This window comes from Staphylococcus felis (genome assembly GCF_003012915.1).
Lineage (GTDB): Bacteria > Bacillota > Bacilli > Staphylococcales > Staphylococcaceae > Staphylococcus > Staphylococcus felis.
Map to the genome: position 1 here is coordinate 576,716 of NZ_CP027770.1, position 115,343 is coordinate 692,058.

Annotated in this window: 93 protein-coding genes, 2 tRNA genes, 4 pseudogenes, 1 riboswitch and 1 other annotated feature (2 of these 101 running past the window's edge); of the genes and pseudogenes, 61 read left to right on the top strand and 38 right to left on the bottom strand. The window is 34.6% G+C overall.

Annotation, left to right across the window (positions count from 1 at the left end; genetic code table 11):
* The 3 genes and pseudogenes from C7J90_RS12295 to C7J90_RS02860 form a co-directional block, all read right to left on the bottom strand.
* Positions 1 to 53 (bottom strand): annotated as a pseudogene (locus tag C7J90_RS12295) (urease subunit alpha) (its annotated part extends 346 nt beyond the left edge of the window); the annotation flags it as partial.
* A gap of 503 nt (positions 54 to 556) precedes the next feature.
* Positions 557 to 2,008, bottom strand: coding sequence for a carbon starvation CstA family protein (locus tag C7J90_RS02855; protein ID WP_103207505.1), 1,452 nt, complete (start codon positions 2,006 to 2,008; stop codon positions 557 to 559).
* Between the two features lie 138 nt (positions 2,009 to 2,146).
* A pseudogene (locus C7J90_RS02860) lies at positions 2,147 to 2,362 on the bottom strand (transposase); the annotation flags it as partial.
* Positions 2,363 to 2,390: 28 nt separating this feature from the next.
* Here C7J90_RS02860 and C7J90_RS02865 point away from each other — a divergent pair.
* From C7J90_RS02865 to C7J90_RS02900, 6 genes are all read left to right on the top strand, one after another.
* Positions 2,391 to 2,708: an SdpA family antimicrobial peptide system protein gene (locus C7J90_RS02865; protein ID WP_103207507.1), complete on the top strand. Its 318-nt coding sequence runs from the start codon at positions 2,391 to 2,393 to the stop codon at positions 2,706 to 2,708.
* Between the two features lie 847 nt (positions 2,709 to 3,555).
* Positions 3,556 to 3,891, top strand: a complete 336-nt coding sequence (locus tag C7J90_RS02880) for an SdpI family protein (protein WP_103207512.1) — start codon at positions 3,556 to 3,558, stop codon at positions 3,889 to 3,891.
* A gap of 450 nt (positions 3,892 to 4,341) precedes the next feature.
* The gene (locus C7J90_RS02885; protein WP_240622307.1) at positions 4,342 to 4,848 is read left to right on the top strand and encodes a CPBP family intramembrane glutamic endopeptidase; all 507 of its coding nucleotides are present in this window, start codon (positions 4,342 to 4,344) and stop codon (positions 4,846 to 4,848) included.
* Between the two features lie 253 nt (positions 4,849 to 5,101).
* Positions 5,102 to 5,983, top strand: coding sequence for an ABC transporter ATP-binding protein (locus C7J90_RS02890; RefSeq protein ID WP_106465079.1), 882 nt, complete (start codon positions 5,102 to 5,104; stop codon positions 5,981 to 5,983).
* A gap of 1 nt (position 5,984) precedes the next feature.
* A complete protein-coding gene (locus tag C7J90_RS02895) occupies positions 5,985 to 6,740 on the top strand; it encodes a hypothetical protein (RefSeq protein ID WP_103210790.1) in 756 nt (251 codons plus the stop codon).
* 13 nt (positions 6,741 to 6,753) lie between these two features.
* Positions 6,754 to 6,930 (top strand): VraH family peptide resistance protein, encoded by a 177-nt coding sequence (locus C7J90_RS02900; protein ID WP_142380744.1) that lies wholly within the window; start codon positions 6,754 to 6,756, stop codon positions 6,928 to 6,930.
* 452 nt (positions 6,931 to 7,382) lie between these two features.
* Here C7J90_RS02900 and nagA read toward each other — a convergent pair whose 3' ends face one another.
* Genes nagA through C7J90_RS02950 form a run of 10 tightly spaced genes read right to left on the bottom strand, consistent with a single transcriptional unit; the run spans position 7,383 to position 16,811 of the window.
* Positions 7,383 to 8,534 (bottom strand): N-acetylglucosamine-6-phosphate deacetylase, encoded by a 1,152-nt coding sequence (gene nagA, locus C7J90_RS02905; RefSeq protein ID WP_103209047.1) that lies wholly within the window; start codon positions 8,532 to 8,534, stop codon positions 7,383 to 7,385.
* A 31-nt stretch (positions 8,535 to 8,565) separates the two neighbouring features.
* The gene (locus C7J90_RS02910; RefSeq protein WP_103209046.1) at positions 8,566 to 8,964 is read right to left on the bottom strand and encodes a PTS sugar transporter subunit IIA; all 399 of its coding nucleotides are present in this window, start codon (positions 8,962 to 8,964) and stop codon (positions 8,566 to 8,568) included.
* Between the two features lie 15 nt (positions 8,965 to 8,979).
* Positions 8,980 to 9,879: a PTS system mannose/fructose/sorbose family transporter subunit IID gene (locus C7J90_RS02915; RefSeq protein ID WP_103209044.1), complete on the bottom strand. Its 900-nt coding sequence runs from the start codon at positions 9,877 to 9,879 to the stop codon at positions 8,980 to 8,982.
* Complete coding sequence (locus tag C7J90_RS02920) at positions 9,866 to 10,768, bottom strand: PTS mannose/fructose/sorbose/N-acetylgalactosamine transporter subunit IIC (protein WP_103209043.1); 903 nt, start codon at positions 10,766 to 10,768, stop codon at positions 9,866 to 9,868. Before C7J90_RS02920 ends, C7J90_RS02915 begins: the two co-directional genes overlap by 14 nt.
* 17 nt (positions 10,769 to 10,785) lie before the next feature.
* Positions 10,786 to 11,265, bottom strand: coding sequence for a PTS sugar transporter subunit IIB (locus C7J90_RS02925; protein WP_103209041.1), 480 nt, complete (start codon positions 11,263 to 11,265; stop codon positions 10,786 to 10,788).
* A gap of 18 nt (positions 11,266 to 11,283) precedes the next feature.
* Complete coding sequence (locus C7J90_RS02930) at positions 11,284 to 13,050, bottom strand: glycoside hydrolase family 35 protein (protein WP_103209040.1); 1,767 nt, start codon at positions 13,048 to 13,050, stop codon at positions 11,284 to 11,286.
* Positions 13,051 to 13,070: 20 nt separating this feature from the next.
* Positions 13,071 to 14,012: a tagatose 1,6-diphosphate aldolase gene (locus C7J90_RS02935; protein WP_103209038.1), complete on the bottom strand. Its 942-nt coding sequence runs from the start codon at positions 14,010 to 14,012 to the stop codon at positions 13,071 to 13,073.
* Positions 14,013 to 14,945 (bottom strand): 1-phosphofructokinase family hexose kinase, encoded by a 933-nt coding sequence (locus tag C7J90_RS02940; RefSeq protein WP_103209037.1) that lies wholly within the window; start codon positions 14,943 to 14,945, stop codon positions 14,013 to 14,015.
* A 12-nt stretch (positions 14,946 to 14,957) separates the two neighbouring features.
* Positions 14,958 to 16,076, bottom strand: a complete 1,119-nt coding sequence (locus tag C7J90_RS02945; protein ID WP_103209035.1) for an SIS domain-containing protein — start codon at positions 16,074 to 16,076, stop codon at positions 14,958 to 14,960.
* A 21-nt stretch (positions 16,077 to 16,097) separates the two neighbouring features.
* Positions 16,098 to 16,811 carry a GntR family transcriptional regulator gene (locus C7J90_RS02950; protein WP_103209034.1) on the bottom strand — a complete coding sequence of 238 codons (714 nt, stop codon included), beginning with the start codon at positions 16,809 to 16,811 and terminating at the stop codon, positions 16,098 to 16,100.
* Positions 16,812 to 17,252: 441 nt separating this feature from the next.
* Between C7J90_RS02950 and C7J90_RS02955 the strand changes: the two genes are divergently transcribed.
* Positions 17,253 to 21,785 carry an endo-alpha-N-acetylgalactosaminidase family protein gene (locus C7J90_RS02955; RefSeq protein WP_103209033.1) on the top strand — a complete coding sequence of 1,511 codons (4,533 nt, stop codon included), beginning with the start codon at positions 17,253 to 17,255 and terminating at the stop codon, positions 21,783 to 21,785.
* A 277-nt stretch (positions 21,786 to 22,062) separates the two neighbouring features.
* Here the strand turns inward: C7J90_RS02955 and C7J90_RS02960 are convergent, their stop codons facing one another.
* The 6 genes from C7J90_RS02960 to rpmH form a co-directional block, all read right to left on the bottom strand.
* Complete coding sequence (locus C7J90_RS02960) at positions 22,063 to 22,911, bottom strand: ParB/RepB/Spo0J family partition protein (RefSeq protein ID WP_103209177.1); 849 nt, start codon at positions 22,909 to 22,911, stop codon at positions 22,063 to 22,065.
* Between the two features lie 111 nt (positions 22,912 to 23,022).
* Positions 23,023 to 23,742, bottom strand: a complete 720-nt coding sequence (gene rsmG / locus C7J90_RS02965; protein ID WP_103209176.1) for a 16S rRNA (guanine(527)-N(7))-methyltransferase RsmG — start codon at positions 23,740 to 23,742, stop codon at positions 23,023 to 23,025.
* The gene (gene mnmG, locus C7J90_RS02970; protein ID WP_103209174.1) at positions 23,743 to 25,617 is read right to left on the bottom strand and encodes a tRNA uridine-5-carboxymethylaminomethyl(34) synthesis enzyme MnmG; all 1,875 of its coding nucleotides are present in this window, start codon (positions 25,615 to 25,617) and stop codon (positions 23,743 to 23,745) included. It lies immediately after the preceding gene.
* Positions 25,618 to 25,636: 19 nt separating this feature from the next.
* Positions 25,637 to 27,019, bottom strand: a complete 1,383-nt coding sequence (gene mnmE / locus C7J90_RS02975; protein WP_103209173.1) for a tRNA uridine-5-carboxymethylaminomethyl(34) synthesis GTPase MnmE — start codon at positions 27,017 to 27,019, stop codon at positions 25,637 to 25,639.
* 136 nt (positions 27,020 to 27,155) lie between these two features.
* Positions 27,156 to 27,503 carry a ribonuclease P protein component gene (gene rnpA, locus C7J90_RS02980; protein ID WP_103209171.1) on the bottom strand — a complete coding sequence of 116 codons (348 nt, stop codon included), beginning with the start codon at positions 27,501 to 27,503 and terminating at the stop codon, positions 27,156 to 27,158.
* Between the two features lie 150 nt (positions 27,504 to 27,653).
* Positions 27,654 to 27,791, bottom strand: a complete 138-nt coding sequence (rpmH, locus tag C7J90_RS02985; RefSeq protein WP_000240855.1) for a 50S ribosomal protein L34 — start codon at positions 27,789 to 27,791, stop codon at positions 27,654 to 27,656.
* A 526-nt stretch (positions 27,792 to 28,317) separates the two neighbouring features.
* Between rpmH and dnaA the strand changes: the two genes are divergently transcribed.
* From dnaA to gyrA, 7 genes are all read left to right on the top strand, one after another.
* Positions 28,318 to 29,655 (top strand): chromosomal replication initiator protein DnaA, encoded by a 1,338-nt coding sequence (gene dnaA / locus C7J90_RS02990; protein ID WP_103209170.1) that lies wholly within the window; start codon positions 28,318 to 28,320, stop codon positions 29,653 to 29,655.
* Between the two features lie 170 nt (positions 29,656 to 29,825).
* Complete coding sequence (gene dnaN / locus C7J90_RS02995) at positions 29,826 to 30,962, top strand: DNA polymerase III subunit beta (protein WP_103209169.1); 1,137 nt, start codon at positions 29,826 to 29,828, stop codon at positions 30,960 to 30,962.
* Between the two features lie 128 nt (positions 30,963 to 31,090).
* The gene (locus tag C7J90_RS03000) at positions 31,091 to 31,750 is read left to right on the top strand and encodes a DsbA family protein (protein WP_103209167.1); all 660 of its coding nucleotides are present in this window, start codon (positions 31,091 to 31,093) and stop codon (positions 31,748 to 31,750) included.
* 210 nt (positions 31,751 to 31,960) lie between these two features.
* Positions 31,961 to 32,182 (top strand): S4 domain-containing protein YaaA, encoded by a 222-nt coding sequence (gene yaaA, locus C7J90_RS03005; protein WP_115856066.1) that lies wholly within the window; start codon positions 31,961 to 31,963, stop codon positions 32,180 to 32,182.
* Positions 32,179 to 33,294, top strand: coding sequence for a DNA replication/repair protein RecF (gene recF, locus C7J90_RS03010; RefSeq protein WP_103209165.1), 1,116 nt, complete (start codon positions 32,179 to 32,181; stop codon positions 33,292 to 33,294). Before yaaA ends, recF begins: the two co-directional genes overlap by 4 nt.
* Before the next feature lie 13 nt (positions 33,295 to 33,307).
* Positions 33,308 to 35,239 (top strand): DNA topoisomerase (ATP-hydrolyzing) subunit B, encoded by a 1,932-nt coding sequence (gene gyrB, locus C7J90_RS03015; protein WP_174688366.1) that lies wholly within the window; start codon positions 33,308 to 33,310, stop codon positions 35,237 to 35,239.
* Positions 35,240 to 35,275: 36 nt separating this feature from the next.
* Complete coding sequence (gene gyrA, locus C7J90_RS03020; protein WP_103209161.1) at positions 35,276 to 37,918, top strand: DNA gyrase subunit A; 2,643 nt, start codon at positions 35,276 to 35,278, stop codon at positions 37,916 to 37,918.
* Between the two features lie 217 nt (positions 37,919 to 38,135).
* Here the strand turns inward: gyrA and C7J90_RS03025 are convergent, their stop codons facing one another.
* Positions 38,136 to 38,948, bottom strand: a complete 813-nt coding sequence (locus C7J90_RS03025) for an NAD(P)H-hydrate dehydratase (RefSeq protein WP_103209160.1) — start codon at positions 38,946 to 38,948, stop codon at positions 38,136 to 38,138.
* Positions 38,949 to 39,249: 301 nt separating this feature from the next.
* Here C7J90_RS03025 and hutH point away from each other — a divergent pair, with 301 nt between their 5' ends.
* The 9 genes from hutH to tnpA (C7J90_RS03070) all read left to right on the top strand — a co-directional run bounded on the left by hutH (position 39,250) and on the right by tnpA (C7J90_RS03070) (position 51,737).
* The gene (gene hutH / locus C7J90_RS03030) at positions 39,250 to 40,752 is read left to right on the top strand and encodes a histidine ammonia-lyase (RefSeq protein ID WP_103209157.1); all 1,503 of its coding nucleotides are present in this window, start codon (positions 39,250 to 39,252) and stop codon (positions 40,750 to 40,752) included.
* Positions 40,753 to 40,798: 46 nt separating this feature from the next.
* Positions 40,799 to 40,990: a binding site (T-box leader), on the top strand.
* 72 nt (positions 40,991 to 41,062) lie between these two features.
* Positions 41,063 to 42,343: a serine--tRNA ligase gene (gene serS, locus C7J90_RS03035; RefSeq protein ID WP_103209156.1), complete on the top strand. Its 1,281-nt coding sequence runs from the start codon at positions 41,063 to 41,065 to the stop codon at positions 42,341 to 42,343.
* 775 nt (positions 42,344 to 43,118) lie between these two features.
* A riboswitch (SAM riboswitch) is annotated at positions 43,119 to 43,221 on the top strand.
* A gap of 82 nt (positions 43,222 to 43,303) precedes the next feature.
* Positions 43,304 to 44,269 (top strand): homoserine O-acetyltransferase MetX, encoded by a 966-nt coding sequence (gene metX / locus C7J90_RS03040; protein WP_103209154.1) that lies wholly within the window; start codon positions 43,304 to 43,306, stop codon positions 44,267 to 44,269.
* Positions 44,270 to 44,512: 243 nt separating this feature from the next.
* The gene (locus tag C7J90_RS03045; protein ID WP_238615269.1) at positions 44,513 to 45,433 is read left to right on the top strand and encodes a DUF2232 domain-containing protein; all 921 of its coding nucleotides are present in this window, start codon (positions 44,513 to 44,515) and stop codon (positions 45,431 to 45,433) included.
* 4 nt (positions 45,434 to 45,437) lie between these two features.
* On the top strand, positions 45,438 to 47,405 hold the full coding sequence (locus C7J90_RS03050) for a DHH family phosphoesterase (RefSeq protein ID WP_103209150.1): 1,968 nt from the start codon (positions 45,438 to 45,440) through the stop codon (positions 47,403 to 47,405).
* On the top strand, positions 47,402 to 47,848 hold the full coding sequence (rplI, locus tag C7J90_RS03055; RefSeq protein ID WP_103209148.1) for a 50S ribosomal protein L9: 447 nt from the start codon (positions 47,402 to 47,404) through the stop codon (positions 47,846 to 47,848). The genes C7J90_RS03050 and rplI overlap by 4 nt, the downstream gene beginning before the upstream one ends.
* A 181-nt stretch (positions 47,849 to 48,029) precedes the next feature.
* A complete protein-coding gene (gene dnaB / locus C7J90_RS03060; RefSeq protein ID WP_103209147.1) occupies positions 48,030 to 49,430 on the top strand; it encodes a replicative DNA helicase in 1,401 nt (466 codons plus the stop codon).
* Between the two features lie 286 nt (positions 49,431 to 49,716).
* Positions 49,717 to 51,003 (top strand): adenylosuccinate synthase, encoded by a 1,287-nt coding sequence (locus tag C7J90_RS03065; RefSeq protein WP_103209145.1) that lies wholly within the window; start codon positions 49,717 to 49,719, stop codon positions 51,001 to 51,003.
* Positions 51,004 to 51,278: 275 nt separating this feature from the next.
* Positions 51,279 to 51,737, top strand: coding sequence for an IS200/IS605 family transposase (gene tnpA, locus C7J90_RS03070; protein ID WP_106465080.1), 459 nt, complete (start codon positions 51,279 to 51,281; stop codon positions 51,735 to 51,737).
* 256 nt (positions 51,738 to 51,993) lie between these two features.
* Here tnpA (C7J90_RS03070) and C7J90_RS03075 read toward each other — a convergent pair whose 3' ends face one another.
* Positions 51,994 to 52,887: a YitT family protein gene (locus C7J90_RS03075; RefSeq protein ID WP_103208661.1), complete on the bottom strand. Its 894-nt coding sequence runs from the start codon at positions 52,885 to 52,887 to the stop codon at positions 51,994 to 51,996.
* Positions 52,888 to 52,993: 106 nt separating this feature from the next.
* Between C7J90_RS03075 and C7J90_RS03080 the strand changes: the two genes are divergently transcribed.
* Together C7J90_RS03080 and C7J90_RS03085 are read left to right on the top strand one after the other, a co-directional pair.
* Positions 52,994 to 53,068, top strand: a tRNA-Glu gene (locus C7J90_RS03080).
* A gap of 9 nt (positions 53,069 to 53,077) precedes the next feature.
* A tRNA-Asp gene (locus tag C7J90_RS03085) sits at positions 53,078 to 53,151 on the top strand.
* 303 nt (positions 53,152 to 53,454) lie between these two features.
* Here the strand turns inward: C7J90_RS03085 and nadA are convergent.
* Genes nadA through C7J90_RS03100 form a run of 3 tightly spaced genes read right to left on the bottom strand, consistent with a single transcriptional unit; the run spans position 53,455 to position 56,902 of the window.
* The gene (gene nadA / locus C7J90_RS03090; protein WP_103208663.1) at positions 53,455 to 54,555 is read right to left on the bottom strand and encodes a quinolinate synthase NadA; all 1,101 of its coding nucleotides are present in this window, start codon (positions 54,553 to 54,555) and stop codon (positions 53,455 to 53,457) included.
* A complete protein-coding gene (gene nadC, locus C7J90_RS03095) occupies positions 54,556 to 55,389 on the bottom strand; it encodes a carboxylating nicotinate-nucleotide diphosphorylase (protein WP_103208664.1) in 834 nt (277 codons plus the stop codon).
* Positions 55,334 to 56,902 (bottom strand): L-aspartate oxidase, encoded by a 1,569-nt coding sequence (locus C7J90_RS03100; protein WP_103208666.1) that lies wholly within the window; start codon positions 56,900 to 56,902, stop codon positions 55,334 to 55,336. Before C7J90_RS03100 ends, nadC begins: the two co-directional genes overlap by 56 nt.
* Before the next feature lie 103 nt (positions 56,903 to 57,005).
* Between C7J90_RS03100 and C7J90_RS03105 the strand changes: the two genes are divergently transcribed.
* From C7J90_RS03105 to C7J90_RS03150, 10 genes are all read left to right on the top strand, one after another.
* The gene (locus C7J90_RS03105; protein WP_103208668.1) at positions 57,006 to 58,100 is read left to right on the top strand and encodes a cysteine desulfurase family protein; all 1,095 of its coding nucleotides are present in this window, start codon (positions 57,006 to 57,008) and stop codon (positions 58,098 to 58,100) included.
* Positions 58,097 to 58,633, top strand: coding sequence for a transcription repressor NadR (locus tag C7J90_RS03110; RefSeq protein WP_103208670.1), 537 nt, complete (start codon positions 58,097 to 58,099; stop codon positions 58,631 to 58,633). Before C7J90_RS03105 ends, C7J90_RS03110 begins: the two co-directional genes overlap by 4 nt.
* 75 nt (positions 58,634 to 58,708) lie before the next feature.
* Complete coding sequence (locus tag C7J90_RS03115) at positions 58,709 to 59,149, top strand: NUDIX domain-containing protein (protein ID WP_103208672.1); 441 nt, start codon at positions 58,709 to 58,711, stop codon at positions 59,147 to 59,149.
* A gap of 365 nt (positions 59,150 to 59,514) precedes the next feature.
* Entirely contained in the window at positions 59,515 to 60,216 is a 702-nt protein-coding gene (gene yycF, locus C7J90_RS03120) for a response regulator YycF (protein WP_103208673.1), read from the top strand.
* A gap of 12 nt (positions 60,217 to 60,228) precedes the next feature.
* A complete protein-coding gene (gene walK / locus C7J90_RS03125) occupies positions 60,229 to 62,055 on the top strand; it encodes a cell wall metabolism sensor histidine kinase WalK (protein WP_103208675.1) in 1,827 nt (608 codons plus the stop codon).
* The gene (locus tag C7J90_RS03130; protein ID WP_103208677.1) at positions 62,045 to 63,376 is read left to right on the top strand and encodes a YycH family regulatory protein; all 1,332 of its coding nucleotides are present in this window, start codon (positions 62,045 to 62,047) and stop codon (positions 63,374 to 63,376) included. Before walK ends, C7J90_RS03130 begins: the two co-directional genes overlap by 11 nt.
* Positions 63,373 to 64,149 carry a two-component system regulatory protein YycI gene (locus C7J90_RS03135; protein WP_103208679.1) on the top strand — a complete coding sequence of 259 codons (777 nt, stop codon included), beginning with the start codon at positions 63,373 to 63,375 and terminating at the stop codon, positions 64,147 to 64,149. The genes C7J90_RS03130 and C7J90_RS03135 overlap by 4 nt, the downstream gene beginning before the upstream one ends.
* A gap of 25 nt (positions 64,150 to 64,174) precedes the next feature.
* Positions 64,175 to 64,957 (top strand): MBL fold metallo-hydrolase, encoded by a 783-nt coding sequence (locus C7J90_RS03140; RefSeq protein ID WP_103208680.1) that lies wholly within the window; start codon positions 64,175 to 64,177, stop codon positions 64,955 to 64,957.
* Positions 64,958 to 65,357: 400 nt separating this feature from the next.
* Positions 65,358 to 65,837 (top strand): 23S rRNA (pseudouridine(1915)-N(3))-methyltransferase RlmH, encoded by a 480-nt coding sequence (gene rlmH / locus C7J90_RS03145; RefSeq protein WP_103208682.1) that lies wholly within the window; start codon positions 65,358 to 65,360, stop codon positions 65,835 to 65,837.
* Between the two features lie 156 nt (positions 65,838 to 65,993).
* Positions 65,994 to 66,452 (top strand): MepB family protein, encoded by a 459-nt coding sequence (locus C7J90_RS03150; protein WP_232618903.1) that lies wholly within the window; start codon positions 65,994 to 65,996, stop codon positions 66,450 to 66,452.
* Positions 66,453 to 66,565: 113 nt separating this feature from the next.
* Here the strand turns inward: C7J90_RS03150 and C7J90_RS12265 are convergent.
* Positions 66,566 to 66,737, bottom strand: a pseudogene (locus C7J90_RS12265) (VOC family protein); the annotation flags it as partial.
* A gap of 242 nt (positions 66,738 to 66,979) precedes the next feature.
* On the opposite strand from C7J90_RS12265, the gene C7J90_RS12300 reads away from it, so the two are divergent.
* The 4 genes and pseudogenes from C7J90_RS12300 to tnpA (C7J90_RS03175) all read left to right on the top strand — a co-directional run bounded on the left by C7J90_RS12300 (position 66,980) and on the right by tnpA (C7J90_RS03175) (position 69,782).
* Entirely contained in the window at positions 66,980 to 67,285 is a 306-nt protein-coding gene (locus tag C7J90_RS12300; protein WP_103208685.1) for a DUF2992 family protein, read from the top strand.
* 326 nt (positions 67,286 to 67,611) lie between these two features.
* Positions 67,612 to 67,791, top strand: coding sequence for a helix-turn-helix transcriptional regulator (locus tag C7J90_RS03160; protein WP_103208686.1), 180 nt, complete (start codon positions 67,612 to 67,614; stop codon positions 67,789 to 67,791).
* A gap of 661 nt (positions 67,792 to 68,452) precedes the next feature.
* The gene (locus C7J90_RS03170) at positions 68,453 to 69,025 is read left to right on the top strand and encodes a helix-turn-helix domain-containing protein (RefSeq protein WP_103209945.1); all 573 of its coding nucleotides are present in this window, start codon (positions 68,453 to 68,455) and stop codon (positions 69,023 to 69,025) included.
* Positions 69,026 to 69,323: 298 nt separating this feature from the next.
* Positions 69,324 to 69,782: pseudogene (tnpA, locus tag C7J90_RS03175) on the top strand (IS200/IS605 family transposase).
* A gap of 235 nt (positions 69,783 to 70,017) precedes the next feature.
* Here tnpA (C7J90_RS03175) and C7J90_RS03180 read toward each other — a convergent pair.
* From C7J90_RS03180 to C7J90_RS03195, 4 genes are all read right to left on the bottom strand, one after another.
* On the bottom strand, positions 70,018 to 73,422 hold the full coding sequence (locus C7J90_RS03180; RefSeq protein ID WP_106465081.1) for an Ig-like domain-containing protein: 3,405 nt from the start codon (positions 73,420 to 73,422) through the stop codon (positions 70,018 to 70,020).
* A 1,069-nt stretch (positions 73,423 to 74,491) separates the two neighbouring features.
* Positions 74,492 to 75,636 (bottom strand): IS3 family transposase gene (locus C7J90_RS03185; RefSeq protein ID WP_106465082.1). Its coding sequence is split into 2 segments (ribosomal slippage): positions 74,492 to 75,390 and positions 75,390 to 75,636, totalling 1,146 coding nucleotides; the frame shifts between segments, so codons are not numbered across the junction.
* 265 nt (positions 75,637 to 75,901) lie between these two features.
* On the bottom strand, positions 75,902 to 77,956 hold the full coding sequence (locus tag C7J90_RS03190; RefSeq protein ID WP_158701892.1) for a helix-turn-helix transcriptional regulator: 2,055 nt from the start codon (positions 77,954 to 77,956) through the stop codon (positions 75,902 to 75,904).
* Positions 77,957 to 78,057: 101 nt separating this feature from the next.
* Positions 78,058 to 78,978 carry an ABC transporter substrate-binding protein gene (locus C7J90_RS03195; RefSeq protein WP_103210307.1) on the bottom strand — a complete coding sequence of 307 codons (921 nt, stop codon included), beginning with the start codon at positions 78,976 to 78,978 and terminating at the stop codon, positions 78,058 to 78,060.
* A gap of 91 nt (positions 78,979 to 79,069) precedes the next feature.
* Here C7J90_RS03195 and C7J90_RS03200 point away from each other — a divergent pair, with 91 nt between their 5' ends.
* Complete coding sequence (locus C7J90_RS03200; RefSeq protein WP_103210305.1) at positions 79,070 to 80,101, top strand: NAD(P)/FAD-dependent oxidoreductase; 1,032 nt, start codon at positions 79,070 to 79,072, stop codon at positions 80,099 to 80,101.
* A 733-nt stretch (positions 80,102 to 80,834) separates the two neighbouring features.
* Positions 80,835 to 82,214 carry a hexose-6-phosphate:phosphate antiporter UhpT gene (uhpT, locus tag C7J90_RS03205; RefSeq protein ID WP_103210303.1) on the top strand — a complete coding sequence of 460 codons (1,380 nt, stop codon included), beginning with the start codon at positions 80,835 to 80,837 and terminating at the stop codon, positions 82,212 to 82,214.
* Positions 82,215 to 82,295: 81 nt separating this feature from the next.
* Here the strand turns inward: uhpT and C7J90_RS03210 are convergent, their stop codons facing one another.
* From C7J90_RS03210 to C7J90_RS03220, 3 genes are read right to left on the bottom strand one after another with little or no spacing between them, the layout of a single operon-like run.
* The gene (locus C7J90_RS03210) at positions 82,296 to 83,087 is read right to left on the bottom strand and encodes a response regulator transcription factor HptR (protein WP_103210301.1); all 792 of its coding nucleotides are present in this window, start codon (positions 83,085 to 83,087) and stop codon (positions 82,296 to 82,298) included.
* Positions 83,080 to 84,633, bottom strand: a complete 1,554-nt coding sequence (locus tag C7J90_RS03215) for a hexose phosphate transport sensor histidine kinase HptS (RefSeq protein WP_103210298.1) — start codon at positions 84,631 to 84,633, stop codon at positions 83,080 to 83,082. Before C7J90_RS03215 ends, C7J90_RS03210 begins: the two co-directional genes overlap by 8 nt.
* A complete protein-coding gene (locus C7J90_RS03220) occupies positions 84,630 to 85,598 on the bottom strand; it encodes a hexose phosphate-binding lipoprotein HptA (RefSeq protein ID WP_103210296.1) in 969 nt (322 codons plus the stop codon). Before C7J90_RS03220 ends, C7J90_RS03215 begins: the two co-directional genes overlap by 4 nt.
* A 312-nt stretch (positions 85,599 to 85,910) precedes the next feature.
* Between C7J90_RS03220 and C7J90_RS03225 the strand changes: the two genes are divergently transcribed.
* The 4 genes from C7J90_RS03225 to C7J90_RS03240 all read left to right on the top strand — a co-directional run bounded on the left by C7J90_RS03225 (position 85,911) and on the right by C7J90_RS03240 (position 90,999).
* Positions 85,911 to 87,104, top strand: coding sequence for a hypothetical protein (locus C7J90_RS03225; protein WP_103210294.1), 1,194 nt, complete (start codon positions 85,911 to 85,913; stop codon positions 87,102 to 87,104).
* A 20-nt stretch (positions 87,105 to 87,124) separates the two neighbouring features.
* The gene (locus C7J90_RS03230) at positions 87,125 to 87,964 is read left to right on the top strand and encodes an LPXTG cell wall anchor domain-containing protein (protein WP_106465084.1); all 840 of its coding nucleotides are present in this window, start codon (positions 87,125 to 87,127) and stop codon (positions 87,962 to 87,964) included.
* Positions 87,965 to 88,465: 501 nt separating this feature from the next.
* Positions 88,466 to 90,256: a purple acid phosphatase family protein gene (locus C7J90_RS03235; RefSeq protein ID WP_103210568.1), complete on the top strand. Its 1,791-nt coding sequence runs from the start codon at positions 88,466 to 88,468 to the stop codon at positions 90,254 to 90,256.
* A 95-nt stretch (positions 90,257 to 90,351) separates the two neighbouring features.
* Entirely contained in the window at positions 90,352 to 90,999 is a 648-nt protein-coding gene (locus C7J90_RS03240; RefSeq protein ID WP_244905082.1) for a hypothetical protein, read from the top strand.
* 141 nt (positions 91,000 to 91,140) lie between these two features.
* Here C7J90_RS03240 and C7J90_RS03245 read toward each other — a convergent pair whose 3' ends face one another.
* From C7J90_RS03245 to C7J90_RS03260, 4 genes are all read right to left on the bottom strand, one after another.
* Positions 91,141 to 92,994, bottom strand: a complete 1,854-nt coding sequence (locus tag C7J90_RS03245) for an FtsX-like permease family protein (protein ID WP_103210565.1) — start codon at positions 92,992 to 92,994, stop codon at positions 91,141 to 91,143.
* Positions 92,981 to 93,736 (bottom strand): ABC transporter ATP-binding protein, encoded by a 756-nt coding sequence (locus tag C7J90_RS03250; RefSeq protein ID WP_103210563.1) that lies wholly within the window; start codon positions 93,734 to 93,736, stop codon positions 92,981 to 92,983. The genes C7J90_RS03245 and C7J90_RS03250 overlap by 14 nt, the downstream gene beginning before the upstream one ends.
* A 209-nt stretch (positions 93,737 to 93,945) precedes the next feature.
* Entirely contained in the window at positions 93,946 to 94,791 is an 846-nt protein-coding gene (locus tag C7J90_RS03255; RefSeq protein WP_232618901.1) for a sensor histidine kinase, read from the bottom strand.
* 133 nt (positions 94,792 to 94,924) lie between these two features.
* Positions 94,925 to 95,614 carry a response regulator transcription factor gene (locus C7J90_RS03260; protein ID WP_103210560.1) on the bottom strand — a complete coding sequence of 230 codons (690 nt, stop codon included), beginning with the start codon at positions 95,612 to 95,614 and terminating at the stop codon, positions 94,925 to 94,927.
* Positions 95,615 to 96,258: 644 nt separating this feature from the next.
* On the opposite strand from C7J90_RS03260, the gene C7J90_RS03265 reads away from it, so the two are divergent.
* The 4 genes from C7J90_RS03265 to C7J90_RS03280 all read left to right on the top strand — a co-directional run bounded on the left by C7J90_RS03265 (position 96,259) and on the right by C7J90_RS03280 (position 100,230).
* Positions 96,259 to 96,579: a hotdog family protein gene (locus C7J90_RS03265; protein WP_174688354.1), complete on the top strand. Its 321-nt coding sequence runs from the start codon at positions 96,259 to 96,261 to the stop codon at positions 96,577 to 96,579.
* Entirely contained in the window at positions 96,569 to 97,468 is a 900-nt protein-coding gene (locus C7J90_RS03270; RefSeq protein WP_106465085.1) for an ABC transporter ATP-binding protein, read from the top strand. Before C7J90_RS03265 ends, C7J90_RS03270 begins: the two co-directional genes overlap by 11 nt.
* Entirely contained in the window at positions 97,465 to 98,346 is an 882-nt protein-coding gene (locus tag C7J90_RS03275) for an ABC transporter permease (RefSeq protein WP_106465086.1), read from the top strand. Before C7J90_RS03270 ends, C7J90_RS03275 begins: the two co-directional genes overlap by 4 nt.
* Before the next feature lie 273 nt (positions 98,347 to 98,619).
* Positions 98,620 to 100,230 (top strand): MutS-related protein, encoded by a 1,611-nt coding sequence (locus C7J90_RS03280; RefSeq protein WP_103210379.1) that lies wholly within the window; start codon positions 98,620 to 98,622, stop codon positions 100,228 to 100,230.
* Positions 100,231 to 100,788: 558 nt separating this feature from the next.
* Here the strand turns inward: C7J90_RS03280 and C7J90_RS03290 are convergent.
* Positions 100,789 to 101,577: a hypothetical protein gene (locus C7J90_RS03290; RefSeq protein WP_103208354.1), complete on the bottom strand. Its 789-nt coding sequence runs from the start codon at positions 101,575 to 101,577 to the stop codon at positions 100,789 to 100,791.
* Positions 101,567 to 101,905: a PadR family transcriptional regulator gene (locus tag C7J90_RS03295; RefSeq protein ID WP_103208356.1), complete on the bottom strand. Its 339-nt coding sequence runs from the start codon at positions 101,903 to 101,905 to the stop codon at positions 101,567 to 101,569. The genes C7J90_RS03290 and C7J90_RS03295 overlap by 11 nt, the downstream gene beginning before the upstream one ends.
* 476 nt (positions 101,906 to 102,381) lie before the next feature.
* Here C7J90_RS03295 and C7J90_RS03300 point away from each other — a divergent pair, with 476 nt between their 5' ends.
* The 12 genes from C7J90_RS03300 to C7J90_RS03355 all read left to right on the top strand — a co-directional run.
* Entirely contained in the window at positions 102,382 to 102,900 is a 519-nt protein-coding gene (locus tag C7J90_RS03300; protein WP_103208358.1) for a hypothetical protein, read from the top strand.
* Between the two features lie 158 nt (positions 102,901 to 103,058).
* Positions 103,059 to 103,409: a hypothetical protein gene (locus C7J90_RS12135; protein WP_232618899.1), complete on the top strand. Its 351-nt coding sequence runs from the start codon at positions 103,059 to 103,061 to the stop codon at positions 103,407 to 103,409.
* A 145-nt stretch (positions 103,410 to 103,554) separates the two neighbouring features.
* Positions 103,555 to 104,034 carry a YagU family protein gene (locus C7J90_RS03310; RefSeq protein WP_103208411.1) on the top strand — a complete coding sequence of 160 codons (480 nt, stop codon included), beginning with the start codon at positions 103,555 to 103,557 and terminating at the stop codon, positions 104,032 to 104,034.
* A gap of 692 nt (positions 104,035 to 104,726) precedes the next feature.
* A complete protein-coding gene (locus C7J90_RS12230) occupies positions 104,727 to 106,970 on the top strand; it encodes a fibrinogen-binding adhesin SdrG C-terminal domain-containing protein (RefSeq protein WP_103208360.1) in 2,244 nt (747 codons plus the stop codon).
* Between the two features lie 276 nt (positions 106,971 to 107,246).
* A complete protein-coding gene (locus C7J90_RS03320; RefSeq protein WP_103208362.1) occupies positions 107,247 to 108,620 on the top strand; it encodes a cryptochrome/photolyase family protein in 1,374 nt (457 codons plus the stop codon).
* Between the two features lie 83 nt (positions 108,621 to 108,703).
* Positions 108,704 to 109,735: an NAD(P)/FAD-dependent oxidoreductase gene (locus C7J90_RS03325; RefSeq protein WP_103208364.1), complete on the top strand. Its 1,032-nt coding sequence runs from the start codon at positions 108,704 to 108,706 to the stop codon at positions 109,733 to 109,735.
* A 157-nt stretch (positions 109,736 to 109,892) separates the two neighbouring features.
* Positions 109,893 to 110,078 (top strand): hypothetical protein, encoded by a 186-nt coding sequence (locus C7J90_RS03330; RefSeq protein ID WP_103208366.1) that lies wholly within the window; start codon positions 109,893 to 109,895, stop codon positions 110,076 to 110,078.
* 27 nt (positions 110,079 to 110,105) lie between these two features.
* Positions 110,106 to 110,762, top strand: coding sequence for a response regulator transcription factor (locus C7J90_RS03335; RefSeq protein WP_103208368.1), 657 nt, complete (start codon positions 110,106 to 110,108; stop codon positions 110,760 to 110,762).
* Between the two features lie 4 nt (positions 110,763 to 110,766).
* On the top strand, positions 110,767 to 111,777 hold the full coding sequence (locus tag C7J90_RS03340; RefSeq protein ID WP_103208370.1) for a sensor histidine kinase: 1,011 nt from the start codon (positions 110,767 to 110,769) through the stop codon (positions 111,775 to 111,777).
* Positions 111,778 to 112,077: 300 nt separating this feature from the next.
* Positions 112,078 to 113,190 carry an ABC transporter ATP-binding protein gene (locus tag C7J90_RS03345; protein ID WP_103208372.1) on the top strand — a complete coding sequence of 371 codons (1,113 nt, stop codon included), beginning with the start codon at positions 112,078 to 112,080 and terminating at the stop codon, positions 113,188 to 113,190.
* A gap of 33 nt (positions 113,191 to 113,223) precedes the next feature.
* On the top strand, positions 113,224 to 114,180 hold the full coding sequence (locus C7J90_RS03350; RefSeq protein WP_103208413.1) for an ABC transporter permease: 957 nt from the start codon (positions 113,224 to 113,226) through the stop codon (positions 114,178 to 114,180).
* Between the two features lie 10 nt (positions 114,181 to 114,190).
* Positions 114,191 to 115,343, top strand: the 5' portion of a protein-coding gene (locus tag C7J90_RS03355) for an extracellular solute-binding protein (RefSeq protein WP_103208374.1). It continues 539 nt past the right edge of the window; 1,153 of the gene's 1,692 nt are visible here — the first part of the coding sequence; the start codon lies at positions 114,191 to 114,193; its stop codon lies off the right edge, out of view.

Below are 115,343 nucleotides of genomic sequence, written 5' to 3' on the forward strand. Positions count from 1 at the left end.
GTCGCATTAGGATTCTGATTCATCTCATCTCGAATTGATTGACCGCCACCATAATGTTGATTCGTTACCTAACCTATTTTCTAATCACTTGTATTTACAATTATTTTTCAAGATAGGGTTGTGAATATTAATTTTATATACCTGCAGCATTATTAATACATAATTCATTAATTCCATTAAGATTTAGAGAAACAAATAATATATTTTCTGACGTTGATTTTACTTTGACTAATATAAAATATAAGCCCTATTTTTTAATGTTTTTTTCTTGAATATACTCAAATTCTTAATTTGACTATTTGAATAAATACCCTTGTTATAACCGAAAAAATAACAACTATTATCAATATTATTGATAATGTAAGGATAGTTCTATTGCTACAGATAATCCCAAACTTGATAATTTTCATTTAATGCGTAATCCACCTTCTTCAATAACACAAAAATCAAAACAACTGAAAAAATGTATCTTGACTCATACTAACTCAATAGTTAAGCACTAAAGCTTTAAGAGATTGCTTAATGATGCTCCAAAACTTTAGTGCTTAGCTTAACGTTATATTGACATTTTCATTTTAACAGGGTGATCAAGTTGGAAATGTTCACCTGCAATATGTTTCTGATACTGGTAGTAGAAATAGGCTATCCATAATAGTGTCAGTCCAACAGCTAAAAAGTAGCTTATATTTAAATCTATCCCAAATCCAATAGGTTGACTCAAAATATAAGTGGATAAATTCCACGTCATAAATGTAGCTGGAACCATCGCGACCCAATAATTTTTCTTAGCTATCATAAGGTACATCGCTCCAACCCACAATGCAACTGCTGCTGTCGTTTGATTAGCCCAAGAAAAATAGCGCCATAAAATAGTAAAATCAATGCGAGTAAGTATGAAACTTATTACAAATAATGGGATTGCAACTAAAAAGCGCTTACTGATAGCGCGCTGGCCTAAATGAATATAATCTGCAATAATCATACGTGCACTTCTAAACGATGTGTCACCACTTGTAATAGGTAAAACAATCACACCTAATACAGCAAGTGTCCCGAATACTGAACCAAGCAGCATTGTCGACACTTCACTCACGACAAGTGCCGCTTCTCCTCGAGCTAACACTTCTTGCAACCCGCCATAACTTCCAAATAAACTCATCGCTGCAGCTGCCCAAATCATCGCAATGATTCCCTCTGCAATCATCATACCGTAAAAGATAATACGCGCATTACTTTCATTATTTGTTGTGCGCGAAATAATTGGTGATTGCGTCGCATGAAATCCTGATAATGCACCACAAGTAATCGTGAAAAATAGAAGTGGAAAAATAGGTGCCCCATCCGGATGCATATTGGATAATGTTAATTCTGGAATTGGTGCGCCTGTTTGAATCAAACGAAAACCGACACCTATTGCACTTATTACAAGTAATGCCCCAAATATCGGATAAATTCGCCCGATTATTTTATCAATCGGTAAAACTGTCGATAACATATAATAAACAAATATAACAAAAATGATAACGCCTAGAGCAATTCGACCGTCCATTAAATGATGTAACAATAGCGCTGGACTTGTCACAAAGACTGTCCCTGTTAAAAGCAGTAATAATAAAGTAAAAATATTAACAACATGTTTCATAACTTGACCTAAAAATTTTCCAGCTAGTTCTGGCAAATGTGCTCCTTTGTTACGAATTGAAATCATGCCTGTTAAATAGTCATGGACTGCACCTGCAAAGATACACCCAAAAACAATCCATAAAAATGCTACAGGACCATATAAAGCACCCATAATCGGCCCAAAAATAGGACCAACACCTGCAATATTTAATAATTGAATAAGTGAATTCGATGATGTCTTCATTGGTACAAAATCAACATTATCTCTTTGATCGTATGCTGGCGTTGGTCGTTTCTCTTTCGGCCCAAACATTTTGTCAATATATTTACCGTACGTAAAATAACCCGCTACTAATAAAATAATCGATATGATAAAAGTAACCATAAACATCCCCCCTAAGTTTAAAACATCCCCATGTTTTGTAAGCGTTTTCTTAATTCTACACCATTTTTCGAAAGTTCACAATATTGACACAAAATTATTCTAGATTCTTATTTAAGTCAATTGCTACTTTAATAAACATTAAAAAAAGGCTCTATAATAAATCGGACTGGTCAAGGAGTTAGGCAATCTTGGAATGTTTAACTTCTTTTTCACTGTGGAAGCGTAGAGCCTTGAACATAAAATGATTCGATTACGCAAATAATTGTAATTTCTATAACCAAAAGAGACGCGTTTAATAAGTTTGATTTTATTGTTTATACCTTCTATTATTGGGCCATTTGTAAAGTCTTTATAAGCTTATGTACTTAATTATAATCAAAATATCAATTTGCCTAATTTCCAATCCAAAAATTTATGGGGATTAAAAAGAACAGGTCGTGCTCAAGCAATAGACCTGGAAAGACTAGATGCTCAAATAAAAAAGAATCAATGGTATACAGTAAAACACGAAAAAGAAATTCCGGAAAAAGTTAATTCTATAAAAAATCCTTACAGAGCTAAAAAGGACAATAAATTCAAAAATATTAAACCAGGAGAGTATATAATAATCAAAAAAGAACCGATTTCTTGGTACTTTAGAGAGTTTAAAGAAACCACTTCACAAAATATTAAAATAACAAAGGTTGTTATACATGACTAAGAATTTTGATTTTCAACAGAGAGCATATATCCTAAGTAGAAGTTTACTATTAATATCAACCCTTTTAGTACTAATATTTAATAACACTAATGTCATGATGAGCTATAATAAAGAACAATTAAATTGTACAAATCTACCAATTCCAACGACATTTTGCATAGCAGATCAAATCAATATAAGTTATAAATTAATGCGTTTAATAATGATTATTATATTATTCATAGCCCTATTAGGGTTTATCCCACCATTAACAGGAATTCTCCATTGGTACATATGTTACAGCATCCAACAAAATTTTTTACCAGTAGATGGTGGCAATCAAATAGCAATGGTTATCACTTTCTTACTAATACCTATAACATTACTAGACTTCAGAATAAATTATTTCTTATCTAAAAAAGGAAACTTAAATAAATACACACAAAATATAACTTGGAGTTTCATGATACTAATAAAAATACAAGTTTTGCTAATATATAAATGCCGCTATAGAACGACTAAAAAAACATAGAATGGGCAGACGGAACTGCTTTATACTATTTTTTTGGAGATTCAGTCTTTGGTATACCTAAATGGGAATATCAAATGACTAATTTTATTTGGGAAAGTAATCTAGTTATACCAATTACACGGTCAGTAACATCTTTAGAATTTTTCTTAGCCTTTAATATAATACCTAATATAAAAACCAATAAAATCGCCTTAATAACAGGTATCATATTTCACTTACTAATCGGATTAACTATCGGTATCTGGACTTTTGCTATAGTCATGATAGCTTGTTTAATACTATACTTAAGTCCAAGTATAAATCCTTTTATACAAAGAAAGGAGAACATGAACAAGAATGATATTATTTCAGAGTAGCCTTTTTTTATTTCTTTTAGGTAACTTATTTCAAAATTTGCCACCCCAAAAAATTAATTCGTACTTCGGATTTCGAACAAAAAAGTCAATGAAAAACCAAAAAAATTGGGAAATATCACAAAGAGAAATTGCAATACAACTAAAAAAAATATTTTCCTACACATGCTTATATTCAACATCTTTACTAATACTAGATATATTCCTAATAATTCTAAATAAAGACACAATATTAACCTTTTCGATTATAAGTCAAGGAATAATATTAAGTGTTCTCTTACTAAAAGCATATATAAAAACAAATAAAAAGCTCAACTAAATGATACAGATTTTTAAACAAACTAAAATTCGTGAACACTAAATATTAAAGATATAGATGTGGAAGGTAGTGTATACTCATGTTTTAAAACATATTTATTCAAAAAACTTAATATATTAACTATTTTTAACAAATTTATAAAAATGTATTAAAACCCCTCTTAAATTTGGTAAAATAAGATTGTACCAAATAATATCACAAGGCATAACAATGGACTTTTTATTGAAATTATTCAGTTTAAATGAAGTGAATCTTGGTATTGTAAAATACAAATACAAAGGTAAAAGACACGAATGGTAATAATAATGGCTGGTTCTTAAGAGCCAGTCATTATTACTATTTCAAAGTGAGGATACATATATAGATGTTTTAAGAGATAATAGATATTCTAAACTAGAAATTATTTTTCTCTGTATAGGACTTACCATTTTAGCAACCTTCATTTTAAATATGGGTAGTTTGATTATTATATTACTGCCAGATGTTAGTATTAATAACTTACAAATTATTGGGTTAGGTATCTCAATGATAGTCGGCTTTATATTAACCCCTACGATCCTTTTACATAGACTTATAGGTTTCAACTATAGTGTTATTTATATGTTTAGTATGAAGCGATTTCTTATATATAGTAATGATTTTTACAATATTACTATTTTTTCCATAAAAACAGAAGATATAATACATCCTTTTATTGTCGCTACTTGTGAAGAGTTTTTATTTAGGGGAATATTTTTTAGTTTATTATTATGTAAGTTTTCTAAGTTTAAAGCAATTTTAATAGGGTCATTAATTTTTTCTTTGTTGTTGCATCTAAATGGAAATTTTATAGAAAATTTTGTCATAAAGTTTCCTGCAAGTATTATTTTATATTTAATTAGAGATAAGTTAGGTTTACAAGAATCAATAGTAGTACATTGGTTATATAATTTATTTATCACAAAAATTTCAAGTTAGGAGACTGCTGTATGTCTAAAAAGTATGCTTTTATATTATTAAGTAATATAATAATCTTTTTATAGGTATCCTTTTAAATACATCTATGTCACTACTAACGTTTATTGTAATAGCATACTTAATGCCTATAATTGTTAATAATATTATTAACTTAACTATGGATAAAACATAGAAATAAATTCAGGTTTAGCTAATATAGAACAATTGATATTTGTATTTTTATTAAGTTTATTTACTAGAAAGAGGGACTCCGATGTTAGAAATCAAAGAGTTAAGTAAAAAATTTAAAAATAATGAAAAATATTCACTCAAAAATGTAAGTTTTCAAGTAAATCAAGGAGAAATAGTGGGGCTTATAGGTAAAAATGGTGCTGGAAAAACTACATTGATGAAACTTATAGCCAAGGCAATTAAGCCTACTGATGGTAATATATTAATTAATCAAAAAAGTATATTAAAATCACCTAATTCTTTAAATGACTTTGGTTTTATGATTGAAGGATCGTTATTTAATCATTTAAATGCTATTGAACATTTGAAATTTTTCATCAGCTTAAATGGGAAAGCAAAACACAGAGAAAATATTGAAGATGTATTAAAACTTGTGGACTTATGGGAAAAACGTCATATTAATCCAAATAACTTTTCTTTCGGGATGAAACAACGGCTTTCTTTAGCTATTTGTTTAGTTACAGAACCTAAGATTCTCATTTTAGATGAACCTTTTGTAGGTCTAGACCCTAATGGTGTTGAAAAATTAATTGAAACATTAAAACAGTGGGTGCAAAAAAAAGATACAGCTATTATAATTTCTAGTCATCAATTAAGTGAGCTAGAAGAAATATGTAGTAGATTTTTATTCATTGATAATGGTGAATTAAGAGAAGATTTTGTATTAGATCAAAAAGATACAACTATTATAGAACTTAATAAAAGTTTTATTTTTACTACTGAATACAAAGAGAAGTATGAAAAATATATCAAGTTAACAGCGAAAAGTGAAATGATAGAAGTGTCCAATGATAAAGAAGTTTTAAATGATTTACTTTCAGATTTAATGAAAGAGTATCGAATTTTAAATTTGAAGGATAAAAAAGACTATATACAACAAAAATTCAAAGGAGAAAACAGATAATATGGTTAAATTTAAACCTATTTTTTTGAATCTACTTAAGATGAAAGGGTCATGGTTATATCTAGCTTTTGGTGTATTTCCATTGATACTTTTTATTGTCGCTTTTTTTAACACTAATTTTATGCAATTAAGCGGAGAAAAGCATTCATTAAGTTTTTTAGAATTCTTTTCTTCTGTATTTGTTATACAAAATAATGCTGTTATTCCACTAGTTATATTAACTTATATTATAGGATTAAATTTTTACTCTGAAAAAGTTAAAGGGCAGTTGTATTTTTACAAGGATCTTCCAAGAATGAAATTATTTAATAGCAAATTACTTTCTTTATTAGTGTTGTATTTCTTGTTTATAATTGTACTTTTTGTTAGTTCATTAATATTATATTATCTTCATATAAATAATATGGACTTATCTGCTCATCAATTTTTCCCTAACAATCAAAGTGATGTACAATATGTGTTTATTGAATTTTTTGGAACTTTTTTTGTTCAAATATTATGTATATTATTAGCCATTTTACTTTCTATTAGTTTACCTAATGGATATACTATTTTAGGTGTAATAGGTTTTTACATTCTTAGTTCAATTGCTCCATTTTTAAAATCATTAAAATTCGTTTTTCCTAATGGGTACCAAGAGAAACTTACAGACTATAATTTTGGTAGTATATTTTTTGTAATTACACTAATTTTTTTAGTTTATGCTGTCATTTTTTACGTAATAAGTTTATATAAATTTAATAAATTGGAATATTAAAGGTGGTATTATAATGAAATTCAAAAACTATATTATGAATGTTAAAGAGAATGTATTGAATATGAAAGTAGGATCAAAAAGTTTCTTTATAATGATTATTGCAATGATTATTTTAAGTATGATTTTTACACCTTTTATTGGAATTCCAGCTGGATTAATTATAGGTTCATATATTTATTCAAAATATTAAGGTTCTATAATAAATCGGACTGGTGGAATGAAAGAATTCATTCTACTAGTCCGATTTTCTTTAGGGATGCAAAAGAGCGCAATAATCTCTATTATTAAAAGTGACCAAACCATTAATAGAGGAGAGATTATGCGCCTATGCAACATTTTATATCAAACACACTAAATATTAAAGATAAATCGTTTTGAGGAGAGGGTTGATAAGAAAGCGTTTAAAGGAACGCTTAGTCTTTTTTACGCTGAAACGCCTATAGTCAATAAACATTCTTTTGTTTCGAATCATTTTATGTTCAAGGCTCTACGCTTTCACAGTGAAAAAAGAAGTTAAACAATCCAAGGTTGCCTAACTCCTTATTATAATATGACCAGTCCGATTTGACAGAGAGCCTAAAAAAATTGAGCGCTTACTAAAGTATGTATTTAAATACTCTAATAAGCGCTCAATGATATGATTTAAAACGTATGAATGTGTCCGTTTTTAATGGTATGTTTAACTTGAACTGCATCATCTACAATGACAAGATCTGCATTTTTACCAACTGCAATGCTTCCTCTCTCATGGTCAATACCTAATGCTTTCGCTTGATTCAAGCTTGTCACACGCCAAAGTGTGTCTAACGTATCACCTGTAAAATCGATAAGATTACGTAAACCGTCATTCATTTTTAAGATACTGCCTGCTAATGATCCCGTTTTGAGATGTGCTTCGTTATCTTTTACAATCACATCTTGTCCACCCAGTTCATATTGTCCTTCAGGCATTCCTTTTGCTCGCATCGCATCAGTAATTAAGTACATACCTGTATGTCCTTTTTGTTGATATGCGATTTGAACAGCTGTTGGATGAGAATGTACACCATCAACAATAACCTCTGTTTTGATATTAGGGTTGGACCATGCTGCCCCAAACATTCCTGGTTCACGATGCAAAAACGGTGTTCCTGCATTGTAAAGGTGCGTCACATGTTTCACGCCAATATCTGATGCATGATTGGCTTGATCAAATGTCACCTCAGAGTGGCCCATTGAGAAAATCATCTCATCTTTTAATGTTTGAATCGTTTCTTCTGCTCCTTCAACTTCTGGTGCAATAGTCACAATTTTGATTTGATGATTTGCTACCTTTTGAAAGTGCTGTAATTGTTTGATAGAAGGCCGTTGGATATATTTTGGGTTTTGAGCACCAATTTTATTTTCTGAAATAAATGGTCCTTCTAAATGTACCCCCACAATATCCGCTGATTGTGTACCATCTTGATTGTCTTGTACTTTGACAATATTTTCTAATGCGCTTTCGATGGCTTCATTAGACTGTGTCATTGTCGTTGCTAAAAATGATGTTGTCCCTTCAGACAATAGTTTTTTCGCTAGATTTTGCAATCCATCATACGATGCATCCATTGCATCTTCACCATAACCACCATGAATATGGATATCAATAAATCCTGGTAGTATATGTTGACCTTTAGCATCAACTGTCTCAAGCTCACCTTCATATGGTCCTTCTTCGACCGCTTTAATTTGACCCGCTTCTATAATGATATATCCTTCTGAAATAACGCCCGCTTCAGTATAAATCCTACCGTTTACGATTGCATAAGACATAATATACCTTCTTTTCTTAAGTTTAAATTACTTATTCATCATCGTCATCATCATTTGATAATAAGTCATTCACATTGATGATACCGTCTTTTGCTTTTTGCGCATAGTCTTCTGATTGACCAATCATTTTTGCGTTAATGTAACTAATAATCATTGGTAAGTTCATACCTGTATAAAGTTGGTAGTTCTCACCTTTCATAATAAGTTTAGATACTGTGTTTGCTGGTGTTCCACCTTGTAAGTCAGCAAATACAACAATATCATCACCTTCATCAACTAACGCTTTAAAGTTTTTCTCGAAATCTTCTTGGCCTTGCTCAGGTGTTAAAGCTACAGTATGAATATAATCTTGAGGCCCCAAAATCATTTCAACACTATCTTTAATACCTTCACAAAATGAACCGTGGCTCACTAAAATCAATTTTTCCATCCAAATTCATCCTTTTTAAATATTTGTAATAACACCTAATGCAGATAAAATGATAGATACAATAATCACTAAGAATATTGCACGTGTTGAGTTCATGTTTTTTCGACCGAGTAACCAATAAATTGCAAATACAATGATTAATGGTAACAAGCGTGGTAAAATCATGTTCGCATTATCTTGAATATTCACAGTTAAATCCCCGATTTTCGGTGCCCAAGCAAATTGAACACGTATCATTGTGGCAACGAGCGCACCTACCATGAATACCCCGAGCAATGTCGCTGCATTTGTTAACGCTTCCAAACGATGTTGCATCGTTGTAACAAGAGAAATCCCTTCTTTGTATGCAAACTTCAATTGTTTCCATCTAAATACGATAATCGCAAGCATTGCAATAAACCAAAGTAATGCACCAAATGGGTTACCATCTTGTGCCATGTTTGCAGCAATCGCACCAAATATTGTTGGGACTAATGATCCAAAAATGGCATCCCCAACTGCTGCGAATGGCCCCATGAGACCTACTTTAATCCCTTTAACAGATTCTTTTGCAGCAAATTGCTCTTTTTCTTCCATCGCAATATCGATACCCATAATAATCGTGTTAAAGAAGTTGCTTGTATTAAAGAATTGTGCATGGTTTTGCATCATTTCTTTAAGTTCTGGTGTATCATCACCATAAATTTTACGTAATTGCGGCAAGATCGTAAATAAATAACCTGAACCTTGCATACGCTCGTAGTTCCAACCCCACTGGAAGAAGAATAAACTTCTGATATTCATCTGTCTAAAGTCTTTATCAGTCAACTTATATGGTGTTGTTGGTCTTGTTCCAGTAAGTTGATCTGTATTACTCATGTTCTCAGTGTCAGCAGATTTGGATATATTGATATTATTTTGATCATAATTCGTCATCATCAATCTCTCCTTCATCATCAACATTTTGACCATCTTGACTATTCGATGATGTTGTCGATGCAGATTTTGGTGCAGATGAGCGTTTATATTCTAAACCTGCAAACGCAAAACCAATTGCAGCAATTGCAAGCATAGGTAATGATGAGAATGACATGCTAAATTTATCATCTAACCCAGATACAGCTGTTCCTAATCCTGACAATCCATCAAATAATGTCACCATAAGTGCAGTAATAATAAAACCTATAATGAAATATGGATAATGTTTTTTAAGTGGTAAGTAACGTAATAAAATTGCAAAACCGACTGCAGGTAAAACCGCCCCGGCAACAGTTAATCCGTCACCTAACCATTTTAAATCACCATTTAAGTAATCAACGATGTTTTTAACAACGCCACCACCAAATACAAGTGCTAAAAATACTGGAATCGCACGTGATAATGCCCAAGGAATTGCACCATACAAGAAGTTACGTTCAATACCTTTGTAATCCATTTTTTCGATTTTTGCATCAATACGATGTGCGAAAAATGTGTTTGTAAAACGTGCTAAAATGTCTGTTTGAATCATTAAACTTGCTACTGGTACTGCTAATGTTGCTAAAGCTTGTTGTGGGTTCATCCCTAATGCAACTGAGAATGCTACAGCTAAAACTGTCCCAGAGTTGGCATCAATACGCGATGCACCACCAAATGTTCCAACCCCAAGAATCGTTAATTGCATTCCACCACCGATAATTAAACCAGTTGTAATATCTCCCATGATTAAACCTGAGATAATCCCCGCAAATACAGGGTGTCCAAAAATGTTAAATTGCAAATCATCTAAAATTTGATAGCCTGCATAAATTGTTAATAATAGTATCTGCCACCACAAAATTTCCAAGGCAAACACCTCCTAATCTACTCTTTGATTAATGTCATAAAGTCTACAGCTTTGTCGTTTGGTACCATTTGCGAAATAATGTTTACACCTTGCTCTTTTAACTTCTGGAAGTTCTCGATATCTTCATCCATGACGTTAATTGAGTTTGTAATTGAGCGTGTTTCATTCGTTTGTGACATGTTACCTACATTCAATTCGTCAATTTTGACGCCTTGATTTACAAGTTCAACAAAGCGATCTGGACGTTTAGCAATAATCATTACACGTTGTGAATCGTATTTGCCATTTTTGATATTAGTTGCCGCTTTTTCGATAGGTAATACGCTCAACTTAATGCCTGCTGGTGTCGCAAGTTTAAGTGCTTGTTTGTCGATATCACTTTGTGCAACTTCATCATCAATAACCATAAAGCGACCAATATTTAATTTTGTTGCCCATAAGTTTGCAACTTGTCCGTGAATAAGTCTTCCGTCAATTCTATTTCCAATAATTGCCATTAAAAATCTCTCCCTTAATTAATTTGAAAATTGCGCCTCTTTCAATAAATCAATCGAGTCACTATATACACCTTCTGTATCAAAAACAATGATTTCATTTTGACCTTCTTTTAAGAATGCTTTTGGAATATAGAGTGATTGTGTAGGTCCAACATTCCAATAACGGCCAATGTTAAATCCATTGACTAATACGATTCCTTTGCCGAACTGACTCATATCGATATGCGTGTTATCTAGCGCTTCAAGATTAAATGTATACTTGTAAAACGCCGGTTGTTCCTCTGACCAACCCTTTTCAAAGTGGCTCTCTTTAAGTAGATCAAAATCAATATCAAACTGCTCCCAGTTTTGAACAAAATGTAAGTCTTGCATTAAACCTTGACCTAAACCTTTACGTTGTGTTGGTGCAAGTAATTTATAACCGTAGTTAACACGTCCCATATTCTCTACAAGAATATCAGCAGTCGCATCCCCTTCTAATGTCACTTCAAACTTATCACCAATTTCTTCTTGATAAGCTTGATACTTAAGTTTTTGATCGATAAAGAAATGTACACGATCCCTCGCATCTACAATACGAAAGTTTTCAGTAGCTGTTTCTTTTTTGATTGATGTGCGATACAGCATATAACCATATCCTGATCCAGCTTCTTCCATCGTTTGAGGATAAAAACTTGTTGTTTTATGAGAAATATCTTCTAATATTTCAAACAAACTCACCTTACCAGATAATGGTATAGATTTATGTTCCATAAACGTTTTGACTTTAGGTTCAAACTGTTCAATATCTGGTAGTGCTTCTTTTAACATCTTTTGTAAGGCAAAATATTTATCGTTTGGATTACCAGTTTCGTCTAGTGGTGCATGGTAATCATAAGATGTCACTTGAGGTAAGTCTTTCGTCCCTCTTGCCGAACAGCCATTCCAAAAACCAAAGTTTGTACCACCATGGAACATGTATAAGTTCACTGATCCAAGCGCAACGGCATCACGAACTTCATTCGCAAGGTCATCGCCATCACGTTTGATAATGTCTTCTCCCCAACGATTAAACCAGCCGTCCCAAAATTCCATACACATTAACGGCCAATCTTTACCATACTCTTGATGGAAGGCTTTCAAATTTTTAAAGTTCTCTTTCGTTCTTGAACCAAAGTTTCCTGTCGGTAGTACATTGTCCTCAATCATACTACCTGCACGTAAACATTGTGCCCAAGATCCATCTGAAGTGGCAAAAGGTACTGTAACGCCTTCATCTTCCATCATACGTTTGATTGCATTTAAGTACTCATGATCCTCACCAAATGATCCATATTCATTTTCGATTTGCATCATAATGATTGGACCACCGTTATCAATTTGTAATGGTGTTAAAATCTTGAATAACTCATGAAAATATGTGCGTACTTTTTCTAAATATTTAGGGTCTCTAGAACGAATTCGCATATTGCGATCATTTAAGAGCCATGCTGGTAATCCACCAAACTCCCACTCCGCACAAATAAATGGTGACGGTCTTACAATCGCATACAGCCCTAAATCTTGTGCAGTCTTTAAAAAGGTACCAACATCTTTATGTCCTTCAAAGTCAAATTGACCTTCAACTGTTTCATGAAAATTCCATGGCACATACGTTTCCACTGTATTAAACCCTAATGCTTTAAGATTGTACAATGAGTGATACCAATCCTCTTTAGGCATTCTAAAATAGTGAATGGCTCCAGATAATATTTTGATTGGCTTCTCATCTAGTAAAAAGTCTGACGCTATTTTAAATCGACTCATGACATGACCTCCTATACTCTTTATCGAATAGGTGTTGCCGTTTTTTGATTAACCTCGTTAAGTGCTTTGAGGTTTTGAAGTCCTTCGCTTTGTAACCATTCACGTGCTGCATTTTCTCCATCAGTGATTAAAGCTTCAGTCGCCCCTTTCCAAGTTGCACGTCCGCATAGTACACCATTGAATTTTGAACCATTTTCAGATGCAAATACAAGTGAATCATTGAATAATTGTGCTGTTACCCCTGCGCTCAAGTAAATGTATGGTAAGTTTGTTGAAGCCGCTTGTGCTTTGAATGCCTCAGCCGCTTCTTCTTGCGTCATTAACGCTTTTGATCCGAAACCTTCAACAAAGTTCATATTTACTGGGATTTCAACTTTTAAAGTATCAATTCCAAAACGCTCTTCACTGAACAATTTCATAGCTTCGTTGACTTTGTGTGGCTTTACCTTTGCGAATGCTTCACCTTTCTCGTCACCAATCTCATCATCATATGTTAAGATTTCTAACAAGAATGGTACATTTTCAGCTTTACACTCTGAGCCTACACGCTCAATCATGGCTTGTTTCTTTTGGTTGATTTCGTCTGATTCATCCACATCATAATAAAGTAAAAACTTTACTGCATCTGCACCTTGTTGTACTAATCGTTGAACACTTTGATTTTCAATGAGACGTGGCAAGCGACCAGCTTGTTCTTTGATATAACCTGTTTGTTCATATGATAAAATCAATCCAGAGTTCGCTGCGTTTGCTTTGGCTGCATCTAATCCAAATTCAGGGTCAACGAGAAAGCTTGAGCCTTCTGGTGTTAAAACTTCCGCAACGAGTTTTTTAAATAGTGATAAGTTTTCAGGTGTTCCTTGATCTCCTAAAAGTTTACGCATTGCGCCACGTTGATCAACTGCAACGGCTGCATAAATCCCATTATCATCTACTAACTTGCTTAAGTCTTTAATTGTCATTTATAATCGCTCCACTTCTACTTCTTTTTTTATCGTTTCAACTTGCTTCATATCAATGTGGCCAGTTTGTGTTTGTAAAGCATTAGACGTCCCGCATGCTAAAGCGAGTCTAATCATTGATTCAGGATTAAGCTTTTCGTGAACACCATATGCAATGCCCGCTACTGTTGAATCTCCCGAGCCGACAGGATTCACTATCTCTTTGCGAGGTATTGTTGCTCGGTATACCTCATCTTTCCACTTAATTACAGCGCCATCTCCACCTAATGTTAAAAATACATCTATATTTCTAAAAAATGGATGCGATTTTAACATCTTGACACATTCTTCAATTGAAAGATTCTTTTCATCAATTAAAGTTTCAAATTCAGATTGATTAGGTTTGATACAATGTACAGGCAATTGTTGTTCTAATAGTTCTTTTAGCTCTTTAGCATTCGTGTCAACAATGTTATAACTTTCTGTGTATAGCTCTAAAATGCGCTTCATATGAGCATATTTAGTTGTTTCATCTAAATGCGGAGAGCTACCACTAATGGTCGCAACAGTTATTTCACTGATATGACTCTTCGCCGTTTCAAGATAGGATTCTTGTTCTTGCTTTAAAATCGTTGGGCCTTGCTCCAAAACTTCTGTTTGCGAAACACCATCATTAATTGCAAGACTTTGGCGTGTTTCATCTTGAATGGATGTGAAGGCTGTTTTGATATTTTGACGTTCTAGTGCTTCTTTCATCCACTCACCATGGCTACCTCCGAGATAACCATACGCACAGTAATCGGCACCTAAAATATGCAAGACCTTTGTCACATTAATCCCTTTCCCACCTGGATTTTTGATCATATCCTTTACGCGATTAACGTCTCCTACTTTAATAGGTTCAATACTGTAAGTGATATCAACTGATGGGTTAAACGTATGTGTTGCTATCATATAGACCCACTCCTATTTTGCTGTTTCTACTGGATAAATTGTGACACCTTTAACGACTCGATTAATAAATCCATCTGGACTTGGATTATCCGGGTTCAGACCGAGTGCCACAGATTTTTTCGCAGCTAATAGTTGACCAAACATCAGATAAAGTAATGCTAACTCAAGGTCATTATGCGTTGATGCTTGTGGTAGAGTAACCGTATGCTCATTAGAACTGTCTTGACCATCGAGTACTAATACATGATATTTATCCTTCACTTGCTCCACTTCTGCAATAATATCCGCTTCATATTGTCGAATGTATTCATTATGACTGCGTAACATAATAAAAATCGAATCATCACTTAATCCAGCTTTAGGACCGTGTCTAAATCCTAGCGTCGTCTCACGAGCAATTTCAATTTGTCCTGCAGTTAATTCATTCAATTTCAAGCTCACTTCTTTTGTCAATTCACCGATAAGTCCAGTACCAACATAGAAAACTTTTGAAAATTCAAGTGCACTTGTTTGATCTGCTTGCGACTCAATCCATTCAAAACTATCACGGGCAATATCGAAAAATGACGTATTAAATGTACCACCAAATAAAATGTATGCCGCAAATAACATCGATGAAAAACTTGACGTCATTGCTAAAGATTTGTCATTCGTTTCTTCAGGTAACACAATCTTAAATACGTGATCATTCTCTTCAGAAAGACCTAAAAAGCCCTCTTTGTTGTTTGTAATATATAAGTGATATGCCTTATCAGTTAATTGATTCGCAATTTCAACTGTTGCTTTCGTTTCTGGGCTATTACCTGAACGTGCAAAAGATACGATTAAGTATGCTGTATCATCATTAATATACACTTCTGGATTTGTCACAAAGTGTGTCGTTGGTACAGATTCGAATTCAAATTCTGTTAATGCTTCTGTATTACGTGCCATACGCGCTACATCACCAACATAAGCACTAGATCCTGCACCTGTAAATAATACTTTTAAGCGTTTATCTGGATTTGTTTTAATTATATTTTTTACGAAATCTTCAAACGCTGAATATTTAGATTGAACAATCTCATATGTTCTTTTCCACATCTCTGGTTGTTGTTTTATCTCTTTATAAGTGTGTGTTTCTTTCAACACGATAATAACCTCCTCATATGATTACATTAACTTCACTGTATATTTATATTTATGACCGCTTGCAATACTTTGTGTGTACTCAACAATCACATCATCACAGTAACTGAAGCGCTCAATATACATACAACTCTCATCGACTTCACCATTTAAGAGCTTTGCACTATCTCGTGTCAGCTTGCTTGCCACTAAGTTCTCATAAGCATCTGTAATTTGAATATTGTAGTATTGATCCAACGTTTCGTACAAAGATACCTTATTAAAATCAAAGCGATCAATACCTTCACAATATCGCATTGGTAAGTAACTCACTTCATAAATCAATGGTTTGCTGTTCGATAGCCTTAAACGTTTAAGCTCATACACATATTGAAATGGTTTTAAATTCATTTTTTCTTGCAAAAATGGCGTGGATGATTTCAACTCGATACTAATCATTCGTGTACTCGCTTGATCACCATTTTTCTCAATCTCATCTTTAAAACTATATAGCTTATCAAGAAATTGAGTGTATTGACTTCCAAGAACAAAGGAGCCTTTCCCATGCTCTCTTTTGATAAGGTGATCCTTTTCAAGACGATATAGCGCTTCTCTTACAGTAATACGACTGACATTGAATGTTTCACAAAGCTTCCGTTCTGAAGGAAGTTTATCACCTTCCTGATAGTGTCCAGACTTAATATCATTGTGAAGGGACTCATAAATTTGAAAATACAGAGGCGTGTTTTCTATACTCATTTCTATTCACTCCCTGCTGGTTATAACCACTTACAGTATACATTCATCCTTTTGTTTTGTAAAGGCTTTCAGTGCATAATATTTTGTAGCCTTCAATATACTTATATTTATGCATCATCATATTACGCTTGATTTAAGTCACTTTGTAATGATTTTTCTATAATAGTCAATTCTTAAAACTTACAAAATGTTTAATTTAAAAAAATTTTTTCTCTGGTTAAGTGGATATAACCACTTAAAGATTTTTCATTAAATACTTATTTCAATTTATTCATTTTTACAGTTATTTCTTTATTTTTGTCTCATTTCTTATTGATTCAACTGGTATTATTTTTTTCGATTTTTTGAAGCTAAAAAGCTGTCATTACAACGATGTAAGGGTTTACAAAAAAATCCTTTAATTATATATTGTATTCGACTAACAAAAAGGAGTGTTAATTGATGATTCAGTTTAGAAAACAAAATTATAGTATTCGCAAGTATGCAATCGGGACCTCTTCTGTGCTATTAGGCTTTACTATTTTCCTATCTCATGCATCAACAGCACTTGCAGATGAGAATACTACACCTACAGCACCTAATAATGCAGTATCTACAGAGTCAAGCGAACCTCAATCAGACACAGATCAAGAGGCACCTGAGCCTAAAAATACAAATTTACAGCCTGAGTTAAATGATACAAATCATGCACCTCAAGGTTCTGAAACGCGTGAAGAAGCGCACGTTCAAGACAACACTAGTGATGTTCAACCTCCGTCAACTGAGAATCAAGCTATTGAACCATCATCGCAACCTGCGAATGACAACGAGCTAACATCACCTCAAAATCTTGAAAAAACGACAGATGCGACAGATGACCAAACAACCAATCAAGATGAGACTATATCAACCACTAAAGACACCACTCGTTCATCCGACACTAGCGAAATTAATCAAAACACACCGAATACAGACGAAACGATTGCAAATCAATCAAATCTAAATGATAAACCTGTCACTAGCGAAGCAATCCCTAAAACATTAGAAAATCAAAACAGCACATCACAACCCGATAATTCAACGTTAAATGCACCAGAATTGGATTCGAATCATGATAGACCGACTGAACCTGAATCAACTCCTCCAGCAAACTCAACAAACGGTCAGTTCTATAACGCAACAAATACACGTCAAGCCCAAGATGCACCTACAACTGAGCGTGCATTATCTGATAAAGCATCAACTGAACAAGCTCAACCTACCTATGACACATTATCATCAGATAAAATGGATGTCACAATTGATAAATTGTTTCCTGCTGTCAAAAAATATACTTTAAAAAATGGAAAAACCGTTGAAGGTCAAGTAGTAGATGATCGCTCAATTATACTGAATAGTGTACAAGTTACACCAAAAGTCTCTTACCAAAAGCTTAATCAAAATACCGCACAATATATCATGGATGTCCAAGATACAGAACACAATATTGATGCCACATTGACTTTTGAATTATCTGTTATCGACAATACTATCGATTTAAAGATGACTGATTTGGTTAACCACAATACAGATCCAAACCAAATTATTAAAAACTTCGCCTTTACAAATCAGTCGTTAGTATCTGTTAATTCATCACAAAAAGATGCCAATCTCAAGTTAACTAAAATGTCTACAAATACAATGGTCAGCGGTGATTCATCTTATGACATTAATCAAGATTTCGATGCTAACTTCCAAGATTATGGTATGTATGGATTTGTATCAAACTCTGAATTTAGTGCTGGGTTATGGAGTAATGCGCAGATTGGACTTGGAGGCAATATGGACTTTTTACGCGTTCAAGTAGCCACTCAAAAAGTAGGCGATAAAATCTCAGTTGGACTAGGTTCGACACCTTGGTTTATTCAGCCTACACCAGAACATGAAAGTGCAGCAAAACAAGGTTTGCTTCCTCATATCAAAATAGCAATTGCTGAAGATGAAAATAATGATGGTGCTATTAACTGGCAAGACGGAGCCATTCGCTATCGAGATATTATGAACAATCCGTATGGCTATGAAGAAGTTCCTGAGCTTGTAGGTTATCGTATCGCCATGAACTTTGGATCTCAAGCACAAAATCCATTTTTAAAAACTTTAGATGGGGTTAAAAAATTCTACCTGAACACTGATGGTTTAGGTCAATCTATTTTGCTTAAAGGTTATGGAAGTGAAGGCCATGATTCCGGCCATTTAGATTATGCAAATATCGGTAAGCGTATGGGAGGCGCTGAAGACTTTAATGCATTACTCGAAAAAGGTGCTGATTATGGTGCACGCTTTGGTATACACATTAATGCATCTGAAACGTATCCAGAATCCAAAGTATTCAATCCAGATTTACTCTTAAAAAATGAAGATGGGTCATATAGCTATGGTTGGAACTGGCTTGATCAAGGCTTTAATATTAATGCAGATTATGATTTAACGCACGGTCGAAAAGAAAGATTTGAAGCATTGAAAAAAATTGTCGGTGACCGACTCGACTTTGTATATGTAGACGTATGGGGCAACGGTCAGTCTGGTAATAATACCGCATGGCCATCTCATCAACTTGCCAAAGAGTTAAATGATTTAGGTTGGCGCGTTGGCGTTGAATGGGGACACGGTATGGAATATGATTCAACATTCCAACATTGGGCTGCTGATTTAACTTATGGTGGTTACGAAAACAAAGGCATTAACTCTGAGGTCGCACGTTTTATTCGAAATCATCAAAAGGATTCTTGGGTTGGTAACTATCCAAGCTACTCTGGTGCTGCTGATTTCCCACTACTCGGTGGTTATGATATGAAAGATTTTGAAGGTTGGCAAGGACGTAACAATTATAGTGACTATATCAAAAATATCTTTGAAACGAATATACCTACAAAGTTTTTACAACATTATCTAGTCATGCGTATTGAACACGGCGATCCAGTCGAAATGACTGCTAATGGCAAAACGATTCAATGGACGCCAGAAATGTTTATCGAGTTACAAAACAAATCAGGCGATACTGTTACGGTTGAACGTTTATCCAATGATTATCAAAATGATATCGATAACTATCGTTCACGTATTATCCGTTTGAATGACCGTGTTGTTTTAAATGGCGATAACTATCTTATCCCTTGGAATTGGGACGCTGATGGAAAACCGCTTACTGGTGACAAAGAAAAACTATACCACTGGAATAAAAAAGGCGGCACAACAACATGGACACTTCCAGACACATGGAAAACAAATCAAGTTGTCCTGTATCAATTAACTGAAACAGGTCGAAAACTGGTTGATAAGATTCCAGTAGTGAATGGTCAAGTAACTTTACAAAATATCAGTGCTGAAACACCGTATGTTCTATACCAAAGTGAACAACCTGAGCAAAAGGTATCATGGAGTGAAGGCATGCATATTCACGATTCTGGATTCAATAGTCAAAAACTAGATCATTGGAACATACAAGGAGATGCTTCTAAAGTAAGCATCGTTAAATCCGTATCAAGTAATGAAATGCTAAAATTTGATAATGTGACTAAAGATACAGCAGTTACACAACAACTCACAAACCTTGAGCCCGGAAAGACATATGCTTTATATGTAGGTATTGATAATCGAAGTGACGCGAAAGCACACGCAATAGTATCAAGTAATGGCAAAATCCTTGCCTCAAATCAAACAGGTCAATCTATTGCTAAAAACTATGTTAAAGCAGACGCGCATAACACAAGTCGAAATTCAGAAACATTCAAAAATGGTAATAGCTATTTCCAAAACATGTATGTCTTCTTCACCGCACCAGAAAGCGGTAATGTATCGCTTACACTTGCTCGCGATGCTGGTGAAGGTGCCACGTACTTTGATGATGTTCGTATCGTAAACACTGATAGCAATTTGCTAAAAGATGGCAAATTCCATCAAGATTTTGAAAATGTACCTCAAGGCTTATTCCCATTTGTTGTTTCTGAAGCAGAGGGTGTAGAAGATAACCGTATTCATTTATCAGAACTGAATGCACCGTATACACAAAGAGGATGGAATAATAAACTTGTGAGCGATGTCATTGATGGCAAATGGTCTCTTAAAGTGAATGGGCAAACAGGTAAAAACAAGATGCTTATCCAAACAATCCCACAAAACTTTTATTTTGAGCCAGGTCGTAAATATAAAATTTCATTTGATTACGAATCAGGATCAGATGATACGTATGCTTTTGCAACAGGCAACGGAGATATCTCAAAAAATAGAGATTTCAAATTGACACCTTTAAAAAATACAATCGATCCAGGTGCACCACAGCGCGTTACATTTGAAGTAACAGGCGCAGAAAACGGTTTGACATGGATTGGTATTTATTCAACAGACAAATCATCTGACCCTAGAGGTGAAAAAGATCAAAATCGCATCAATTTTGAAGGTACAAAAGATTTTATATTAGATAATTTAACGATTGAAGTCGTACCTGAGACAAATGAAGAACCAGCACCTAACACACTAATAGATCAACCAAATGAAGAGACACCACTAACTGACACGTCTCAAGGTAATGATACACTAGCTACTGCTGTTCCAAATGATTCATCTGATGTCAACAATGGTTCTTCAACAGACGTTTCGAATAATCTTTCAGAAAGTGACACAACTCATGAAGACGACACACCTACAACTGCTAATGATACAGGCATCTCTGGCAATCAGAGTCAAGATGAAATGGCGCATCCAAATATGTCAAATCATAACGTCATCTCATTAGGTGCTCAAGAAGGTTTAGCTGATACCTTAATGACACAAAATATAAGTAAACAAAATGCACAATCATCAACACATGCTGAACAAATGCATTCAAAAACACAAGAAGCTAATCAACTTCCTGAAACAGGTCAAACAACACACACATCACGTACTGGCTTACTTGCGATGATAACAGGTGCTCTCATGTCACTTTTTGCATTTAGACACCGTCGTCACAAACAATAAAACACGCTTAAAGTAAAAAATAAGGACTGAGACATAAATATCTCAGTCCTTATTTTTTAAAGTATAACAGTGAATCATGACATGCATAAACGACGTATTGTTGGCGAGACGCCTGAGGGAATAGGATGAGCGTCGAGACCCGGGCTCGACCCATCTCCTAGGAAATGCGAGCCAAACAATACGAATGATTGATAAAGGAATAGCGTAGAGATGATTCAATCATGAATCATCTCTACGCTATATTTTGGGATTATGGTCCAGCTTCTATTTTCATATATTATTTACGATAAACTTTAATGTTGATTTCATAATAGTCATCGTGTTCTTTTTCTTTTTGCTCATAATGAATACCGTTTGCACTAATCTCTAATAAACTATCCGCAATAATATCTCGAGCTGCAGAAATATCTCTCGTAAATCCTGGCGGGCGTGCTACCATCTTTTGTTTATCTTCTTGCGTGACTTGAGATTGTTTTAACCTATCTTCAGTTTGTTTAACATTTAAATGTTCACTCAAAATAGTATCCAACATTGCTAATTGTCGCTCTTTCGATAGACTAATCAAAGCACGTGCATGACGTTCAGTAATTTGATGGTTTCTTACAGCATCAATGACTGGTCCTTCTAGTTTTAGTAACCGCAATTTATTAGCAATGAAACTTTGGCTTTTACCAACACTTTTGGCAAGTTCGGATTGTGTAATCCCTTCAAATGCAAGCAACTTCTTATAAGCTTCAGCTTCTTCAATTGGAGATAAATTTTCCCGCTGTATATTTTCAATTAATGCAACAACGGCAGTCTCCTCGTCGTCTAAATGGCGAATGAGCACATCGGCTTCTGTCATTTGATTCAATTGTAATGCTCGAAAACGACGCTCACCAGCAATAATTTCATACATATTTTCTTCAATTGGACGTACAACAATAGGTTGAAGTAGCCCATGTGCGCGAATAGAATCTGCCAGTTCTTCAATACGAGCAGGATCAAACGTTTGTCTTGGTTGATAACGATTAGGGACAATACGTTCTATCTTAATTGATTCAACACCTTGGCGATCCGCTTCTGATACTTCTAACAGTTCATCTTTATTTTTTAATCCAAATAATTTAGAAAAGGGTTTTTTCATCTTTTTTCGCTCCCTTTTATGATGTACACTCAAAGTTTACAAGTAGTTGAGCTAAATTAAAACCAATATGATGTTTATGATGATAAGATGCCACTTGTCAAATATACTTTTTTATTCGACAAGTGGTGATTTGTTGGGTGTGCCTGGCTTTCTCGGATATTTTTTCGGCGTTTGACTTCTTTTTTCGATTTTAATAATTTGACGTTCACCTGCATCTTCTGGCAATTCGAAAGTGTAAATATCGCTCACACGTCCTCCAAAAATACCGATACCAAATCGTGCTTCTTCTAATTCTTCTTCGCCTTTTGAAGACTTAAGCGCTAGAAATACACCGTTTTTTTTCACAAGTGGGATACAGAGCTCACTAAGTACTGCTAATCGTGCCACAGCCCTTGCTGTTACTATATCAAAAGACGCTCGGTAGTCTTGATTTTTTCCAAAATTTTCAGCACGCTCATGCACAAAACTAACACCTTCAAGTTCTAACTCACTTGCAAGTTGATTTAAAAACTGAATACGCTTATTCAAAGAATCAACTATCGTAATATGAATATTGGGAAACACAATTTTCAAAGGTATACTCGGAAACCCTGCACCAGCTCCGACATCACAAAGGCTCAGTGGTGCTTTGAAATCATGATAAAAGCTCGGTGTAATCGAATCATAAAAATGCTTTAAATAAACTTCATGTTCTTCAGTAATACTCGTTAAGTTTATTTTTTCATTCCATGATACAAGCATTTCATAATATGTTTCAAATTGCTTTTTTTGTTGTTCTGACAACGTTATACCGTGAGTGCTGAGTCGTTCAGCTAACCATGCTACTGTCATTTATTTCACCCTTTGAAGTTTACCTTGTTCTAAGTATACCAATAATATCGAAATATCTGCTGGATTTACACCCGAAATACGTGATGCTTGTGCAATATTTAAAGGTTTGACTTCAGCTAGTTTTTCACGTGCTTCTGATGCGAGGCTATCTATTTTACTATAATCCAAGTCTTCTGGAATTTTCTTTTCTTCCATTCTTTTAACTTTATCTACTTGTTGTAATGACTTTTTGATGTAGCCTTCATATTTTGTTTGAATCTCAACTTGCTCTCTAACATCAGCAGACAATTCTGTTGTTTCATCTAAAATCTCTAATATAGTATCATACGTCATTTCTGGTCGACGAAGTAACTCTTTAGCTAAAATACCATCTTTTAATTCAGAGCCGCCTTCTCTTGTAATGATTTCTTGGACACGCTCTTTTGGCTTAATACGGATACTTGACAATCGTTCAATCTCATCTGAAATGTGTTGACGTTTTTCGTTAAAGCGTGCATAACGTTCTTCAGAGATTAATCCAATTTCATATCCTAAATCTGTCAGACGTAAATCGGCATTATCATGACGTAGTAGTAAACGGTATTCTGCACGAGATGTTAGTAATCGATACGGTTCATTCGTACCTTTTGTAACTAAGTCATCAATTAAAACACCAATATATGCATCTGAACGACTTAGTACCGTTTCATCACGACCTAATACACGAGCAGCCGCATTGATACCTGCCATTAAACCTTGACCTGCTGCTTCTTCATATCCTGACGTTCCGTTAATTTGGCCTGCTGTGTAAAGATTTTTAATTTTTTTCGTCTCTAATGTTGGCCATAATTGTGTTGGCACTAACGCATCATATTCAATCGCATAACCTGCACGCATCATATCCGCTTTTTCGAGTCCAGGGATAGTGGCTAACATTTGTCTTTGCACACGCTCAGGTAAACTTGTAGATAAACCTTGTACATATACTTCATTTGTTTGACGTCCTTCTGGTTCAAGGAAAAGTTGATGACGTGGTTTATCATTAAATCTTACAAACTTATCTTCAATTGAAGGACAATAACGTGGACCTGTCCCTTTAATCATCCCTGAATACATTGCCGATAAATGCAAGTTGTCATCAATAACTTGATGTGTTTCACCGTTTGTATAAGTTAGCCAACATGGGAGTTGATCTAAAATATACTCTGTCGTTTCATAACTAAATGCACGGCCTACATCGTCGCCTGGCTGTATTTCTGTTTTACTGTAATCAATCGTTTTACCATTGACACGTGGTGGCGTTCCTGTTTTGAAGCGAACTACTTCAAAACCTAAATCTCTCAAATGATCAGCCAAAGTAACTGATGGTAACTGATGATTAGGCCCACTTGAATATTTCAAGTCGCCTAAAATAATTTCACCACGTAAAAATGTCCCCGTCGTTAAAATGACAGTTTTACCCATATATTCTGTCCCAATATTCGTACGTACACCTTTAACTGTATTATCTTCAATAATAAGCTCATCCACCATGCCTTGCATAATATCTAAGTTATCCTCATTCTCTAAGACACGTTTCATTTCTTGTTGATATAATACTTTATCAGCTTGTGCACGCAATGCTCGAACAGCTGGCCCTTTACCAGTATTCAACATACGCATTTGAATATGTGTTTTATCAATTGTTTTCGCCATTTGGCCACCAAGTGCATCAATCTCTCGAACCACGATCCCTTTAGCAGGACCTCCTACTGATGGATTACACGGCATAAATGCAATATTATCTAAATTAATCGTAATCATAAGTGTCTGTGCACCACGTCTTGCAGCAGCTAATCCTGCTTCAATGCCCGAATGGCCCGTACCGACTACTATGACATCATAGTTTTTCATCATCCTCTGATACCTCCATTTATTATTTCCCTAGACAGAACTGGCTGAATAATTGATCAATCAGTTCTTCACTTGCAGATTCTCCAATAATTTCACCTAATAATTCCCAAGTTCTCGTCAAATCGATTTGTATCATATCCATTGGGACACCCATTTCTGCAGCATCAATTGCGTCTTGTATCGCTTGTTGCGCTTGCTTTAATAATGAAATATGTCGTGAATTTGAAACATAAGTCATATCTTGGCTTTGGATATCACCACCGAAGAATAAATCACGTATTTGTAATTCTAATTCATCAATACCTTCTTGTTTTAACATAGACGTTTCGATTACAGGCATCGTACCGACCATCTCTTTTACTTCATCTATATTTAAACGGCGCTCTAAATCAGTCTTATTCACAATCACAATCGCATCTTCGTGTTTGATGACTTCATATAATTGTCGATCTTCTTCAGTTAAAGGTTCATTGTAATTTAAGACAAACAAGATTAAATCTGCTTCACTCAAAGCTTTACGCGAACGTTCAACACCAATTCGTTCAACGATATCCTCTGTTTCACGAATGCCTGCTGTATCTACTAATCTTAAAGGTACACCACGCACATTGACATATTCTTCAAGCACATCACGCGTAGTTCCGGCTACTTCAGTTACGATGGCTTTATTATCTTGTATTAAGTTATTAAGCATAGATGATTTTCCGACATTGGGCTTTCCAACAATCACTGTGGATAATCCTTCACGCATAATCTTGCCTTGTACACCTGTATTAAGGAGTTGCTGGATTTGTGATTGAATCTCTCGTGCACGTTCAAGTAAAAAGTCAGTCGTTGCATCCTCAACATCGTCATATTCTGGATAATCAATATTGACTTCTACTTGTGCTAACACTTCAAGTATAGATTGACGTTGACGCTTAATCATGTCACTTAAACGCCCTTCTATTTGATTCATCGCCACTTTAGAAGCACGATCTGTTTTTGAACGAATAAAGTCCATCACGGCCTCAGCTTGTGATAAATCAATTCTTCCGTTTAAGAAGGCACGCTTCGTGTATTCACCTGGCTCAGCTAATCTCGCTCCGTGCGTCATTGTTAACTCCAAAACACGGTTAATGGTTAAAATACCCCCGTGACAATTAATCTCTACAATGTCTTCTCTCGTAAATGTGCGAGGTGCTCTTAATACAGATACCATGACTTCTTCAACAACGTCTTGAGTCGCTGGATCTATGATATGACCGTAATGAATGGTATGCGTATCAACATCTTTCAAAGCGTGTTTACCTTTATATAACTTGTCAGCAACCTCAATCGCATCACGGCCAGATAATCGTACAATACCAATTGCGCCCTCTCCCATCGGTGTCGATATGCTTGTTATCGTGTCCAGTTGTTCCACTATTCTCGTGCCTCCTTAACTCAAATGATTATATTATTGTAAAATGTTTCTTCTTAAATTGCGAACATCATGTTTAAAAACCACCTAAAATTTAGACTCCGGTGTGTCTGATGTCACACAAACCGAAGTCTAACCTTTACTTTATTCGCTTGTTAAAGACCTTCGCAATTTTCAACACGTGTTCCAAACTTTTTTGTATTTCATTCGTAGACATATTCTTCGCAGGGAATCTTGCAATGACGATAATATCTTTTGCGATAATATCTTGTTTATGCACTTTAAAACATTCCCGCACACTTCTTTTGATACGATTCCGTGTAACAGCATTACCTAATTTTTTAGATACACTGATTCCCAGTCGAAAATGCGACATATTTTGGCGTTGGAATGTATAAACTACAAACTGACGGTTAGCTACTGATTGCCCTTTTCGATATATCAGTTGAAAATCAGTATTTTTTTTAATACGATATGCTTTCTCCACTCTACATCACTCCGGCTTTCTCTAAACAAAAGTCATTCTTCAATGCTCAAGTTGGACATCATTTCTCATCACAGATGCATTTACGTCATAGAGCGTTAGAGTGTAACGCCTCTCAGACCAAAAAAAAGACCACTGAGAGAGTCAGTGATCTTATGCTGATAAAACTTTACGACCTTTACGACGACGACGTGCTAATACTTTACGGCCGTTTTTAGTGCTCATACGCTTTCTGAAACCGTGAACTTTACTGTGTTTACGTTTATTTGGTTGATAAGTACGTTTTACCATGCAAAACACCTCCATCTCATTTTCATCAATTATTTAATCATCATATAGATTATTTGAATTCACTTGTTTTTAAATAGCTGTTTCTCTATAAAATGAAATGTCTACATTTCAAGCAACTACTACAATATACCAAAAATGCATCTTGAAATCAAGAGTGTTTTTTTCATAGTATCCGACAAAGTTATCCACTTATACACAGTCGCAACGTAACAAAATGTGGATAATATTTTATTACACACAGCTTATACTAAAATTTAACAACATATTCACACCCGTTTGACAGAGCACTTGTTAAAAAGTATAATTGTGTGGATAAGTAGGTTAAAGCCTTATCATACATAGGTTTGTTACGATGGGTTTATAAACAAATCTATGTGCATAACTCCTTTACATAAGGAAGTCATCCACAGTATGTGACTATCTTGTGGATAATTATTCACACCCTGTGATTATCTTTATCCACTTATGGGAATACTGTGCATAAGTATAGAATAAAAAATTTTATTTAGGAAGATGGAGTTAACTTATGTCTGAACAAGAAATCTGGGAAAATGTTCTTAAATTATGTCAAGAAGGCATTACAAAAGTTTCATATGACACTTGGCTCAAAGATACAACACTTCATGCTTTATCTAATGATGAGGCTATCGTTATTACACCTCAATTATTCGTATCACAATGGTTAGCATCCAATTATACGGATTTAATACGAGATTTTCTCAAAAGGGTGACTAATAAACATATCGAAAATATAAGATTCGTTACTGAAGATGACCTTGATGATCTTGAATCTCACAAAGTAAACGAGCAACAGTTACCACCTGTTGAAACCGCAACCTCAAGTGAGCAATTCAATACCAATAATACATTCGAAACATTTGTCATCGGACCAGGTAATCGATTCCCTCATGCTGCAAGTCTAGCTGTAGCAGAGTCTCCTGCCAATGCTTATAATCCTTTATTTATTTATGGAGGCGTAGGATTGGGCAAAACACATTTAATGCATGCGATTGGTCATTACGTTCTTGAAAACAATCCAAATGCACGTGTACTGTACACTTCAAGTGAAAAATTTACAAACGAATTCATCCAATCGATACGTAATAATGATACTGAATCATTTCGTGAAAAATATCGCAATATCGATATTCTATTAATTGATGATATTCAATTCATCCAGAAAAAAGAACAAACACAAGAAGAATTTTTCCATACATTCAATGATTTACATCAAAATAAGAAGCAAATTGTCATCTCAAGTGACCGACCACCAAAAGAAATCTCCACATTAGAAGAACGTCTTAAATCACGTTTCCAATGGGGACTTATTGTAGATATTACACCACCAGACTTCGAAACACGTATGGCCATTTTACAAAAGAAAACTGAAGAAGAAAATCTAGATATTCCTATTGAAGCATTGACTTACATTGCGAATCAAATTCAAACAAACATTCGTGAACTTGAAGGCGCCTTAACACGTGTATTAGCGTATTCAAAATTACAAGGCAAACCTATCACAACCGAACTCACAGCAGATGCATTAAAAGATATCATTCAAGTCACGAAATCTAAAAAAATTACAATTCAAGATATTCAAAAAGTCGTTGGCGAATATTATAGTGTACGCATTGAGGACTTTGTTGCTAAAAAACGTACAAAATCCATTGCATATCCTAGACAAATCGCAATGTACTTATCTCGAGAATTAACAGATTTTTCTTTACCTAAAATTGGTGAAGAATTTGGCGGACGAGATCATACAACTGTTATCCATGCATATGATAAAATAAAAAAGGATATCGAAAATGATCCAACACTAAAACAAGAAATTGAAGAACTGGAAAAAAATATTCGAAGTTAAAATGTGGATAATGTTGAAAAGTAATACACATCATACACACTTTATCCACATGTGTATAACATCTCATAGTAAGGGTTTTCTAAAGTTATCCACTAATCCACAGCCCCTATGACTATTATGACTATTTTAAATATAACTATTAATATAAACGACTGAAAGGAGTTTATAAAATGATGGAGTTTTCTATACAACGCGATTATTTTATCACTCAATTAAATGATACACTCAAAGCTATTTCACCAAGAACCACTTTACCTATTTTAACAGGGATTAAAATCGATGCGAATCATGAAGGAATTGTACTTACAGGTTCTGATTCAGAAATATCAATTGAAATTACAATTCCTAACCAAGTTGATGGTGAAGAAATTGTTTCAATTATTGAGCCTGGTTCAGTAGTATTGCCGGGTCGCTTCTTTGTCGATATCATCAAAAAATTACCGGGTAAAGATGTTAAACTTTCAACAAATGAACAATTTCAAACATTAATTACTTCAGGCCACTCTGAATTCAATTTAAGCGGTCTTGATCCAGATCAATATCCATTATTACCACAAGTCTCAAGTGAAGATGCGCTACAATTACCTATCAAAGTACTTAAAAATATCATTGCACAAACTAACTTTGCAGTGTCCACGTCAGAAACACGTCCAGTCCTAACAGGTGTGAACTGGCTTATACAAGAAAATGAATTAATATGCACAGCGACTGACTCACACCGCTTGGCTGTAAGAAAGTTAAAATTAGAAGATGAAGATATTACAGATAAAAATGTCATTATTCCAGGTAAAGCACTTGCTGAACTGAACAAAATCATGTCAGATAATGATGAACATATCGATATATTCTTTGCATCAAATCAAGTATTGTTCAGAGTGGGTAATGTGAACTTTATCTCGCGTTTACTTGAAGGACATTATCCTGATACGTCAAGATTGTTCCCAGAAAATTACGAAATTAAGTTAGAACTAAACAATAGTGACTTTTATCACGCTATTGACCGTGCTTCATTGTTGGCACGTGAAGGTGGAAATAATGTCATCAAACTCAGCACTGGAGAAGAAGTAATCGAATTATCATCAACATCTCCAGAAATTGGAACAGTAAAAGAAGAAGTTACAGCAAATGACGTTGAAGGTGGTAGCTTGAAAATTTCATTTAACTCAAAATATATGATGGACGCTTTAAAAGCGATTGATCATGACGAAGTGGAAGTTGAATTTTTCGGTACAATGAAGCCATTTATTTTAAAACCTAAAGACGATGATTCTGTAACGCAACTCATCTTACCAATCCGTACGTACTAAATAAATTTGAAAGAGGCATAAACGACTCAAATGTTTATGTCTCTTTTTTTATTTTAAAGTCATTAGACCTGTTATAACGTGTATATTAAAAAAGCAGGTATATTGAACTGGATAAGGAGGCGTTATATATGAATCTCAAAAGAGTTACTATTTTGCTGTTAATAATGGGTGTTGTCTTGTTTTGGACAATGAAAAGTGCTAACGAAAATGACATTGATGCTGATGAACTTCAAAATGAGACTATACATCAACCTAAACAAGGTAAGGGTGACATCATTATCATTGAATTTAGTGACTTTAAATGCCCATATTGTGGCTTATTTGAACGTAATATTAAACCGAAGTTGGCACAATCATTTATAAAAAATAACAAAGTTGAATTTCGCTATGTAAATGTATTATTACATGGAAAAGAATCAGAACGTGGTGCGCGTGCAGCACATGCTGTAAATCTAGTGGCACCTAATCAATATTGGCAATTTCATGAGTTACTTTTTCAATCACAACCTAAATCGAAAAATGATGTTGGACAAACGACATGGTTAACGGATGATTTAATTCAGAAACTCACAAATCAACTTGATCTAAGCAATAATCAAAAAGAACGAATCCTTAAACTTTATCAAGACGACAAAGGAGAGGCAGCGAAACAAGCAAAAGCAGATCATCAACTTGCGAAAGCATACGGTGTCCCTCAAGTCCCAATGTTATACATTAATGGCAAAGCTGTTAAACATATGACTAACTATCAAGATGTTGAAATAGCAATTAAAGAGGCGCTGAATTAAACTACAGCATCTTGAACAACGTCGAGTGTTAGGTAATACAATAATATACTTTAGATGTTTTGAGCATTACATATAGCATGCGTCGAAGGTAGCGTTTCATATGAAATATTCATTTATGAATCTCTTTAATTTATGACGGTTTGTGCATGAAATTTTAGCAATAAAACGGTATAATATATAGGTGAGTAATTATGAAATGGAGTGATAAATTTGGCTGAAACAATTATTGTTGATGGCGAGATGACTTTAGGACAATTTCTAAACTATGAAGGTATTGTTGAATCAGGTGGACAAGCCAAATGGTTTTTAAAAGAATATGAGGTCTTCTTGAACGGAGAGCATGAAACTCGCCGTGGTAAAAAATTAAAGAATGGTGACCAAATTGATATTCCTGAAGTAGGTTCTTACATTATCCAATTCGGTGAACAATGAAACTTAAAACACTCCAATTAGAAAATTATCGTAACTATGAAAATATCATGCTTCAATGTCATTCTGAAGTTAATATATTGATAGGCGAAAATGCACAAGGTAAAACAAATTTGTTGGAATCGATATACATGTTAGCGTTAGCGAAAAGCCATCGTACAACAAATGATAGGGAGCTCATCCACTTTAATGAGGAATATGCTAAAATAGAGGGTGAACTTAATTTTCGCCATGGTTTAATGCCATTAACAATGTTTATTACTAAAAAAGGTAAAAAGGTTAAAGTAAATCATTTAGAACAAAGCCGACTCACTCAATATATTGGTAATTTGAACGTTGTATTGTTTGCACCTGAAGATCTCAATATTGTCAAAGGTTCGCCTCAAGTAAGACGGCGTTTTATTGATATGGAGTTAGGTCAAATTTCAAATTTATATTTAAATGATTTATCACAGTATCAACGTATATTAAAGCAACGCAATCATTACTTAAAACAATTACAACTTAAACAAAAGACAGATACAACAATGTTAGAAGTTTTAAATCATCAGTTTGCTGCTTATGCGGTTAAAGTAACACAACGAAGAGCACAATTTATTCAAGAACTTGAGCATTTAGCAGAACCCATCCATACAGGTATTACAAATGGCAACGAAAAGCTCACATTGAAGTATCTACCAAGTGTAAAGTTAGAAGACGGAACGCAAGATGAGGATGTCTTAATCCAAAATGTTCTAGAGATGTTAGAGCATCATATGACGCGTGAGATAGAGCGCGGAGTCAGTTTGTACGGACCACATCGTGATGATTTATCCTTTCGAGTGAATCAAATGGACGCGCAGACGTACGGCTCACAAGGTCAACAGCGTACAACTGCACTGTCAATAAAGCTTGCAGAAATCGAATTAATGAATCAAGAAGTGGGGGAATACCCCATTTTATTACTTGATGACGTTTTAAGTGAATTAGACGATTCTAGACAGACCCATTTGTTAAGTACAATACAGCATAAAGTGCAAACATTTGTCACTACAACTTCGGTTGACGGTATAGATCATGAGATTATGAAAAATGCAAAAATTTATAGAATAACAAATGGAAAGATAACGAATTAATTAGAAAGTGAAGGTGAAAGCATTGGCTGATGTGAACAACTCAGAAAGTTATGGTGCGAGTCAGATACAGGTTTTAGAAGGCCTAGAAGCGGTACGTAAACGACCAGGAATGTATATCGGTTCGACTTCAGAACGAGGGCTACATCATCTTGTTTGGGAGATTGTAGATAATAGTATTGATGAAGCATTAGCAGGTTATGCTGATGAGATTAAAGTTGTAATAGAAAAAGATAATTGGATTAAAGTGACAGATAATGGGCGTGGTATTCCTGTTGACATCCAAGAGAAAATGGGACGTCCTGCTGTTGAAGTCATACTAACTGTGTTACATGCAGGTGGTAAGTTTGGTGGAGGCGGATATAAAGTATCTGGTGGTCTCCACGGTGTAGGTTCATCGGTCGTTAACGCACTCAGTGAACGATTGGAAGTTTTTGTTCACCGTGATGGTCATATACATCATCAAGCCTATGATCGAGGTGTTCCGGCTTTTGATTTGAAAAAGATTGATGAAACATCAAAAACAGGTACAGTAATTCGCTTTAAAGCGGACGCAGATATATTCCAAGAAACAACAACTTATGACTACGAAACATTACAAAAACGTATTCGCGAATTAGCATTCTTAAATAAAGGTATTCAAATTACGCTTAGAGACGAACGTGACGATGAGAATATTCGAGAAGATTCATTCCATTACGAAGGCGGCATTAAATCTTACGTAGAGCTTTTAAACGAGAAAAAAGAGCCATTACACGATGAGCCTATTTATGTTCATGAAACGAGAGATGAAATTGAAGTCGAAATCGCATTACAATATAATGCGGGCTTTGCGACGAATTTATTAACTTATGCGAATAATATCCACACATATGAGGGTGGTACACATGAAGATGGGTTTAAGCGTGCGCTCACACGTGTTCTTAATAGCTACGGTATCCAAAGTAAAATCATCAAAGACGATAAAGATCGATTATCAGGTGAAGATACCCGTGAAGGCTTAACGGCTGTGATATCGATTAAACATGGAGATCCCCAATTTGAAGGTCAAACTAAAACGAAACTTGGTAATTCAGAAGTACGTCAAATTGTTGATCGTGTTTTTGCAGAGTTATTTGAGTGTTTTTTATATGAAAATCCACAAGTGGCACGTGTCATTGTTGAAAAAGGAATTATGGCATCTCATGCACGTATTGCTGCTAAGAAAGCACGTGAAGTCACACGACGTAAATCGGCTTTAGATATTTCAAGCTTACCAGGTAAATTGGCTGACTGTTCAAGTAAAGATCCGTCTGAAAGTGAGATATTCTTAGTAGAGGGTGACTCTGCCGGGGGGTCTACGAAGTCAGGACGTGACTCTAGAACACAAGCCATCTTGCCTTTACGTGGTAAAATTTTAAATGTTGAAAAAGCACGTTTAGATAAAATTTTAAACAACAATGAAATACGTCAAATGGTTACAGCATTTGGTACAGGGATTGGTGGAGAATTTGATATTTCGAAGGCGCGCTATCACAAAATCATTATTATGACCGATGCTGATGTAGACGGTGCGCATATTCGTACATTGCTATTAACATTCTTTTACCGCTTTATGAGACCTTTAGTTGAAGCGGGATATATCTATATCGCACAACCTCCGCTATATAAGCTAACTCAAGGTAAACAAAAGTATTATGTTTTTAATGACAGGGAACTAGACAAACTAAAAGAAGAACTTAATCCAACACCTAAATGGTCTATTGCGCGTTACAAAGGTTTAGGTGAAATGAATGCAGATCAGTTATGGGAAACAACAATGAATCCTGAAAATCGCGCAATGATGCAAGTCCGTTTAGAAGATGCGATCGAAGCCGATCAAACATTTGAGATGTTAATGGGTGACATTGTAGAAAATCGACGTCAATTCATTGAAGATAATGCTGTATATGCAAACTTGGATTTCTAAGAAGATGAACTGGAAAATGAGAAGGAGGACCTCTTGATGGCTGAAATACCTGAATCAAGAATTAATGAACGAAATATCAGCAAAGAGATGCGAGAATCATTTTTAGATTATGCTATGAGTGTAATCGTATCTCGTGCATTGCCAGATGTGAGAGATGGTTTGAAGCCGGTACATAGACGTATATTATACGGTCTAAATGAACAAGGAATGACACCGGATAAACCCTACAAAAAATCTGCACGTATAGTTGGAGATGTTATGGGGAAATATCACCCACACGGTGACTCATCGATCTACGAAGCAATGGTGCGTATGGCTCAGGATTTCAGTTATCGTTATCCATTAGTAGATGGCCAAGGTAACTTTGGTTCAATGGACGGCGATGGTGCTGCTGCAATGCGTTATACTGAGGCACGTATGACAAAACTTGCGCTTGAGTTATTACGTGATATCAATAAAGATACAATTGATTTTATTGACAACTACGATGGAAATGAGCGAGAACCTATGGTATTGCCTTCTCGCTTTCCCAATTTACTGGTCAATGGAGCATCAGGTATCGCAGTAGGTATGGCTACCAATATCCCACCACATAACATGACAGAGGTCATTGATGGTGTTTTAAGCCTAAGTTACAATCCAGAGATTACAATTACTGAATTGATGGAAGATATTAAAGGGCCAGACTTTCCAACTGCCGGTTTAATCCTTGGAAAAAGTGGTATTCGACGTGCTTATGAAACAGGACGTGGTTCAGTTGTAATGCGTGCTAAAGCTGAGATTGAATCACGTGGTGGTGGACGTGAACGTATTGTAGTAACTGAGATTCCATTCCAAGTTAATAAAGCACGTATGATTGAAAAAATTGCCGATTTAGTGCGTGAGAAGAAAATTGAGGGTATTACGGATTTACGCGATGAAACAAGTTTAAGAACGGGTGTACGCGTAGTGATTGATATCCGTAAAGATGCGAATGCTAGTGTCATACTCAATAATTTATATAAGCAAACACCATTACAAACGTCATTTGGTGTCAATATGATTGCCCTTGTGAACGGTAGACCGCAATTAATTAATTTAAAACAAGCACTTTATCATTATTTAGAACACCAAAAAGAAGTTGTTCGACGTCGTACAGAATTCAACTTAAAGAAAGCTAAAGATCGTGCTCATATTTTGGAAGGGCTTCGCATAGCGCTAGACCATATCGATGAGATTATCACGATTATCCGGGAATCTGAAACGGATAAGGTCGCAATGGATAGTTTGCAATCACGTTTCACATTATCAGAGCGCCAAGCACAAGCTATTTTAGATATGCGTTTAAGACGTTTAACTGGTTTAGAGCGTGACAAAATCGAAAAAGAATACAATGAATTACTTGCATATATTTCTGAATTAGAGGCTATTTTAGCGGACGAAGAGAAGTTACTTAATCTTGTACGTGAAGAATTAACTGAAATTAAAGAGAAATATGGTGACGAACGCCGAACAGAAATTCAACTTGGCGGCATTGATCATCTTGAAGATGAAGACTTGATACCTGAAGAACAAATTGTGATTACATTAAGTCACAATAATTATATTAAACGACTGCCTGTATCAACATATCGTGCTCAAAACCGTGGTGGTCGCGGGATACAAGGTATGAATACACTTGAAGATGATTTTGTAAGCCAGCTTGTGACAACAAGTACACACCACCATGTGCTGTTCTTTACAAATAAAGGGCGTGTCTACAAACTTAAAGGATATGAGGTGCCGGAACTCTCCCGTCAGTCTAAAGGGATTCCAGTAGTCAATGTTATTGAACTCGATCAAGATGAAACAATCAGTACGATGATTGCTGTAAAAGATTTAGACTCAGAAGAAGATTTCTTAGTTTTTGCAACGAAAAAAGGACTTATTAAGCGCTCTGCAATTCGTAATTTTAACCGTATTAACAAAAATGGTAAAATCGCTATCAAATTCCGTGAAGATGATGAATTGGTTGCGGTGCGGTTAACGGATGGTGAAAAGCATATTCTTATTGGTACAGCGCAAGCGTCATTAATTCGCTTCAAAGAAACAGATGTACGTGCAATGAGTCGTCTTGCTGCTGGTGTAAAAGGGATTCGATTACGTGAGAATGATGAAGTCATCGGACTTGATGTTGCAGATGATAACAATACAGATGAAATTTTAGTCGTTACTGAGAAAGGTTACGGTAAACGTACGCCAATTGAAGACTATCGATTATCAAATCGAGGTGGAATGGGTGTTAAAACGGCTAAACTGACTGAGCGTAATGGTGACTTAGTATGTATTACAACAGTTGAAGGCGATGAAGATTTAATGATTGTCACAGATCATGGTGTGATTATTCGAATGGAAATTCAAGATATATCAGAAACAGGACGTACAACGCAAGGTGTAAGATTAATGCGTTTAGATGAGGATCAACATGTTTCGACAGTAGCCAAGGTCAAAAAAGAACCGGAAGCAATTGAAACAGAAGATGATAAGGCCTCTCAACAATTAGGACCAACATCAGATGAACGCGTAATTGACGATGAAACACCTGGCGATACTATTCACACTGAAGCAGAAGACGATACAGTATCACGTGAAACATTGAGACAAGATTTTATGGATCGTGTAAATGAAGATATTGAAAATGAAAATCGTGACACAGAATAAGTCAGTTGATATTAAAAGCGTTTAATATATGTCAGTAATCAAAAAACTTCGAGATTTTCGTACGAATTCACGAAAAAATCTCGAAGTTTTTTCTCTAATGACATGCATTTATGATGAGAGTCCTGAGGCTGTCTCCAAGGAAGCGCTAAGACGCATTTTTATTCAAAAGCATCTCAGCGCTATTTATTTTGGGAGTTATGTCCCAGTCTGTTTATCATTAACTTTCTAATTTTTTCATTGCATAGGGTATCTCATCAATAATCTTAGATGGGGGTACGACATACATATCTTTAGAAAGTTTTTCACCAATATAGCTGTGTGTATAGGTAGCACTTGTCACAGCATCTACAGGATCATCAAATTGACCGACAAAGCTTGTAATCATACCAGCAAGTGTGTCTCCCATACCTCCAGTAGCCATCGCGGGACTACCAATTTCTAGCTTGTATTCATTATCTTTAAAGAAAATTTCCGTCCCATGTTTTTTCAATACGACAGTCGCGTTAAGACGATCAACTGCTTCGCGATTGTTTTCATATGTTTGTTCTTCAATAGGTATACCACTTAAACGTTCCCACTCTTTAGGATGTGGCGTATAAATGACATGACAGGCTGGATTTTGCGGTTTCAATTTACTAACAATTGAAATGGCATCTCCATCAACAATTAATGTATGATGAGGTTGTATATTTTGAAGTAAAAATGTCATTGCATTATTACCTTTAAAATCTAACCCTAAACCAGGTCCAATGAGAATACAGTCAGAAATCTCAATCATTTTAGTGAGTTTTTTCGTATCATTAATATCAATGACCATTGCCTCAGGACAACGAGAATGCAATGCCACGTGATTTGTTGGGTGAGTTGCTACAGTGAGTAACCCACTTCCACTATATACACACGCGCGTGCAGCTAGCATAATAGCCCCGCCGAGATTAGCATTGCCACCGATTAGTAAAATACGTCCATAATCACCTTTATTTGTTTCTTGCTTTCGTTTTGGAATATTTACAGTTGATAAAGTTTCCATAGATGTCCCCTCCTATCTGTCTTTCAATTATTACAACAAGATATATTATACCTGCATTTCATTTTCGTCAATAGCGAACATTTTTAATTTTAATTGGATAAATTAGTAAAGTGCTAATGCGTTACGGATATTGTAATAGCTATTGTGTATGACTATGAAGCCCCTTATACTGAACTATAAGCGTCAGTAGTAGCTAGATTGGGCAAAGGCATTTAGAGGATTGTTAATCGTCTAAATTAGCATTTGTCCCACTAGTACGACTTTATGTTTTATGTGATATAAACAAAGGGAGGAAGGGCGTATGTCTTTAATTTTAACAGGGGAACAACTTAAAATTTCAGAAATTCGTGAATTTTTAAGTCGAAAGAATAAGGTTGATATTTCAAAAGAGGCTTTACAGCGAGTCAAACAAAGTCGAGCAACTGTCGAGCGTATTATTGCGAATAAGGAAACAGTTTATGGTATTACGACTGGATTTGGTTTATTTAGCGATGTTCGTATCGATCCGAATCAATATAATCAATTGCAAATGAATTTGATTCGTTCACATGCTTGCGGTGTAGGAGCTCCTTTTTCTGAGAATGTGGCACTTGTCATGATGGTTTTACGATTAAATACATTATTAAAAGGGCATTCAGGTGTTACGACAGATTTAGTGGAACAATTACTTTTTTTTATCAATGAGCGTATTATTCCAGTGATACCTCAACAAGGCTCACTTGGAGCATCGGGAGATTTGGCACCTCTTTCACATCTTGCATTAGCGTTAATTGGCGAAGGACAAGTGACGTATCGTGGAGAGCAGTTAGACAGCTCGGATGTCTTAAGAAGTCTGAAACGAAAGCCTTTACAACTACAAGCTAAAGAAGGATTAGCATTAATTAATGGAACCCAAGCGATGACAGCACAAGGTGTGATTACGTACATTGAGACTGAGAGTATTGGCTATCAAGCAGAATGGATTGCTGCACTGACACATCAAGCACTTAATGGAATTACGGATGCATATCATGAAGCGGTTCATCGGGTGCGTAATTTTGAGGAGCAAACAGAAGTAGCAAGACGTATGTCAGACTGGCTAGAAGGATCAAAGCTAACGACACGTCAAGGGGAAGTACGTGTGCAAGACCCTTATACGTTACGTTGCATTCCTCAAATTCATGGTGCAAGTTTTCAAGTGTTCAATTATGTCCGAGAGAAGATAGAGTTTGAGATGAATGCGGCAAATGATAATCCACTTATCTTTGATGAAGGTGACGAAACGCTTGTCATTTCAGGTGGAAACTTTCACGGTCAACCTGTTGCTTTTGCACTAGATTTCCTAAAGATTGGAACGAGTGAGCTTGGGAATGTTTCTGAGCGACGATTGGAGCGTTTGGTCAACCCACAACTCAATGGGGACTTGCCTGCATTTTTAAGTCCAGAACCAGGCTTACAAAGTGGTGCGATGATTATGCAATATGCTGCAGCAAGCTTAGTATCTGAGAACAAAACACTTGCCCATCCAGCTAGTGTGGACTCCATTCCATCCTCAGCTAACCAAGAAGATCATGTCTCAATGGGGACGATTGCGTCGAGACATGGGTATCAAATACTTGAAAATGTTAGACGCGTCTTAGCTATTGAAGCTATTATTGCATTACAGGCAGTGGAACTTAAAGGAATTGAAAAGCTCTCACCTGCCACACGTGAAAAGTACGATGAACTACGTCAAATTGTGCCTTCGATTACAGAAGATCGTCAATTCCATCAAGATATTGAAAATGTGTCAAAACATTTACAAAAATTATCTTATTACAATTAAGCTTGCGAAACAAAAATTTCTTTGTTATATTTGACTTAAATTCAGATAATTAATTGTTTGTGGACTAAGTAATATAGTGACCCATACAGAGAGTTTGTGGTTGGTGTGAACAAACAGATATAACTATATGAAATCTACCCACTAATGTAAACAATTCGGGTCAAACCGTTAAATTTGTGAGAGTGCAGGCTTTTGTCTGTTAAAATAGGGTGGCAACACGTTGAACCACGTCCCTTGTATGAGGGATGTGGTTTTTTATTTGTCCAACTCTAAAATAAATAATGATATTAAGTGAAAGGATGTTAAATATATGTTAGATATTAAATTATTCAGAAACGAGACGGAAAAGGTTAAAGAAAAGATTGCTTTACGCGGAGATAACCCAGCAGTTGTAGATGAAGTACTTGAACTTGACGCAAAACGTCGAGAGCTCATTCAACAAACAGAAGAATTAAAATCTGAACGTAATAAAGCGTCACAAGCCATTGCTGAGAAGAAGCGTAATAAAGAAAATGCAGACGAAGCGATTGAAGCACAACGTAATGTCGGCGAAAAAATTAAAGAAATAGATAATGTATTAAGAGAAACAGATCAAGCGCTAACGGATAAATTATCACGTATTCCAAATTTAATTCATGATGATGTACCACAAGGTAAAGATGACAACGATAACGTTGAGCTCAAAAAATGGGGAACACCACGTGCATTTGATTTCGAAGCGAAAGCACACTGGGACATTGTTGAAGATTTAAAAATGGCGAACTTTGACCGTGCAGCACGTGTATCAGGCGCACGTTTTGTCTTCTTAACAGATGAAGGTGCAAAATTAGAGCGTGCATTGATGAATTATATGATTACTAAACATACAACACAGCACGGCTACACTGAAATGATGGTACCACAACTTGTCAATCGTCATGCAATGTATGGAACAGGTCAATTACCAAAATTTGAAGAAGATTTATTCAAAGTTGAAAAAGAAGGACTTTACACGATCCCAACAGCAGAAGTCCCATTAACAAACTATTACCGTGATGAAATTATTCAACCAGGTGTCTTACCAGAAAAATTCACAGGACAATCTGCATGTTTCAGAAGTGAAGCAGGTTCTGCAGGGCGAGATACACGTGGCTTAATTCGTTTACACCAATTTGATAAAGTCGAAATGGTGCGTATCGAAAAACCTGAAGATTCATGGAATGCATTAGAAGAAATGACTGGAAATGCTGAAGCAATATTAGAAGAGTTAGGTTTACCATATCGTCGCGTTATTTTATGTACTGGTGATATTGGATTTGGTGCTAGCAAAACTTATGATTTAGAAGTATGGTTGCCAAGTTACAATGACTATAAAGAAATCAGCTCTTGTTCAAACTGTGTTGACTTCCAAGCGCGTCGTGCAAACATCCGTTTCAAACGTGATAAAGATGCTAAACCTGAATTTGTGCACACGTTAAATGGATCTGGTTTAGCAGTAGGTCGTACATTTGCTGCTATCGTTGAAAACTATCAAAATGAAGACGGCTCTATTACAATACCTGAAGCACTTGTCCCATTTATGGGTGGTCAAACTGTAATCGAACCCAAATAATGCGTTTAAATCGCGATAGTTCAATTAAATGAATATCAGAAAGACATTCGTTTATACAGACTGAGGCTGGGACATCAATCCCAAAATAATAGCGTAGAGATGATTCATGATCGAACCATCTCTACGCATTTCTTTTATCAATCATTCGTATTGTTTGGCTCGCATTTCCTAGGGGATGGGTAGAGCCGCGGTCTCGACGCTCATCCTATTCCCTCAGGCGTCTCGCCAACAATACGACGTGATATACATGTAATTTTACATTGAAATACTTTAAAAAAAGACCTTTTCGTATCATTGAATGAATCATCTCATTATAAGAAAACTTTGAGATATTTATGTCCTAGCCTGAGTTTTAAGATACATAAGGTTTCATAAGCACTGTTTTTAAGACATTTAACACGTATCGCTCTTTTTGGAGTTAAGCATTTCCAATAAATAATATTATAGTAAGGTTACTCATGGCTTCCATGTTGACCAATTACCTTACCCAACAACGAATCTCTCCAAAAATTAGGGAAGGTTAGTCTCTATTGTGTCTTGTTTTAGACTGAAAATGGGGATTAATGTAAATAAAATTTAAATAAAGCTTTAATTATAAAACCATTGAGATGACACTATTTTTAGTAGGTGGTTATAGTGACTTCTCTGTGCGGGCAGTCTAACTTGAATATAGGAAGGTAGGGAGGTATGATGGAAAGTTCAGTTAATTCTGATATTCATTTACAAGTTGCTATCTTGTGAGGTATGATTAATTTATAAATAAAACAATTATATATACTTATTAAGAGAAGTTGAGGGATTTGGCCTGATGACACTTCAGCAACCACTTAATTTATTAAGTACGGTGCTACAACCAACGAATATTCGAGTGATAAGTCATAATAGATTCTTTTAAGTTGTGTTACCGTATATCAAATTCGGAATGCAACTTTTTTATTTTTTGGGGGAGGGGACGTGACAATGACTAATTATATTGTAGACACTTTGCATTTAGGACCATTTGAAACAGAATCTGGTGAGCGAATTGATGATTTGTTATTACGATACGAATACGTCGGTTATCAGGGACAACCATTAGTATTAGTGTGTCACGCACTAACAGGTAACCATCTTACATATGGAACAAAAGAGCATCCTGGATGGTGGCGTGAAATTATAGATGGAGGATATATGCCGCTTCATGATTATCAGTTTTTGACATTTAACGTTATTGGCAGCCCATTTGGATCGAGTTCATGTGTTACAGATGAGCATTTTCCAAAAAGAATTACGATGAGAGATATTGTCAAAGCAATTGAGATGGGCATAGAAGCATTAGGATTTGAAAAGATTGATGTTTTGATAGGGGCATCGTTAGGTGGGATGCAGGCTTTAGAGTTGCTTTACAATCAAAAGTTTGAAGTTAAAAAAGCAGCCATACTCGCATCAACCGCTAAGACGTCATCCTATAGCCGCGCCTTTAATGAAATCGCACGACAAGCAATTTATCTCGGCGGTGAGGAAGGATTGAGCATTGCGCGGCAACTTGGATTTTTAACATATCGTTCATCTAAAAGTTATGATGCACGATTCACACCAGATGAAGTAGTATCTTATCAAAAGTATCAAGGTGACAAATTCAAACGTGATTTTGATCTAGAGTGTTATTTGACATTATTAGGAGTGCTTGATAGTCACGATATATATCGTGGTCGAGATGATGTTGAGGCAATATTCCAATCATTAGATACTAAAGTATTAACCATTGGATTTAAAGATGATTTACTCTATCCGGATGATCAAATAGTTGCTTTAGGTGAGTCGTTTCAATACCATAGACATTTCTTTGTGACGGATAATGTCGGACATGATGGATTTTTATTAAACTTTAATGACTGGGCCCCTTACTTATATCATTTCTTAAAAGTTTCACGATTCCGTCGTTAAACTTAGACTTGATTGTTACAATTTTGTTATAATCTTATATATGCAAAAATATCGTTAACAAAATAAAAGGGTGTATTTATCAGTTTCATAGTTATTGTCTGTGAGTGTTCTTGAATTTTGATGATTATGCAGTGCCATGAGTTTTGTAGCGATGATTTTGAGAGTTTTGTAATAGCTAAGAGGCAATTGTATTCATATTACAAATCTTGTAAAATATAAATTATATCATAAATTAGTTTGGATGTGGCGTCATTGTTTTCACAAATCAAGCCTAAAGCAACTTTACTAGGCACTTTAGCATTAGCAGTTGTTGCTTTAGCAATGTATTTTGTGCCATTATTAGGAATTATTATTGCGTTTTTTGCAACAATACCGGGCGTTGTCTTATGGTATCGTGCTGTTCAATCATTTGGATTAGCAGCTCTGATTACTATTATTATTGCTACACTAACAGGCAGTATTTTCATCATGACATACATGATTATTCTTTTGAGTGTCAGTGCAGTAATCGGTTATCTCTTGCAAAAACGTGCCTCTAAAGAGCGTATTTTATATATGGCAACATTCGTAGCAAGTATTTTAACACTTGTTGCAATGATGATTTTACAAAGTATTCAAAAACTCCCATATGCAAATGAACTGTTAAAGCCTTATCAAAGTGCAGTAGATCAAACAATTCAAATGCAAAATTTAGATACACAATCTCAAGAGGTGTTAAATGCATCTGTTGAACAACTTGCTGTTCAAATGCCTGGACTTATCGTGATAACTATTGCGTTGTTTTTGATTATTTCATTAATCATTATATGCCCTATTTTACGTAAGTTTAAGGTAGCAACACCTGTTTTTAGACCTCTGTATTTATGGCAAGTGAGACGTTCTGCATTTGCTATATATGCGATTGCATTACTTTTTGGGATTTTAACAGAGCCTGGTACTACAGAACATAGTATCAGTTTGAATTTCCAAATTGTATTAGGCTTTTTGATGGTTATCCAAGGTTTGAGTCTGATTCATTATGTGAGTGCATCGAAGCGTATGCCAAAAGCAGTGTCGATTATCTTTATTATTGTAGGGATTATATTCTACCCATTAACACGTTTAATAGGTTTATTAGATTTAGGGCTCAACTTGAAGCGTATGATCAAAAATAATAAGAGGTGACAAAATGAATCGTCATTCTATGAAAAAAACATTAGCGCTACCTTTTATCGTGATGGCTCTAGTAGCAGTGAGTATTGTCGGCATAGCTTTTTTCTTTAATCAATTATTTGCTTTCATATCAGCGATTACGTTATTCATTATGTTAATTATTAGCATTTTTATATTGCGAAGTGTATTTCATCGATTTGAGTATTACTTAGATGATTTAAGTGGCAAAATTTCAGCAGGTACTGATAGAGCTGTTAAAAAGATGCCAATTGGACTTATTATTTTAGATGAAAATGATCAGATTGATTGGGTTAACCAGTTTATGTCGGATCGTATTGAGCGAAATGTGATTTCTGATCCGATTAATGAGGTTTATCCTAATATATTAAAGCAACTGGATAAAGCAAGAGAAATTGAGATAGAAGACGGGGCTTACATCTATCGCGTGAAATATTCAAAAGATGAAAAAATCTTATATTTCACCGATATTACCGAAGAAGCAGAGATTCAAAAAGCGTATGATGATCAACAACCCATTATTGCGACATTATTTTTAGATAACTACGATGAAATTACACAAAATATGAATGATACACAACGTTCAGAGATAAATACGATGGTGACACGTGTAATCAGTCGATGGGCTCAAGAATACAATGTTTATTTTAAGCGTTACAGCTCTGATCAATTTGTTGCTTACTTAAATCGACGTATATTAGAAGAACTTGAAGAATCAAAGTTTGACATTTTAAGTCAGCTTCGAGAAAAAAGTGTAGGTTATCGGGCGCAATTAACATTGAGTATCGGTATTGGAGAAGGTTCAGAAAACTTAATTGATCTTGGGGAGTTGTCACAGTCAGGGCTTGATTTAGCTTTAGGGCGTGGTGGTGACCAAGTTGCCATTAAGAATATAAATGGGAATGTGCGTTTTTATGGTGGTAAGACTGACCCGATGGAAAAACGGACACGTGTCAGAGCTCGTGTTATTTCACATGCTTTAAAAGATATTCTACTTGAAGGTGACCGTGTTATTGTCATGGGGCATACTCGACCAGATTTAGATGCAATCGGAGCAGCAATTGGTGTAACACGTTTTGCAATGATGAATAATTTAGATGCATACATTGTTTTAAATGAATCTGATATTGATCCGACATTACGTCGTGTCATGGACGAAATCGATCAAAAGCCAGAATTAAAAGAGCGATTCATTACATCTGATGATGCGTGGAATATGATGACTTCTAAAACAACATTAGTCATTGTAGATACACACAAACCAGAAATGGTAATTGATGAGAATATCCTTAACAAAGCGAACCGAAAAGTCGTGATTGACCACCATAGACGTGGTGAACGCTTTATTGCAAACCCATTACTTGTCTATATGGAACCATACGCGAGTTCAACAGCAGAGTTGGTCACTGAACTACTCGAGTATCAGCCTACAGAACAGCGCTTAACCCGTTTAGAGTCAACAGTGATGTATGCAGGTATAATTGTTGATACACGAAACTTTACATTACGTACCGGTTCACGTACATTTGATGCAGCGAGTTACTTGCGAGCACATGGTGCAGATACCATTTTGACACAACATTTCTTAAAAGATGATATCGAAACGTATATTAATCGTTCAGAATTGATTCGCACTGTTGAATTACAAGAACATGGTATTGCTATCGCACACGGCTCAGAAGATAAAATTTATCATCCTGTGACGGTTGCACAAGCTGCAGATGAGTTGTTAAGTTTAGATGGAGTGGAAGCATCCTACGTCATTGCTAAGCGTGAAGACAATTTGATTGGGATTTCAGCGCGTTCATTAGGTGGCTTTAATGTCCAATTAACGATGGAAGCACTTGGCGGTGGTGGGCATCTTACCAATGCAGCGACACAAATCAAAGATGTCACAGTTGAGAATGCTATCGAACAACTACAACAAGCAATTAAGGAACAACTTGATAGGAGTGACGAATCATGAAAGTAATATTCACACAAGATGTCAAAGGGAAAGGTAAAAAAGGAGAAGTAAAAGACGTGCCAGTAGGCTATGCTAAAAACTTCCTACTTAAACAAGGCGTTGCAGTTGAAGCAACACCAGGAAACCTTAAACAATTAGAACAAAAAAATAAACGTATCGAAAAAGAAAAGCAACAAGAGCTTGAAGATGCGAAAGCTTTAAAAGAAAAGTTAAAAGAACTTGAAGTAGAAGTCAAAGCTAAATCAGGTGAAGGTGGAAAGTTATTTGGTTCAGTAAGTACTAAACAAATTGCAGAAGCCTTAAATGACCAACATGGTATTAAACTTGATAAACGTAAAATGGACTTACCAAATGGTATTCATGGTTTAGGCTATACGAATGTGCCAGTGAAATTGCATAGAGATGTTGAAGGCACAATTCGTGTGCATACTATCGAAAAATAATAAAGACGGATAGTCATATGAATGGATGAAGCAGAAATCGGTGTTGATTACTGTTTCATCCATTTTTTAGATAAGATACATAAAGATAAAGTCATATTGATATATGAGTGGATTGTGTTAATATGATTAAGCAAAAAATGTTAAAATAAAGATAATGTATAACTTTTGAGGAGGTCAGATCATGGACGGTATGTTTGAAAATAATCAAATGCCCCATAGTAATGAAGCGGAACAATCTGTATTGGGTGCTATTTTTCTAGATCCAGAATTGATGTCATCTACGCAAGAAATCTTGCTACCTGAATCATTTTATCGAGCAGCACACCAACATATTTTCCGTGCCATGATGAACCTAAATGAAGATGGTAATGATATTGATATTGTAACAGTGTTAGATCGATTGACCCAAGATGGTGTACTAGGGGAGTCTGGAGGGGCACAGTATCTAGCAGAGATTACTTCAAATGTACCAACGACTCGAAATATTCAATATTACACAGATGTTGTCTTCAAAAATGCGATTAAACGTAAGCTTATTCATACCGCTGATAATATTGCACGTGATGGCTATAATAGCGAGCTTGATCTTGATACTATTTTAAATGATGCTGAAAAAAGTATTTTAGAGATTTCATCAACGCGTGAAAGTGAAGGTTTTAAAGATATTCGCGACGTACTTGGCCAAGTATATGATAATGCAGAATCATTAGATCAAAATAGCGGTCAAACGCCAGGTATTCCAACAGGCTATCGCGATTTAGATCAGATGACAGCAGGCTTTAACCGAAATGACTTGATTATTTTGGCAGCTCGACCTTCTGTAGGTAAGACTGCCTTCGCGCTTAATATTGCTCAAAAAGTAGCCACGCATGAAGATCACTATACTGTAGGTATCTTCTCATTAGAGATGGGAGCCGATCAGTTAGCTACGCGTATGATATGTAGTTCAGGCAATGTAGATTCAAATCGATTACGTACAGGAACAATGACTGAAGAAGACTGGAATCGTTTTACCGTTGCAGTTGGTAAGCTATCACGAACTAAAATTTTTATAGATGACACACCAGGTATTCGTATTACAGATATACGTTCTAAATGTCGTCGTCTCAAGCAAGAGCATGGACTCGACATGATTGTGATAGACTACTTACAGTTAATACAAGGGAGTGGCTCTCGTTTTTCTGATAACCGTCAACAAGAAGTGTCTGAAATTTCTAGAATGCTCAAAGCGATTGCACGTGAACTGGAATGTCCGGTTATTGCATTGAGTCAGTTATCACGTGGTGTTGAACAACGTCAAGACAAGCGTCCAATGATGAGTGATATACGTGAATCAGGATCCATTGAGCAAGATGCGGATATCGTTGCATTCCTATATCGCGATGATTACTACAATCGTGGCGGTGACGAAGATGACGATGAGGATGGTGGTTTTGAACCGCAAACGAATGATGAGAATGGCGAAATTGAAATCATCATCGCTAAACAGCGTAACGGTCCAACAGGCACAGTGAAACTCCATTTTATGAAGCAATATAATAAATTCACGGATATTGATTATGCTCATGCAGATATGATGTAAAAAATTAATAAGTCTAAAAACCGTACATTTTAAAAGTTTTGATTTAAAATGTGCGGTTTTTAAATTAGTTTTGATAGCTTTTATATGCTTAAGTATGTTTTTTAAAGGTGTTATAAAATCAATAAAAAGTCTATAAAAGCTGGTGTTATCAGTGTTAAGACCTATTTTAAAAACTTAAAATATAAAGAATGGGTGATAAATATAATGTTCGTTTTTTTAGTTGCAATCATGTAATGGTACTGGTAAAATACACTTTGGTTAATTGAGAAAACTTGGAGGTGCTCTTATGTCATCAATCGTAGTTGTTGGGACACAATGGGGAGACGAAGGAAAAGGTAAGATTACAGACTTTTTAGCAGAACAAGCAGATGTGATTACACGTTTTTCAGGTGGTAATAATGCAGGCCATACTATTAAATTTAACGGTGAAACATATAAGCTACACCTTGTACCATCTGGTATTTTTTACAAAGATAAATTAGCAGTCATTGGTAATGGCGTGGTTGTAGATCCAGTTGCATTATTGAAAGAGTTAGATGGATTAAACGAACGTGGTATTACAACAGATAACTTACGTATTTCTAATCGTGCTCACGTCATTTTACCATATCACCTTAAACAAGATGAATTTGAAGAAGAACGTCGCGGTGAAAATAAAATTGGTACAACGAAAAAAGGAATTGGTCCAGCATACGTTGATAAAGCACAAAGAATCGGAATTCGTATTGCGGATTTATTAGACAGAGACGTATTTGAGCAACGTTTAAAAGAGAATTTAGAATATAAAAATGATTATTTCAAAGGTATGTTTAACCAGCCAGCACCATCGTTTGAAGAAATCTTTGAAACATATTATGCAGCAGGTCAACGTTTGGCGCAATATGTGACTGACACAGCGAAAGTATTAGATGATGCATTTGTTGCAGATGAGCGCGTATTATTTGAAGGAGCGCAAGGTGTAATGCTTGATATTGATCATGGTACATATCCTTTTGTGACATCAAGTAATCCAATCGCAGGTAATGTGACAGTTGGTGCAGGTGTAGGCCCAACTCATGTTTCAAAAGTAGTCGGTGTATGTAAAGCTTATACATCTCGCGTGGGTGATGGTCCATTCCCTACAGAACTGTTTGATGAAGATGGTCATCATATCCGTGAAGTAGGACGAGAGTACGGTACAACAACAGGTCGTCCGCGTCGTGTCGGTTGGTTTGACTCAGTTGTATTACGTCACTCACGTCGCGTAAGTGGTATTACTGATTTATCAATCAATTCAATTGACGTTTTAACTGGATTAGAGACTGTGAAAATTTGTACAGCTTATGAGTTAGACGGCAAGGAGATTACAGAGTATCCTGCCAACTTAAATGATTTAAAACGTTGTAAACCAATTTTCGAAACATTCCCTGGATGGACAGAAGATATTACAAATGTGAAAACAATGGATGAACTGCCAGATAATGCAAGACGTTATTTAGAACGTATTTCAGAATTATGTAATGTGCATATTTCTATTTTTTCAGTAGGTCCAGACCGTAATCAAACAAACATTGTAGAAAATTTATGGGTGTAATTGATAGATAGGTCAGACTTCTGGTAATAGTTCGGGTAGACTCCCTTCTATATCAAAGTTAATAAATACACATAAAGAGCGGCGAAACACTTCGAACTAAGGAGTGCTTCGTCGCTCTTTTATTAATGACTTCAGTCAGTTGAGCACGTAAAACGTGCGAAACAATAAACCACCTGCTATGCGGGTGGGCAACAAAAGTTATACTAAAAAAATCCCTACTTAGCGTTATAATTAAGGTGTTCAAGCCAAATTAATAACGAAAGTAGGGATTTTTTATGGCTAATAAAGCCAAGAGTTTGGCACATACAAAATGGATGTGTAAATACCACATTGTATTTACTCCAAAGTATAGAAGAAAAATCATATACAATCAATACAGACCATCAATTATTGAAATTATAAAGTTATTGTGCAAATACAAAGGTGTGGAGATTATAGAAGGACATATGATGCCAGATCATGTACATCTATTAGTGAGCATCCCACCCAAAATAAGCGTTTCAAGCTTTATGGGGTATTTAAAAGGTAAAAGCGCTTTGATGATATTTGATAGACATGCAAATTTGAAATACAAATTTGGAAATCGTCACTTTTGGGCAGAAGGGTATTATGTAAGTACAGTTGGATTAAATGAAGCCACAATAAAAAAATATATACAGAATCAAGAAAAACACGATAAAGCGATTGATAAGTTGAGCGTAAGAGAATATGAAGACCCTTTTAAGGGTTATTGAAGTTAGTCAAAAGCCTCTTTAGAGGCTAGCTAAAGAGACAATGGCATTTTGGCTTGAGCATGAAATGAAAAAGCCAGCGCCTTTAGACGCTAGCCGGTAAAGCGGGCTTATAGCCCAAGAGCAAACCACCCGTTTTACGGGTGGTCCTGATTAGTGAACATAGGTTTAATGCTTTATTGTGGTTAGTATGGCTACATCATATCTTTTAAGCTTAAGCCTTGCGAGGTATCATGTAGACATACATGATGTGATTGTATTAGTGGATATCACGTTTTTTATGGTTACCCCCACGGACTTCAGAAACGTTACCAATTGATAAAAAGGCACTTTGATCAATATCAGTAACGATATCCTTTAACTTTGCTTCTTCAAGACGTGTGATTACGCAAAAAATAACACGTTTTGTTTCACCTGTGTAGGCGCCTTCTCCATGCAAATATGTCACGCCACGACCTAATCGTGAATTGATGGCTTCACCAATCTCTTTATAGTTGTCGCTAATAATCCATACAGACTTCGATTCATCAAACCCTAATAAAACAGTATCAATCATTTTTGAGGCAATGAAATACGATACAACACTAAATAAAGCACTTTCCCACGTAAAAACAAAACCAGCAACTGTAAAAATAAAAAAGTTAATAATCATCACAATTTCACCAACTGAAAATGGTAAGCGTGATTGAACGAGAATAGACAATATTTCAGTGCCGTCTAACGAACCACCGTATCGCAATACCATACCAACACCAATACCTAGAATAGCACCACCAAAAATGGTAACTAAAAATTTTTCATCAATAACAGGTGGAATGGGATGGAGCAATGCTGTTCCAATTGATAAAACAGTAATAGCATAAAGTGTTGAAATCGCAAAAGTTTTACCAATTTGTTTATAACCGAGAAAGAAAAACGGTAAATTGAGAATAAAGATAAAGATACCTAACTTCCATCCTAGAAGATGCGATAGGATGATTGAGATTCCGACAATACCGCCATCGAGAAGCTGATTAGGTACTAAAAATAACTCTAATGCAGCCGCCATTAACAAAGACCCTAGTGTAATAAAAAAGAAGCGAGATAAAAATTGTTTCATCTTACGAGGCTTTTCAGGCTTATAAGATACATCCGAATTTGCTTGTGATATCATATGTTGTCCCCCTTTAAACTTCCTATGAAAAATTATACAAAAAAAATCGAAAAAAATCTTGTCAACGTGATTTGATGATGCTATAATAATTTTTGTGTTCAAGAGAGGCTCCTTGGTCAAGCGGTTAAGACACCGCCCTTTCACGGCGGTAACACGGGTTCGAGTCCCGTAGGAGTCACCATTATATTTAGGTCCCGTAGTGGAGCGGTTTAACACGCCTGCCTGTCACGCAGGAGATCGCGGGTTCGATTCCCGTCGGGACCGCTACTTAAGCGACAAAATCATGTTGAATGATTTTGTCGCTTTTTTATATAAAAAGGGAAGGAATATAAGCCTTAGTAATCGAAAAATTTCGAAGTTTTACCATTAATTAAATGATACAAAAGTGTATATTAATAGTGAATGATTACATGCATAAGCGAAGTGATATCATACAAAGTTTTATCATAAAACGAAGCGCTAAGACGCATTTTAATTAAAAATCATCTTAGCGCTATTTATTTTGGAATTGATGTCCCAGTCTCCAGAAAAGGTAATGCGCAAACTCAAAGCGCAATCTCAACAACCTTATATAATAGCTAACATTTTTTCTAGGCTTCGTTTTGCATAAAATGCTGTTTCATCATCGATTTTAATGATATTGTCATGTTGATTGTTTACAATTTTATCGAGACACCAAGCAAGATGGGGGAGGTCTATCCGATTCATTGTTAAACATGAGCACATTAATGGATTAAGCGATTCGATTTCAATATGTGTATAGGTTGCTTTTAAGCGATTGACTAAGTTCATTTCTGTTCCTATGCGCCATCGTGAGCCTTTGGGAGCATTTTTGATGGTTTCGATAATATAACGCGTAGAACCGGCATAATCAGATGCTTGCACGACATCAAAAGTACATTCTGGATGAACGATAACATTAATGTCAGGATCTTTTTCGCGTGCGATTTCAATATGTGATTTATGAAACTTTTCATGTACGGAACAATGGCCTTTCCACAAAATTATACGTAATGCTTCGAAATTTCCATCATATTCCAACCTTTTTTGGATAGGATCCCATATTGCCATCTGTTCTAAAGGAACGCCAAGCTCATATGCGGTATTGCGCCCTAAATGTTGATCGGGTAAGAATAAAATCGTTTTCTGTTGTTCAAGTGCCCAAGTGACGACAGCTTTGGCATTGCCACTTGTTAAACATGTTCCATCATGTTGACCAACATATTTTTTTATCGCTGCTGTTGAGTTTACATATGTTAATGGCAAAATATCAAAGTGATACGTATGAGTCAATACGTCATGACAGTGCAAAACTTGGGTAATATTGGCCATGTCAGCCATTGAACAACCAGCTGTTAAATCAGGCAAATAAATGGTCTGATGATGATCTGTTAAAATATCTGCTGTTTCAGCCATGAAGTGAACCCCATTAAAGACAAAATATTCGGCGTCTTGATTTTCTTTACAAATACGCGCAAGTTCTAAAGAATCGCCTGTAATATCTGCAAATTGAACAACTTCATCTTTTTGATAATGGTGCGTTGGCATGAAAAGACGGTTCCCTAGTTCATCTTTGATACGTTGAATATGTTGTTCCAAGTCTGTTTGAGACATTTTGAGATAGCGATCGGGTATTGATTGAATGGTAGTTTGGATAGGGTTAAACATTTACATCACAACCTTTGCTGAAATATCGAGTGCTTTTTGACCGTAAAATAAAGCGCCCACTGAAATAAAGTCTACGCCTGTCGATGCATAAGCTTCTATATTAGTAGTATTAATATTGCCAGATGCTTCAGTTTGAATCGTATCAGGAACGAGATGGATATGTGATTGAATCCATTCTGGGGTTTGATTGTCGAACATAATGATGTCTACATTTGATCGAATAGCAGCTTGGAGCATAGATTCATTTTCAATCTCGATTTCGATTTTATCCATAGGACCTAGAAAAGATTTGGCTTTTTCGATTGCGTTTTCTACTGATGCGCTATACGCAATATGATTATCTTTCAGCATCAACCCATCATTGAGTGAACGGCGGTGATTGTAGCCTCCTCCAACAGTGACGGCGTACTTTTCAAATATTGCAAGCCCTGGTGTGGTTTTACGTGTGTCCACAAGACGCGTTGTAGTATGAGCAATCTTAGTTGCTAAGTCGTGTGTTGCAGATGCAATTCCAGACATACGTTGGATTAGATTCAGTACAATGCGTTCCATCGTTAACAATACATGGACTGGTGCATTAATAGTGGCGATAACTGTACCTGGCATAATAGTACTACCATCGTCTATTTTCATATCAATTGTAGCGTTAGGCTCTAACAAGCGAAATCCTTCTTCGATAACGGCAGTACCGCAAAAAACACCTGTATCTTTGGATAATAAGGTTAAAGTGCCAGTGTGTTGCTGATCAAAAATACGTGATGCAAGGTCGCCTTGTTGGTTATCTTCTATGTAAAACTGTCGAAGTTTCTCTCTGACGAGTAATCGATTGAACATCTTTATTGCCTCCATTATATATTTCTGTTATCTGGTACGTATCATCTTGATTTGGATAGTCGATTCGATAATGTACACCACGTGACGCTTGATGCTTTAGAGCGGCATGCGCTACTATTTGTAATAGTTTGAGCGTGCAGTAATGTTGCCAATTGTCTAGTGTGAGGGTAGTCGTCATAGATGCACATTTCAGGGCCGAATCTATTTGAGAGATAAAAATCGCTATATCTTTGCCGTTTCTTTCAACGCCTAAAATTGAACTACTCTGATTTTGCAATATTTGGACGGTTTGGGCATCTACTTTCGGAATTACTAACGGTTCATAGTGCACTTTTGTTTGAATAGGGTTCAAGTGACTTTGTATATATTTAGCGCATTGAACGCCCATCACCAAACCTTCAAGCAAAGAATTACTCGCTAAACGATTAGCCCCATGAAAATGAGTGCATGCCGCTTCACCAATAGCAAAAAATCGTGACAATTGTGTGCGTCCATTCATAGAAGCTTTGATACCGCCAATTGTGTAGTGAGCCCCGAGCGTGACAGGGATACGTTGTGTTATAAAGATGGACGGATCATAGGCTTTGATGGACTTTGCAATGGTAGGAAAACGTTCGGTGAAGTGGTGAACTTGACTGATGTCTAAATAACATTGATGACCTTGCTTTTGTTGATGAAAGATAGCACGACTTGTGATGTCTCTTGGCGCAAGACTCTTTAAAGGATGTACAGAGTCCATAAAAGGTATGTCATGCTCGTTAACTAACATAGCTCCTGCTCCACGAACTGCTTCAGACACCAATCCATATGCACGTTGCGGTGTGCCAAGCAATGTCGGATGAAACTGTATCATTTCCATATTTTGAAGTGGCACACGATGATGAAAGGCAAGGATAGCACCTGTTGATATCGATGTTCTTTGATTTGAACTCGGTGTAAACAAATTACTGATGCCACCTGTTGCACAAACGACAGCATCGCCTTCAATGAGACGCTTTTCGCCATGATGATTGAGTGCGACAACGCCGCAGACTTCTTGATGTTCATTTCGGATGAGGTCAACTACTTCCATATTTTCAATAAGTGTTAAGTTATCAGTGTATAAATGTGATGCGAGATGTTTGGCAATTATACGGCCGGTTTGATCACCGCCAGCGTGTAAGATTCGGGCATGACTATGGGCACCTTCCATCCCATATAGCAAATCGCCTTGAGTGTTGCAATCAAAAGGGAGACCTTCGTCAATTAACTGTTGAATAATTGCATCACTCTCTGATATAAACGATCGAATGACTGCAAGATCTCCAGAATGAACGCCTGCATGATAGGTATCATCAATGTGACTTTGTCCTTGATCCTCTTCATATTTCGAAAAACATATGCCACCTTGTGCATCATAGCTATTATTGTCGTTAAGTTTATTTTGGGTAATACATGTGATTTGAATATCATGGTTTAACTGCCGCATCAATGCTAAAGCAGCTATGCCACTGCCAATGACGATAACGTGCATTGTTTACACCTCTATTTACATTAGTATTTACAATTATGTTAACATTAAAGTACACAATGATTCTGACATAGATAAAACATAAATGCAAGAGGGGATAACGCACATGATTTATTTGGATAATGCAGCGACAACACAACCGACAAAACGTGCCTTAGAAATATATCAACAAGCTCAACACCAGTTGTTTTATAATAGTGAGAGTTTACATATAGGTGGGGAAAAAGTTAAAAATGCACTAACGCAAGCACGTACATTTGTACAACAATATTTTCAATCTACAAAAGAAGTTTTATTTGGAACGAGTGGTTCTCATGTCAATGAAATCGCGATACATCTCTATTTAAAACATCAAACTTCAGGACAAGTATGGGTGTCACCTTATGAACATCCTTCTATTACAGCAGCACTTGAAGCATATCGAGATAGACTAGAGATTCAAACGATACCCCTAACTGAAATGGGAGAAATTGATATACCGACATTTCAAACGCTTGTAACAGAGCAAACTGTACTCATCATCACTCAGCATGTTAACTCTGAAACAGGATACATCTTACCGATTCAGCAGATTGCCCAAATCGCCAAACAATGGAATATTCCATTTCATGTAGATGGGGTACAAGCTGTGCATAAAGTTCCGTCGATTTCCATTGATAGTTTTACTTCATATAGTTTTTCAGGACATAAAATTCATGGAACTAAGGGAAGCGGTGTACTGATGATAGATTACGCCTATATCCATCCATATAATGCGCATTATTTTCATGAACAAGGTGTTAGAAATGGCACAATGGATGTTCCTAGTATTTTGGCTACAGTTCAAGCCCTTTCAGAACCGAGTGACTATAATCATTTGCAGCGCTTATATCAACATGCTGTTCAAAGAGCAACAGAGTTAGAGTTTCGCATCTTAAAATATAACGCTCAAGCACCGCACATTCTCGGACTGATTACGCCTAAATATGAAGGACAATATATGATGCAAATGTTATCAAATCGAAACATTTGTATCTCTACAGGGACAGCCTGTGGTCATGGTATACTGATGAGTAATGGTGTTACACAAAAGATAAAAGCTTCTGATGGAGAAGTTTATCAGTATATTAGGGTGTCATTTGCATCATTTACGACTCTTGAAGAGATTGATACGTGTTTTGATGTCATGGCAAATATCCTATATGAAGGAGGTTCTCAATGAACTCAGCAGACGAGAGAAGAATGAAAATGATTCGATGTCTTGAAGAATCAGATCAGCCTATCAAAGGCTACGAATTGAGCAGTTTATTTGGTGTTTCAAGACAAGTAATAGTCAAAGATATCTCATATCTTAAAACACAAAATTATTCAATATTTTCATCTAGTAAGGGGTACTACATGAACCCTGAACCACAAGGGAAACCCTACAAACGCATAATTATGTGTCAGCATGAAAAATGGGAAATAGAAGAGGAATTGACGACTATTATTGAAAACGGTGCGATGATTGATAACGTTTCAGTCGAGCATCCGGTGTATGGAACATTACAAGCAGAGCTTATGATTGAGACAATGACGCACGTTCGTACTTTTGTAGATAACATGAACAAATATCAAGGGACAATGCTTGCGAAACTGACAGATATGATTCACCTGCATACCATATCAGCAGACTCTGAAAAAATGCTTGATAATGCGATCAAAGATTTGGAAGATAAAGGTTTCTTAGTGGACATCGAAGAGAAAAATAAATGAAATGTAAATACTATTAAAATGGGAAGTTAACCTATTAATATGTTTTAAAGTTGAAATAGTAGAGGTGTATCATGAATGGAACAAACGGATGAACTACGTGTAGCGGTGGCGGCGATGATTTTAAATGATGACAACCAAGTGCTCCTTCAACATCGTAAGGATGTGGAAAAGTGGGGTGTCTTATCAGGTCATGTCGAGATGGGCGAAACAGTTTCAGAAGCAATGATTCGTGAAGCTAAAGAAGAGGCGAATATTGATATACAAATCGACCATTTAATTGGTGTATATTCTGAACCAGAGTCCCAAACTTTCAAATACCCAGACGGTAAAATCGAACAGTTTGTGACTATTTATTTTTTAGCAACGGTTACTGGAGGGACACTCAAAAGTAATCCAGATGAATCTTTAGCATTTCAATATTTTGATGTTGATGAATTACCTACACCATTACTCAATATGCATCCAAAATGGTTAGAAGATGCGCTCGCCTTAAAAAAGGAAGCTTTTATACGATAAAGATTTCCTGGGAAATGAACGATAGTCCGGACTTAGCGGTATTTTCTTCTAAGAAATGAGGAAGCTTTATCAAACGATAGCGTGTGATAAAATTTTAGACCGTAAAATAATGTAAACAGGCTATCATTGATTTAGAAAAGCCACATACTCAAATTAAAAGTAAGGATTACAATTTGGCGTTATATCTGGGTCATTGTCAGCTTGGATGTGATACTAAATCGCTTTGATAGATTGACGCATGTTTCTATCGTGCAACAGTGAAATGATAGAATTCATTTGTTTTTAATGATACATTATAAGGTATAGGAATGTGCCAATTTGGCAACGTAACGTATTGTATTATTTTAGAAATGGGGTCATGTCGAATGGCAAGAAAAATTGTCGTAGTTGATGATGAGAAACCGATTGCAGATATATTAGAATTCAATTTAAAAAAAGAAGGCTATGATGTATTTGTAGCTTATGATGGTAATGATGCGGTAGATTTAATTTATGAAAAAGAACCGGATATCGTATTATTAGATATTATGCTACCAGGTCAAGATGGTATGGAAGTCTGTCGTGAAGTCCGTAAGAAGTATGATATGCCAATTATTATGCTTACTGCTAAAGATTCAGAGATTGACAAAGTGCTCGGTCTTGAACTGGGTGCAGATGATTATGTGACAAAGCCTTTTAGTACACGTGAGCTAATCGCTCGTGTTAAGGCTAACTTACGTCGACATTATGCACAACCAACTCCAGAAGAAACAACACAATCGAATGAAATTAAAATTAAAGATATTGTGATTTATCCAGATGCCTATTCAATCAAAAAGCGCGGTGAAGATATTGATCTGACACACCGTGAGTTTGAGCTTTTCCATTATTTATCTCGTCATATGGGACAAGTAATGACGCGTGAACATTTATTACAAACAGTATGGGGATATGATTATTTCGGTGACGTCCGAACAGTTGACGTAACCATCCGTCGATTGCGTGAGAAAATTGAAGATGATCCATCTCATCCGGACTATATTGTTACTCGACGTGGCGTTGGATATTTTCTCCAGCAACATGATTAGAGGGTTGTATCTATGAAATGGTTAAAACAGTTTCAATCATTACATACGAAACTTGTCATTGTATATGTTTTGCTGATTATCATTGGGATGCAAATTATCGGACTATATTTTACAAACAGTCTTGAAAAAGAAATGACCAACACATTTAAAACGAATATTTCTCAAAATGCAAAACAAATCGAGCTCAGTATCGAAAAAATTTATACAAGTGATACGGCAACTGCGACAAGAGATGTTCAAAATTTATTGAATGAATATGCGAATCGTAATGAGATGATTGAAATCCGATTTATCGATGCAGACCAAGTGATTTTGGCAACATCTAAACAATCGAATCGTCATATTATCAATCAAAAGGCAAATGAAAGTTCAATCCAAAAAGCACTCTCGCTAAAGCAAGAGAACTCAGATACGGTACTTAAAGATTATGGTAAAGGTAAACAACGTGTATGGATTAAAAATATGCCTGTTATTACGAAAGATGGCTTAATTGGCAATATATATATCGAATCAGATATCAATCAAGTATATGACCAATTAAGTGATATTAATCAAATCTTTATCGTCGGTACTGCTATTTCATTGATTATCACGGTCATATTAGGCTTTTTCATTGCCCGCACTATTACAAAACCAATTACAGATATGCGGAACCAGACTGTTGAGATGTCTAAAGGGAACTATACCCAACGCGTCAAAATATACGGTAATGACGAAATCGGTGAACTTGCACTCGCTTTTAATAATTTATCCAAGCGTGTTCAAGAAGCCCAGGCGAATACAGAAAGTGAAAAGAGACGTCTTGATTCTGTTATTACACATATGAGCGATGGCGTTATTGCGACAGATCGTCGAGGCCGTATTCGTATTATTAATGATATGGCACTCAAAATGCTCGGCAAAGCAAAAGAAGACGTGCAAGGCCAACATCTTTTTGACGTTCTCGATGTACATGAAGAATTTACATTAGAAGAACTGAATGAAAATAATGACAGTGTCTTATTGGATATCAATGAAGAAGAAGGTATTATTGTTCGTGCTAACTTTAGTACCATTATTCAAAATACAGGATTTGTGACAGGGTATATTGCTGTATTACATGATGTTACCGAACAACAACAAATTGAACGAGAGCGTCGCGAATTTGTCGCAAACGTATCTCACGAATTACGCACACCTCTGACGTCAATGAATAGCTACATTGAAGCACTTGAAGAAGGGGCTTGGCGTGATGAGTCAATTGCACCACAGTTCTTATCAGTTACACGCGAAGAAACAGAACGCATGATTCGTCTGGTTAATGATTTATTACATTTATCGAAAATGGACAATGAATCTGAACAGATTACTAAAGAGATTGTTGACTTTAATATGTTTATTCACAAAATCATCAATCGTCATGAGATGGCAACTAAAGATACGATTTTCGTCAGAGATATTCCAAGAGAAGCTATTTTTGCAGAGATTGATCCTGATAAAATGACACAAGTGTTTGATAATGTCATTACGAATGCGATTAAATATTCACGGGGACAAAAGCGCGTCGAGTTCCACGTGAAACAAAATACAGTCCATAAGCGAATGACCATCCGGATTAAAGATAATGGCATCGGTATCCCTATTAATAAAGTAGACAAAATCTTTGATCGTTTCTTCCGAGTAGATAAAGCGCGTACGCGTAAAATGGGAGGGACTGGTTTAGGATTAGCGATTTCGAAAGAGATTGTTGAAGCGCATAAAGGCCGAATTTGGGCGAATAGTGTTGAAGGACAAGGGACATCGGTATTTATTACGTTACCGTGTGAAGTGATTGATGAGGGGGATTGGGATGCAGACTAAAGAAATCATCAAGTCCATCTTACTAGCTTTACTCGTCTTATCCAGTGTCATTTTAACCGTGATGATATGGAATTTTTCACCGGATTTGACAGATGCAGATAGTACAGATCAAAGCAATTCAACTAAAGCGATAGGACCTAGGTTTAATCATGATTTTGATGAAATCATTACCCCCCTTCAAATGGTACACGTCGAGAATTCAACGATTAAAGGCTCACCCGCGACAAGTCGGGTGAATCAGTTTTTAAGCCTTTTAAGCGAAGAACATATTACAAAAGTAGAAGACATTCAAAACGAGCAAGTGATTTTACTAAGAGATTTAAGTGATAATTTACTTATTTTAGACTACCCTACAGACATCCCGCTGTCAGTATATTTAAATGATGTTTTTGATATATCGGTAAAAGTACCAGATCGATTCATGTTTGATAGATTAGTGCTAGACTTAAATGATCGCCAAGAAGTCATCATTTATGCGCTGCAGTCTGACCGACAACGTGCGATTAAATTGACGACCTCTATCAATGCAAATGACATGATGCAACGATTAAAGTCACTTAATCAAGATTTACAACCATACACAGACATCATCACAGATCGAACAGCCATTAATAAAGCGACATATCTATATGCACCAAAAGAACCTAAAGACATCAAGTCATATCGTACCATTTTTAATAGTATTAATGTGGAAGATCTAAACGCAATACTATTTGATGATACACCTATTGTAAGAACAGCTAATAGTGGCAACATGACTTATAACAACAATACAGGTGTAGTCAGCTATGATATTGAAAAGCAAACCTATGATTATACGAACTTGTCAGAAGACGATTTAAGTACACGTAATATGACAATTAGTATTCCAAGAACGATAGATTTTATTAATAAGCACGGTGGATTCACAGATGATTTTCGATTGTTTCAAGCGAATCACAAAAAAGGTGAAATCACCTATCAAATGTTTCAAGATGGGCGTCCGATTTTTTATTCAAATCAGCTCAATCAAATCCGTACAATCTGGGGTGAACGAGGCCTTTTTGAATATAGCCGAGGGTTGCTAAAAACAAACGTCACTATCGATAACGGTGAAAAAGATTTAGAAGGTGCTGAAGAAGTGAGAGCTGCATTAGCCAATAACAACGAGATTGACTTTACACAAGTGGAGCACATGATAGTAGGTTATAAAATGAAAACAAAAAAAGGACCAGAAAGTGCCCAAGATGTTCAAAATAGCAGTCAATTTATACCAGTTTGGTTTATTCAGTATCATAATCAGTGGTATGAATATCAAGACGGGGAGTTGATTGAAACGTGAACTGGAAACGTGCAAAAACACTTTTTATTATTGTGTTTCTCCTCGCTAATATATGTTTAGTGTCAGTGTATATTAATAAGGTCAATAAATCACAAGTCAATGATGCTGAAAATGATAATGCAGTTAACTTTGAACAAGAGAATATTAAATTGCCTAAAAATATCCCCAACACTCAAGGTGTCAAGATGCAACTTATTACAGCACGGTCCAAAGATTTTGGCAAAGAAGCGGAAACAGATGATGATGCAGAATCAAGCGATGACGGTCATACCATCTCAAAAGAAATGGATGAAGCGGTCAACGTGAAACAAGATCCTATCACGCACCTTAAACCATATGTCGATGATAACGTATATAAGGGATCTTCATATCAATATCATGAAACAGACAATAATGAAATTCATTATGAGCAAACGTATAAAGGTTTTCCAATTATGAATAATAATCGAGCTGATTTGAGTTTCAAAGTAGATGGTGATAACGTCAAAAGCTATACCCAGTCAGCTATGGAAGACATCCGGCCGTCTAAAGGGTCAAATAATCAACCCAGAGATGTCATTTCAGCACGTGACGCAATTGAAGCATTGTACTATAATCAATACCTTGCGAGTGGGCAAGAAGTATTGAGTATGCGATTAGGATACTATACAGTCGTTAAAGAAACGAACGTACAAGTGCTTCAAGCTAACTGGGAAATCAAAGTCAATGATGGAAAAGAGATACACACTTACTATGTAGAAGCCGTATCATCTAATCCACAAATTACAGAATAATAGAAAGGGTGGTCACTTGATACGAATGAGTGTACTCGCAAGTGGCAGTACAGGCAACGCGACCTATGTCGAAAGTGATAAAGGGAGCTTGTTAGTCGATGTCGGCTTAACAGGCAAAAAAATGGAAGCACTTTTCGATCAAATCGACCGAAAAATATCAGATTTAAGTGGCATACTCGTAACACATGAGCATTCCGATCACATTAAAGGTCTTGGTGTGTTAGCGAGAAAATATAAGCTGCCAATCTATGCCAATGAAAAAACATGGACACGTATTGATAAAAAAGACTCTAAAATACCAATGGAGCAAAAATTTATATTTAATCCGTATGAAACAAAATCAATCGCAGGATTTGATATCGAATCATTCAACGTTTCACACGACGCGATAGATCCACAGTTCTACATTTTTCACAATGATTATAAAAAATTAACCATGATTACAGATACAGGGTATGTATCGGATCGGATGAAAGGGATGATCCGCGGAAGTGACGCATTCATCTTCGAAAGTAATCACGATGTCGATATGTTGCGCATGTGTCGCTATCCATGGAAAACTAAGCAGCGTATTTTAAGTGATATGGGACATGTCTCGAATGAAGACGCTGCACATGCAATGGCTGATGTGATTACGGGCCATACGAAGCGAATTTATCTTTCACATCTATCACAGGATAACAATATGAAAGACTTGGCGCGAATGAGTGTCGGTCAAATCTTACAAGAACATGATATCGATATCTTTAATGAAGTGAAATTATGTGATACGGATAAAGCAATAGCAACACCTATTTATACGTTATAGAAAAGAAAGACGAGAAGTAGTCTAAGGTAACTACTTTTCGTCTTTTTTTATGAAAATGACGAAACTTGATATTCTATTACAATAGTATATACATAACTGACAATTCTGACGCACTGATTTTAAGCAATATGTTAAAATAGAATGCATAAAACTACAATTTGGAAGATAACTTATCCCCATCAATGTGCACAAAAAAGAGAAGTTACACACAATCCACATGTTAATAACCACATTACTCACAGAGTTATCCACATATTCACATACTTATACACATTATTTTGGGATAACTACTATAAAATCATTATCAAAGTTTATACATATCCAGTATAAAGCAGATAAAACTGTTGATAACTGAATAAATTGTGGATAACTTTGATTTATATGCACAACGGAGGTCAAAATGAAGATTACAATCGTCGCAGTAGGAAAATTAAAAGAAAAATACTGGAAACAAGCCATTGCAGAATATGAGAAAAGACTTAGTGCTTACACTAAAATAGATATTGTGGAAGTTCCAGATGAAAAAGCACCTGAAAATATGAGTGGAAAAGAAATAGAACAAGTCAAAGCCAAAGAAGGCGAACGAATCTTAGCTAAGATTAAACCACAATCCACAGTCATCACATTAGAAATCAAAGGCAAAATGTTAGGATCAGAAGAATTAGCCAAAGAACTCGACCAACGTATGATTCAAGGTGCCAGTGACTTTACTTTTGTCATCGGTGGCTCGAATGGGTTACACGACACCGTATTACAACGTAGCAACTTTGCATTATCATTCAGTAAAATGACTTTTCCACATCAAATGATGCGCGTTGTATTGTTAGAGCAAATCTATCGCGCATTTAAGATCAATAGAGGAGAAGCATACCATAAGTGAGGGGTTTTAATTTATGAGAAATGCAAAGTTATTATATATTAGATTATGATGGTCAAAGATTAATAATTGAGAAATATCATATGAAGTAAATTAATAAACACAAGCGATCAATTATTTGATATATCTTTAAAAGAGGTGAAATATATGAGTACCTATATGACAGCAAAACTATGGAGAAACATATTTTATAATATTGACAAACAGAACATTAATATTGAATTAGAGCAATGGAATGAAGAATATGAAAGTATGCATATTTTATGTGAAACAATGGGTTTTAAAAGTAGATTAGCAAAGAAAACACCTAAGAAATCAGGATATTTTGTTGCCATATGGAAGAAAGATTCACTTAATAAAAATGCAGCATTTAATAATAATGATATAGGTGATTACCTAGTAGTTAATATTTTAGATGACAATAATAAGGGACAGTTTATTTTTCCTGTAGAGGTTTTAATTGATAAAGGTATTATTCAATCAGAAAAATCAAAAGGAAAAATGGCTTTTAGAGTCTATCCGCCATGGGAAGTAGAATTAAATAAAACTGCATTCGCTAGTCAGAAATGGCAGACTGAACATTTTTATAAGATGAATGAATTTGATTTTGATATCTAATATTATAGAACAGTAGCGTTTTAAAAATTTAATTGCTAATGTTTCGATGTCATCAACAAGAATATTAATGAAACGACCATCTCCACTAATTAAGACATCTGATTATATTAGCATAGCATAATATCCTGATATTTCTTCAACTGCAAGGATTCATAATTAATTCATTCTCTTCATTACGAAACTTGAACATACTTCTGAATCCTAAAGTGTGATTATACCACTTCTCAGATTTTCAATATCTCTCACCAATAATTTATTAAACAACGGCATTTGATAGTATTCCATGTCATAATCTTCTTATTTCTATCATGAGGTTTGACGTGACGTTAGAGCATAGGATAGACTATTCTAAATTCAAAAAAATTTTGAAATAAAAGTAAAATATTGATAGGTTAGCAGTGAATGTAAAAAACACAATATTGGTTGGTAGTCCAATAGCACTTAATAGAGTGTAAGTAACCTTCCCTCCTCGGGTCCTCCATCATTCGTAATAAATTTAGAGGAGGAGCCATTTATGGAAATAAAATATTTTTCATAATAGTCAATTTTATAAATCTGTTATTGCGTTTGAGAAAAATGGAAAGACTTGTTATGTAGAGTATGTATTTGGTAAGGATCCAGATAAAGAAACCTTATATTACTTTATACATCATGACTTGCTTTATTTAATTGATAATATTAGGGTAGAAGGATTCAACGCAAAAAATAATTCAAAACAGATAAATCCAAAAAGATTGCAAAGCAAAGTAGCTAAAGAAAGAAAAATATCTCAACTTTCAACAGAGGCGCAGGATTTCTTGAGGCAAGAACATGAGGCAAATAAAAAATTTTAAAAAAAGTATCAAAGGAAAAAAGAAGCTTTTGAAGAGCGAAAGAGAATATTGAAAAGAAATAAAGCAAAACAAAAGCACAAGGGTAAATAATTAATAACTCTCATCATAAAATAGTCTTGAAACTAAGTTCAGGGGTACTTTATTTATTATTGAATCAACAACAGACTTAAATGAAAATTATATAGCGGATAAATAATTTAATATAGCACATGCAATGATTCGTGTCCTAAGTGCAACGATATCGTGAGATAATAAATGCTACCGTTTGGTAATGGTATATCATTCATAAATAATCTTAAAATGATATTAGGAGAAGATTTACAATTATGATTAATAAACAAATAAAAGTTCTGAGAAATAACCATAATTACACCCAGGAAGGTTTAGTTGAAAAGTTTAATGTATCAAGGCAGACAATTTCAAAGTGGGAACTAGGAACTTCAGAACCAGGTTTAAAGAGGTTCTCTTGCTGGAATTATGTATGCTGTTACTGCATGGACTTTTAATAGTGTTTGGGCTTCAATTACTTTACACATGCTGTGGAATATAAATGGATTGTTCAATATAACTAATCAGGACGATTACTGGGGAATGTATCAATATATTTTAGATACGCATCATGTACTTCCTTACAGGTGGGGGATATGGTATTGACACTTCATTAATTTCTATAATAGGTTATCTTCTAGTAATTATAATAATGATTCAAACTAAAAGAAATCGAAGTGAAAAAAATATATAGATGTCAATTAGATATGCTATCTTTGCTTTAATAATTTGATATCAATAAATAAAGATAAAGTAGAAAATTTGAGTAACAGACAATAAAGTTTGTTGCTCTATTTTTATGGAATAGAGCAAAATTGATATTTTTTTAAATACTGTTTATAAAATTCTTAATAATAATTTGTTAAATAATAGAATTTAATGTCAATATCTCCTTATATTAAATCTAAGGTATGACGTGATGTTATTGGTAAACAGGTATTATAATTTTATTTAATAGTAGTTTGAATTATTTTAAACGTATACCTAATTAGGCATAGTATTTCCTGGGAAATACTGATTATAAAATGTTTTATATCACTTATTCTGTTGTATTATAAAGATATTAGATAGCATGAAATATTTAAACGAGTTACAGTTAGTTTGAAGGAGTTGTTGAACATGGATGTAGGCAATCAAATTAAATATTACAGAAAAGAAAACAATTTATCTCAAGCAGAATTAGCAGAAAAAATATTTGTTTCTAATCAAACAATTTCAAATTGGGAGAATGAAAGAAGTTATCCAGATTTGCATAATTTGATTGAACTTACTACTCTGTTTAACGTTTCTTTAGACCAACTTGTTAAAGGAGATGTTAAAGCAATGAGAAATGCGATTGATCACAGTAATATGAATAGGTATGGAAATTTAATGATGCTTTTTATATTACTAAGTGCTGTATCTTTTGGCGCAGCTTTAAAGTTTAGTGATGGATGGTTTGGTTTTCTTGTACCACTACTTTTATGGATGATTTCATTTTATTTTGCAAATAAGCTTGAGAGATTGAAGAAGAAGTATGATGTTCAAACATATAAAGAAATATTAGATTATATGGAACATGGGAAGAAATCAAATGATAATTCAAGAAACAAAAAGAAATTTATAATCGAACAAATCATAATAGTCTCATGCTTTACAGCAGTATTTGGAATTCTGGTGTTTATTAGTATATTTCTATTTCAGTTATTTTGACAAATGTATTAAGAAAACTCATAGTCCTTTTACATTCGAAAATATTATAAGTTTTTATATTATTTTTGGTTCTTTGTCAACATTGATTGGTGAGACGATAACGCATTAAGCAACGCTATTTTGTTGTTTAATGCGTTTTTTTATATTAATGACTTCAGTCAGTTGAGCACGTAAAACGTGCGAAACAATAAATCACCTGCTATGCGGGTGGGCAACAAAAGTTATACTAAAAAAATCCCTGCTTAACGTTATAATTAAGGTGTTCAAGCCAAATTAATAACGAAAGTTGGGATTTGTTATGGCTAATAAAGCCAAGAGTTTAGCACATACAAAATGGATGTGTAGATACCATATTGTATTTACTCCAAAGTATAGAAGAAAAATCATATACAATCAATACAGACCATCAATTATTAAAATTATAAAGTTATTGTGCAAATACAAAGGTGTGGAGATTATAAAAGGACATATGATGCCAGATCGTGTACATCTATTAGTGAGCATCCCACCCAAAATAAGCGTTTCAAGCTTTATGGGGTATTTAAAAGGTAAAAGCGCTTTGATGATATTTGATAGACATGCAAATTTGAAATATAAATTTGGAAATAGTCACTTTTGGACAGAAGGATATTATGTAAGTACAGTTGGATTAAATGAAGCCACAATAAAAAAATATATACAGAAGTAAGAAAAACACGATAAAGCGATTGATAAGTTGAGCGTAAGAGAATATGAAGCCCCTTTTAAGGGTTATTGAAGTTAGTCAAAAGCCTCTTTAGAGGCTAGCTAAAGAGACAATGGCATTTTGGCTTAAGTATGAAATGAAAAAGCCAGCGCCTTTAGACGCTAGCCGGTAAAGCGGGCTTATAGCCCAAGAGTAAACCACCCGTAAAACGGGTGGTTCTGATTATTTTTTGGGGTTTATGTTCCAGTCGTTTTGTCTACGTTTTAAAAGAGAAGATTATCTTTTATTTTATTGATACAACATCATTTTACTTATCTTCTTTACGACGAGATCTTACAAAGTATGATAACCCAATTGCAGCTAATAATGAACCAATAAGTGTTGTGTTTTGAGTATTTTCACTACCTGTGGCAGGTAGTGTTTTCTCTTTATCAGCGTCAGCATCGGCATCGGCATCAGCATCAGCGTCAGCATCGGCATCAGCATCGGCGTCAGCATCGGCATCGGCGTCAGCGTCGGCGTCAGCATCGGCATCGGCGTCAGCGTCAGCATCGGCATCGGCATCTGCGTCAGCGTCGGCATCGGCATCCGCATCAGCGTCAGCGTCGGCATCGGCATCGGCGTCAGCGTCGGCATCGGCATCGGCATCAGCATCAGCGTCAGCATCGGCATCAGCATCGGCGTCAGCATCGGCATCGGCGTCAGCGTCGGCATCGGCATCGGCATCGGCGTCAGCGTCAGCATCGGCATCGGCATCGGCGTCAGCGTCGGCATCGGCATCCGCATCAGCGTCAGCGTCGGCATCGGCATCGGCGTCAGCGTCGGCATCGGCATCGGCATCAGCATCAGCGTCAGCATCGGCATCAGCATCGGCGTCAGCATCGGCATCGGCGTCAGCGTCGGCATCGGCATCGGCATCGGCGTCAGCGTCAGCATCGGCATCGGCATCGGCGTCAGCGTCGGCATCGGCATCCGCATCAGCGTCAGCGTCGGCATCGGCATCGGCGTCAGCGTCGGCATCGGCATCGGCATCAGCATCAGCGTCAGCATCGGCATCAGCATCGGCGTCAGCATCGGCATCGGCGTCAGCGTCGGCATCGGCATCGGCATCGGCGTCAGCGTCAGCATCGGCATCGGCATCGGCGTCAGCGTCGGCATCGGCATCCGCATCAGCGTCAGCGTCGGCATCGGCCTCGGCGTCAGCGTCGGCATCGGCATCGGCATCAGCATCAGCGTCAGCATCGGCATCAGCATCGGCGTCAGCATCGGCATCGGCGTCAGCGTCGGCATCGGCATCGGCATCGGCGTCAGCATCGGCATCCGCATCAGCGTCAGCATCGGCGTCAGCATCAGCGTCAGCGTCAGCGTCGGCATCGGCATCGGCGTCAGCGTCGGCATCGGCATCAGCATCAGCATCAGCATCAGCGTCAGCATCAGCATCGGCGTCAGCATCGGCGTCGGCATCCGCATCGGCGTCGGCATCAGCATCGGCGTCAGCATCCGCATCGGCATCAGAATCAGGAATTTCAGGTTGCTGTGGTAATTCTGGGTTTTCAATCCAATTTTCTTCGATATGTGCCCTTACATAGCCAATATCATCATAACGATTAACTGCTCCTCTGAATGAAACACCATTTTCAAGGTCTTCATGTACAACCATACGTGCTCCTAAATCAATTTTATTAAAAGGAAACTTACCAATAGAACTATCTTCTATATTATGTGACATTGTAATAAGATATGCTTTATTAGGTTCAGGTAAAATTAGAGATAAATCTCCTTTAAGATTTTTACCGTACTGAGTACCTTTGTCTATATCAATATTATTTAAATTTATTATTTCATTTGTGATATCTTCATAATCTTCGGAAATGCTACTAATGCTATTAGTATTAATGCTTTTACCATTTTCAACCTTATAGACTCTGAGTGATTTTAAAGAATCTATATCTATTTTAACTGCTGATCTTGTAACAAGTCTTCCCTCTATATCACTTGCATAGTATTCATTGTTTTCATCCCAATCATAAGGGAAACGACTTAAATCACCATTACTAATCTGTACTGTAATTGGTTGATCTACACCATTTTTAAGTATGTTATTATACTTATTTTCTGTTTCTTTTATTCTTTTTTCGGTATTTTCAACTCTATTTGTATATAATTTAATATTTTCTTGGTCATTTTGTTTTTTATACTCTTCAAGTTTTTCTTTATCTTCAACAAGTCCTTTTCTAAGGTTTTCAATTAGACCTTTAAAATAACTTTCATTTGGACGTATGTTCAAAGAGTCTGGATTTACTTGTAAAAAGCTTTCGACTGTTTTTTTGTCCCTGTTATAGTTTTCAAGAATCATTCTCATGCCAGCAGTATGATGATTATACCTTTGACTATCTCCGTCCCATATTGTATCATCAAAGGTATATTGAGTGTCTTGGTACTTTACTTTAGCATTATAATTTACGATACTATTTCCAATAACATGTGATATTTTTTGCATACCATTCTCAGTAACTTTATTTCTATCTACAAAATCTTTACCATTAAAAATGATGTTAAAAGTTTTATTTTTTGGTACTGTATCTAAAAATAAGTATGTTATTTTTTTAGTTGTATTATCAAAATTAATTGCTTTTGCTACTTCTACTTCTGGATTACTTTCTAAATAAAATGAAGGTAATTGGATTTTAATATTGTTATCATAGTTACCGTTTAAATCTAATACATCAGAATACTTAAAGTTAAAATAGTCTCCTGCTCTTACATTAGAAACTGTTGCTTTAATTTGGTACTCTGAGGGTTTTAATCCTCTGTTTGATCTAAATAATTCATAATAAACTTTTTGCTTAGTTTCAAACGTTGGATCATTAGGTTCGATGCCTTTAGAGATTAAAAACTGGTTAAACATTGCTGCTTTATTCGGATTATCTTTCTCATTTTTCTCTTTATATTTTTGGAACTCCTCATAAATTTCTTTTGACTTCCCGTAATCTATGTCATCTTCAATATTATTATTAGATACATTTATAGAAGCATCATATATTTTATCATCTACGTTACCTCTAAGTTTAGTGTCACTTAATTGAGAGTCTAACAAAGCAGAGCGTAAAGAGTTATTTGAAGATGTTCTATTCGTTTTTGTTTGAGAAGATAATTCAACTTGGTTTAATTCACCAGTTTCTTCATCATCATACTCTTTTTTTGTTTTGATTACTTGTCGATTCTCATCAGTTTCAAAAACAGAACTTTCTTCTGTAGAGTCATTTGGTTTTTGCTTAGATTCATCATTCTGTAATTCAATATTTTCATTGTTAGGCGAATTTATTGGGGTTTCTTTACTATTAGGGTAAACCTTATCAGATATAGTCTCTGACTGTTTTTCTAGTTGTGTATCTTTATTTGCTTCATTAAATGAAGTGTCATTTCCCACTAACTTTTCTTCTTCATTATTTAAGGTGTATTCATTTTGTGTATTTGTTAATTCTTTGCCTTTTTCATCTATCGTCATTAAATCTTCCATTGCATGGTGTTTTTCATATAAATTTTTTGTCTCTGAAGGTGCATTTTGGTTATTATCTAAACCTTCTGAGGCGCGTGCTGTGCTAGTTGCTCCTAGAAAAATTATTGTGGTTAGCAATGCAGAACTGACTCCAAATGTGAACTTTCGTATACTAAAAATATTTTTTTTGTTTTGAAATCTAACATAGTTCATATACAGTAATCCTCCTAAATAATTATTTAAATTGAATTTAAGCTAAAGGTTTACAAAAATGTTTCACTATTATGAATAAATAATAACTATATAAAAGTAGTGAGGAACATATGTCTATTTTATATTTTTGAATATTTTATTTGTGTGTGTTTTTTTCATTAAAAATATCACAAAATACTTTATTTGGTTTAATATAGATTAGTGGATATCAAAATTGGATAAAAATATCTATTTTGATTAAGAAGGATGGAAATGTAACTAAATAAGAAAAGAATTAATGGCAGAAATTAGATAGTATAATATCTATATATAAATTGTATACTCAAAGCGTTAAAACTTTATAGGGAAACCCTATATGAGAAGGAGTAAAACAATAAATAGCAATAATATTCTTATTGCATGAACTGGGGTTTTCTTTTATTCTTCCGTTCGTTTTGAACTTCTTGGGTTAAATTTATGAATGATTTTATTATTAAAAACAGTATAAAAAAGATATGTCTTATTATGCATAAGATATCAGAGAAGCCAGCTTATTTAATTCTAAAAACAGTGTGTTTTACAACAACTCCTAATGACGGATGAGTTTAAAAGAGGTAAGAACGTTGACAGTAAAATGAGCTTTATTTATACAGATGTTGTAACACCCCATAAAAAGAAAAGTATAACGAACAATTTGATGTTTTAGGAGAACTAAGAAGTTATTCAAATACTAATCATGACATCAATTTCATCAGACTGTAAGATATTCACATGCAAAAGTGACAACTTAGGCAGCTTATAATACCGAGCAGCTACCTCTAATCATATAAGCTACGGTATTTTCCAAAATTCAGATAATACAACAACGCTTAAGCAAGGATTAAATAGACTACCTATCAAGGAAAGAATGTATGAATCCCTATAGCAGAATCAACTAACATAGAAGAAAATAATGAAGAATTTTTCGTGGAAACACTGTAAAGTCAGAACTAGAAACTTGCTTTCAGATTCATAAACATAGAAACTCTTCCTGTTTTGGGTTCTGAGGCATATTTATGTGTCAGGCTCTCTATATTTATACATTGGTATGTCAACAGATTTCTAGACAGTTTTTATAGAAACTATCTTTGTACGCTTTCGGCGTCAGATAATTTAATGCACTATGAGGTCGAATGTTGTTATACCAATTAACATAATCAAACAATTCGAGTTTTAAGTGATTAATAGATTTAAAATCATACTGTTTAATGAATTCAGTTTTTAACGCTTTAAATGTACTTTCAGCTACTGCGTTGTCATATGGACATCCTTTCATGCTTAAAGATCTTTTGATACCAAAGGTATCTAGTACATCATCAATCATGTGATTATCAAACTCTTTTCCTCTGTCAGTGTGAAACATTTGTACGTCTCTTAAATCGTGTCTAATGCTACTAAGTGCCTTGGATACAAGCGTGCTATCTTTCTTTGAGCCTGCGCTATGCCCAACAATCTCACGGTTAAAAAGATCAATAAATAAACATATGTAATGCCATTTTCCAGCCACTTTTACATATGTCAAATCACTGACAAGAACTTCCAATGGTTCTTTTCTATTGAAACTTTGATTTAATTCATTATTGATTTCGCGTTCACTTGAGCGAGAAGGAAATGATTTATACTTCGATGTCGTATAAGAAGATACTAATTTATTTGCTTTCATAATGCGTCCTATACGTCGTCTTGAGACATTTAAACCATTTTTGATAAGTTCATTTTTAATCCTTCTTGTTCCAAAACATTTGCGATTAGAATTGAAAATCTCGATAATTTTATCGCTAATTTCCTTATCTCGATCATCTTTTTCAACGTTGGGTGATTTGTTAATTTCGTAATAGTAACTACTTCTAGAGATTTGCAGGACTTTGCACATTGCTGATACTGAATATTTATTGGCATTCTTTCGAATGACATCTATTTTCGTCCCATGATCAGCGCTGCTTGCTTTAAAATATCATTTTCCATTTTCAATTGTTGATTTTCTTTACGTAATTTTCTTAGTTCTTTTTCTTCATTAGGTAAGTTATCTTGATGGTTAAATGAACCAGTATTTTGATGTTGCTTAATCCATTTCCCTAACGCCGAAGGTGTTAAATCATATTCACGAGCAATTTCATTTCTAGGCTTACCATTTTCATAAAGCTTTACCATTTGTAATTTAAATTCAGGACTAAAAGTTCTTCTTTCTCTTGTCATAAAAATCGCCTACTTTCTTAATTTAACAATATCTATTCTCATAGAATTTGTCCAACTAAGTGTAGACGATTCACATTACAGACATATTTGATAGAGAGCCTCTTTTTTTTCTGACTTTATACTGAACTATTTTACAACACAATCCATTGAATCTTATCAATTTAGATATGAATATGTAGCAATGAAAGTGTTTAATTATATTATTGATTGTTATTTCGTTAAAAAATCATAAAATCAATTAATTATCCTTATATTGTGAAATTAATTAACAATAAATTGTAATTAGCATTATTGATTTTGGAGGCACTTCGACGGTATATGGTGAAATATTGAAATTATGTTTCTCAACTTTCAAAAATGGGCTATTATACTGACTTATTTTATATTTTAATGAGTTTGGAAATGATTTTAAATCTTCTATGTTATTAATGATACTTTTTATACTACCATGTGTATTATTTAATAATTCCGTTGAAATAAGTATTTCTGGAGAAAGAAGATTTTTAAAAAAACTAATGTGAAAATTTCTTGCACCTTCATTATTATTGCTTATAGATGAAGATTCTGGATTGTATATTAATATATTATAACTATGAGGATTTTTAGTTATTAAGTAGTTTTCACCATAATAACAAGGATACCTTGAAAAGTTTAATAACATTATGCCTAAAAAGTAAAATGGGGTTTTATTTTCAGTTTCATCAAAAATGGCAATTTTCTTTCCATGTTTATTTAATGTAGTAAAATAGATGTTTGCACCGGCTACGTAATATCTACTACGAATAGAATGATTTAGAAATGCACTGATGTTATTTAAAAATTTGGGCATATAAAGGCTTTCATAATCCAAAAATATTATGTTTTTACGAGCATCAATCTTTCCTAAGAAATTATTAAGCTTTAAATGAGTTATTCTAAAAGCTTCTTCATCATTGCTAAGCAATTTGTCTTCACTTTCTTTTCCAAAATCAATTGTATAAAAATCTGGTTTTAAATTAACAATGGAGTCACTTAATATAGTATTTTTTTTATAATACTTAGTAATGTCTACAGAAATTAAAATTTTAGTACCATAAATATTTCTATGAATATTCTTTATTTTTGATAAGGAAACATGGTTTAAATCTAGTAATAATAAAATACTCCCTCTTTGTATAGAAGAACTAGACAAATGTTCTGATTCCAAGAAATGAAGTTCCTTAATTAATTTTGTAATAAACTCATACTGCTCTATATCAGTGATTTTTAAAGCAATAGATATATTGGTCTTTAACAAACTTCTTAATCGAATAACGATTTTGTCAAAACTAGTTTCAATTATTTTATCTATTGGATCACTTATATATATATATGATGATAATTTGAAGTTTGAAAAATTTTTATAATAAAAAATCTTTTCATTTGTGATGGAATCTAAATTTTCAAAACCACCTATATCAATTAAATTAAAATAGGTAAAAGGTTCTTGGTTAATATCTTGATTCTTAATTTTTATTTCTGTCTTTTTCTTTTCTGGAAACTTATTAACGGATAATTTCTTTAAAATAGTAAATCCATTTTTGAGGTTATCAATATACAGGTGCTTTTCTCCAATGGATAAACTTCTATATTTTTTGGGAGTAACTTTAGTGAATTTTTTGAAGTGCATAATATAATTCGTTGCACTAGGATAATTCCAGTGATTAGCAATAGTTTTGATTTTTTTATCAGTCAGTGTAATCTCTTTCATAGATTTAGATATTTTGAGAGAAGAGATATAATCATAAAAACTTATGTTTAAATCTTTTTTAAATAAAGAAGAAATACTTGACTTAGATACATAAAATTCCTGTGATAAAGTGGCAAGAGTTATACGGCTGTGTATGTTATTTGATATGTAAACCATTATATTATTAAGTAAACTTCTTGGGTATCCTTTGTTTAATACTTCTTCTTTTGTTATTAAAAACAATACTTTTTTTAATGAATTTTCGGATATAACTGTTGTATGTTTATGCGATTTATAGTGGTTGAATAAGCCAATAAGCTGATTTCTAGTTTCTTCGTGGTTAGTGATAGTAAAATTCTTATCAAAGATGTTTATATCGTATTTAGTGAATATTGAGCTTGGAAAATATACTAATATGACGGAATCTGAATATATTTGGTATAAGGAAGAGTCGTTAATAATATAAATATTATGATTATTAAACATTTCGCCGTCTATTTTAACTTTAATTTTTCCAACTACTGATAAAATTATTACTACCCCATCCATACAACGTTTTGGAGAATTCATAGGAGTGTTTAAGTAATAAATATTTGTAAAAATAATTTTCATCTCCTTGCTCATTATGGGCTTCTTAAAATATCATATCACAAATATATGCAACAAAATAATTTTTGATAATGATATCTGTATAGGAATACATTTTTTTATATTTATTTAATTTCCTTTAATTGATGGTAAATAATTTTCCTTTGCTTTTCTAAAGATATAGGGTCGTTATATTGTGTGTCTTCTAAATCTAAATTAATAACTCGTCCATTTTTAACGGCTTCTATATTTTTCCAGTTTTCTTTTTCTGTAAATGGAGGTTTTTCTCCTAGTGTAGCTAATATAATATAATCTCCAGTATAATCTGAAAGTGTTTCTTCAGATAAAATAGTCATATAAGCATTTTTAGTTTTCTTTTCTAGTAACTTAGGTTGCTTCATACCATAACCATCATAAACTATTTCCGTGCCACGTCCGTAGTTAGAACTAAAAGCACTTATACCCTTTGGAGTTGCTTGTATAGCCGTAATTGTTTTTCCTTTAACTTTAATGCTAAGCTCTTTTTTATCTTTTTGTAATTTCTTCTCCCAATCTTTTAACCATTTTTCTGCTTTATCTTGCTCATTTACAATTTGACTAAGACTTTTAGTTGTTCTTTTATAATTAGATTTCATTGCATCTAATTGTACTGTAGGAGCTACTTTTTGGAGTTTCTTAGAGTTTTTGTCTTCTTTAGTTGTAATAATGAGATCAGGTTTTAATTTTATAACTTGTTCAATATTGCCTTGACCTATTCTTTCAATCCCTTTAGTTGCTTTGTTTAATGTTTTATTTTGCTTAACAAATTCCGAAACACCTATAGGTTTATGACCAAATTTGATTAAAGCTCCAATATATGTAGGGTGTAAAACAACAATCTTTTTTGGGTTTTTAGGTATTCTAACTCTTTTTCCATCGTCTTGTTTAAATATCTGAGTTGAAGAAGTTTTATTTTCCGATACTTTAGATTCACTTTTGTTTTCACTACTACCACAGGCTGATAAAAATAAAGTTAAGCATAGAGAAATAACTAATAACTTTTTCATATAACTACCTCCTAATTGATATTGATAATTATTATCAATTATAGCATAATAGAAAGGCATAGCAATACATAATTTAAAAGGAGGTTTAACTTTGAAAGATATAACAATTATTGGTGGAGGACCTGCAGGATTGTTTGCAAGTTTTTATGCGGGATTAAGAGATATGAATGTTCGAATTATTGATGTACAAGATAAATTAGGTGGTAAAATGAATGTTTATCCTGAAAAAATTATATGGGATATCGGAGGTGTTGGCCCCAAACCCTGTTATAAAGTAATTGAAGATATAATAGAGCAAGGCTTACATTTTAATCCTGAAGTGTGTTTAGAAGAGCGTGTTATTGACATTAAAAAGGTAAAGGAACACCATTTTAAAATTATGACTGAAAATGGAAACGTGTATGAATCTAAGGTTGTCATTATAGCAATAGGCGGTGGCATCGTAAAACCCAAGAAATTAGATATAAAAGGTGCATCTAAATATTCTTTGAGTAACTTACATTACACGGTACAATCATTAAAAAGATTTAAAGATAAAAAGGTACTCATTTCAGGATCAGGTAATACAGCATTGGATTGGGCAAGAGATTTATCTGATTATGCAGAAAAAGTGACATTGGTATATCGAAAAGATGAAATACGTGGTTATGAGGCTATGAAAAAAATACTGAAAGAATTAAATGTAGAAAAAATATCTAATGCATTTATTAAACAATTAATTGGGGATAAAGAAGATAAAATCATTGAGAAAGTTATTTTGGAAAACTTAGACACTGGAAAGTTAAAAGAAAAAATAATAGATGATGTTATCGTTAGTCATGGTTTTGATAGGGAAAGTACATTACTTAATGAATCATCGGCTAAGATAGAGATGTTTGATAGTTATCGTATAAAAGGATTTGGAAATACTTCTACAAATATTTCTGGAATTTTTGCTTGCGGAGATGTTATACATCATGGGGCAAAAGCTCATTTAATTGCGAGTGCATTTAGTGATGCAGCCAATGCTATTAACCTAAGTAAACAATACATTGAACCTGACGCAAGAAAAGAAGGATTTGTATCAAGTCATAATTCTATTTTTACTGAATCTAATAAAATAGTAATGAAGAAATATTTATAACAACCAAAAGTTAACTATAAGGAAGTAGATTCACAGCACTTAACATAAAAAAACCATTTAAAAGTAAGGTCAAGTAAAAGCCTAGTATTGTCTCTAAGGCATTCAATATAGAGAAATTAAGAATGTTATCGATTATGAGTATTTTGATCTTGTGCTCTTTATTTCAGAATATCTTGTTATGGAGCGGGGAATAAAAGGACTACAATAATGAAGACGAAATGTAGTTTAAAAAAGTTCATTCTTAGCAAAATTAAGGTGTAAAATTAAAAAAAGGATTGTTAGGGAATAGTTTATGCATACTATATCAAAATGACTGGTATGAATTTCATAAATTTTAGGATGATAAATATAATGAAATTTTTGATGTTTTAAAAAGTAGTGTTAAATAATGTATGATGAAAATCAAATTTTAAGTGAATGACATCTATTTTATTGGACAAATTCATACGACGGTATAGAGTATCAAGATAATAAGACAGTTTAGAATAAACTTCTGTTTTCAACTCCTCAAAGTTTGAATCATTCACTCATATCAATATAAGGAAGTTAGGCTCATTAATAAGGCTTAACTTCTTTTTTATGATAAATTTTCTGTCATTATGAAACGCTTACTGCTAATCACCCAAGGTCTATTTAGGTTCAGTTTTTCGGATGATTTAATAATTTTAAGGATATTAAGCGCTTACATCACCGTGCTATATTGAGTTTAACGAAATTGATAGAGGTGACAGAGATGAATTTTTTTGATATCCATAAGATTCCGAATGAGGGCATTCCGTTATCTGTACAGCGTAAGTTATGGCTTAGAAACTTTATGAAGGCGTTCTTTGTCGTATTCTTCGCATATATGGCGATGTATTTAATCCGAAATAACTTCAAAGCAGCACAGCCATTGTTAAAAGAGGATATTGGATTATCTACGTTAGAGCTCGGTTATATTGGACTGGCGTTTAGTATCACTTATGGTTTAGGGAAGACGATATTGGGCTATTTTGTGGATGGTCGTAACACGAAACGCATTATTTCTTTCTTATTGATTTTATCCGCGAGCACTGTCTTAATTATGGGATTTGTGCTAAGTTACTTTGGTTCTGTGATGGGATTACTTATTGTACTTTGGGGACTTAACGGGGTGTTCCAGTCGGTAGGCGGACCTGCAAGTTATTCAACGATTTCAAGATGGGCGCCTCGGACGAAACGGGGTCGCTATTTAGGATTTTGGAATACATCCCATAATATAGGGGGTGCCATTGCTGGTGGGGTGGCGCTATGGGGTGCGAATATGTTCTTCCACGGTAATGTAGTGGGGATGTTTATTTTCCCTGCTGTCATCGCATTGCTAATTGGGATAGTGACTTTGTTTATCGGAAAGGACGATCCAGAAGAGTTAGGTTGGAATCGTGCTGAAGAAATTTGGGAAGAGCCGGTGGATAAAGAAAATATTGATTCACAAGGTATGACGAAATGGGAGATTTTTAAGAGATATATCCTGGGAAACCCTGTGATTTGGATTTTGTGTGTTTCTAATGTCTTTGTTTATATTGTACGTATCGGTATTGATAATTGGGCACCATTGTATGTATCCGAGCATTTACATTTTAATAAAGGTGATGCGGTCAATACCATTTTCTACTTTGAAATAGGTGCTTTAGTAGCGAGCTTGTTATGGGGATACGTATCAGATTTATTAAAAGGGCGCCGTGCGATTGTTGCGATTGGATGTATGTTTATGATTACATTCGTTGTCTTGTTTTACACGAATGCAACAAGTGTGATGATGGTGAATATTTCATTGTTTGCTTTAGGTGCACTCATTTTTGGTCCACAGTTATTAATTGGTGTATCGTTGACAGGTTTTGTTCCAAAAAATGCAATTAGTGTGGCCAATGGTATGACAGGATCATTTGCGTATTTATTTGGTGATTCCATGGCAAAGGTCGGTTTAGCAGCCATTGCAGATCCTACAAGTCAAGGTTTAAATATCTTTGGATACACATTAAGTGGTTGGACGGATGTGTTTATCGTCTTCTATGCAGCATTATTCTTAGGGATTATTTTGCTAGGTATCGTTGCTTACTATGAAGAAAAGAAAATTCAAAAATTAAAGGTTTAATATAAGGTAAATGAAACCATAGAGCCCTACCATCATGACATCAAGATGTTGTGATGATAGGGCATTTTGTTGTATATGGCATTAATCAAGTCCATTTAGGAACGAATGAGCCGAGCTATGGTTTTGTTTACTATAATCGCTCGGTGACATTTGTAAGTATTTTTTAAAGTGATAACTAAACATTTTATATTCTGAAAAGCCAACCTGATCTGCAATTTCGTAATGCTTGTAATGTTGATTTAATAGTCGAATAGATTGCATAATACGATAACGATTTAAATAATCGACAATCGTAATACCGACGTGCTCTTTAAATGTGCGCATCGCGTATGATTCACTCACATCAATCGTCTGGATTAAATCAACGACTGTGACTTTTGATTGATAGTGTTGCTTAATTTGATGGATGATTTGATTGACGTAATAGTCGTCGTATTCAATTCTTAACAAAGGTTTAAAAGCTTCGTGACAAGGCGATTCACAGTAATCAACATAGGCTTGTTGTTTGAATAATGTCTCCACTAAATGCCCTAATATAGCCTCCAATTGATCATGATCGACAGGTTTTAATAAATAATCTAAAACGTGATGTTGGATGCCTGCTTTCATGTATTCGAAGTCATCATAGCTTGATAAAATAATGACGTTACAGCTAAGATTTTGAATATCATTAAGCAAGTCTACGCCATTTTTTCGTGGCATACGTATATCAGTAATGACTAATTCTGGTTGATGTTGACGAATAAGGGATAATGCTTCAACCCCATCTTTAGCTGTATAGACAGTGTCAAAATGATAATCTCCCCATGGAATCATCTGTTTCAAACCTTCTCTGATAATCCGCTCATCGTCACAAATGACAACTTTAAACATCTGTCTCCCTCCTTAAAAGTGGTATTCGGTAACATATTAATGTCCCCTTATTTTGTTTGGAAAAGATGTGAAGACGTGCTTGTTTCCCGTATTGAATGATAACTCTATTGTGTAAATGGTTTAAGCCGAGATGATCAGTATCAAAAACATCAGCATAAAGCGATTGACGTACATCTTGTAATCGTGAGTCTGATATACCGATACCATTATCACAAACTAAAACATGCAAGGCATGACTTGTTAGCGTCAGGCGAATGGTGATTGATAAAGTGTCAGTATCTCTGCCATGTTTGATTGCATTTTCAATGAGAGGTTGGATCATCATTTTACCAATGACTTGATGTTGAGCTGCCTCAGAACCATCAATTTGGAGTTGAATCATATCGTCAAAACGTATATTTTGAATGGCGACGTATTGTTTAACGTAATTGAGCTCTTCTGATAGTTTGACTGTATGCGATCTTGTGCGTAATGAATAACGTAACATTCGAGATAATTGTTGAACGACTGTTTGTGCCACTTGAGGTGACAACGGAATCAAGTATTGTATGGTTTGCATGGTATTAAATAAAAAATGAGGTTGGAATTGACGTTCAATTTCTTTTAATTGTATATTACGTAATCGCCGCTCGGTGTGTTCAATCGATTGGATAAGTTTTTCATTTGATTCGAACAAATCATAAATATAGTGATTAATCTCCTCTAATTCACTGTTGTTTTTTAATGGTGTATAAGCGTCGAGATGTCGATTTTTAGCGTAGTATATTTTTTGAATAATGGTTTCAATATCGCTGGTTTGGCGCTTAGCCATATTATCTGCACTGATAAATCCAAAAATGACAAGCAATACTAACACAATCCCCATGATTATGAATAAAGTAATACCGTCCTCAATAGTTTCGTGAATATCTTTATAAATAATAAGGTGATGGGCGCTATCATTTAACTTTGCAGACTCATACATAAAGCCAAACTGTGGCGGGGCGTACTTGTCGCCGATAGAGAAGCGATCATCATTGGTATATAAAATATTGTCGTATGAATCAACAATAAGTGCGAACTGTCGATTTTCTTTAATATCATTTAAACGAGGAGCATCTGCCATATAAAACCTAAGTGTATAGGTGCCATTTTTAAATTTAAGGTGTTGTTCAGAAAATAAATACATTGTTTGCGTGTTGAGTTGTTCATAATTGTTTGTGATAGACCGGCTAGGGCCAGATAATTCGTAATAAAGTGTTGTCGGTTGTTCATGTACTAATTTTAGTAACGCACGTTTTGTAGATGTGATATCTCGATAACGTGTTAAATCGTCTTGATTAAATTGGTGTTGATGCTGTGTGATAAATGATTGAATCTGTTTTTCAGTACGCTTGATTTCAATCTGACTGTCGTAAACATGTTGATGAATGGTATGGTGCTCAATCCATATATATATGGCATAAAAACTTACTAATCCAATGACAATGACTAAAAAGACTGGATAAATAGTAGATGCAAATAATGAGCGTCGTAATCGATGTCTGTATGGCTTGTAGGTTGTCATTGAATCATCTCCAAAAATTCATGATGTGGAATGTTCGGTAATTCAGATTTAGGGATTACAGAAATGTGCTTAAGACTTGCAATAGACTGATCCGTTTGTTCAGTAACATCTTTACGAATAGATTTGGCATCAATGTCTGCAACCAGCCTTTGTTGTACAGGACGACTGATTAAATAGTGTACCAATTTTTCACGCTTAGGATGTGGGTGTTCATTGTTTACTAATGCGATGCCATCTACATTTAACATCGTGCCTTCAGTAGGGTAAATGATAGACACTGGATAGCCCTTATTCTTCCATGTACGTGCGTCTTGTTCGTAGCTCAGACCTGCGTAATATTGACCCGTAGCAACACGACTAATGACTTGAGACGTCTCAGGTAATTGTATAGCATGATTTTGGAAATGGTGAACATCCTTTACCTCTTGCTGCATGCTATATATTGCGCGCATATGTTGATAGCCTGTCGTCGTGGTATTTGGATTTGAATACACAACACGATCTTTCAGTGCAGGTTGCAACAAATCCTTATAACCTCGAATGGCAATATCCCCTTGTAAATCTTTATTCACAACGATAACAGTCGGCATTAATATAAAACTCGTCACCAACTTATTCGTAGAGCGATAGTCATCAAGCTGTTGGGATGCCGCACGATCTTGATAAGGTACAAAGTCTTCAGGATGTTCAATCGTTTCAGATAGCACACCTCCCATAAAGATATCACCGCGATCGGAGCGTTTTTCCTTATGTAGCCTGGAAAGTAACACTTGTGTAGAATCGCGTTTAACCTCTATTTTGACATTTTCTTGTTTTTCAAACTCATTTAAAATCGGACGGATTAAATGAGTTGGATAAGGAGAATACACCGTTAATACATCTGATTGCTTTGTCGACTCATGCGTATTTGAACATGCTACTGAGAAAGCAAGAAAGAAAAACAAAATATACATTTTAAATTTCATAATATCCCATCAATTCTGTGAATGTTTTAATTACAATCATTTTAGCAATAAAAAAGGCGTAAGTAATGTGAAAGTATAAGTAATTGAATATTGTTTTAAAAGCGTCATTATACACTTTTGGATACAGAAAAGCGTGTTAGATAGTTTGTTAGAAATTCTATATATATATATATAAATCTTCTATTAAACTATTAAATATTCTTTCCTATTTATTAACTGTTTATTAATTATTTAAAACCCATCTAGTTTTTTTGAGTTTACTAATATATAATTTTCCAAGATATAAAACTTCATTAATAGGAGGCTACAACATTGAATGTGAAAAATTACAAGAGAAAACTAGCGTTGGGGCTTGCATCAACTACAGTAGCTTTAATGCTAGGGTTAAATGGACAAGCTGATGCAGCTGAAGAAAATAGCAAAGTAGAGAAACCTACACTTGCTCAAATGAATCAATCTTTAGAAAATCGTTATGCGGATTCATGGGAAGAAGCAGCTAATGAATACTTGCTTCAGCAAAGTATCGACACACCAACAGCAGAAGAAGGTAAAGCAGAAGAAGATGCGCATGCAGATGCATGGGACAAAGCAGCACAAGAAAACGAAATCAAGCAAAGTATCGACACCCCAACAGCAGAAGAAGGTAAGGCAGAAGAAGATGCGCATGCAGATGCATGGGACAAAGCAGCACAAGAAAACGAAATTAAGCAAAGCATTGACACACCAACAGCAGAAGAAGGTAAGGCAGAAGAAGATGCACATGCAGATGCATGGGACAAAGCAGCACAAGAAAACGAAATCAAGCAAAACATCGACACACCAACAGTAGAAGAAAGTAAAGCAGAAGAAGATGCGCATGCAAAACAAGCAGAAGAGTTAATCAAGCAACAAATGAATCAATTACCTTCTGTTGAAAAGGAAGAAATGAAAGAAGATGCAACGACTCAAGTAGGTCAGGCGCAAGAAGAAATTAAAGTAGAACAAGAAGATACTAATGCAGAAATCACTGCTAATGATTACTCATATTTAAAGTCTATCTATACAGATATTAGAGATACAGTGATATCACACTATAAAGATCTGGAAAAATCGATAACTGAAACTACAAATGTCATCAAAAGCAAATATAACTATATTAAGCAATCTATTGAAACAGCGAGAAGTGCTTATCATTTCTATCAAAATACTAGCCCTGCTTTGATTGATAGTGTAGTTAATATTTTAGGTGGAAAAACATTGAAAAATGTAAATATTGATACGTCATTTAAAGCGCCTCAATCACCTAAAACAGTAGAAGAATATATTAAATATCCATTTGACTACATATACGCATTAGGAAACCAAGCTTATAAAATAACTGAAAAGAAATATAACCAAACGTACAATACCTTACAAACTGCACAAACGTTATACGATCTTTATAAAAAGAATCCAAAAACTGTAGAAGCTTTTGTAAAAACGAAAGAATTGGCTTCTTCAATTATTAATTGGTTTTCTTGGAAATAATAAAAAAGGAGAAAATAATTATGAAAAAAAATGAACTTTTATTAACAAGTGCAATACTTATGGGGACGTTAGCTTATGCGCCTTCTTCTGTGTTTGCAGAAACTGTAAACAATTCAAATCAAGTTACAGCTGCTGAAGAAGCTAAAGCCATCGAGGATGCGCATGCAGATGCGTGGGAAGAATATGTAAATGAACAAAATGCAAAGCAAAACATCGACACACCAACAGCAGATGATGCAAAAGCAGAAGAAGATGCACATGCGGATGCATGGGAAAAAGCAGCGCAAGAAAATGATGTAAAACAAAACATTGACACGCCAACAGCAGATGATGCAAAAGCAGAAGAAGATGCACATGCGGACGCATGGGAAAAAGCAGCACAAGAAAATGATGTAAAACAAAACATCGATACACCAACAGCAGATGATGCAAAAGCAGAAGAAGATGCACATGCGGACGCATGGGAAAAAGCAGCACAAGAAAATGATGTAAAACAAAACATCGATACACCAACAGCAGATGATGCAAAAGCAGAAGAAGATGCACATGCAGATGCATGGGAAAAAGCAGCACAAGAGAGCATGAATAAAGAGGAAGCAATGAAAGGCGATGCAACTCAAGAGAGCATGAATAAAGAGGAAGCAATGAAAAACGGTGCAACTCAAGAGAGCATGAATAAAGAAGAAGTAATGAAAGGCAATACTACTCAAAAAAGTATGAACCAAGCAGATACTCATACTACACGCGCTCAAACTTTACCAGAAACGGGCCAAACGCATAACTCTGGTTTATTTGGTGGTATTTTCTTAGCGATTGGTTTAAGTCTATTAGTTTTATCAAGACGTTTAAATCAAAGATAGTATCAACTTTTGATAGTCATTTAACTAAATTTTAGTATATAGAAATAATGCTATCTGTACTCAATTTAAATTCAAAAAGATTTTCAGGAATGGAGCACTCCATTCCTTTTTTTATAGTTTTCTATTAGTTTGGAGTATAGATCTGTTGTACATTTTATTCGTGCATAAACAAATTCATAACAAGTCATTATAAAATTATATGAATTTTTTAGTTTAATTTTTTATATAAGGAATACAGTTTTAAAGAATCATCATTCATCTATATTTATCTTTAAAAGTGAAACTATTTAGTATTAGCACAACACTAATAGTTTATGATTTATAAATTTAACCGAATTTTTAATGTATTAATTAAAATATAATACTATCTTTTAGTTAGTCCATTTTTTCTTAACAAACTTAAACCTCCCCTCACAATCTTACTATAATGTTAACTTCAGTTTAATATAATCCTGTTAAAATATTATTGTGAACATTTATATAATAATGGGAGGTTTTTTTATGAAATTAGCTAAAAGTAAGTCTGTTGTATTGGGTATTGTAATGAGCTTCATATTTACAGTTACAGTGCCTAATGCTGCTATAGCAAGTGGTTATGAAAGTGGCGGAACAACTCACAATGATTCATCACAAGATAACCAAAAGCAGATACAGTTACGCGACAAAAAGCCTGAAGTAGCAGAAATCAAGAAGAAGAATAACCCTAACCGTGTTATTGCAAATATTAATGGTAATACGAAATCAGAGATGGGTTTTAGTTGGTATACAACTGATAAATTTGATGATTCGAAAGTGTGGGTATCTGAATCTAAAGACTTTAAAAACGCCAAATCTTTTAAAGCGACACCTAAAAAAGTCATTTCTAAATACCTTGAGAGAGACAAAGAGGGACATATTATTTATAAAGACATAGAAAAAGATGATGAAGGAAATCCTGTGAAAAAAGATGGAAAGCCGAAAGTAAATGGTTATTATACTGACGAGAATGCAGAAGGACCAGAATGGACAAGTGGGGATAAACATGGTGAATCTGAATTATTAAAAGAAACGGAGTATACATATAAAGCAAAAGCTAAAAATCTAAAGCCAAACACGCAATATTACTACAAAGTGGGTAGTGAAAAAGGTAATAAGAGTGAAGTGGGTCAATTCAAAACAGCAGGAGACAAAGGGGATCCGTTTAACTTTGTTCAATATACTGATACACAAAATGCCTATTGGAATGAAAATGTAAGAAATGAAGCAACATTTGCTGCGGATACATTAAAAAATGCTATTAACACAGTGGGACAACCTCATTTTGTGTTACATACAGGTGATTTTGTAGAAACAGCTGAAGTTGAAGATGAGTGGGTAGATTTGTATGAACAATCACGACCATCATTTATGTCATTACCACTAGTGGCAGTATCTGGTAATCATGATGAGTATGCCTTGAATGAAGATGACGACAAATTATTGGATGCATTTAACAATCATGTGAATGTGCCTAAAGCGAATGATGCTGTGAATGGTGGTTCATACTATTCGTTTGATTATAATAATGCACATATGGTTGTTGCTAACACGAATGATAATAAAAAATCTAAAGATAATCCGGATGAAAAAGCATTAGGTCAAGAACAATTAAAATGGATTAAAAAAGATATTGAAAAGGCTCGTAAAAAAGGAGCTAAATGGGTAATTCTAAGCTTGCACAAGCCAATGTACTCTAAATCTTACCACGCTTTATCAGATAAAGATGTTAAAAAGGTAAGAGACGAATTAACAAAGATGATAGATGATTTAGATGTTGACCTCGTTTTACAAGGGCATGATCATGTTTTATCACGTACGCATCCTCTAGAACATACGTCGACGAAAAATAGCTTTGTCAATGCCAAAAAAGAAGAGGCAAAACAATTTGTAGGATCTGATAATGTCACATACTATGATAATCCAAAAGGTTCTGTCTATGTATTACCTAATACAGGAGGCACAAAAGAATATGATAGTATTTATGACCGTTCATTAGAACATATCAAAAAAGTGAGACCTGAGTTAGGTTGGTTAGACCAGGAAAAATTAAATCATTATAATAGTTTATTTAAAATAGGTATGCAACCTCAACAAACAAGTGCATTTAATGACAAACATGAAAATAACAGGGATTCATCAAATCAAAACTTCTCAGTTTATGAAGTAGAAGGAAATAAACTTAAGGTCAAAATATATCAATTAAGTGGTGATTTTACTAAAGGAGAACCACGTCAGGTTACACTAGTAGATGAATTTGGTATTAGCAAAAAGTAAGCCAAATCCCTAATGGATTGAATGTGTCAATATTGAATCGGTTAAATCGATTAGTCTGATTTAAAGAAGGGGTAGAATATGTAATGAAGAGACATATGAAAACGATAGTATTTTCAATGGTCTGCTTGCTGTTACTTACGATTTTTGGCTATGAATATATAGTAGCGGATAATGGAATGATTGATAAAACACCAGCACTTGCAAATACTCCAAAAGCATCAAACTTTTCTGATAAAGAGAAAGAAACAATAAAAGAAGATATACTAAATTATTTATCAACAAATGCTAAAGAAGAGGGAAGGACAGTCTCAAATCGCTATTTTGGTACGAGTAGTATTTCGAATGGTGATTGGTACGCTATGACGGATAAAGGCGATATTCAGCTCAATAGAACTGGGAAGTCAAGAGCTCAAGATTTTGATTTTCATGTGCTAACAGGTGCAGTAGTCTATACTTCAAATCAAAAAATAACAGGCTTTGATAAAACAGCTACTTCTTTATCTAATATTGAAGGATATAGTAAGATAGCAGATTTAAAGCAGCCCGTTACAAAGTATATTTTTACTGAAGAAGGACAAGTTTACGAATATACATTTAAAAATGAGCCAGGTGTAACCCTCTCTTCTGGATTCGCACCAAAAGATTACAATGATAAAGATCCCAACTTAGCGCCTAATGAGCAATTTACACTTACACACAATAAAGAATTAAGTCGTTATTATCAAAAGTTAATAGATAAATAACTTCTTTATCGAAAAAATTCGAGTAGAATCTAAAAGCTTCACAAAATGTGAGAAATCATTTTGTGAAGCTTTGTAATGTGTTTAGAAATCAGTATCGTAGTTATATATTGTAAGTATTCAATAAGACTTAGATAGAATCAGTTACTTATCTCTGTATAATGCATTCAAGATTTTGTTTTGATATTTATGTTTAATGATAAAGTATAATAAGACTTCGATTATAAAATAAAGTGAACTGCAATAGATTGCAATTTTGAAATAAGAAGACAAAGTAAATTGGTTAAGGTATATCACAATAAACCAAGTTGTGATTAAAGCAATCAAGAATGGCAATACAAAAATCCATTTAATCGTACTTGCAAGAGCACTTTTAATTGCTTTTTTGGATAAACCTAATTTAATCATCGTTTGATATTTTTTAATTTCTGTTTCTGCAGAAGTGTATAATCTCGAGTACGTAATACTTGCAATACCGATTAAAAATGAGATACATAAAACACTACCTACATAGGCAATGATGCCACGTTGAAGTTTTTCTTCGGTGTAGTACCAGTATGCTGAAGATAGCGAATCATCTTGACCATTGATATTGAGTTTATCTTTCAACGCTTCATCGTTGTATGACTTCCAATTTTTGATGTTGAATGCAAAGAATCTATCACTGTCTAAATCATGAGTCAGTTCTTGATATTTTTCATCAGAAACGACAGTCACATTTGTGAAATATCCTGATAATGCAATAGTATGAGAAGTTGCCCCTTTGTTATGAGAGACACCTAGTTTTTTTAAGTCTTGTTCTAAAAGTGGCCCCATTGTTGGCATGTTTTTCCCATCTGTTCCAACCATATAATAATCTTTTTTCTTTAAGTTGATAGGTTTTCTGTTCAGAAACTCTGCAATCTTATTATACGTTGCGTTTGATAGGACTACATCTCTATCAGGTGTTGCTAATTTTAAATAGTTAACTTGTAAAGATTTAAAGCCGTCTTCTTTACTTAGTATTGTTTCAATTTTATGAGCTTGACTTACATCATCAACATTTTTATTGAATGCACTGTACATATGAGAATAAGGCAAGATTTTATAGGTTGTCTTTTCTACATTTTTAGGAGCACCGATAATGTAGATTAATGAAGTTAATATGACTGTAAATAGTGTCATTGAAATCGTCATGGTTTTTAAATTTGTATGATTATTATACTTAAAGTTACTTATTTTAATGAGATTTACACCTTTAAACATTTTCTGAGTATATTTCATAATAAATTCATAAATAATAAATATGACATTGAATGTAAAGTAACTCATTAAAACAAAAGCGATTAAATACACCGGATACATCAAAAGTGAATCATTGTGTCGATTATAAATAAGTATAGGTATGATGATTATAACGGCAACAGTCATAATTAAGATATAGCTTTTTTCGGCTTCATCTTCTTTCTTTAACAAACTAATAATCTTTTTCTTTCTCAAAATAATAGGGGCAATGATTGAAATTGAGAGAAACAAGCCTCCCATTAATAATATAGTGTAAATGATTGCTTTCATAGGGAAGTAAAAGTAAAGTTGTAGATCACCAATCACTATTTCAGCAATCATCAGAAAAAACTTCGAAAAAACAAGGCCGATGATGATGCCACATCCAATTGCGCAGAGCGATATCAGTCCATTTTCATAAAAAATCAATCTTTTGAATTGTGTATTGCTTGATCCGATAATATTTAGAATAGCAAACTGTCTACTCCTTTGTTTTAAGAAGTTGGTGACTGAATAGAGAATAAAGACAAACGAAAAAATGAGTGATACAATCAGTCCTAAGTTAAGGACGATACCGATTGTACTGTCTTTATCAACAACTTGAAGTGCTGGATGAAAAGATAAATTCGTAAAAACAAAAAATACAAAAACAGAAAACGCACAACTAACAAAATGAAAAAAATAGGTTTTAAAGTCACGACTGATATTTTTAAATGCGAAATTAAACAGATTCAATCTCATCACCTCCGAGCAGTGTCATTGTATTTAAAATATGTTGTTTATATGTTGAATCATCTGCTCGTTTGATAATTTCTTGATAAATATTGCCATCTTTAATGATATATGTTCGATCAGAATAAGAGGCGATGTTGGGGTCATGTGTCACCATAATAATGGTCACATGAAAGGTGTCATTCAGTTTATTAAATAATTTCATTACATCGTTTGCTGATTTTGAGTCTAAGTTACCAGTAGGCTCATCTGCGAGTAAAATGGATGGCGAATTAATGACAGCTCTTGCAATAGCTGCTCTTTGGGCTTGTCCACCTGAAACTTCATAAGTGCGTTTATCTAAAATATGTTGTATGCCTAAAAGAGAACTAATCTCATCTCTTTTTTGCATCATTGTTTTAAAATCAATACCTTCCAATGTGAGAGGGAGTATTATGTTTTCGCCAATCGTGAGAGTATTGATTAAGTTAAATTGTTGAAATACAAATCCAAGTTCTTTACGTCTGAATTCAGACAGCTGTGCATCATTCATAATATGAGGGTTAACGCCATTAATTTCCACAGTGCCATTTGTTGGTGCATCAATGGTTGAAATAGTATTTAAAAATGTACTTTTACCGCTTCCACTAGGCCCCATAATCGCAATAAAGTCACCTTTTTCGACTTCCATATTAATATCGTCTAAAGCTGTGAAGGACACCTGGCCTTTATAAGTTTTTTCTAGATGAGATACTTTTAATATCATAACGTACGCTCCTTATCGATTGTAGAATTAATCTTTAAATTTATTGAGAAGTAATATGCTTTACAGGATTACTTTAACAATAGAAGTATTAACAAAAAATCCGATAACATTACACAACCTTACAGATTTGTAACATTATCGGATAATGTAGACGTTTACGTTAAAAAATAAAAGGGAGCTGTAAACTAAATGATTAAAAACAGCATAGTTTAGAATACAATATAAACTGTAGTCCCTTTGTCTAATTGAGAATGTACAGTGATGTCATGACCTAGATATTCCGTAATCGTGCGTGCCATATATAAGCCGATACCACTAGAGTCTGCATTGTTTCGACCATTCATACCGACGTAAAATAATTCAAAGATTTTTTTGAGTTCAGCTTCGTGAATACCGATTCCCTCATCGATAATACATAGTACTGAATTCCCTTCCTTATCATGGTGTGTAATCTTGACCGATTGCCCATTGTGACTGTACTTAATAGCATTAGTGAGCAACTGATGAATCACTAACTTCAGCCACTTTGGATCAGAATAGACATGAATATCTTCATCAATTTCAAGCTTAGGATAAATCTGAAAGGAGATAAAATAATCTTTTAAGTTATTAATACATTCTTTGCATATTGTATTCAAATTTACTTTTTCAGCAATAAAGTCACTTTTAAAATCTTCCAACTTATAAATAGTTAACATTTGATTTAGATGATATTGAATCGTATTAAGGTTATCATCTACCATTTTAAAATCAGCCTCATCAATTCGATTTTCAGCCATTAATTTTAAAACGGAAACGGGTGTTTTCATTTGATGAACAAATCGATATATTAAGACTTTTTGTAGTTGTTTTTCTTTTTGATATTGAATTTTTTGCTGTCCATTGGAATGGATCAATCGATCAATCATCACATTAAACTGTTTTTCATAATGTCCGCGTGCATCATGAATGAAGTAATCATTTAAATGATCACTACTTAACAAGAGTTTTTCATAAACACGTCCTCTGTAATAAAGACGTATGATGACATAGATAAATAAAACAAATGCCGTCAAAAAACTAAAATAAAGATACTCTTTGAACCATATGCCTTTGATGAAAAAAAGTGTGCCGAAGAAAAATATTTGAATCAAAAAGGTCACGAAAAAAAGTGGCAAATAATCTAATATAAAAAGAGTTAAAAAATGTTTATGGGTTCTCATAAGTAATTTTATATCCTATGCTTCTTATTGTGACTACTTGTAATTTTGAACCAATGTCTTTCAACTTTTTTCGTACGCGACTCACTGTAACATTCAGCGTATTTTCTTCAACAAATAAATCATTATCCCAAATCTTAGATAATATTTTTTCACGACTGACAGAATTAGGAAAAGAATCAAATAAAGTATGGATTAATAATGACTCGTTTTTAGATAAATCTACTTGATTTTGACCACATTTCAAGGTAAATCTTAATTGATTAAATGAACAATCACCACATTTGATTATTGAATGATTATTGGCATAATCTCCATAGTTTCGGCGTATTTGAGAATTTACTTTAGCTAAAAGCAAATCATAAGAGAAAGGTTTTGTAATATAGTCGTCACCGCCACTCATCATCGCTCTGACTTGATCTGATTCTTCTGATCTTGCTGACATAAACATAATAGGTATAAAAGTTGTTTTTCGAATTTCTTGACACCAGTAAAATCCATCATAAAAAGGAATATTGATATCCATTAATATAAGGTCAGGCTGTGACTCTTTAATAGCGACATCAATCTCTTTAAAATCTTCACAAATCATGACATCATAATCATATTTAGCAAGATAAGACGCTACTAATTGTGCTAACTGTGCATCGTCTTCAATCATAAAAATTTTATAGCTCATCACCATTCCTCCTTGATCAATACAGTGACTTTTTTCATACTTGCATCTTTTTAATGATTACTTTAATTATAATATAGCTTCTTTAATTTTTAATATCGTACTTTATACTGATTTGGGATTGGTATAATAAAGAAAATGAGTAAACTCAATGATGTAGCCTTAATAAGAGTATCTAAGTTGTGTAAAAGTATTGAAACAAAGTCAGTTACTCAGCTGTATTAATACCTCGCTCGTCTTATTTTAATATGAGAGTTGTTCACTTATGTGGATATATAATTACAATTGTGATTAAGTTTAAAGTCTTTTATCAGGTTTATACATGGGGAATTTCGTTGTAGGTGCATGATCATTAATAGTAACTTAAGACATATCTAATTGTTTAATAAGGCTTTTAATAAAAGAATGTGCTGAATAATTGTTGTACTGTTTGCGTAACCAAATATCTAATGTATATTATGTGTAGCAATCGTATGATACAAAATAGATGAATATTCTTAATAACATTGATAGATGGTTGAGGTATTCACATTTTTTTGAGGACGTCTAATGACAAGTGGGCTAGTTTTATAAATATAGACTTAAATGATACTTTTAATGAGTCTTACTTTTAAGGACATTTTCCTGATAAACCGATTTTTCCTGGAGTGTTATTAATTGAGTGTGCAGCACAATCGGCTGTTATTCTGTATATTTTAGATGAGCTATTATTACAAGATGATAAACATAAAATTTCAGAAGAAATGTTACATGACTTGATTGATAATAAATTAAAGTATAAAGTTGGGTATTTAGCTAATATAAAAGACGTAAAATTTTTAAAAATTGTAAGGCCGGGAGATGTTTTGACAATTTATGTTAAAAATAAATTATCGTCGAATTTCATAAGTGAAATAGAATTTAAGATTACGACACATGGTGAAAAAGTCTGTACTGGAAGGATGGCAGTAACTAAAAATGTTGATTAACCTAGAAAATGTATCTCACAGTTTTAATGCACAAACGATATTAAAGAACATAAACTTGAAATTAGAAAGTGGATGTTTTTATGGATTGCTTGGACCTAATGGATCTGGAAAAACAACTTTAATAAAAATACTTACACAACAAATACAGCAAACAAAAGGCAGTGTCACATGGACTGGTGGAAATGGAGAATTATTAAATACAGCTCAAATTAACAAATTAATTGGGGTAGTACATCAAGAGAGTGTTTTAGATCAGAATCTTACTGTAAAAGAGAATTTATTGTCTAGAGGTGGGCTGTATGGATTAAAGAAAAAATATATATTAAGTAAGATAGATGAATTAGATCGAGAATTTAAGATAAATGAACTAATGAAAAAAAGATATGGAACTTTATCTGGAGGCCAAAAAAGAAGGATTGATATTGTCAAAGTATTACTTAATAGTCCTAAAGTTTTAATTTTAGATGAACCTACAACAGGAATAGATGTTCAAATGAGGGCAGATTTATGGGAATCCATTCATAACATTAGAAAACAGCAAGGTTTAACAGTAATATTAGTGACTCACTATTTAGAAGAAATGAAGTCAATTGATTATTTAATTACGTTAATTAAAGGAGAAAATCAATTTTTTGGTACTACCTTTGAGTTCATAAAAAAATATGGATACTCAGAGTTAAAACTTCATTTAAAAGATCAAAAACTTAAAATTAAGAACAAATTGCCCGATAAAAAAGGAAATTTAAGTTTTTTTAATAAGGATATAGATATGAAAATCAATATTTTAAATGAAGCTTATGAAAAAGGAGTATTAATTAACTTTGAGAATAAAACACCTAGTTTAGAACATTCATACTTGCAATTACTCAAAGAGGAGAAATCTAAATGATTAGTTTAGTAAAAAGGAATTTAATTTATAATGTTAGAGATAGGGTAGCTTTTATATTATCATTTTTAGCTGTTATTATTTTATTAATTATATATAAGGCTTTTTTAAGTAACTTTCAAATTGATGAATTAAAAAAGGCGGCACATAGTTCAAATATTTCGCAAGCAGGTATGGATATGATTAATCTATGGTTAGTCGCTGGCTTAATAATAGTTATCTCTGTTACTACTACATTGTCGGGGTTTGGAGTTATGGTAGAAGATAAGGAGAATAAAAAGATAAATGATTTTAGATTATCAAGTATATCATCATTTAAATTGATGATTTCTTATTATCTATCTTCATTCATACTAGGTATATTTATTTTATTGATAGCTTTTATATTAGGTGTTGCAATATTTGTGGGAATAGATGAAATAATCCATATTGATTTTATCAAATGGTTAAAAATTATAAGTATTCTTATATTATCCAATTTATTTGGAGTTAGTTTTGGTCTACTTTTGGCTAATGTACTATCTACTAGGAGTAGCTTTGCTACAGCATCAACAATAGTAGGTACTTTAATAGGGTTTTTAGCTGGAGTATATATTACTATAGGTAATCTTGGGGACATTATCTCTAAAGTTATTTTAATTTTACCAATGATTCATATAGCAGCACTATTAAAACAAATATTAATGAAAGATAGTATAAATGATTTTTTTGTAAATGTTCCAGATCATTATCAGGAAAATTATGAAAAAACGTATGGCATTTATTTATACTGGGATAATATTGAAATCTCTAATTTCACTAGTATATCAATAGTAATAGGTTGGATTTTACTTATGTTAATAATCAATGTTTTAATAATTACTGTTCAAAGAAGGAAGTAAACTATGAAAAGTAATGACGATGAAGCGTCAAAACATATAACCAGTAAAACAATTCACAATACTAAATCACTTTTAAAATAAATCCTAAATTGTCTACTATATCAATAAAAATCTTGAATATTCAATTTTGTATGTGTATTGAGGTCAAAGAAAGCATATCTAATCTGAAACGATTATCAATAAGAAGACAATTATTGTTTGGTATATAATAGAAATATAAATTGTAATATATTTCTTGATAATAGTGAAAAATAAATATAAATGAGGGGTTTTATGAGTATCTATCAAGTATATCTATTTTTTGTTACAGGTATCATTGTTGTAGGATTTATTTTGGGTTTTATCGTTTCCCTTATAACTAAGAAGAAACTGGTGGCAAATATTCAAAGACTTTGGGAGGATAAAAAGCCATCAGAAGAGTTTATACGTCCGAATGCAAGGTTTGATTATCAATTTAAGCTTCGTCGTGATAATCATACTGGGTCGCTTGTTGACGATAAAACGTGGTCGGATTTAAACTTTGATACAATATTTCATCGTAGTAATTTTAATTTCACTGCTATTGGAGAAATGAAATGGTACGCAACTTTAAGAAATATGTTTAGCATAAAAAATGATGAGCTGCTAGAGCGCTTTACAAATGAAGCAGATTTTAGGACTCAAGTTGCTTATCGTTTGGCATTAATAGGGAAGGTAACATATCCACTTTTTCCTGACCAGATTGCACCTATTAAGCGGAATAATCTATTTATGTTATGTCCATTTTTACCTTTAATTAGCATAGTAATTGCTTTTATAAATCCTTCAATAGGCATTTTATTCATTCTGTTATCTGTGCTATTCAATATAGGTTTATCTGCAATTTTGAAAAAGAGTTACAATCAAGATTTGATGTCATTGTTTTACTCTGCAAAAGTATTGAAACAGAGCCAGTTGTTAAGCCGAATTGAAGGAACACCTAAAATTGCTGTAGCGTTTCAGCATTTTAAAGGCTTAGGTTTTCTCGTTGGATTCCTTAGTAAGGCAGATAGTCAAAGTCTCGGTGGGGCGTTGATGATGCTTTTGAAACTAAGCTTGATGTTAGATTATTTTTTCTTTCATATCATTCAATCTACATATTATAAGTATCAAAACGAGTTATTAGAATGTTATGACTACATTAGTAATTTAGATAATCAATATACTTTAGCAATGTACAGACGAACCCTTGATACATATTGTGAACCAATAATTGTCGAAACTGAACAAAAGGTGGATTTTGAGAATTTAATCCATCCATTGTTAGAAGATGGCGTGCCAAACGCTTTAAATGTTAATCAAAACATTTTGCTGACTGGATCAAATGCATCAGGAAAATCGACATTTATGAAGGCAGTTGCAATTAATCTGATTCTTGCACAAACACTTAATATTGCTACAGCTGATAAGTTTATGTATAAGCCGGGATTGGTGTATTCATCTATGGTGAATGTAGATGACATATTGTCAGGAGATAGCTATTTTATGGCAGAGTTAAAATCCATTCGGCGCTTATTCAATCGGAGTGATGATAGCCCTGTATATTGCTTCATTGATGAAATCTTCAAAGGGACTAATACCACTGAACGTATTGCGGCTTCTGAGTCAGTGCTTGAGTATTTAAGTGAGCAAAAAGAGCATAGAATCATTGCAGCAACACATGATATTGAACTTTCAGAACGCCTAAAAAGAAGCTATGAAAATTATCATTTTAATGAATCTATAGAAGATTATCATATTTATTTTGATTACAAAATTAAAAAAGGGAAGGCCAATACACGAAACGCTATTGAGTTATTGCGTATCACTCAATTCCCATCAGAGATTTATCAACGTGCTAAGGAATATGTCAAAACTATTAATTAAGCTAATTCCCATCATTAAGAGGGCGGTCGTACTGACTGCCCTCTTAATGTATTACATCCCTTTTCGTTTGACTTGCCGAATAATAAAAACAGAGATTAATATGCTATGTATAATCGTTAACCCTTTGTAAATGAATGAACTGAACGAGACGAAAAAGATTGTAAGAACTACTTCAATAATGAATAGCACTATAATGAGTGCCAATAAGATGTGTTGAGATTTCGACATGTGTTTTGACACCTCTATCATTAGAATCTTATGTATGACATTAACATCAATTTTGAGTGTATGGTATGATTATTCCTCCATTGATATCATGTTCAAACCTAATTATCGAAAAACAGGCTGGGATATAAATATCTCGAAGTTTTCTTGTAATTAGATGATTCATTCAATGATACGAAAATGTATTTTTTTAAAGCACTTTAATGTAAAATTACACGTATATCACGTCGTATTGTTGGCGAGACGCCTGAGGGAATAGGATGAGCGTCGAGACCGCGGCTCGACCCATCCCCTAGGAAATGCGAGCCAAACAATACGCTTTTATTTTGAGGTTTATGACCCAGTCTGTTTTGAATCTTGTTTTTCTAACTTTTTGTCTTTATATATTTGATAGAATATGAAAACTGTAAAACCAATATTAAAGACAATCAGTAAGGTTAATGAAATCATAATATATTGCGAGTTTGAGCCGTTATCTGAAAATATGAGTGCAACAATATTTGGCAAACAGACGATGAATAAAACAACAATAAAAATTTTTTGTTTTAATAAGAAGCAAAGTAATGCAATAATGATGAATAGTAGTGACCCGAGTATGACACTTTGTGATTGGTTCAATGTAACAATATCATAAATTGGAAAGTGCCGTGCTAAATAGTGGCTAAGCACCATTAATCCAAAAATAAAAATACCACATAATGCCGAAAGAATATATGTTATTTTATTGTCGCCAAACTTTAAGATAATTTCACGCATGAGGTATAGTCCAACGACAATGGTTATAAAGAATATAAAAATGACATTGAGTATATAGCTCACTGTTAATGTATATGTAGGTGCAAAAAAATCAGGTAATGTAAAAACCACAATCATAAATACGATAAAGTACGTGATATATTTTGATATATGATTAAAAAAAGGCATATTTTTTGCAAATTGATCAGCGTAAACTTTAATGGGTGTGTCGATGATGTGACTGACATCGTCCTCGTTTTGTTCGGCTATTTCGAGATGATCTCTTAATTCATCTTCAATTTCTTCTATATCATTACTTTTTTTACCTCTAAATTGAAGTTCCACTCTCAATTTTGTTAAAAAGTCTTCGGACTGTTTACTTAACATTTGTATTCCCTCCAAATAGATTTGTCATACCTGTATTTAAGTACTGCCACTTGATTTTGAATTGTTCGAGTTCGTGTTGGCCACTTTCTGAGATTGTGTAATACTTACGCTTAGGTCCTCCGTTATCTGATTTGCGTATACTTGTATGTACATATCCCTTTTTATTGAGTCGTAATAATACTGGATATATACTGCCATCGCTAATTTCAGGAAATTGATATAATTTTAATTTTTCTACAATTTCATAGCCGTATGTTTCTCCTTGTGCGATAAGTCCAAGTATTGCGCCATCTAGAAGTCCTTTCATTATTTGATTAGATATAGACATGGCAATCACCTTTTGTTTAACTATCTTACTATATAAGATAGTGTATTAATTTTGTTTTGTCAACTATCTTTTATTATAAGATAGATAGAGCTGAGGATACAAACCCCAAAATAATAGCGTAGAGAATCATGATTGAATCATCTCTACGCTTTTCCTTTATCAATCATTCGTATTGTTTGGCTCGCATTTCCTAGGAGATGGGTCAGCCACGGTCTCGACGCTCATCCTATTCCCTCAGGCGTCTCGCCAACAATACGACGTGATATACGTGTAATGTTACATTAAAATACTTTTAAAAATATACACTTTCGTATCATTTAATTATAGAAAAACTTCGAGATTATGTCCTAGCCCGATATGATTATGAAAAATTGTGATATTTAAAAGATACATAAACTTTTCAAAAGTGTAATACAAAATTTAAAGCAATTGTGTTAATATTTTTAATAAATCATTAAGGAATGGGGATAAACAAAGTGAAGAAAGTTTTGGCAAGTTTATGCATTGTCATATTAGTGGCGTTGTTAGGCATATCGATTGTTTTTGCATATGGTAGCTACAAAGATTTAGAGCTTGCAAAGCAAAAAGAACGATTAATCGAGCGAAAAGAACATCAACAAGAGAAGAAGTTAGCTGAAGAAGAGGAAGCTAAGTATGTACCTGAAGTCGAACAAAGGAATCAAGATGTTTATATCGCAAATAGCGTTCCCCAAAAGCAAGCCGCAAATGTGCCTCAAAATCATCAAAGTTCTCTGGACGAAAGGCGTACAGAAGAACAACAAGTGCCTTCAGATGAAAGTGACGAAAATATTGAACTAGACAGTGAAGCGGAAACGACGCCAGTTGCTGAAGGGGATGCGTATACAGATAGTCATGGTGATGGTTTTGCTGAAACAATGAATGGTAGATCAATTGGGGAGGAACGACCATTTGTAGGAGAAGACCCACGTCAGTCTAACATTGGAATAGAAACTTTGAGTCAAGAGGGTGAATAGGGTATGAGGCAATTGTTGAATATATTGACGGCTATATTCATTTTAGCCATTATAGTCTCAGTTGGATTCACAATATATTATAAACATCAAGAAGTAGAAATAGAAAAAGCTAAAATTCAAGCACAATTGGACAGACTTCAAAAACATGAAAAAATATAGTGCAAGAAGATAGCGCAGAAAGATCCATATATCCCCCTTCATTAGAGTCTACAAATGATGTTGAATCATCACAAGATATGACAAATAGTAATAGACGTCCAGCAGCAGTGAATCGTGATAATGTGATGGATTATCTGACTACAGGAATTAACCAAAGTGAAGGGGGAGACGCCTCTTTAATTCAATTTCGAGAGCCGGAACAACAAGCAGATGGCTCATGGAGAATTGGTGCTAACAATAAAAGTGGTGTGGGGTCGCATACCTTTTTTGTTAGACAAGATGGAACGGTCGAGTTTTGGAATGGCATCATGACTGACAAAGAAGGCGAAGTATATGTAGAACTGCAGTAAATAATGGGTATAAGGGACTAACTATATGATTTTAATAAGATAAAAAAATAATAAAGAACCGCTACATTATTGTGAAAACTTTCACGATAATGTATAATCATTTTATTAAAACGAATGGGAGGTCCTTATTTTGACAAGACGACAAGTGTTTATATTGCTTTACGCTGGAGTTATAGGGGGATTGCTTTCTGGTATTGTGAAATTAGGTTGGGAAGTTATGTTTCCGCCACGTACACCAGAACGTAATGCGACAAACCCACCTCAAGAGTTATTACAACAATTAGGATTCAGTAGTGACTTTACACATCAAACCTATACTTTTTCAGATATGTCATTGCCTTGGGTTAGTTTTATTGTCCATTTTAGCTTTTCGATTGTAATAGCGATTATTTATTGTTTTCTAGTTAAAAAGTATGCATACATGGCTATGGGACAAGGTGCGGTTTTTGGTATTGCTGTTTGGATATTATTTCACCTCATCATTATGCCAATTACACATACAGTGCCAGCTATTTGGGATCAGCCTTTCCATGAACACCTTTCTGAATTATTTGGGCATATCGTTTGGATGATTACAATTGATTATGTTCGACAGCTCTTTATTTATCGCTACCAATTGGATTAAACATAAAGCATCTTTCATGTGCGTGTTTTTCACGATATACATGAGAGATGTTTTTTAGTTTAAAGTGGTATATTTCGAGAGTGGCCAATTTATGTTTAGAATACGGTTCTTCTATATGATGGTTTCCAAATTTCTACTTCAAATTTTTTATTTAAATTCATCTTCTTAATTGATAGATCCAGCAATGTCATGGAAAGTTTTAGTAATCTCTTCGCCGAACTTCAAAAGGAAATGCAACTTGTAAAATGACTGCCCTCATCTTCATTCCTACTTTATTAACCTCAACTATTATTAAGTATTTAAATGAAAGACATCAAACAAAGCACATTAGTAAGTACATCTAGAACATAACAATGCTTGCAGCCGTTTCACATGAAACAGTGTGGATGAATATCTATGAAAAATCATTATTTTAGCAAATTGATTTGTAGTATATTGTAAAAAAACAAGTAAATTTAATCTATAAAATTTGGTTTTCACCAGCTATTTTATTGTGCAAATGCACAATTTATTTTTTATACCGAGCTAAAATAACAAGAGAAGAAAGCGCTTTAATATTTGCTGTTCTAGGATTTATGAATGAACCAATGAATGAAAATATTTAATTAACAGTAATCCGGTAGTTTGTTTATATATACAATAATATAAAAATGTTTATAATTAGAAATTACGAATGATATGGAGGGAATGTAATGGCAAGACAAAATAAATCAAAAAATAGTCGCTTAGATTTTTTACCTAATCGAGCGAACAAATACGCTATCCGTCGATTTACTGTAGGAACAGCGTCAATTTTAATTGGATCAATTTTATTTTTAGGTACAAATCAAAATGAAGCGAAGGCTGCCGAAGCTTCAAGTACGAGCGACCAAGTTGGTGCGACAGCAGGACAAGGTGAAGCATCAACAAATAATGCAGTGGAAACAGGTACAGGGGAAGTACCAGAAAACAATACAGAAGAAGCAACGAAACAAAGTGCAGGGGAAGCACCTGAAAGTAATACGGAAGAAGTAAAAGAACCAGTTGAAGAGCAAACATCTGTTAATAATATAGAAGAAACAGAGCCAGTTGTAAGTGAAACACCAAAAAATAATACAGGAGAAGTGGCGAAACCAAGTGCACAAGAAACATCAGAGAATAGCCCACAAGAAAACGTAGCACCAAGTACAGACAATAACACACCACAACCTGTCAATGCTCAAAGTGAGAGAACTGCTTTGCGTACGGCCGATGCAGTACCAGCTGCAGCGCCATCGGGTGAACTTGTGAACAGTAAGATTAAGGTAAACGACTTTAATTTTGATAATAAACCGATTAACCCGAATAGAAGTGGTTTTACTAATTTAAGTACTACTTTTAATGTCGAAGGAACAGTAAGAGAAGGAGATTACTTTACATTTGTATTACCTCAAAATTTAACAGGAGATGGGGATGTCGATTATTCAAATTTAAATAATACAATGACGCTTCCTGATTTGTTAAATGCTAACGGTGAAGTGGTAGCTAAAGGTTCTTACAATACTGAGAATAAAACAGGAACATATACTTTTACTGATTATGTCAATAATAAAAATAATGTATCTGGGCAATTTAAATTGCCAATCTTTACAGACCGTAAGAATACACCGTATAGTGGTACGTATCCATTAGATTTTGACATCGCTGGAAAGCATTATCAATCTGAAATTAAAATTGATTACGGTAGTCCAGCTCAAGGTATGCCTGGAACAAATGGTGCTAATATCACATCATTTATCACTGAAATTGATATGAACTCAGGGAAAAATGAATATAAACAGTCTATCTATGTTAATCCAAAGGGAAATAGTTTATACAATACTTTAGTCAAAATACAAGGCTATCATGATGATCCAACTAAAAGTAGTACAACTATAAACTTAAAAGATACAAAATTAAAGATTTATGAAGTTGTAGATAATTCTAAAATCACTGACAGTTATTATGTTGATCCAACTAACGCTAATTATAAAGATGTTACTGACAGTTTTGCAGGACGTATCAGAACGAATGGTGATAATGCGTTATTGATTGACTTTGGTGATATTAATAAAACGTACATCATTACTGTTGATGGTAAGTATGATAATAGTAAAAATAACCTAAAAACAAGAGTAAGTGAAGTAAACACTGATGCATATGGAAGAAATACGAATGGTTATTACTGGGATAATGAAAATTACCTAGAGCAAGGTTCTGGAACAGCTGATGGTGAAGAAGGTGATGCGGATGCTGACGCGGATGCCGATGCGGATGCCGATGCAGATGCCGACGCTGATGCTGATGCGGATGCTGACGCCGACGCCGACGCTGATGCGGATGCTGACGCGGATGCGGATGCTGATGCGGATGCTGACGCTGATGCGGATGCAGACGCTGATGCGGATGCCGATGCGGATGCCGACGCCGACGCGGATGCCGATGCGGATGCCGACGCCGACGCGGATGCCGATGCGGATGCGGATGCTGACGCCGACGCGGATGCCGATGCGGATGCTGACGCCGATGCGGATGCTGACGCTGATGCAGATGCAGATGCCGACGCCGATGCGGATGCGGATGCGGATGCTGATGCCGACGCCGATGCAGATGCTGACGCCGACGCGGATGCGGATGCCGATGCGGATGCGGACGCTGATGCGGATGCGGACGCTGATGCAGATGCCGACGCCGATGCCGACGCAGATGCAGATGCAGATGCCGATGCAGATGCCGATGCAGATGCAGATGCCGATGCAGATGCAGATGCAGATGCCGATGCGGATGCGGACGCGGACGCTGATGCGGATGCAGATGCAGACAAAGCATTGCCTGATACAGGTGGAAATGCAGGTAAAAATACGACATTATTTGGTGCGTTATTTGCGGGATTAGGTTCATTGTTACTCGTGGGACGCAGAAAACGTCGTAAAGAATAATAAAATTTAATCAGTAAAGTATGTTAGCTGATTCTAGTTAATAGAAAAACAGTAGGAGTTAAGATTGGAGGCCTTCAATGGTTTTCCAATTTTAACTCCTATATTTTTGCGTTTAATTTTGTGAGATAAGCAAAAGGGTACTTTTAATATAGGAGTCCAAATCAAGGAAGTATTTATTTTACTGCTTTTATTCGAGTATTTATAATGCGATATGTCATAATCATTGTAACGTTATTAAGATATGAATAGGTTTGATTTTAAAGGAGGGGATCAGTGATGCGTTTAGGAGTTATGTTAAATCGAGTGTTTAGATTAAAGCATAATCCCTTATTTGATGAGGTTATTTCATACCAAAGTGAAATTGAAAAACTGTATGTCATTGTGCCTATTGAGGATATGTCGGATGCAGCAGAAATAAAGAAAAATCATTATTATGAGGTGGTTCAAGGGTTTATAGATGCTTTGAAGCACCATCATATTCACCCATTTATTGTCCCTTATGAGGGCTTAGCAGAATTTGTGAGAAAGTATGACCTCACGCATATTTTAATGCCGAATGATATTATGAGTTATCATTTAGATATTTATGATTATCCACACGTGAAGTTGGCGTTTGAAAAGCGTGATATTCAATTGATAGGATGCCGTGTGAATCATTATTTTCGACCTGGAAATACACTGAATCAAAAAGGTGAGCCGTATAAAGTGTTTACAAGTTTTTATCGTGCGAATCGTCCGCAACTGATGCGTCATGATAAGCCATTAGATTCATATAAACAGATTGTACAATATGCCGAAAAGGGGACGAATGAGACTAAGATACAATGGCAGCAATCACAGGATATGGAGCGTCGTGCACGTGAAGCGTGGATGCACTTTTTAACAGAGGATATCACGCACTATAAAGTGTTGACAGACGATGTTTCTCAAAGTGATGTGAGTCGGTTAGGTCAGTATTTAGCGTATGGGCTAATCGATATTCATGAGGTGATTAATGATTTATTAGACGGTTACGAAGCTGATGAAGTAAACTATGAGGCCTATTTACGTGAAATCATGTTTCGTGAATTTTATTACGTGTTGATGACTTATTATCCGAATACAGCGACAGAAGCTTTTTCTGAAAAGTATCGTCAAATGAAGTGGTCTCACAATGAAGCGCATTTTGAAGCTTGGAAAAAAGGTCAGACGGGTTTTCCTCTTGTCGATGCAGCGATGCGCAAATTGAATCGAACGGGGTATATGCATAATCGTTTGAGAATGGTGGTATCTCAATTTTTAACTAAGCATTTATTCATAGACTGGACGAAGGGGGAAGCGTATTTCCGTCAACATCTACTGGATTATGATAATGCTTCAAATGTACATGGTTGGCAGTGGTCTGCTTCAACAGGAACAGATACTGTGCCTTATTTTAGGATGTTCAATCCGATACGTCAAAGTGAGCGTTTTGACAAAAATGGCTATTTTATTCAGTCAGAAGTCAAAGAATTAGAAGGGGTTTCAAGTAAGTATATTCATGAGCCAACGAAATATCAAAAAGATCTTAAAACACAGTACCAAATCATAATCGGAACAGATTATCCTAAAGCGATTGTCGATCATCAAGCTGCCCGTGAATATGTCATGACACAGTTTAAGCAACTATAAGTCATTTATGATTTCTAATTGATAATTGTTATCAATTGTGTCAAGCTAGACATATACAGTAAATCAAAAGGGAGTTATTCATGATGAAAGATGTGACGATTATTGGTGGAGGTCCAGCAGGATTATTCGCAAGTTTTTATGCAGGGTTAAGAGGATTGGACGTTAGGATTATTGATGTACAAGATAAATTAGGGGGCAAAATGAATATTTATCCTGAGAAGATTATTTGGGATATTGGTGGTATTGCACCTAAGCCATGTCAATATATTATTCAGGATACGATACAACAAGGCTTACATTTTAAGCCGGAAGTCCGTCTAAAAACACGTGTTACAAACATAACGAAAGTGGGTGAACGGCATTTTAGAGTCACAACAGATCAAGGTGAGACCTACGATTCGAAAGCTGTGATTGTTGCGATTGGCAGCGGTATCGTCAAACCCAAATCGTTGAATATTCAGGATGCTTCAAGATATGAATTAACGAATTTACACTATACTGTCCAGTCTCTCAAACACTTTAAAGGAAAAAATGTTTTAATCTCTGGATCGGGTAATACTGCGCTTGACTGGGCGAGGGACTTGTCAGGGTATGCGCATCACGTCACGCTCGTATATCGTAAAAGTGAAATCAGTGGATATGAAGCTATGGATGAAGTGTTGAAGCAATGCGAAGTCGAAACGAAGCCTTCTACACAAATTAAACAATTAATAGGGAATACGGATCGTTCACGTATTGAAAAAGTGATTTTAGAAGACACAATAACAGGTAAAACAGAAGCAAAGCAAGTGGATGAAGTGATAATTAATCATGGTTTTGATCATGAAAATACGTTGTTAGCCGATTCGAATGTTGAGGTTGAGATGTTTGATGAATATCGCATCAAAGGATTTGGGGATACATCTACCAACGTGCCAGGCCTCTTCGCATGTGGTGACATCATACATCATCAAGCAAAAGCGCATCTCATTGCAAGTGCATTTAATGATGCAGCGACTGCGGCCAATTTAGCTAAAACCTATATTGAACCAGAAGCAGATAAAGAAGGATTTGTTTCCAGCCATAACACCATTTTCAAAGCAGCTAATCAAGCAGTGATGCACAAATACTTGTAAAAGGCATTGCGGTCCATTTAAGAAACGAATGTCGACTTTTGAAACTATAAATACTTAACTGTGTCGTTTACGTAAAAAACAAAAATAGTTACAGCTATTCACAACTTATTCAGAAATCTCTCCTATTATAATTGTATCAAACAATAGGAGGGATTTTATGATGAGTTCAATATTTATTGTGTTAGGTATGATATGTTTAGTCATTTCAGTGATTTTATGTATTAACGAGATTATTAAGGTTAAAGTAGAGCAAAAAGGTAAAATGAACTACAAGATAATGGTCATATTTTTTGCATTGTATGTTGTATTATTATCAATAGGTATTATGATAGAAAATATTTAAATCGAATTTGATAAATAAGGTGAAAATATGAAGGGTTTCCATATTTTAATAGTTGAAGACGACAGTATCATTGCTAAAAATTTAAAAAAGTTATTTGAACAAAATAATGTCAAAGTATCTCTAGATTATAATGGAGATCGGGTTATGCATTACTTAAATGAAGTGCATTTAATTATTATGGATGTCATGTTACCGGGTATGGATGGTATTCATTTGACGGATTTGATTAGACAAACGACAGATATACCTATACTTTATTTAACAGCACGAAATGACATAAGTGCTAAATTAGAAGGTTTGAGAAATGGAGATGACTATCTAACGAAACCTTTTGATCCTAGAGAGTTATTTTTGAGAGTAGAGAATTTAATTGATAAATACTACAGCGATAAAAAAATGACAATAGGCGAACTTACTATTGATATAAGAGCACGTACTGTAATGATTGATAATGCATATGTCAATTTCACGAAAACGGAAAATGTGATTTTCTTTTATTTTGTATCGAATATTAACGTTAATTTGACTAAAGCTCAAATTATCAATTTTGTATGGCAAGCGGAATCGGTATATGAGAATACACTGAATGTTTACATTAAAAAAATTAGATCTAAAATTAATGACCGTGATGCAACGGTTATTGAAACAGTATACGGTGTTGGATATCGTCTAAATAGTAGGTGAAATGATGAAATTAAAAGAAAAATATTTAAAATTAATGATGCTAGGTTTATTTTTAATACCAATTGTATTTCTAGTAGTCAATTATTTTATGTACGCTTTAGTATTGATGTCAGAGTATGTATTTGATATTGAAGTTAGAAATCCATTTAATGGGACGATATTAACGCTTATTACGTATAGTCTCTTTTTTTTAGTATTAATACTGTTAGTTATGGTCGGGACTAAATATATTACTAATATTGTTAACCGATTAGATAAAATGAAAAGAATAATAGAAACGATTGCTTTTGATGATGAATTACCTCAAAAAATAGAGGTAAAAAGCGGAAAAAGAGATGAAATCGATGAACTAGGCCTATCTGTTAACATTCTAATAGATAGGCTTCTTTACAAAGAGCTTGAGCTTAATAAGCGCATCCGAATAGAACAACAATATATGAATCAAATGTCTCATGACATAAACACCCCGCTAACGGCGTTACGTTTGGAGCTTTTCCATTTAGCTCATGAATATCATATAAAAGCTGAAGATATTAACGTTTCTTATGAAAGAATTGAATATATATCAAAATTAATACGAAATATTTCAATTGATCAAAAAGAGAAGATTCAATACTTTTATACATTTAATAATGAAGTCGATATTCAATCTCTTTGCGCAAGTATTATCAGCAAGTGGCAATATTTATTCAAAAGACAAGGCATAGAAGTCACATATAAGGTGCTTAATGAACAAGTGATATGGTTGGGTGAGGCGTTATGGTATGAGCGGTTGTTCGAAAATATAATTTCAAACATTTATAAGCATTCAAATGCAAAAAATGTGTATCTCACACTGAGTTCCTCACAAATTTCATTTTCTGATGATGGCGTAGGCTTTAATCCTCGTGAATATCAAGAAAGTAACGGATTAAATATTATTCGAAATATTGCCGAAAGATTTCACTTGAATGTAGAATTTCAATCTAATCATCATGGTACTACTGTTGTTTTAAAGGCAAATCAATCAAAATAAATACAATAGATACATGCACTTATGATCGTGTTAACACGCATAGGTGCTTTTTTTATTGGATTGCTTGCAACTGATGAATGTACGTCATGTTAATTTTATGATTTCATTGTAAATATTTTTGAATAATTTTTGTTTTAAATCATCTTCTTTTTGCTTTATTTCCAATAGATTTCCATATAAAACCTTTTGATTTTTGATAAACAAAAATTTGGACTTTAATCTTTTTTTATTGAAGGGATATATTGACTTAACATAGCAGTCCTAAAATTAGAGTGTAATAGTATTTGAAGGAGTGATGTGATGATTACGCTCAAGAATTTGAACAAAGTGTATGACGATAATCACTATGCGGTTAAGGATTTGAATTTGGATATTGAGGATCAAGAGTTTGTCGTATTTGTAGGGCCATCTGGTTGTGGCAAGTCTACAACGTTACGCATGATTGCGGGTTTGGAAGAAATCAGTCAGGGTGAAATCTATGTAGACGGTCAATTGTTAAACCAAGTCCCGCCTAAAGATCGTGGCATTGCGATGGTATTTCAAAATTATGCGCTATATCCTCATATGTCTGTCTACAAAAATTTAGCCTTTGGGTTAAAAATGCGTGGTATACATCGAAAACACTATCATAAACGTATTTTAGATGCAGCTAAGACGTTAGAGATTAGTCACTTGCTAGATAGAAAACCGAAAGCTTTATCAGGAGGGCAGCGTCAACGTGTTGCGCTTGGTCGAGCGATTGTACGTGAGGCTAAGATTTTTTTGATGGATGAACCCCTATCGAACTTAGATGCAAAATTAAGAACACATATGCGTACGGAGATTATTAAATTACATAAAGCTATGGGAGCTACAACTATTTATGTGACACATGACCAAACGGAAGCTATGACGATGGCTACAAAGATTGTATTACTTAAAGATGGTGTGATTCAACAAGTTGGAACACCTGAGGATATTTATCATCATCCAGTGAATCAGTTTGTAGCGACATTTATCGGAACGCCGACGATGAATATGATCCCTATCTCTAAAGTGAATCACGACTGGCAATTTAGAGGTCAAACTGTTATGTGTCCAAATACTTTGCCAACATCATATACTGATTTAAATATAGGGGTTCGTGCTGAGCATCTTCAATATGCAACCGAGATGGATGCATTGCAATCTTGTGCAATTCGTTTACAAGATTGGCAAGTGACATTAGTGGAACTCATCGGTGCGACGAAATTGATTCATTGTCAGCATGAGGATGTTCAAGTCGTGGTGTCTACAGAGAATGCGTCAACAATCCAAAGCGGACAGCGGATTCATTTGGGGATTAATTGGGAAGTGTGTCATTTTTTTAATAGTGACACAGGAGAGGTTGTATCGGCGCAACATGCATCTCCCTCAAAAGTGATCAATATTTAAATGATAAAGATTGGAGTAAGTGTAGTGAAAGCAATGACAAAGGTCAAACATACGCCTCAAAAGGTGCGAAGTCAAACGACATTGTTACGTAGGATATGGCAACATAAAATACTTTATTTGATGTTATGCCCTTGCATACTTTTCTTCATTATTTTTAATTACATCCCCATGACAGGGCTTGTTCTGGCATTTAAGGCATTTCGTTTTGATACAACGATATTCGGAGGTCAGTGGGAAGGCCTGAAATACTTTAGGCGTTTTTTCTCTGATACGCGGAGTACGCAAATTCTTATTAATACACTAGTCATTAGCGGGATGAAATTAGTATTGGCGCTCCCATTTCCAATCGCGATGGCCATTATGTTTAATGAGATATCGCATACCAAGTTAGGACGTTTTCGAGGGGTATTTCAAGGTGTGATGTATATTCCTCATTTTTTATCATGGGTTGTAGTTGTAGGAATTTTTCAAAAGTTGTTAGCACCTGATAATGGTCTTATTAATCAGCTGATTCAGCAATTTGGAGGTACGGGGTCAACCTACTTTATGATGAATCCAGAATATTTTCATACGATTATGTTTTCGAGTTATTTATGGAAAAATGTGGGTTGGGATTCGATTATATATTTTGCGGCGATCATGGGGATTAACCCTGAAATATATGAAGCTGCCAAAATAGATGGCGCAAATCGTTGGCAACAAATTGTGCATATTACACTCCCTATGTTAATGCCGACGATTATGATTTTATTCATTTTATCTTTAGGAGATATTTTAAAGGCGGGATTCGATCAAATCTATTTATTGAAAACACCAGGAAATGCGGAATATGCGGAGATTTTAGATACATTCGTTATTCGTACAGGCATTCAGCAAGGTGACTTTAGTTACGCCATTGCGATTGGTTTATTACAAGGTGTGATTGGATTGTTATTGGTAGTTCTTGTCAATCGCTTAGCAGATAAAAAGTTCAATACATCACTATATTAAGGAGAAAAAAATGAAACACATTCAAAAGGTCAGTATCTTATTATTAACGTTACTTATTGTATTTGTGACTGCATGCGGAAAGGATCAAGATGAAGCACAACGAAAAGCAGACGCTAAAGGTAAGCCAGATACGTGGATTGCAGATCGTAAATTAACGGGACTTGTCTTTCAAAGTAAGAATGATGTATCACCTGAAATGAATAAAGAAATAGCGAAAGAACTTAAAGCGAAGACGGGGATTACATTGGAACTCCAAACAGCATCAGGTGATGATTCGACAGAGGCTTTGACATCAGGTCTTGCGTCGGGGGATTTGCCGGACTTTATTGTATATTATTTGGACAATAGTGGCCGTCCTGAGATGAAAGTACTCAATAAAGCAGCACAACAAGGGCAGTTGACAGATTTAAAACCCTACCTAGAAGATACAAAAATATACAAAAAATACTTGAAAAAAGACTATTTACCGAAAGACACACGAGATAATATTATGTTTAATCAAGATTTAGATGGGACGTATTTTGTACATATGGGGATTAATCGTCAACCTGGAGATCCTGGACGTAAACTTGTAGGTGGACCTTATATTCGTAAAGATATTGTTGATCAGCTCAATATAGACCCAAGTGCTATCAAGACATCTAAAGATATGAAAGCACTTGCGCAAGATATCCAAGCACATCATTTTAAAGATGACAATGGCAAGGAAATCACACCTATCGGCCCGACAGCATGGGGAGGTAGTGATCGTACAGCATTCAACAACGACTTAGTATGGACAGGTTCAGCAGATGAGAAGTTTCAAATAGATCACGGCAAAGTCAAACATGAAGCGGATACAAATTATGGGATGAAACGTGTGAAGTATATCAAGTCATTGATGAAAGACGGGTTGATGACGAAAGAATTTTATACGATGCCTGAAAATAAGGCTAAAGAAGGACTAGTGAATGGTTCGTGGGGGATTGTGTCTGACTTACACAACTATGTGACCGAAAATCAAAATATGAAATATGTGCCACTTGGGCCTCTAAATACAGTAAAAGGGGCTTATCAAATGGAGATGGCGTATAAGTCGGGTTATGGTGGTTGGTCTATACCTAAAAGTACAAAACATCCAGAAGACGTTGTGAAATTAGCAGATTTCTTAGCGAGTCGTGAAG

Excerpts from the sequence above, each read along its gene's own strand:
- uhpT (WP_103210303.1), top strand. The coding sequence starts at position 80,835 with ATGAATTTTTTTGATATCCATAAGATTCCGAATGAGGGCATTCCGTTA.
- nadC (WP_103208664.1), bottom strand. The coding sequence starts at position 55,389 with ATGTTCAATCGATTACTCGTCAGAGAGAAACTTCGACAGTTTTACATA.
- nagA (WP_103209047.1), bottom strand. The coding sequence starts at position 8,534 with ATGTCTTATGCAATCGTAAACGGTAGGATTTATACTGAAGCGGGCGTT.
- C7J90_RS03190 (WP_158701892.1), bottom strand. The coding sequence starts at position 77,956 with ATGAAAATTATTTTTACAAATATTTATTACTTAAACACTCCTATGAAT.
- C7J90_RS03100 (WP_103208666.1), bottom strand. The coding sequence starts at position 56,902 with ATGCACGTTATCGTCATTGGCAGTGGCATAGCTGCTTTAGCATTGATG.
- mnmG (WP_103209174.1), bottom strand. The coding sequence starts at position 25,617 with ATGATGAAAAACTATGATGTCATAGTAGTCGGTACGGGCCATTCGGGC.
- C7J90_RS03180 (WP_106465081.1), bottom strand. The coding sequence starts at position 73,422 with ATGAACTATGTTAGATTTCAAAACAAAAAAAATATTTTTAGTATACGA.
- metX (WP_103209154.1), top strand. The coding sequence starts at position 43,304 with ATGACTAATTATATTGTAGACACTTTGCATTTAGGACCATTTGAAACA.
- C7J90_RS03150 (WP_232618903.1), top strand. The coding sequence starts at position 65,994 with ATGACAGCAAAACTATGGAGAAACATATTTTATAATATTGACAAACAG.
- C7J90_RS03330 (WP_103208366.1), top strand. The coding sequence starts at position 109,893 with ATGATGAGTTCAATATTTATTGTGTTAGGTATGATATGTTTAGTCATT.
- C7J90_RS03280 (WP_103210379.1), top strand. The coding sequence starts at position 98,620 with ATGAGTATCTATCAAGTATATCTATTTTTTGTTACAGGTATCATTGTT.
- C7J90_RS02910 (WP_103209046.1), bottom strand. The coding sequence starts at position 8,964 with ATGGAAAAATTGATTTTAGTGAGCCACGGTTCATTTTGTGAAGGTATT.
- gyrA (WP_103209161.1), top strand. The coding sequence starts at position 35,276 with ATGGCTGAAATACCTGAATCAAGAATTAATGAACGAAATATCAGCAAA.
- rplI (WP_103209148.1), top strand. The coding sequence starts at position 47,402 with ATGAAAGTAATATTCACACAAGATGTCAAAGGGAAAGGTAAAAAAGGA.
- C7J90_RS03220 (WP_103210296.1), bottom strand. The coding sequence starts at position 85,598 with ATGAAATTTAAAATGTATATTTTGTTTTTCTTTCTTGCTTTCTCAGTA.
- C7J90_RS03115 (WP_103208672.1), top strand. The coding sequence starts at position 58,709 with ATGGAACAAACGGATGAACTACGTGTAGCGGTGGCGGCGATGATTTTA.
- rlmH (WP_103208682.1), top strand. The coding sequence starts at position 65,358 with ATGAAGATTACAATCGTCGCAGTAGGAAAATTAAAAGAAAAATACTGG.
- C7J90_RS03250 (WP_103210563.1), bottom strand. The coding sequence starts at position 93,736 with ATGATATTAAAAGTATCTCATCTAGAAAAAACTTATAAAGGCCAGGTG.
- dnaA (WP_103209170.1), top strand. The coding sequence starts at position 28,318 with ATGTCTGAACAAGAAATCTGGGAAAATGTTCTTAAATTATGTCAAGAA.
- C7J90_RS02855 (WP_103207505.1), bottom strand. The coding sequence starts at position 2,008 with ATGGTTACTTTTATCATATCGATTATTTTATTAGTAGCGGGTTATTTT.
- C7J90_RS03320 (WP_103208362.1), top strand. The coding sequence starts at position 107,247 with ATGCGTTTAGGAGTTATGTTAAATCGAGTGTTTAGATTAAAGCATAAT.
- C7J90_RS02930 (WP_103209040.1), bottom strand. The coding sequence starts at position 13,050 with ATGAGTCGATTTAAAATAGCGTCAGACTTTTTACTAGATGAGAAGCCA.
- C7J90_RS03290 (WP_103208354.1), bottom strand. The coding sequence starts at position 101,577 with ATGTTAAGTAAACAGTCCGAAGACTTTTTAACAAAATTGAGAGTGGAA.
- C7J90_RS03345 (WP_103208372.1), top strand. The coding sequence starts at position 112,078 with ATGATTACGCTCAAGAATTTGAACAAAGTGTATGACGATAATCACTAT.
- C7J90_RS03325 (WP_103208364.1), top strand. The coding sequence starts at position 108,704 with ATGAAAGATGTGACGATTATTGGTGGAGGTCCAGCAGGATTATTCGCA.
- C7J90_RS03270 (WP_106465085.1), top strand. The coding sequence starts at position 96,569 with ATGTTGATTAACCTAGAAAATGTATCTCACAGTTTTAATGCACAAACG.
- tnpA (WP_106465080.1), top strand. The coding sequence starts at position 51,279 with ATGGCTAATAAAGCCAAGAGTTTGGCACATACAAAATGGATGTGTAAA.
- C7J90_RS03050 (WP_103209150.1), top strand. The coding sequence starts at position 45,438 with ATGAATCGTCATTCTATGAAAAAAACATTAGCGCTACCTTTTATCGTG.
- C7J90_RS02900 (WP_142380744.1), top strand. The coding sequence starts at position 6,754 with ATGAAATTCAAAAACTATATTATGAATGTTAAAGAGAATGTATTGAAT.
- C7J90_RS03240 (WP_244905082.1), top strand. The coding sequence starts at position 90,352 with ATGAAAACGATAGTATTTTCAATGGTCTGCTTGCTGTTACTTACGATT.
- C7J90_RS03160 (WP_103208686.1), top strand. The coding sequence starts at position 67,612 with ATGATTAATAAACAAATAAAAGTTCTGAGAAATAACCATAATTACACC.
- dnaN (WP_103209169.1), top strand. The coding sequence starts at position 29,826 with ATGATGGAGTTTTCTATACAACGCGATTATTTTATCACTCAATTAAAT.
- C7J90_RS02880 (WP_103207512.1), top strand. The coding sequence starts at position 3,556 with ATGATATTATTTCAGAGTAGCCTTTTTTTATTTCTTTTAGGTAACTTA.
- C7J90_RS02890 (WP_106465079.1), top strand. The coding sequence starts at position 5,102 with ATGTTAGAAATCAAAGAGTTAAGTAAAAAATTTAAAAATAATGAAAAA.
- C7J90_RS03335 (WP_103208368.1), top strand. The coding sequence starts at position 110,106 with ATGAAGGGTTTCCATATTTTAATAGTTGAAGACGACAGTATCATTGCT.
- C7J90_RS03260 (WP_103210560.1), bottom strand. The coding sequence starts at position 95,614 with ATGAGCTATAAAATTTTTATGATTGAAGACGATGCACAGTTAGCACAA.
- C7J90_RS03230 (WP_106465084.1), top strand. The coding sequence starts at position 87,125 with ATGAAAAAAAATGAACTTTTATTAACAAGTGCAATACTTATGGGGACG.
- C7J90_RS03110 (WP_103208670.1), top strand. The coding sequence starts at position 58,097 with ATGAACTCAGCAGACGAGAGAAGAATGAAAATGATTCGATGTCTTGAA.
- C7J90_RS03195 (WP_103210307.1), bottom strand. The coding sequence starts at position 78,978 with ATGAAAAAGTTATTAGTTATTTCTCTATGCTTAACTTTATTTTTATCA.
- rsmG (WP_103209176.1), bottom strand. The coding sequence starts at position 23,742 with ATGACAGTAGCATGGTTAGCTGAACGACTCAGCACTCACGGTATAACG.
- walK (WP_103208675.1), top strand. The coding sequence starts at position 60,229 with ATGAAATGGTTAAAACAGTTTCAATCATTACATACGAAACTTGTCATT.
- recF (WP_103209165.1), top strand. The coding sequence starts at position 32,179 with ATGAAACTTAAAACACTCCAATTAGAAAATTATCGTAACTATGAAAAT.
- C7J90_RS03000 (WP_103209167.1), top strand. The coding sequence starts at position 31,091 with ATGAATCTCAAAAGAGTTACTATTTTGCTGTTAATAATGGGTGTTGTC.
- serS (WP_103209156.1), top strand. The coding sequence starts at position 41,063 with ATGTTAGATATTAAATTATTCAGAAACGAGACGGAAAAGGTTAAAGAA.
- C7J90_RS03215 (WP_103210298.1), bottom strand. The coding sequence starts at position 84,633 with ATGACAACCTACAAGCCATACAGACATCGATTACGACGCTCATTATTT.
- dnaB (WP_103209147.1), top strand. The coding sequence starts at position 48,030 with ATGGACGGTATGTTTGAAAATAATCAAATGCCCCATAGTAATGAAGCG.
- C7J90_RS03340 (WP_103208370.1), top strand. The coding sequence starts at position 110,767 with ATGAAATTAAAAGAAAAATATTTAAAATTAATGATGCTAGGTTTATTT.
- C7J90_RS03275 (WP_106465086.1), top strand. The coding sequence starts at position 97,465 with ATGATTAGTTTAGTAAAAAGGAATTTAATTTATAATGTTAGAGATAGG.
- C7J90_RS02885 (WP_240622307.1), top strand. The coding sequence starts at position 4,342 with ATGGGTAGTTTGATTATTATATTACTGCCAGATGTTAGTATTAATAAC.
- C7J90_RS12230 (WP_103208360.1), top strand. The coding sequence starts at position 104,727 with ATGGCAAGACAAAATAAATCAAAAAATAGTCGCTTAGATTTTTTACCT.
- C7J90_RS02950 (WP_103209034.1), bottom strand. The coding sequence starts at position 16,811 with ATGAGTATAGAAAACACGCCTCTGTATTTTCAAATTTATGAGTCCCTT.
- yycF (WP_103208673.1), top strand. The coding sequence starts at position 59,515 with ATGGCAAGAAAAATTGTCGTAGTTGATGATGAGAAACCGATTGCAGAT.
- C7J90_RS02935 (WP_103209038.1), bottom strand. The coding sequence starts at position 14,012 with ATGACAATTAAAGACTTAAGCAAGTTAGTAGATGATAATGGGATTTAT.
- C7J90_RS03350 (WP_103208413.1), top strand. The coding sequence starts at position 113,224 with ATGACAAAGGTCAAACATACGCCTCAAAAGGTGCGAAGTCAAACGACA.
- C7J90_RS03295 (WP_103208356.1), bottom strand. The coding sequence starts at position 101,905 with ATGTCTATATCTAATCAAATAATGAAAGGACTTCTAGATGGCGCAATA.
- C7J90_RS03105 (WP_103208668.1), top strand. The coding sequence starts at position 57,006 with ATGATTTATTTGGATAATGCAGCGACAACACAACCGACAAAACGTGCC.
- C7J90_RS02960 (WP_103209177.1), bottom strand. The coding sequence starts at position 22,911 with ATGAAAAAACCCTTTTCTAAATTATTTGGATTAAAAAATAAAGATGAA.
- C7J90_RS03130 (WP_103208677.1), top strand. The coding sequence starts at position 62,045 with ATGCAGACTAAAGAAATCATCAAGTCCATCTTACTAGCTTTACTCGTC.
- nadA (WP_103208663.1), bottom strand. The coding sequence starts at position 54,555 with ATGTTTAACCCTATCCAAACTACCATTCAATCAATACCCGATCGCTAT.
- C7J90_RS03025 (WP_103209160.1), bottom strand. The coding sequence starts at position 38,948 with ATGGAAACTTTATCAACTGTAAATATTCCAAAACGAAAGCAAGAAACA.
- C7J90_RS02925 (WP_103209041.1), bottom strand. The coding sequence starts at position 11,265 with ATGGCAATTATTGGAAATAGAATTGACGGAAGACTTATTCACGGACAA.
- C7J90_RS03210 (WP_103210301.1), bottom strand. The coding sequence starts at position 83,087 with ATGTTTAAAGTTGTCATTTGTGACGATGAGCGGATTATCAGAGAAGGT.
- rpmH (WP_000240855.1), bottom strand. The coding sequence starts at position 27,791 with ATGGTAAAACGTACTTATCAACCAAATAAACGTAAACACAGTAAAGTT.
- C7J90_RS03235 (WP_103210568.1), top strand. The coding sequence starts at position 88,466 with ATGAAATTAGCTAAAAGTAAGTCTGTTGTATTGGGTATTGTAATGAGC.
- C7J90_RS03075 (WP_103208661.1), bottom strand. The coding sequence starts at position 52,887 with ATGATATCACAAGCAAATTCGGATGTATCTTATAAGCCTGAAAAGCCT.
- hutH (WP_103209157.1), top strand. The coding sequence starts at position 39,250 with ATGTCTTTAATTTTAACAGGGGAACAACTTAAAATTTCAGAAATTCGT.
- C7J90_RS02955 (WP_103209033.1), top strand. The coding sequence starts at position 17,253 with ATGATTCAGTTTAGAAAACAAAATTATAGTATTCGCAAGTATGCAATC.
- C7J90_RS02915 (WP_103209044.1), bottom strand. The coding sequence starts at position 9,879 with ATGACGAATTATGATCAAAATAATATCAATATATCCAAATCTGCTGAC.
- C7J90_RS03170 (WP_103209945.1), top strand. The coding sequence starts at position 68,453 with ATGGATGTAGGCAATCAAATTAAATATTACAGAAAAGAAAACAATTTA.
- C7J90_RS02895 (WP_103210790.1), top strand. The coding sequence starts at position 5,985 with ATGGTTAAATTTAAACCTATTTTTTTGAATCTACTTAAGATGAAAGGG.
- C7J90_RS03140 (WP_103208680.1), top strand. The coding sequence starts at position 64,175 with ATGAGTGTACTCGCAAGTGGCAGTACAGGCAACGCGACCTATGTCGAA.
- C7J90_RS02940 (WP_103209037.1), bottom strand. The coding sequence starts at position 14,945 with ATGATAGCAACACATACGTTTAACCCATCAGTTGATATCACTTACAGT.
- C7J90_RS03065 (WP_103209145.1), top strand. The coding sequence starts at position 49,717 with ATGTCATCAATCGTAGTTGTTGGGACACAATGGGGAGACGAAGGAAAA.